This is a genomic window from Proteus sp. PR00224 (assembly GCF_016238105.1).
Classification (GTDB): domain Bacteria; phylum Pseudomonadota; class Gammaproteobacteria; order Enterobacterales; family Enterobacteriaceae; genus Proteus.
In genome coordinates this window covers 1-115343 of record NZ_JAEHQU010000008.1, presented here as the reverse complement: position 1 = coordinate 115343, position 115343 = coordinate 1, and the positions used below count along the sequence as shown (strand labels likewise).

Below are 115343 nucleotides of genomic sequence, written 5' to 3'. Positions count from 1 at the left end.
CGGGTAACACCCATTTTTTTCGCAAGATCAAGGCGATATTCATTAACATCCGTGATCACCACATGACGTGCACCCACATGTTTACAAATTGCAGCAGCCATAATACCAATTGGGCCAGCACCAGAAACCAGCACATCTTCTCCCACTAAATCAAAAGATAACGCGGTATGAACGGCATTACCAAATGGGTCAAAAATAGCTGCTAATTCATCAGGAATATTGTCTGGAATTTTAAATGCATTAAAGGCAGGGATAACCAGATATTCAGCAAAACAGCCCGGGCGATTTACACCCACCCCAATGGTATTACGGCATAAATGCGTACGACCACCACGGCAATTACGGCAATGACCACAAGTGATATGCCCTTCACCAGAGACGCGATCACCAATATTAAAACCTTTCACTTCCTGTCCTATCGCAACAATTTCGCCGATATATTCATGACCTACAACCATAGGAACAGGAATTGTTTTTTGTGACCACTCGTCCCAGTTATAAATATGAACATCAGTGCCACAAATTGCTGTTTTACGAATTTTGATCATCACATCGTTATGACCAAGTTCAGGTACTGGAACATCGGTCATCCAGATACCTTCTTGCGCTTTTAATTTTGACAATGCTTTCATATGGGAACCTTATGCAATCACATTAAGTTGTTTGCCGATTTTGATAAATGCCGCCACTGCACGCTCAATTTGTTCAGTAGTATGTGCTGCCGACATTTGTGTACGAATACGAGCTTGGCCTTGTGGTACAACAGGATAGAAGAATCCTGTGACATAAATCCCTTCATCAAGTAAGCGGGTTGCAAACTCTTGTGCTAATTTAGCGTCGCCTAGCATCACTGGAATAATCGCGTGATCAGCACCCGCCAATGTAAAGCCTGCCGCACTCATTTTTTCACGGAAAAGCGAAGCGTTACGCCATAAACGAGCACGTATTTCATCGCCTGTTTTCAGCATATCTAAAACAGCAATAGAGGCAGAAACAATTGCAGGTGCTAACGAGTTGGAAAATAAATAAGGGCGAGAACGCTGACGTAACCACTCAACCACTTCTTTGCGTGCTGCGGTGTAACCACCCGATGCACCGCCTAAGGCTTTACCTAAAGTGCCCGTGATAATGTCGACTCTGTCCATCACATCACAATACTCATGAGTTCCGCGGCCTTGTTCACCCACAAAACCCACGGCATGCGAATCATCGACCATCACTAAGGCACCAAATTCATCCGCTAAATCACAGATACTTTTAAGATCTGCAATCACACCATCCATAGAAAATACGCCGTCTGTCGCGATCATAATGTGGCGAGCATTCTCTGCTTTAGCTTTTTCAAGTTGTGCGCGCAGTTCTGCCATATTGTTATTGGCGTAGCGATAACGCTTCGCTTTACATAAACGCACACCATCAATAATAGAAGCATGGTTTAAGGCATCAGAGATAATCGCATCTTCGGGCCCCATTAATGTTTCAAATAATCCACCATTGGCATCAAAACAAGAGGAATACAAAATGGCATCTTCCATACCTAAAAATTCAGCAATTTTATTTTCTAATGTTTTATGTGAATCTTGAGTACCACAAATAAAACGTACAGATGCCATACCAAAACCGTGGCTATCCATACCTGCTTTTGCCGCTTCAATCAATTTGGGATGATTGGCTAAACCTAAATAGTTATTAGCACAAAAGTTAATAACATGGCTTCCGTCAGCAACGGCGATATCTGCGTTTTGTGAAGAAGTGATGATACGCTCATTTTTAAAGAGGCCATCTTGACGAGTTTGTTCGAGTTGTTGATTAATTTGTTGATAGAAAGAGTGGGTAGACATACTTTCTCCTAAGACTACAGGGCGAAAAGAGGTAACATACATTTTTGATTATAATGTAGTCGTTATTGTTTCTTATTCTATGCCTTTGTTCTATTAAAAACGACAAATGTAAATAAATAATGTTATTTATGTAATTAAGATCACTAATACACACTGTGTTTTTCGAGAATTTCAGCCTGTTGTTCCGTGATGAATACTACCGTTAATGCTGTTCAGTGTTATTATAGACCTAGAGCTAATTTTTAGATTTTTATATGAAGGGGTAGCCACATGATTATCGTCACGGGCGGTGCAGGTTTTATCGGCAGCAATATTGTTAAAGCATTAAATGATGAAGGTTATACCGATATATTGGTTGTTGATAACCTTAAAGATGGCACCAAGTTCGTGAATTTGGTCGATCTGAATATTACCGATTACATGGATAAAGAAGATTTTATTGCGAGCGTTGTTGCTGGTGATGATTTCGGCGATATCGATGCAGTTTTCCATGAAGGTGCTTGCTCATCGACCACTGAGTGGGATGGCAAATATATGATGGATAACAACTATCAATATTCTAAAGAGCTACTTCATTTTTGTCTTGAACGCCAAATTCCTTTCTTATATGCCTCTTCGGCTGCCACTTATGGCGGTCGTACAGATAACTTTATCGAAGATAGAAAATACGAAGCACCTTTAAATGTCTACGGTTATTCAAAATTCCTATTCGATGAATATGTACGCCAAATTTTACCTGAAGCAGAATCGATGATTTGTGGCTTCCGTTATTTTAATGTTTATGGCCCTCGTGAAGGACATAAAGGCGGTATGGCAAGTGTTGCATTCCACTTAAATAACCAAGTAAATGCTGGACAAAATCCTAAGTTATTTGAAGGTAGCGAAACCTTCCAACGCGACTTTATTTATGTAGGTGATGTGGCTGCGGTTAATTTATGGTTCTGGCGCAATAATGTATCGGGAATTTTTAACTGTGGTACAGGCCGCGCTGAATCATTCCAAGCGGTTGCAAACGCAGTTATTGCGCACCATAAAGATAAAGATCTCTCTATCGAACATATTGAATTTCCAGAAAAATTGAAAGGTCGTTATCAAGCCTTTACACAAGCAGATCTCACAAACTTACGTAAAGCAGGTTATACCGCACCATTTAAAACGGTTGCCGAAGGCGTTGAGCTTTATATGCAATGGTTAAATCAAGGTAAGTAATCGCTGTTTATGAAAATCTTTGTGGTAGGGCCTTCATGGGTCGGGGACATGATGATGTCTCAAAGTCTTTATCGTACATTGAAAGCATTACATCCTGCGGCAACGATTGATGTGATGGCACCAGCGTGGTGCCGTCCATTACTTGAAAAAATGCCAGAAGTTGATAATGCCATCCCAATGCCGTTAGGTCATGGTGCATTAGCGATTGGTGAGCGTCGTCGTTTAGGAAAGCAATTAAGAGAAAATGGTTACACGCACGCTTATGTATTACCTAACTCGTTTAAATCTGCATTAGTCCCTTTCTTTGCAGATATTCCTAAGCGCACAGGCTGGCGTGGAGAAATGCGTTATGGCCTATTAAATGATTTACGCCCTTTAGATAAAGATGCCTTCCCGCTGATGGTTGAACGCTATGTGGCTCTAGCTTATGACAAGCAAAAAGTCCAAAAAGCGACAGATTTACCTCAACCTCTGCTTTGGCCTAAGTTATCGGTTACAGAGCGTGATATATCTACCACATTGACTCAATTTTCATTATCTACACAGCGCCCTGCAATTGGTTTTTGCCCCGGTGCTGAATTTGGTCCTGCAAAACGTTGGCCTCATTATCATTATGCAGCTTTAGCACAAAAATTAATTGCTGAGCAGGGTTATCAGATTTTCCTTTTTGGCTCTCAAAAAGATAAAGAAGCGGGTGAAGAGATAAAACAAGCCCTAACACCAGAAGCACGTGAAGCCTGTTTTAATCTGGCTGGCGAAACCAGTCTTGAACAAGCGGTTAATTTGATTGCGTCTTGCAAAGCCGTCGTCAGTAATGATTCTGGTTTAATGCATGTAGCAGCTGCATTAGAACGCCCATTAGTCGCACTTTACGGCCCAAGTAGCCCTGATTTTACACCTCCGTTATCCCATAAAGCGCGTGTGATCCGTTTAATTACGGGTTATCACAAAATCCGTAAAGGGGATGCTGAACAAGGCTATCACCAAAGCTTAATTGATATTCAGCCAGAGCAAGTCTTTGCGGAACTTGAACACTTATTGTCAACGGAGCCATCAGCGTGAAGCGGGTATTAATCGTTAAAACCTCCTCTATGGGAGATGTTTTACATACATTGCCCGCATTGACTGATGCAATAAATGCGTATCCTGATATCCGTTTTGACTGGGCTGTTGAAGAAGGCTTTGCACAAATTCCAAGCTGGCACCAAGCTGTTGATACTGTTATTCCAGTAGCAATACGCCGTTGGCGTAAAAATTGGTTTAGCGCGCCTATTCGTACTGAGCGCTCACAATTTCGTCAAGCGATTCAAGCTCATCATTATGATGCTGTGATTGATGCTCAAGGTTTACTAAAAAGTGCATTTTTAGTGACACGCTACGCCAAAGGCACTAAACACGGCTATTCTCGTCAATGCGCCCGCGAGCCTTTAGCTAGTTTTTTCTACAATGTTCGCCATGATGTCAGCAAAAAAATGCATGCGGTTGAACGTATTCGCCAACTCTTTGCGCTGAGCTTAAATTATCCCATTCCACAATCTCAAGGTGATTATGGGATTGCACAGCATTTTCTCTCTCTTCCATCCTTTGATGAACGCCCTTATTTGGTATTCTTGCACGCAACAACCCGTGATGAAAAACACTGGCCAGAATCTCATTGGCGAGAATTAATCGCCCTACTCGCTGATTCAGGATTGCGCATTAAGTTACCTTGGGGCGCAGAGCATGAACATCAACGCGCTATCCGCCTAGCTAAAGATTTTGACTATGTTGATGTATTGCCAAAAATGTCGCTCGCGGATGTTGCTCAAGTGATTGCTGGTGCAAAAAGTGTAGTTTCTGTGGATACGGGGTTAAGCCACTTAACCGCGGCATTAGATAAACCGAATATCACTCTATTTGGCCCTACCGATCCTGGTTTAATCGGTGGTTACGGTAAGGCACAAATGTCTGTGAAAGCAGAAGGTGGAGATATTGGTGAGATAAAGCCACAGCAAATATTCGACCTTCTTGATATTTAGTCTTATAAACCCCAAAGATCACTAGCCTTTTAGGGTTTTATTGACTGCATTAAAGACTTCATCAACCGTTATAAGATCCATTGATGCCTGTATTCCTTCATTTAAGCTAAACTTCTTATTGATAATAGTATGTAAATGAAGATCTTGATAAGGCCCAGTCCATTTAGGATCAGCGGTTGCAAATAAACTCACTGTTGGACGCTGTAATGTAATAGCCAAATGCAAAGGTCCAGTATCTCCTGTGACTAATACATCCATTATTTTTATCTGACTTAGCAACTCAGGTAATGAAGTTTTACCTACTAGATTTTCAATATTGTTATGATATTGCTCTGGCAACAATATAAAAAACGCTTCTGGTAATTCTAACTCTCTTGGTGAACCAATTAGCTTAATCCGTAAAGATGGGTCACTATCAATAAGTTTTTGAGCTAGCTCTACAAAGCATTTAATAGGCCACCTACGCTCTTGCGTTGATGCTCCCATCTGAAACCCAACAATGTGATAGTTTCCTTTATCTAATTGTTCTATTTCACAAGGAATTTCCATTCTTGTATCCGTGCTATCTATTCCTAAATAACGAATAATATTAAGTTTACTTTGGATAACATGACAATTAGGAGGCTGATACTCAGCAATAATCCATTTCTGAAACCACTCTGGAATAACATGAAAAGTATTACGTAAAATATACTGACAACCAGCCATTACTGCGAATAGCACATCATAAGGGAGGTGAGAATGTAAAATTACAGCTAATTCAGGCTTATATTTTTTTGCCTGTAAGGCAATAGGAAGTAAGTTTTTTATTTTATTATCCCAATAAATCACACTGTCTATTTGGTCATAGCTTTCAACTAATAACCTATTTTTCTCACTCGAAACTAATGTGATATGAGCATCTGGATAATGCGCACGAATGGCTCTTATCGCTGGGGTATTAAACATAAAATCCCCAAGTGCAGTCGTTGAAAAAATAAGAATACTGTTAAATTGAATATCTGATGAAAACGTATCCGTTTTTTTCATCTTGCCAAAAAGTGGGTTATAGATATTTAAGAAGTTATGTACCCATTTTAGTTTTTTCAACTTCATCTTACTTTGCCTGTACCTTACTTTGATAATACTCAGCCAGCGTCATGCCCTGCACTTTATCTTTTAAGAAACTAAATAGCGTTTCTAAATCGTTATATAGCCCTTCGATATCTTTTTCTGTGCGGAATGTGGGGCTACCACCTGGCATAAATTCAGACGAGTGCAACATAAACTCAATATGATCATGACCTTGTGCTAAAGATTTTTCTGCTACTTCAATCATCTGTTGTGCATTTCCGCCTTTAGGACGTAGCCAATTTACAGAAGGTGCCCGCTGTTTACCTCTTAATTTATCGTAACCTTGCTTAAATTTATTCATTAAAGGTGAGTGCTTATATTGAATACTCATCGGCACTTCTAGCAACGTTGAATTTCCTGCTTTAGTGATATCCTCTAGATCCATAAAGTAAGCATGACTTGGAAAATCAGTGTAATTTGTTCCACCCGATTGCGCGGGATCACCTTTGGTAAAACGCCAATCCACTTTAGGTGTTACAGAGCAATCAACTTGATAACCAAATTCAACTAAAAGCTGTGCATAAATTTCATTAAATGCCCAACGACCCGCTCGATGACTTAACATTTTGGTTTGTAGTTTATTTTCAAGTAAGTCAGTCATTAACGCGATTTTTTCTCGCATTTGATCTTTAGGATATTCAATTAAGTAAGGCTGATGATGTAAATCATCATTGGTTAAAGGTACAAGTGGTGGGCTATTCCATGCATGTAAGTGCATACCAATTTCACCCGTATTACGTGCAATAACATCACGAGCAAACTCAATATAGGCATCATCCATTACCATTTCGTAATTTGTTAGCCAAACGGGTTTAAAATGAAAATGCTCGCAAAGTTGCTGAAAGCGGGGTAAAAAATGCGTATTTTGTGTAGTGATATCACGTTCGTTTTCCCAAAGATTATCGCCTTCGGTATCTAATGTGATAATAAATGCTGGTTTAGTCATGCATTCCCCGCCAACTTATGGATTATAGGTTCATAATTGAATGAATTGTTCTATGTTACGCAGTAGAAAACGGCAATTCAATCAATATAAATACAGTATGGTAGATGCATTCTGTGGATTTGTTTACAATTAGAGTATCTCACTAAAGCTAAAGTAATTATGACTAATATAAATCAATCATTTAATAGAATACTGGTTATTAAACTCCAACATCATGGAGATATGTTATTAACGACGCCCGTTATATGCTCATTAAAATCAGCTTATCCTAATGCAACGATTGATGTTTTATTATACAAAGAAACATTACCTATGCTTGAGCACAACCCATTCATCAATAATATTTTTTATCTTGATCGTAATTGGAAACATCAAGGTAAATTCACTCGATTAAAAAAAGAGTGGGAGCTTGGTCGAATATTACAAAAACAACAATATGATTTAGTTGTTAATTTAGCTGATCAGTGGAAAGCTGCCATTTTTGCTTTAGTTACTAAAGCACAAGTGCGCTTAGGTTTTGAATTTGAAAAGCGCAAAAACAGTCAGTTTTGGCAAAAATGCCACAATATTATTGTCTCTACGGCAGATCATGGACAGCTACACACTGTTGAACAAAATCTGAGTATCCTTGCTCCACTTAATATTCCTATTATTTCAGATGTTATGATGGCTTATAGCGAAGCAGATAAACAGTGGTTAACTGAGACTATTGAAAAATATCATCTCCCTAAAAACTATATCGTTATACAACCAACCTCTCGCTGGTTTTTCAAATGCTGGGATGAAGATAAAATGGCGACTTTAATTACAAAGCTTCAGCAAAATCATTATTCCGTAGTGTTAACTTCGGGCCCAGAAGCAAAAGAATTAGAGATGATACAAACTATTTTGGCACGCTGCCCAAACAAAGATGTGATAACGGTTTTAGCTGGGCAAACATCTTTATCTCAACTTGCTGTATTAATTGATAATGCAGGACTTTTTATTGGTGTTGATTCTGTCGCAATGCATATGGCTGCTGCATTAAAAACGCCTTTAGTTGCTCTTTTTGGTCCTTCTAAACTTGAACATTGGCACCCTTGGCAAGCAGTAGGTGAAACAATATGGGCAGGCAATTATGACGATATTCCACACCCAGACCATATAAAGACAGACACCCAACAACGTTATCTTTCCGCTATTCCGGTTGATGTGGTTTACAACACAGCTATAAGGCATTTATCTTAATGAATCACCCGTTACGACTCGCCATTGTCAGACAAAAATATCGCCCAGATGGGGGAGCAGAACGCTTTATTGCGCGCGCATTAGATGCATTATCCAACGATGACCTTGAACTCAATGTGATCACGCGAGAATGGCAAGGTGATACTAATTCAGATTGGCATATTCACTTATGCAATCCACGAAAATTGGGCAGGATTAGCCGAGAATCGGGTTTCGCTAAGGCAGCTAGAGCATGTTGGCAGGAAAATCATTTTGATATTGTTCAAAGCCATGAACGTATCGCAGGTTGTGATATTTTTCGTGCTGGTGATGGTGTACATCGCCGATGGCTATTACAACGCCAAAGAATATTGCCTAATTGGAAAGGGCGTTGGCTATTTTATGATAGATACCACCGCTATGTAATGAATGCAGAAAAACAGATGTATGCCGATCCCGCATTAAAACAAGTTATCTGTAATTCACAGATGGTTAAAAATGAAATTATTGAGGATTTTGGTGTTTCTGCCGATAAAATAACTGTCATTTATAATGCAATTGACCATAATGCTTTCGTACCTGCAACAAGTTCTCAAAAAGAGACCTTAAAAACACAATATAATATTCCACACGATGTACCTTGCTTTATTTATGTGGGATCAGGCTTCGAACGTAAAGGCTTAGCAGCTGCTATCTCAGCAATAGCAAAGACATCAGCTATATTGTTAGTAGTTGGAAGTGATAAAAATCAGCGTAAATATGAACAACTCGCAACACAATTAGGTTGTGAGCAACGCATTTTCTTTTTAGGTATGCAGAAAAAAACACTCGATTTTTATCAAATCGCGGATGCATTACTACTTCCTACTCTTTATGACCCTTTTCCTAATGTTATTCTTGAGGCATTATCGTGTGGTTTACCGGTGATCACCTCAACGACTTGTGGTGGTGCAGAGTTTATTCAACATGGTAAAAATGGATTTGTTTGTGATGCATTGGATATTTCAGCATTAACTGATGCAATTACACAGATCCCAAAAGAAACAGCGTGGACTGAGATGTCACAAGTGGCGAGAGAGACCATTCTCCCTTATACACCACAACGATTATCAGGCGAGCTTATTTCACTTTATAAACGGATATTAGCCTTGTGAGTCAACAACATATACTTTTTATTATTGATGGATTACCGGGTGGTGGCGCTGAAAATGTCACGCTCAGGCTAGCTAATGGTTTTCATCAAGCAGGATACCAAGTCACATTATTATCCTTACATAATAAATTAGCGTATGAACTACCTGATTTTATTGATTATATTGTTGATCATGATAACTATCGTGGAATTTTTAGAAAATTAACTGAAATATCGCGTAGAGCAAAATCGCTTGATAATGTACTCACTCAACTTTTTGCTAAAAAAGGGCGCCCAGCGCTTGTTCTTTCTAATTTACATAAAACAGACCGTATTGTTTGTCGCTCTAAACAACTAAAAAGCTGCAATGTTTGGTACTGTATTCACGGCATTTACTCTCAATCTTATCTTGGTAATAAATCAGGATTTTCATATTGGTTGAAAAAAATAAAAATCCAACGAGTTTATCGAGATAAAAATCTCGTTTGTGTTTCTAATGCGGTAAAAGATGATCTAATCAATGCCATTGGTATTCATGCTGAACAACTAAAAACTATTTATAACCCATTTAATATTGAAGAAATACAGCAAAAAGCTACCCTTTCTAATCCATTTGCCGAACAAGATTATATCTTGCATGTGGGTCGATTACATGAAGTAAAAAGACAAGACAGATTAATTGAGGCTTTTGCTAAAGCCGATTTACCTTGCCAACTCATTATATTAGGTGAAGGTACTCCCACCGTTAAACAGCAATTAGAAGCTCAAATTAAACAACTTAACTTAGTGGAGAAAGTCACACTTGCGGGTTTTATCCCAAACCCTCTCCCTGCAATCAAAGGCGCTAAAGTGGTTGCATTAAGCTCTGATAGTGAAGGGCTTCCTACTGTATTAATTGAAGCATTAATATGTTGTGTGCCTATCGTCAGTACTCGATGCCCTGGTGGGGTCAGCGAAATTATGACAGACGAGCTTTCTGATTACCTCTCTACAATGGATAGTGACTCTCTCGCAGAAAAACTTCGCCTTGCGTATTATTCACAGCCTCAAATATTGCCATCATCCTATGCAAAATTTGAACTAAACCATATTTTAAAGCAGTATATCGCTTTAATTCCTTAATCCGCGCTTACTTGTTTTACACACTTTCTCTCACACAGTGTGATACTATAAGCGTTCGTCCAGATAAGTGAATTTGATAGCATGTTGTTGCGTTTATATCAGGTACTTCTTTACCTTATTCAACCTCTGATTTGGTTGCGTCTTTTATTACGCAGCCGTAAAGCACCCGCCTACCGTAAACGGTGGGGAGAGCGCTATGGCTTTTGCAAAGGCAAAGTCGTCCCTCAGGGTATATTATTGCATTCCGTTTCTGTCGGTGAAACACTCGCCGCAGTGCCGCTTGTTCGTGCCCTTCGTCATCACTATCCTGATTTACCCATTACCGTCACTACTATGACGCCAACTGGCTCAGAACGTGTGCGTTCTGCATTTGGTGATGATGTTTACCATGTCTATCTTCCTTATGATTTACCCGGTTCAGTTAATCGTTTTCTTAAAACGGTTGACCCCAAATTGGTGATCATTATGGAAACGGAGTTATGGCCTAACCTAATTTCAAAACTTCATCAACGAAAAATCCCGTTGATTATTGCTAATGCACGTTTATCAGAGCGCTCTGCTGCGGGTTACCAAAAATTGGGCAGCTTTGTCAAAACGATGCTCCAAAAAATCACTTTGATTGCCGCTCAAAATCAGGAAGATGGTGAACGATTTATCGAGCTTGGTTTAAAACGTTCACATTTACATGTTACAGGTAGCCTAAAATTTGATATTTCTGTCACCCCAGAGTTAGCTGCAAGAGCGGTTGCTTTGCGCCGTCAATGGGCTGCTCACCGCCCGGTTTGGATAGCAACAAGTACCCATGAGGGTGAAGAAACCATTATTTTAGAGACACATAAAAAGCTACTGACACAATTTCCTCAGCTTTTGTTAATTTTAGTACCTCGCCACCCAGAGCGTTTTCCTAAAGCCGAACAATTAACGCGCGAAGCAGGGTTAAAATACACCTTACGAAGTACCGATGCTGTGCCAGATGCACAAACGCAAGTGGTTATTGGCAATACAATGGGCGAGCTTATGTTGCTCTATGGTATTGCAGATTTAGCCTTTGTTGGAGGAAGTTTGGTTGAGCGTGGTGGTCATAATCCTTTAGAAGCCGCCGCTCACGCTATCCCTGTTATCATGGGACCTTATACTTTTAATTTTAAAAATATCTGTGCCAAGCTTGACCAAGCTGAAGGATTAATTACGGTTACAGACAGTGAATCGATGGCGACTGCTATTGCTTCATTGCTTAATGATGAAGATTATCGCCGTTATTATGGTCGTCATGCAGTTGAAGTGCTTCATGAAAATCAAGGGGCATTACTGCGTTTACTTACCTTACTTTCACCTTATCTTCCTCCACGGAGTCACTAATGAGCCAAGGTAAGCGCCTTTCTGTGGTGATGATCAGCAAAAATGCAGCTGATATCATTGGTGAATGCTTAGACTCAGTACAATGGGCTGATGAAATCATTGTATTAGATTCTGGTAGCCAAGATGACACCTGCCGTATTGCGACAGAGAAAGGGGCTAAAGTCTTTATCAACAGTGAATGGCCTGGGTTTGGTAAACAACGCCAATTAGCGCAGCAATATGCCTCTGGTGATTATATTTTTATGATTGATAGTGATGAACGCGTCACTCCTGAACTCAAAAGCAGTATCCTCGCAGTATTGCAACAACCTGAAGAAAATGTCGTTTATAACTGTGCTCGCCGTAACTTATTTATGGGGCGATTTATGAAACACAGCGGTTGGTATCCCGATAAAGTGACACGTTTATATGCCCGTGAGCATTATCAATATAACGATAATTTAGTGCATGAATCATTAGAAACAAAAGATGCAACAGTAAAAACCTTGCAGGGTGATCTACTGCATCTTACCTGCCGTGATTTAATGGAATTTCAGCAAAAACAGCTAAAATATGCCTCCGAATGGGCAAAAGAACGCCATCAACAAGGTAGAACAACAAGTTATAGTTCTATCTTAAGCCATACCGCTGGTGCTTTTTTTAAGACATGGCTGTTAAGAATGGGTTTTTTAGATGGGAAACAGGGATTAATACTGGCATTTGTTAACGCACAGTATACCTTTAATAAATACGCCTCTTTATGGGAACTCAGCCAGAAGACTGTAAATCATGAAAAATAAAGCTATCTATCCCGGAACCTTTGATCCTATCACTTATGGTCATATTGATATTTTAACGCGTGCGGCAGGTATGTTTGATACGGTTTTATTAGCGATTGCTGATAGCGCCCGTAAAAATCCTATGTTCACCTTAGAAGAGCGGGTTAATTTAGCCAGAGAAGTGACAAGCCATTTACCTAATGTTGAAGTGGTGGGATTTAGTGAACTGATGGCTAACTTTGCTAAGCAACAACAAGCCACCATTTTAATTCGCGGTGTCCGCTCTGTTTCTGATTTTGAATATGAATGGCAACTTGCGAATATGAACCGTCACTTTGCACCTGATCTTGATAGTGTATTTTTACTGCCCTCTCAAAATCTTTCATTTGTCTCTTCATCGTTAATTAAAGATGTGGCGCGGCATGACGGTGATGTCTCTACGTTTTTACCTGAAGTTGTCACCACCGCCATGCTAAAAAAACTCGGTAAAATTTAGCTCTCATTTTCACCATGTTGGCAATGTCGGCAGAAAAATGTGCTACGTTGCCCTTGTTTAATACTTTCTATCGGTTGACCACAAATTAAACAAGGCTTGTCTTTACGCCCATAAACAAATAACTCTTGCGCAAAATAACCCGGCTTACCGTCTGACTGCAGAAAATCTTTTAGCGTTGTGCCACCTTGTTCAATAGAACGGGTTAATACGCGCTTAATCGCCGTGACAAGAACCGCACATTCTTCTTGCGTTAAACTATTGGCTTTTCTATCTGGCATAATTCCTGATGAAAATAGTGCCTCATTAGCATAAATATTGCCTACACCAACCACTAATTTATTATCCATTAACCACGGCTTTATCGCCGTTTTTTTATTTTTGGATTGTTGATAGAGATATTCTGCATTAAATTCATCAGAAAGTGGTTCAGGCCCTAAATGCGCTAATACAGAGCTTGTGGCTAAATCTTCACACCATAGCCAAGCACCAAAGCGTCGTGGATCAGTATAGCGGAGTACTTTACCATCACGAAAAATCAAATCGATATGATCATGTTTTTCTTCAGGTTGTTCCTCTAATAATATGCGTACACTTCCTGACATCCCTAAATGAATAATGATCCATCCTGTATTAAGTTCGATTAGCAAATATTTAGCACGTCGCTTTACACTTAAAATAGGTTCATCCAGTAACGTTTTTATTTTTTCTGAAACAGGCCAACGTAATTTGCTATTACGTACAATGGCATAGTGCAACACATTGCCCACAAGATGGGGCTCAATACCTCGGCGACTAGTTTCGACTTCCGGTAATTCAGGCACAGGTTGCTCCATGATTATCAGATAAGAGATACAGCGATAAACACATTTTTATTGTATGATCGCCACTCTATCAAAAGTATAAAGGATGATGGCAGATTATTATGATGGTGTTTAAAGACTATAGTAAAAAATCCCTGTGGAATTTATCCATTATTGGGCTTTACATTATATTGATCTACTTACCAGATATCACTCGCTATAAAAATATTGTGATGGGATTGATTGGTGCAACAGCTTTGTGGTATCTGGTACGTGATTTTAAGACTATCTGCAAAATATTTAAAAATAACCTGTCATTCTCACTGCTGTTTTTATTGTTGGTGATCGGTTATTCCATCCTAATTTCTGTCGAGCCCAGTATTAGTATTAAAGAAGTAAATAAGCCTATTTTAAATGGCTTACTGCTATTTTCTATTACCTTTCCGATTGTATTATATAAAGAAAAACCGACCGATATTGCAAAGATGGTGATGGTGGCGTTTGCGATTGGGCTATTGGTGATTATGGCTAAGGAGTTAGTGCAGTATTATTTGGAGTACCAGCAGAATATTTGGCCCTTTACAATAACAAGTCAATTAATTCATAGAGAAGTATCTTATGCTTTGCTATTTTTTTTCCCAATCATTATCTCAATTTGGTCATTAAGAAAAAATCATAATATAATTGAATGGATTATATTTAGCTTTATTACATTAGTTTTTATCGTATTGATCTTTGCCACATTAGCGCGTGGTGCATGGGTATCATTAATAATAATTACTCTATTTATACTACTGTTAAATCGTCAATGGCTAGTACTTTTATTAAGCCTAATATTTAGCTTACTTTTACTTATCTCTGCGACTCAATATTCTTATTTTAAAATCATCCCTGGATACTTACAAAATAAATTAACTCAAACTAATAGTGGAAATCGATTTGATAATGGCACCCAAGGCTCTGCTTTAGATCTTATTTTAGAGCAACCAATAAAAGGCTATGGTTATGGCAATCAGCTTTACCATAATGTCTATAATGAGCGCATTAAAGAACATAAGAATTGGATATTTAAAAAATCCATTGGACCCCACAATGTCTTTTTAGCTTTCTGGTTTGCAGGTGGTATTTTAGGGTTGATTGGTATTCTCTATTTTTGCTCTTCCATTATTGCCCAAGGTATTCAGCTAATAAGAAAAAACCAAGGTATTATTCGCCAAGCTGCTTTAATGTTATTGATGTCATTTTTAGGTGTTTATGTACTGCGTGGATTATTTGAAAATGCCTATATCAATCAGGTGGGTATTTTGGTGGGATTAATGTTGGCGTTGCGACACGCTTTACTCAATAATCAATCAGCAACACTGTTAGATAAACAGCAATAGATCACTGAATTAACGTCTCTATTGTCTTTAGAATAACCTCAGCCCGTTTATCCCAGTTGTAATAGTTTTCAACTAATGAGCGGGCATGGGCGGTTTTTTCACTTGCTCGTTGTGGATTATCTCTTAACTGTATTATCTGTTTTGCAAAACTTTGTGCATCGCCACTATCTGCAAAACTTACCGATTTTTCATCTACAACATCACGGATTGAAGGAAAATCTGAAATCACCACAGGTTTTTCCATCGCCATATACTCAAATAACTTAAGTGGTGAAGTATAACGGCTTCCAATACTGGTTAACGTCAGTGGGAGTACACAGATATCGTGCTGAGCAATCGCTTCAAAGCGTTTTTTCGGATCAATAAACCCCAAAAAATTGACCTTATCTTTTACATCCATTTCTTGCGCTAATAAGGTTAATCCTCCGATCTGCTCTGGCGTTCCCCCTGCGATATTCAACCGTGCGTTATCAAGATATTTCATTGCTCGCATCATGGTAGGAATACCCTTCCATTTATGCAGGCTACCTAAATACAGCACTTCAGTTATAGTTTTATCTAATAAAGAAGGAGTAATCTGATAATCCGTCGCGGCATGTAAATCAACACCATCAGGGACAACCGTTATTGGTGTAGTAACTTGATATTGCGAAACAATATCATCTCTGAGTAATGAAGTAAGAACAAAAATACCTGTCGCTTGGCTGTAAACCAATTTTTCCATTTTTAATAACTTATGATATTTAGCACGATTCTTTTTTTTCTCAAATGAATGAGACTCGGCAAAAGATTGCGCAAATATTTCATGGCTTTCAAAAAAAAGAGGAATTTCTGGATAGCTTTCACAAAGATAACAAGCCAGTTTTAAATTACGGGTAAACAACGCATCAACATTATTTTGCTTAACCCAACGCGCTATCTGTAATGAGAAAAGTTTTTGTGAATTAAATGGAAAATACCATTTACGACGAATATCTCTTAAGGAAACTAAACTTGCATTAGCATGGATTGAACGACCTAATATATCGCTATCTCGATATTGTCCTTTTGGTGTAACTAAAGTGACATGTGCCCCCGCTCTGGCAAAAGCATCAACATTTTGCAAAATTTGCAATGAAGCAACTCGTAAGTCAGGAACTGGGTAAGGATCAAGATAGGCAATCTTCATTATTATGACGCCAATGTCTGTAATAAACGTTGTGCAGAATGTTGCCAAGTATAACGTGTTTCTATACGTGAACGTGCATTCTCGCCCATTGTTTTACCTCTGTCGGGTAATTGGCGAAGATGATTAACTGCCATCACAATTTCATCTGCATTGCCTGGTGCGACCAATAACCCTGCAGTGCCCTCATTACCCACCACTTCAGGAATACCCCCGATATGGCTCGCAATAACCGGTTTGGCGCACGCCATTGCCTCTGCAATCGTAATACCAAATGCTTCATCCCCAGTACTTGGGAAAATACCAGCATCACTGGCTGCATAAAATTCAGGTAATTGGTTATGCTCAACGGGCTGATGAAAAATAACTTGTTCAGCAACGCCTTTCGCTACCGATTTACTCTTCAATCGTTCTAGATCATCACCCGTACCGATAATCAAGAGCTTAACATCTTCACCTTTTAGCTTTTCAATGGCATCTATTGCGACACTCAAGCCTTTCCAACCAACTAATCGTCCAGCAAATGAGAGTAAAAAAGTAGACTCACCTATTCCTAATTGCTCACGTAACGAGGTAGTCATAGGTTTAAATTTTTCAATATCCACACCATTATAAATCACACTAGGGAATTGCTTAAAATGATGTTGGATTTGCCAAGCATTAAAATGGCTACATGCTACCCATGCTGAAATCTTTTTACCTAATCTGCGATCACCTTTAAAAAAGCTGGTTCCTCCACTCATATAGCAAAAACGCGTTGAGGATGATTTAGGCATCATAGAAGGCCAAAAAAAATCAAAAGGTTTCGTTAAAATAACCCAATCGAATTTTTGATTGATAACATCTTTTTTAGCGTGTCGTGCAAAAGTGTAGCGCTCAACAATACGACGAAAACGACCACCAAGATCGATAACTTTATCTCGCGGTGTATAAGGATAAGTGTGTACCTGTATTTGGCGTCCAGCCAGATTGTGTCGAATATCGCCATTACCACCATAAAGATGAACTTCATGCCCCGCATCATGCAATTGCTTAGCCAGTTCCCAAACCGCTGTTTGGATCCCGCCATAAGACATGGTGATTGTGACATCAATTATACCGATCTTCATGGATTACTTTTTCACCTTCATTCCATCAATGATATTACGCACTGCACCCCACACTTCTTCGACTGATATATCAGCCATATTATCTTCACGGCGGGCATTGTCCAACGACGTTGGATGCTGGATAACCTGACAACAAGAATGCTGTAATGGCGCTAAATAACACCCTGGGTGATAACTATGATATAACGCCACCATTGGGATATCTAAAGCCCCAGCTAAATGTGTGGGACCTGTATCTACCCCAACATAAAGCGATAAATTCGCCATAATTGCCGCATTTTGCCGCATTGAAACTCGACCCGCTAAGGCTAAACAATGTTGTTCACCCATTTGTTTAGCTAAATCAATGGATAATTGTTCACTTTCCTTACTACCTAATAGCAAAAAGTACGCACTCGCGTCATGGGTAATAATCTGTTTTGCTAATTGTAGAAAATTTTCCACAGGCCAATCTCGATAGGCTTTAGCTGGAAAACTTTGCAGTTGAAAACCAATAATATTCTTATTAATTAATGAATTATCTTTTAAAAACTGTTGTGCAAAAGTCGCTTCTCCCTCATTGATAAAGTAACGCAATTGCCAACAACTCGGATAAATCCCTAATGCATTAATTAATAAGGCACGTTCTTTTTGTGCAACTATCGGCGACTTGGGACGAGCAACCCAAGTCACATTGCCTTGTTGCTGAGAAATATCAGCAAAAGCAACGGTATGATGAGATTGGCGACGAGCATAATTCACCAAATCACGATCATTACCGTATACCAAAGCCAAATCATAAGGCTTATGAGGTAACCAACCAGCCCAAACCGCCCTTTTTTTAGAAAAATGCCTAATGCTATCAATATCAGGGTTATGCTCAAGAATGCATGCGCTACGCTTATGTGCAAATACATGAATATGAGCATTGGGCCAGCGCTGTTTTAAGGCATGAATAACGGGAGTGATAAGTAATGTATCACCAAAACGCGCTACCGCTATAACCAATATATTTTTCGGATCCATATGCTTTTTATTTGGCTTAAATGATACATTTACTTCTCAGACTATACACTAAAAAGTATTACAAATATTCATCAATAAGATGAATACACCAAGTTGATAATAGAGATAATCGTTTCACGGCTTTATTATCAACATGAATCATACTGATTTATTTTTATTGTTGATTGCCTGAATAAAGATCCTTTCCATCTTATCTAACATATTATCTAAACTAAATCGTGAAACGGCATGTTCAAGCGCTGCTTTTCCCATTTGTTCACGCAATTCATCTGAGCTCATTAATTTAGCTAAATGACGGGTTAATAATTCTTGTACTTGCGGTACTAATGTAAATCCTGTTTTACCATCAATAACTGCTTCGCTAATCGCGCCAACCGTAGTTGACACGACAGGTAAACCACATGCCATCGCCTGCATAATACCTTGTGGCACACCTTCATTACCAAAAGAGGGTAACGCAAAGAGATCCATTGCATTTAAACAATCAGGCACATCATTACGATTACCAAGGAAAAAGATACTCTGTTCTAAACCAGCCTCTTTCACCATTGGCTCTAGGTTTTTACGCTGAGGTCCATCACCTACAAAAATTAATTGCCAGTCTGGAAACTGCTGATGTAACAATTTCCATGCTTCTATTAAATATTTATGTCCCTTCCATACTCGCATAGTCGCAACAATACCTAATGTCGGTTTATTTGGTATTCCAATTTTCTCTCTAGCTTTTTGTTTATCTTGTGGAAAGAAACGTTGCAAATCAATTCCTGTAGGAACTGATGTCATTTTTTCTAATGGAAATTTATTATGCTGATGGAGTGTCTGGCGTAATTTCTCACCCGTTGTCACAATATGGGCACTGGATGAAAGATAAAGCCATCGTGTTGGTAATAAACGTGAAACATCCGTAGAAACATGACGAGTTCGAACAATAACGGGTGAATGACGTAATGTGGCACAAGAAGCGGCAACTAACCATGCATCAGTTGAACTATGGGTATTGATAACATCAAATTGATGACGATGTAACTTTAACCATTGGCGAAGTGCTTTTAATGCTGAACCGCGTTTTTTTTCAATCGGTAGAGTGAAAACCTCAATACCATAATCCGGTGCAGCCTTAGCAACTTTAGATGTAGGGCAACACACTAATGCAACTCGGTGCCCTCTGCGGATCATGCCTTGAGATTCCGTCAGTATTCGAATTTCCTGACCACCCCAGCCACAAGATGACTCTGTGTGTAATATTGATAATACTGACTTGCTCATCCGCAATCCATTCACCCGATGATTTTAAAAGAGCCATAGTATAACTAAAGAGTAAGCGAAGATCACAATAGCTTTACTTTGTTATACTTAGCGGGCTCCAGATAACAAAAAACCCGACACTAAGGTCGGGTTTTTTAAGAAAACTAAAATTATTTAATTTTAGCTTCTTTATAAAGCACATGTTGACGAACAACTGGATCGAATTTTTTCATTTCCAGTTTTTCTGGCATAGTGCGTTTGTTCTTCGTAGTGGTATAGAAGTGACCTGTACCAGCAGAAGAAACGAGTTTAATTTTCTCGCGAATACCTTTAGCCATTTTTCAGCTCCTTAGAACTTCTCACCACGGGCACGTAAATCTGCTAATACAGATTCGATGCCTTTCTTATCAATCACACGCATACCTTTAGCAGATACACGCAGAGTTACGAAACGTTTCTCAGACTCAACCCAGAAACGGTGAGAGTGCAGGTTTGGCAGAAAACGGCGTTTAGTCGCGTTTAATGCGTGAGAGCGGTTGTTTCCACTCACAGGACGCTTGCCGGTAACTTGGCAGACTCGGGACATGTCTATTCTCCAAAAATCTAATCAGCTCGAGCTTTAATATCAGGTTTGACCGCCTCGTCAGGCTTTGGAGCCCATCTCAGCAACTTTTAACGATTGAAAAACTGTGTAAACACCTCAGAAAAAACTTGCTGAGATAGGCTCTTCTCGCCAAACCCAAGATCCTCAAAGGTGGCGTAGTATACGCCCAATGGCCTCAACGCTCAAGACCCGTACAAATAAAGATTGACAATAATTACAAAAATATTTGCTATAACCAACCACGTTCTGCAAAAGAAACACAGTTATCATGCCCTATCACAAGGTGATCGAGTACATTTATGCCAACCAACTGACAAGCAGTAAAAATTTTTTCAGTCAATTGTTTATCTGCAAGGCTTGGTTCTGAATGACCAGAGGGATGATTATGAGCAAGAATGATAGATGTTGCATTCTTTTTTATCGATTGACGGACAATTTCTCTCGGATGAACCTCTACTCGGTTAATTGTTCCTTTAAACATTTCTTCAAATGCAATCAATTGGTTTTGATTATCAAGAAACAACACCACAAACACCTCTCGGTCTCGCCAATGAAGTAATTTTTGCAAGTAATATTTTGTGTCTTCGGAAGAAGAAAGTACATTTTTATACATAAATTGTGTTGTAGAAAAACGCTGAGCCATTTCATTGATAGCTTGCAACTGGGTAAACTTTCCCACGCCAACACCTTTAAAACGCCCTAATGTTTCATAATCAGCATTAATAACGTGATAAAGAGAGCCACATTCTTTAAGTAAAAAAGCAGCAAGCTCTAATACAGATTTTTCATAAGTGCCGGTGCGTAAAAAGAGCGCCAATAACTCAATATCAGTGAGTGATTCCACGCCATAAAGTAATAGTTTTTCTCTAGGTAAAAGTTCACTAATCGATTGATTTTCCATCCGTGGACTCCTTAATAAGTAAAGGTAGTGGCATTAATGATCTATTTTATTTATTCACATAATCAATAGGATTTAGGGGAAACATTACTCATCATTAAATGCTAATCGCAAAACAACTGTTGTTTTATACAGTTAATTTACTATAAACTGCTAATCTTGTATAAAAAAGACACATATCAAATTTATGCGAGATGAATCGCAAAAATTTAACCTATAAAACATGAAGTTACATAGAATTCCGAATTCACGATTACCTTGTGGTAAAATTACGGGCAATTATTTATGTACTTAGGCATTTCATCATGACTACACTTCACGACAAAAAGATTATTCTTGGTATCAGTGGTGGTATCGCGGCCTATAAAGCACCAGAACTTGTACGCCGTTTACGTGATAAAGGCGCAATTGTACGAGTTGTAATGACACCCGCTGCTCATGCATTTGTGACGCCTTTGTCACTACAAGCGGTTTCTGGTTTTCCTGTTGCTGATGATTTACTTGATCCAGCAGCAGAGGCCGCTATGGGACATATTGAATTAGGTAAATGGGCTGATTTAATTCTACTTGCACCCGCGACTGCCGATCTTATTGCACGTTTACGAGTGGGTATGGCAAATGATTTACTTACCACACTCTGTTTAGCGAGTAGCGCGCCTATCGCTATTGCGCCTGCAATGAATCAGCAAATGTACAGAGCCACAATTACACAAGAAAATTTATCTGCTTTAGAACAACGTGGCTGTTTAATTTGGGGGCCTGACTCTGGTAGTCAAGCTTGTGGTGATGTAGGCCCAGGACGAATGTTAGATCCTCTAACTCTCGTCTCATTAGCTGAAAAACAACTTGCTTTACCGCCACAAGATTTTGCCGGTAAAAAAATCACGATAACCGCAGGGCCTACTCGTGAAGCCTTAGATCCAGTGCGTTTTATCAGCAATCATAGCTCAGGAAAAATGGGGTTTGCAATTGCACATGCAGCCGCATTACGTGGGGCTGATGTCACACTTATCGCAGGACCTGTCACATTACCGACACCGACTTGTGTTAAACGTATTGACGTTGAAAGCGCACAAGAAATGTACGAACAAGTGATGTTAATCGCACCTTCACAAGATATTTTTATTGGTTGTGCAGCTGTTGCCGATTACCGCGCTAAACTTATCGCGACTGAAAAAATAAAAAAACAAGGTGATGAAGTCACCATCACTATGGTAAAAAACCCCGACATTGTCGCGAGTGTTGGAAAAATGGTTGAACACCGTCCTTTTGTTGTTGGATTTGCAGCTGAAACCCAGAATGTGGAAGAATATGCCCGCAAAAAACGAGAACAAAAGCAGCTCGACTTGATCTGTGCCAATGATGTTTCAGCAGAAAATCAAGGCTTTAACAGTGACAATAATGCATTACACCTTATTTGGGCTAATGGAGAAACGCGCTTACCACACAGTAGTAAAGCACAACTTAGCCATCGCCTACTTGACGAGATAGCCAAACATTATGATGAAAAAAATTGATGTTAAAATCCTTGATGCACGTATTGGTCAAGAATATCCACTTCCTGCTTATGCCACAACAGGCTCTGCTGGTTTAGATTTACGCGCTTGCCTTGATACACCATTGGTTCTTGAACCAGGGCAAACCGAATTATTACCTACAGGTCTTGCTGTACATATTGCCGATGAAGGATTAGCAGCAATGGTGCTTCCTCGTTCAGGTTTAGGCCATAAACACGGTGTTGTATTGGGTAACTTAGTTGGACTGATTGATTCTGACTACCAAGGTCAACTTATGGTATCAGTTTGGAATCGCGGTCAAACAGCATTCACCATCGAACCAGGTGAACGTATTGCTCAAATGATCATCGTGCCCGTAGTTCAAGCTGAATTTAATATTGTTGAAGATTTTACTGCAACGGAACGTGGTAGCGGTGGCTTTGGTCACTCTGGCCGCCAATAATAAAGACGTCTTGCATTAATTATATCAATGACGATATCACTCCCTTTGCACTAAAAACCTTAGTGCAAAGGTTTACTGATTTGTTTTGCTTTTAGCAGGGGCCTTATCAGTCATGGCAGAAGAAAAAGAAACCAAAAAGAAAAGAAATAGACGGGATGAAATCTTACAGTCACTTGCCCAAATGTTGGAATCAAGTGACGGTAGTCAGCGCATTACAACGGCGAAGCTTGCCGCTACTGTTGGTGTATCTGAAGCTGCGCTCTATCGACATTTTCCAAGTAAAACCAAAATGTTTGATAGCTTAATTGAGTTTATCGAAGATAGCTTAGTCTCTCGTATTAATTTGATTTTAAAAGACGAAAAAGACGCTGTGGCAAGAATTCGCTTAATTCTTGTCTTGATCCTTGGTTTTGCTGAAAAAAATCCAGGGTTATCTCGTATTTTAACGGGTCATGCTTTGATGTTTGAACAAGACAGATTACAAGGGCGAATAAACCAGCTTTATGAACGCATTGAAGTCCAGCTTCGACAAGTTATCAAAGAACGTAAAATTCGTGAAGGGAGTGCCTTCTTACATGATGAAGCATTACTTGCTTCACAATTACTCGCTTTTTGTGAAGGCATGCTAGCGCGCTTTGTACGCACAGAATTTCGCTATCAACCCACTCAAGAATTTGAAGCCCGCTGGCCATTAATTTTGGCACAGTTACAATGAAATGATGGACTCGTGATTTAACTCAACAATTTGAAATTTACAGATATGCCGTTTTTTTCTTATTTGTGTTAACATGCGTCCTCTGGTACATAGTTACCTAAATGTATTTATCAGGAATGGCACTCGTGCAGTTCCTACATTGTGGCATTAGCGACTCGCTTTGCCCCTGCTGTAAAAGTCCTTTTTATATTTCAATATCTGTGATAATTGTCGCAGAAGATTCATTGTACTACTCACCCCGCCCATAATTGGGCGAGGGCTTTTTTTTATCTATAATCGGCCAACTCGTTTATCGCGTATTAACTTTATTAATTCACACCGTAGCGTTCACGATAAGCTTTAACCGCAGGTAAATGCTCAGACAGAGTCTCACTCTCACTTAGGTAGCTAATTAAATCATCCAAAGTAATAATCGAATACACTTGGCATTGATAGTCACGTTTTAACTCTTGTATTGCAGAAAGTTCTTCTCGCCCTTTCTCTTGTCTATCCAAACTTAATAACACCGCAGAAAGCGTTGCATCATGCTGTTTGATGATTTCCATTGACTCACGAATTGCAGTACCTGCTGTAATGACATCATCAACAATCACTACATTACCTTTCAATGGGCTTCCTACTAATGTTCCTCCTTCACCATGATCTTTAGCCTCTTTGCGATTAAAACAGTAAGGGATATCGATATCATGATGTTCAACCAATGCGACTGCCGTTGTAGTTGCAATAGGGATCCCTTTATAAGCAGGTCCAAACAACACATCACAAGACACATTATTATCTAATAATGTTTGCGCATAGAACTGCCCCAATAAAGCCAAATCACGCCCTGTATTAAATAAACCGGCATTAAAAAAGTAAGGACTCACCCTTCCTGATTTCAGCGTGAACTCACCAAATTTCAGGACATTTTTTGCTAATGCTAGTTCGATAAAGCGGCGTTGGTAGGCTTTCATTTCTTTCTCCTCTCTACGTTACTTGATGACAAATTTTAGGCATAAAAAAAGCGACTTCTCAGTCGCCTTTAAAAATAGAATTTATTGCTTAAGCGCCTCTTTTTGCGCTTCAAATATTTTCTCTAATCCCCCCTTCGCAAGGGCGAGTAAAGCAAGTAATTCTTCATGGCTAAATGGTGCGCCTTCTGCCGTACCTTGAACTTCAATCATACGACCATCATCGATCATCACCACATTCATGTCTGTTTCTGCTGCTGAATCTTCAACATATTCAAGATCGCATAATGGTTCACCATCAACAATACCCACAGAGACTGCAGCTACCATTGATTTCAGAGGGCTTTTTTTCAGTTTGCCTTCTTCAACCATTTTATTTAAAGCATCAACTAATGCGACACAAGCACCAGAGATAGATGCAGTACGTGTACCGCCATCCGCTTGGATAACATCACAATCTACAGTGATGGTAAATTCACCTAGTGCTTTTAAATCAACCGCGGCACGTAATGAGCGAGCGATTAAACGCTGGATCTCCATAGTACGACCCGTTTGTTTACCGCGAGCCGCTTCACGAGCATTACGACTATTTGTTGCGCGAGGAAGCATGCCGTATTCTGCGGTCACCCATCCTTGCCCTTGTCCTTTCAGAAAACGAGGTACACCGTCTTCTACAGTGGCATTACACAAGACTTTAGTATCACCAAATTCGACTAATACAGAACCTTCAGCATGTTTTGTATAGTGGCGAGTAATGGTAATAGGACGTACTTGGTTTGCTTGTCTGTCTGCTGGACGCATGGTGTTATCTCCGCTTTCTCTGACATATTGGGGGCGCATTATACGACCTAAAATGGCTTATGCCTATCCTTGTATTGATGCATAGGGTTATAATCATATCATCTTTTACATTATTGAGACCCTATTATGATCCGTAGCATGACCGCTTTTGCTCGCCGAGACATCAAAAAAGACTGGGGCACTGCCGCTTGGGAACTGCGTTCCGTAAACCAGCGCTACCTTGAAACTTATATTCGTTTACCTGAGCAATTACGTAGTTTAGAGCCTGTTATTCGTGAACGTCTACGTAATCGCTTAACGCGCGGTAAAATTGAATGTAACTTACGTTTTGATCTTAATGCTCGCTTTCAAGGTGAATTAAATCTTGATGAGAATCTCGCAAAACAACTGATTGTTTCTGCCAATTGGGTAAAAAGCCATAGCCATGAAGGCACTATCAGCCCTTTTGATATTTTACGTTGGCCGGGTGTGATTTCAGCACAAGAGCAAGACTTAGATGCGATTGGTACTGAACTTTTAGCCGAATTAGATCTAGCAATCGATGCTTTTATTGCTAGTCGTGAAGCCGAAGGACAATCACTCAAAGAACTTATCGAGCAACGTTTAGATGCGGTTAGCGCAGAAGTCGTTAAAGTAAGAGCTCAAATGCCAGAAATTTTACAATGGCAACGCGAGCGCTTAACCAGCAAATTAGAAGAAGCACAGGTTCAAATTGATAATAATCGTTTAGAACAAGAGTTAGTGATGTTAGCGCAACGCTTAGATGTCGCAGAAGAATTGGATAGATTAGAAGCTCACGTTAAAGAAACGCGCAAAATTCTTGTTAAAAAAGAAGCGGTAGGTCGTCGTCTTGACTTTATGATGCAAGAATTTAACCGTGAATCCAACACATTAGCCTCAAAATCAATTAATACTGAAGTCACCAATTCAGCCATTGAATTAAAAGTTTTAATTGAACAAATGCGCGAGCAGATCCAAAATATTGAGTAAGATTTCTTAGCTGTTTACAGCCCATCATTAAGCCAGCCAATACCTTGTATTAGCTGGCTTTTATCAAGAATAAAATTTAACATTCTCTTTAATAAATGAAAATCACTCACCCAACGCCTTTCTAATAAATCCTTTATTTTGGTTAAGCATCTGCGTGGCTTGCTGTGCATCTACGTTTGCTAAGATCATCAAAATTGCCGTTTTACAGTGACGCTGACATTGTGATAACGCTTCTTCAGCAATAGCTCTTTCACACTCTGTTGCTTGCATCACAATACGAACTTGGCGCTCAACAAGCTTGGCATTGGTGGCTTCAACATCCACCATCAAATTACCAAACACTTTGCCGATTTTTATCATCGCAGCCGTTGTTATCATATTTAAGATAAGCTTTTGTGCTGTGCCCGCTTTCATTCGTGATGATCCTGTGACCACCTCAGCTCCCACAATCGGTGTAATAGCGATATCTGCAATTTGTGCAATAGGGCTTTCAGGATTACAGCTGATGGCACCTATTGTCGCCCCTAATGATTTTGCATAATTTAAAGCACCAATGACATAAGGGGTTCTGCCACTCGCAGCAATACCCACTAATACATCTTTTTCATTAAAATTAAGTTGGCGTAAATCTTGTTCACCTAATTGAATATTATCTTCTGCATTCTCGACAGCTTGTAAAATAGCCTTGTGTCCACCAGCAATTAAACCAATCACCATATCATGAGGTGTACCATAAGTTGGAGGGCATTCACTGGCATCTAAAATCCCTAATCGTCCCGATGTACCTGCTCCGCAATAAATAAGGCGACCACCTTGAGAGAAAGCAATTGCAACTTTATCAACTAATTGAGCAATTTCAGGTAACGCTTTCTCGACTGCTAATGGCACTTTTTTATCTTCATTATTGATGACTTTTAGCATATCGAATGTTGAAAGTGTGTCTATATTTTCACTGTTATGATTTCTACTTTCAGTGACAAGATTGCTAAGGTCAATCGCCATTATCGCTCTCCCAATATTGTTATTTGTTTGATTAAGTCGAAGAAATAAACTGCTTTTATACCATTATTATTGGTAAGATTTTCAAAATCATTACAAACGGTACTCTACATGACATTTATTAAATCTATTTCGACCTTTATCAGTTTAATGACCCTTTTCTTCTCTTTTTCTTTGCATGCTAATTTTGAAGAACAAGAAAAAAGAGTGTTTGAACAAACCCGCACAGAAGCACTAAACCATAATGCACAAGCTCAATATCAATTGGCTGAAATGTATTTAATGGGAACGGGTGTAGAAAAAAATCTCTTCAATGCACAACTGTGGGCTAATGAAGCCATAAAAAATGATTATGCCGATGCCTACGCACTACTTGCTGATCTCTATTTATTTAATACTGACCCTTATTTTAAAAATCATTATGTTGATGCAAGAAAATTAGCAACAATCGCAACGAATAAAGGAAGCATAAGAGGAAAAATAAGTCTAGCAACAGCGCTGATAGCACCTTTATCTGGTGAAACCGATTATAAAAAAGCAATTGCGTTATTAGAAGAAGCCGCAGCAACGCATCAACCTGAACTTGTTTATGCGCCGATTTGGTTAGGTGTTCTTTATAGCGGAGTAGGTAATGTCCCTGTAGATACTAAAAAAGCGAATATGTGGTTTGCAAAAGCCAACGAAATAACTTTTGAAGGATTTGCTCAAGCAATGGCCTCTTTTATGTTCTCTGGTCAATATCATATTATCGAACAAAATAAGCAAAAAGCTGATGAATTAATGAAACAGGCTTGTGAAGAAGCCAAAAAAGTTGGCAATGAATTCTATTGCCAACAAGCATTTAATTAACCGAAATTTAATCTAATAAATAACCCTAACTCAGAAAAGAGATGGTAAATATTGCCATCTCTTTTATACCCTATCTGCCCTACCTAACGTTCTTTTACAGCGCCATACGGTATTCAATCACACCTGGTTTTTCTGCCACCCAGTTATATAAACGTTGACCGCGTAAGTTGGTTTCCTGTGTATGCCAATATAAACGAGCACAATCACGCTGTTTTGCTTGTTGATTAACAAATTCAATAAGTTGCTTACCTACGTGGCGACCGCGTATATCTGGTGAAACAAATAAATCTTCTAAATAACAAAAATCACTTTCAGCCCATGTTGAACGATGAAAAAGGTAATGAACAAAACCCAATACCTTTTCACCTTCCATCGCTACGGCACAATAAACAGGCTCTTTTTCATCAAAAAAACGTGCCCATGTTTTTAATGTAATTTCTTCTGATAACTCAACTTTATAAAATGCTTGATAACTTAACCAATGTGGCAACCATTGAGCATAATGCGCTTGTTCAACAAACTGAATTGAAACAGTTATTGGTGTTGTGCTCATCTCTTCGCTTCCTTCTACTTTCATAAACGGTATAAACAAAAGGTATCACCCTGCCTTTAATCGTTGCCATAGTACGTTTAATTTTGGTTCTCAATAAGGTACACTTTTTGTGTTTTTATAGGATCCACTTTATGAAACAGAAAAAAACAGCTTATTTTCCTAACCTTGTTTTAGAGGAAGGACCTATTGGTTCTCAGATTTATCACGCGATTAGAAAAGCTATTTTAGATGGGCGTTTATCTTCTGGTAGTCGCTTACCATCAAGCCGTACCTTAGCTGAAATGATGTCGATTTCCCGTAATTCGGTTATTGCAGGATTTGAACGTTTAATTGATGAAGGTTATTTATTTACTCGACGCGGTGCAGGTACTTTTGTCGCAAGTACAATCCCTGATGCCATTATTTCTTATAAGTGGGTTAAAACAACCAATCCAGCCTCTTCTTTGTTAATAGAAAATCCGTTAGAAATGCTAAATCCGAATATGCAAAAAGCACAGGATTTTTGGCAACAATCGCAACCCAATATAAACAGTAACCCTATTTTTCACGTCGGAGTCGGATGTGTTGATCTTTTTCCACATGAACTTTGGGGAAGATTATTAGGGCGTGTTTGGCGGCAATCAAAAAAAGCACTCGCAACATTTAATTCGCCAACAGGCTATACCCCATTAAAAGAGATGATATGCCAATATATGCAATCAACTCGTGGTCTTTATTGCCAACCTGAACAAATCATTATTGTAAATGGAACACAGCAAGCGATTAACCTCACCACCAGAGTATTATTAAAAGAAGGCGATGCCGTTTGGTTAGATGATCCTGGTTATGACAGCGCACGAGGGATCTTCACATCTTATGGTATAAAATCACACCCAATAAATTCAGATATTGATGGAATGGATATTTTTCAAGGAATAGAGCAGTGTCCTGAAGCAAAACTTGTTTTTACAACACCTTCACATCAATTCCCTTTAGGTAATACCCTCTCACTTTCACGCCGTATTGCGTTATTAGAGTGGGCATCATCCCATGATGTGTGGATCTTTGAAGATGACTACAATAGCGAATTTCGCTATCACTCCAAACCCATTCAATCTCTACAAGGTTTAGATAAATACCAGCGCGTTATTTATGCTGGTACATTTTCAAAAATGATGTATCCCGGGTTTCGTTTAGGCTTTTTAGTCGTACCTCAAACTTTAGTTGACGTTTTTAAAGTCGCTAAATACTACACCGACTCTCACTCAGGCTTTTTAGAGCAAGCAACATTAGCGCTGTTTATTTCTCAAGGTCATTATGCACGCCATGTTCGGCGAATACGAAAAGCCTGCTATGAACGTTATCAAGTATTAACTAATGCCATAAAAACACATTTATCTCATGTTTTCTGTGTTGAACCGACAGACTCTGGGATCCATATTGTCTGCTGGCTACTAGCTGGCTACACAGAAGAATATATTGTTAAAAAAGGGCAAGAAATTGGCTTAGCTATACAGCCTTTATCACGTTACTGTATACAAGCTTATCCTAAACAAGGCGTATTATTAGGATATGCGGCTCATAATCCTACCGAAATTGAAAACAGTATTATGCGGCTTGCTCAAGTTTTATCTGAATAAATAATATTGATTATTTACAATATAAAAATCGAATAAGCTTTATATTCACCCTATTTTATTTTTGGTGTGCAATAATAAACCCAAGCAGGAGGAACATTTCGTATTACACGTCTTTTTTCCAAATGAAAATAACGAGATAATGTCTTTTCATATCGCGTTGTATATTGAAAAAGAACAAAGCAACCCTGTGTTTTTAATAACTCACTATGAACCCGTTTTAAGATTTTTAATCCTAATTTTCGATTAATAGATAGAAAAGGAAGCCCTGAAATAATCATATTATAATGACTATCTAATTTCTCTGCTGATGTGGTATAAATCCTTAAGCGTTTATCATCAATTTTACGCAGTTCAGTGGCGAAACTCGGTTCTATTTCAAAGACATCTAACGATGAATGTGCAGACATTCTTTTTAGAATTTGATGCGTAATAACGCCAGTACCCGCACCTAATTCTGCAATTTGAACATCTTGATGCCAGTTGAGTTTATCCAGCATTTCATAACATAACCAACGAGATGAAGGTGCGATAGTACCCATTGTGGTTGGTGAAATCACAAACCGCTTTAAATATGAGTAATATGTAGATAATGGAATGAATGTAGATATATCCATTTGCGCCTCCTAAAACCTTTTTATCAAGGTAAAATAAAAATCAGATAAAATGAAGAATATTCATCGTTATTTTTTATTTATGAATTTATGTCATCTCTTGGATAACGTTTTTCAGTATAAAGCTTGGAGCCATATCTAAGTAAATACGTTTTTCTTATATATTACACTATTTTACATTTTTCTATTTTTACTCTATTTTCTTAAACAAGAATATATTTTTATTTATTAAAAAAACGAAATAAGAAATAACAGAATATTCTTACACTTTAATGACTCATCCATTTTGCTTTTAACAAATTATTGATATTTGTTCGTTCTGTGGTTTCCTTTTGTTAACTCTATGCAGACTATAAGAAACGCTTCTAATTCTTTGGCAAATAATCAATAAATTCACTTGCACCTATCTCTATATTTTGTCAGGTTAGTGTGAGGTCTCTCACTATTCCTACAGACAAAGACAGGGTAATTACAATGAAAAATGTTGGTTTTGTGGGCTGGCGTGGTATGGTCGGCTCCGTTTTAATGCAAAGAATGGTTGAAGAACGTGATTTTGATGGGATAAACCCTGTTTTCTTCACCACATCTCAATTAGGTGAAGCAGCACCTGCTTATGGTAATCACCGTAGTACTCTGCAAGATGCTTATGACATTGATACCTTAGCATCACTCGATATTATTATTAGTTGCCAAGGTGGTGACTACACCAATGAAATCTATCCCAAACTACGCCAAGCCGGTTGGCAAGGTTACTGGATTGATGCCGCATCAGCACTGCGTATGAATGATGATGCAGTGATTATTCTCGATCCTGTTAATGGACAACATATTCAAGACAGCTTAAATAAAGGCATTAAAGCCTTTGTCGGTGGTAACTGCACCGTCAGTTTAATGCTAATGTCATTAGGTGGTCTGTTTGCTAACAATCTAGTGGAATGGGCAAGCGTATCTACTTATCAAGCGGCGTCTGGGGCTGGTGCTCGTCATATGAGAGAGCTACTGTCACAGATGGGTTCTTTACATAATCAAGTGGTTAAAGAGCTAGAAAACCCAGCCTCTGCAATCTTAGATATTGAACGTAAAGTCACTAACTTTACGCGCAGCGGTACAATGCCTACCGAACAATTTGGTGTTCCTCTTGCAGGTAGTTTGATCCCTTGGATTGATAAACAACTAGAAAACGGCCAAAGCCGCGAAGAGTGGAAAGGGCAAGCTGAAACTAACAAGATCCTAAATACAGGTTCTAATATCATTCCTGTGGATGGTCTTTGTGTTCGTATTGGTGCATTACGTTGCCATAGCCAAGCATTCACCTTAAAACTGAAAAAAGACTTACCTGTTGCAGAGATTGAACAGTTACTCGCAAGCCATAATGATTGGGTAAAAGTCATTCCTAATGATCGTGAATTAACTATGCGTGAATTAACACCAGCAGCAGTCACAGGTACATTGAGCACACCAGTAGGCCGTATTCGTAAACTAAATATGGGCCCTGAATTTATTTCAGCCTTTACAGTGGGTGACCAGCTGTTATGGGGTGCCGCAGAGCCTTTACGTCGTATGTTGAATATTCTGCGTTAAAATTCATTCTTTAGAATATCGGCCATTTTAAGAAAATAGAAATGGTTGATATTCTTATTTTCAATAGTTATTAGCTTCATTTCTTATTTTCCTCACATCTTTTTCTCATAAAACTATTTTTTAATTTTTCTTATTTTATTTATTTTTAATTTTATAGATCTTTATAAAACAAGTTTTCTACAATAATTTCAAAAACAACTCTAAAGAATTCAGGATGATTATTCAGCATAATCTACCTATTTTTATTCAAAATAGAGAGTAAAAATAAATAAAGCATTTTTTAACAACTGAAAAATAATGACGACAAAAATCTAAATATAATAATTTCTAATATATTATTCCTTTTCTCTTTCTTTTATATGAACTTCGGTAACTACTTATTATTTAAAAATAAATTTACTTTTTATTGTCATTTATTTAAGGTGATTTTTATTACTTTTATAAAAAGACGCATTATAAATATGACAACACAAACACAACCCAATAAAAAAGGTTTTTTAAACCGAGTCGAACGCATTGGTAATATCATGCCTGATGTTACGATGTTGTTCGTTTACGCCTTAGTGATCTGCTGGATATTTTCATTCTTCCTCTCATTTGTACATTTTGATTATTTCCACCCAGTGACTAAAGAGAAAATCGCCGTTATTAATATGTTTCAATATGAAGAGATCATATTATTTGTGACAAGTGCGGTGAAAAATTTCATTAGCTTTCCTCCACTTGGAATAACGATTGTTGCAACATTAGGAATTGGTATTGCAGAAAGCAGCGGTTTTATTAAAACGGCTCTAAAAAAAATGCTTTCGTTTATTTCTCCTAAAATGCTGACACCAACGGTTGTTTTTGTTGGTATTGTTGCACACTTAGCTTCCGACTCTGCTTACGTTATTCTTATGCCAGTCTCTGCGATGATGTTCTATGCCAGTGGTCGTCATCCTTTAGCTGGTATCGCAGCCTCATTTGCAGGTTTGGCGGGTGGATTTACAGCAAGTTATACACCGTCAATTATTGACCCAATAATGCAAAGCTTTACTCAAGAAGCAGCACAAATTATGGCTCCGGGATATAGTGTTAACGTTTTATGTAACTACTTTTTTAGCGTAGGTGGAACATTTGGCGTTATTTTAACTTGTTGGTATATCACTGAAAAAATTGTAGAGCCTTGGTTAAATAAAAACTGCCCTTTCTCTTCTAGTATTGATACTAAAGATGCAGAGTTAGGTGAAATCACACCAATAGAAAAACGGGCATTCCGTTTTGCGGGTTGGGCAGTGGTGCTAATGGGAATTGGTTTATTTGCACTGTTATTACCAGAAACCTCACCATTACGTTCACCAGAAGGCAGTTTAACCAGCCCTAAAGCCCCAATTATGCAAATTGTGGTGCCTTTACTGTTTATCTTCTTTTCTGTACCCGGTTTAATTTATGGCTATATGACAAAGTCTTTTGCGTCTACAAAAGATATTGTCAAAGCAATGGAAAATATCACCAAATCACTGATCCCATTTATCGTTTTCGCCTTTTTTGCGGCTCAATTTCTTTACTCTTTTCAGCACTCAAATTTAGGTACACTATTAGCATTATCAGGTGCGGAATTACTGCGCACGCTTAATATGCCTTCAGGTATGACTGTGTTGGGTGTGATATTGCTGACTGCAATCTTAAATATCATGATCACCTCAGCAACATCGAAATGGGCAGTGATTGCACCAGTATTAGTGCCAATGTTAATGGCTGTCGGAATTTCACCTGAATTAACGCAAGCCGCGTTCCGTGTTAGTGATTCTGCAATGAATGTGAGCACACCAATGTTCCCATTCTATCCACTGATTTTGATGTATTGCCAAAAATACTATAAAGGTGCAGGTATCGGTACACTATGCTCAATGATGATCCCCTTTACTATTGGCTTGCTTATTGTATTAACCACCACACTGTTTATCTTTTGGGGATTAGATATCCCTCTTGGTTTTGACAGTGGATATACATGGCAACCTGCATAAATCATTCTTATAAAATAACAGTATTAGGAACAACATTATAATGAACACCCTAGGTCAAAAGTTAGAACAGCGTTTCTTCCGTTATCTGGCAGTTGAAAGCCAAAGTGATGCATCTGCTTCTGTGGTACCCAGCACACAAGGGCAACTTGAGCTAGCAAAGTTACTGGCTAAAGAGCTAGAAACTTATGGATTAAAAGATATTTATATCAACTCTCATGCCATTTTATATGCGATGAGACCAGGTAATAATCCCAATGCGCCTAAAGTGGGTTTTGTTGCTCATCTTGATACGGTTGATGTGGGAATATCACCCAATATTCACCCTCAAACACTGCGTTATGAAGGTATAGATCTCTGCTTGAACCAAGAGAAAGACATCTGGTTTAAAGCTCAAGAACACCCTGAAGCTGTGCCTTATATCGGTGAAGAGATTATTTTCAGTGATGGCACAAGTGTATTAGGGGCTGATAATAAAGCGGCGATCACCGTTGTGATGGAATTAATGGATAAACTGCAACAAGCTGATTTTGATTGTGGCGATATCTATGTCGCGTTTGTACCCGATGAAGAAATTGGATTACGCGGTTCTAAACTGATGGATTTATCTCGCTTTGACGTTGATTTTGCTTACACTATTGATTGTTGTGCATTAGGTGAAGTGGTGTATGAAACCTTCAATGCCGCGTCAATTAAAGTGTCTGTAAAAGGTGTTACTGCGCACCCAATGTCCGCGAAAAATGTATTGTTAAACCCAATTCGTGTTGCTCATGATTTTATTGGCTGTTTTGACCGCTTTGATACACCAGAGCATACCGAGCATCGAGAAGGTTATTTCTATGTCACCGATTTAATAGCCAATCCTGATAATGCAGTGATTAAAATGGCTATTCGTGACTTTGATAAACAAAGTTATGAAGCTCGTAAACAGTTTATTAAACAGTCTGTTGCTTTGATCCAAGCTCGCCATCCTCGTGCACAAATCAACTATGAGATTGTCGATGTGTATAGCAATATCAGTGATTCGATTGGAGAAGATCGCACTGCTATCGAACTTATTTTTGAAGCATTAAAACAATTAAATATTCAACCTAATGTGATCCCAATGCGAGGAGGTACAGATGGCTCTGCGCTTTCAGCAAGAGGATTACTCACACCAAACTATTTCACTGGTGCACTGAATTTCCACTCTCGTTTTGAATTTTTACCTGTTAGCTCATTTGAAAAGAGCTATTTAGTGACAGAAATGCTGTGCCGTTTGGCTGGACAACGCGGATAGTGTGATTGTTGTAGCCAACAAAAAAGCGGAGCCGTTTTCACAGCTCCGCTTTTTTTATCTAGTTTAGAATAAAACTAGATATCAATATTTGCCGCTTTCAGCGCATTCTCTTCGATAAAGGCACGACGAGGTTCAACTGCATCACCCATTAAGGTGGTAAATAATTCATCAGTTGCGATCGCATCTTTCACGGTGACTTGCATCATACGACGTGTATCTGGATTCATGGTGGTTTCCCATAATTGCTCTGGGTTCATTTCACCAAGACCTTTATAACGCTGTACAGCAAGACCACGACGTGATTCTTTTGTTAACCACTCAAGTGCTTCTTCAAAGCTTGAAATTGGCTGACGACGCTCACCACGCTCAATAAACGCACCCTCTTCAATTAGGTTACCGATAATGTCACCTAAATGCGTAATGCGTTGATATTCGCTACTGTGGATAAAGTCATAATCCAATTTGTAGTCTGTATCCACACCATAAGTACGAATACGTAATACAGGTTCGAACAGACGATTTTCATCATTTTGAGCGATGGTGTAGCTATAAGTGCTGCCTTGATCTTCGGCTTCGTTTAAGCGGTTAACCAAGCCACTCATCCACTCTTCAACTTTGGCTTTATCAGATAACGCATCTTCTGTCAGCGTTGAGTGATACACCAAGCTGCTTAACATGCTAAGTGGATAGATACGCTCCATACGACGAATAATCTTATGCGCTGCATGGTAATCAACAACCAATTTTTCAAGTTGCTCACCGTGCATTGCGGGTGCGTGTTCACTCACATAAAGTGCTGCGCCATCAAGAGCGATCGACATCAGATACTCGTCCATTGCGTCATCATCTTTGATGTATTGCTCTTGTTTACCTTTCTTCACTTTGTAAAGAGGTGGCTGAGCAATAAAGATATGACCACGTTCGATAATTTCTGGCATTTGACGATAGAAGAAGGTCAGTAACAGAGTACGAATGTGAGAACCATCGACGTCCGCATCCGTCATGATGATAATGCTGTGATAACGCAGTTTATCTGGGTTATATTCATCACGACCGATACCACAACCTAATGCAGTGATTAACGTTGCAACTTCTTGAGAAGCCAGCATTTTATCAAAGCGTGCTTTCTCAACGTTTAGGATTTTACCTTTTAACGGAAGAATAGCCTGTGTTTTACGGTTACGCCCTTGTTTTGCAGATCCACCCGCAGAGTCCCCTTCCACTAAATACAGTTCAGAGAAAGCAGGATCACGTTCAGAACAGTCCGCTAATTTACCTGGTAAGCCACCTAAATCTAATGCGCCTTTACGACGTGTCATTTCACGCGCTTTACGTGCAGCTTCACGCGCACGAGCAGCATCAATGATTTTACCAACAACGATTTTCGCGTCATTTGGATTTTCTAACAGATATTCCACCAGCTTCTCATTCATCAGCGTTTCTACCGCTGTTTTCACTTCTGAAGAAACCAGTTTATCTTTTGTTTGTGATGAGAATTTAGGATCTGGGACTTTAACAGAGATAACCGCAATCAAGCCTTCACGAGCGTCATCACCCGTTGCACTGATTTTCGATTTCTTATTAAAACCTTCTTTATCCATATAGTTGTTTAACGTACGTGTCATTGCAGTACGGAAACCAACTAAGTGAGTACCACCATCACGTTGTGGAATATTGTTGGTAAAGCAATAAACGTTCTCTTGGAAACCGTCATTCCACAACATTGCCACTTCAACACCAATATTGTCTTTTTCTGTTGAGAAATAGAATACGTTTTGATGAATAGGCGTTTTGTTACGGCTTAAGTATTCAACGAATGCTTTAATACCGCCTTCATAGTGGAAATGATCTTCTCGGTTATCACGTTTATCAATTAAACGGATAGAAACGCCTGAGTTTAAGAATGACAACTCACGAAGACGTTTTGCTAGGATCTCATACTGGAATTCAGTCTCACCTTTAAAGGTTTCAAGACTTGGCCAGAAGCGTACAAATGTCCCTGATTTTTCAGTATCGCCAATCACTTTTAAGCGATCATCAGGCACACCATGACGATAAATTTGTTGATGGATATTTCCATCACGATGGATTGTCAGTTCAAGTTTTTCAGACAACGCATTAACAACAGAAACCCCTACACCATGAAGTCCACCAGAGACTTTATAGGAGTTATCATCGAATTTACCCCCCGCATGCAGAACGGTCATAATAACCTCTGCTGCTGAGACACCCTCTTCTGGGTGAATGCCGGTTGGAATTCCACGACCATCATCTCGAACAGAGACGGAGTTATCTGAATGGATAGTGACAATTATCTCATCACAAAAACCCGCGAGGGCTTCGTCGATTGCGTTGTCGACCACCTCGAAGACCATGTGATGCAGACCGGTTCCATCATCTGTATCCCCGATATACATCCCCGGGCGCTTACGCACCGCATCCAGCCCTTTTAATACTTTGATACTTGAGGAGTCATATGTATTCGACATCAACGTTTCTCGCTTTATTCCTATGGTTTAACCTCTATTTTGCCACGTTCTACGCTAAATAGCCTGCTATTTACATCTAGCATATCTTTCACTTGCCCTTGTGTTATCGCACTGACAAACACTTGAGCTTGCGTAGACTTTAGACGCTCGGCTAATAACTGACGCCGACTCGCATCTAATTCGGAAGCAAAATCATCGAGCAGATACAGGCATCTTTGCCCATTCTTACGAGTGAAATATTCACCTTGTGCCAGCCTCAAAGCACACATCAACAACTTGAGCTGGCCTCGTGACAACATATCTTCTACTGGCGTGCCGTTTGCTCTAATACGTAAATCCGCCTTATGAGCACCAAGTGAGGTATACGCTAACATTTTATCACGTTCAAATTGACGTGCTAGCAACTCACCATAATCAGTTTCTTTATCCCATCCCCGTTGGAAGCTCACTTTCAACGAAAATTCAGGTAAAAACAGACGACACGTTTCTTCAATATCTTTAGCGATATCTTCGGTATATTGAGCTCGCCATTCACTTATCTGTTCTGTTAATAAGATAAGCTCTTTATCCCAAGGCATCAGTTGTCGATAAGACGTTGCTTGCCTCAGTGCTGCATTACGTTGTTTTAATACACGTTTTAAATCTGACCATGCAGCAAAAAATCGAGGTTCATTATGGAAACAACCCCAATCAATAAAAGCGCGACGATATTTAGGCCCACCATTCAGAAGTGTAAAGCCTTCAGGTGTTATTAATTGCATAGGTAACAATTTTGCTAATTCTGCAATTTTATGACCATCGCTGCCATCAATACGCACTGTACTATTGCCTTCGCGATCTTTACTTAATCCAATCGCATAGCCACGGCTCTCTTCATTTAGCCCACTTAAGCGCCCATGAAGAATAAATTCATTTTCATCATGCTGGATCACGCGATTAGCTTGAGAACTACGAAATGCGCGTCCGTGGCCTAACGTGTAAATCGCTTCAAGTATACTTGTTTTACCACTCCCGTTAGGTCCAACAAGGAAATTAAAGCCATCCGCTAATGGCAGATCCGCCTGTTCAATATTTCTAAAATGACGGATCAATAAACGGGATAAAATCATGTTAGTGACTATTATAAACGCATTGGCATAACAACATAAGCAGCCGCAGAACTTGCCACATTCTCTACTTGAACACTTGAAACAGCATCTGTTAGTAGAAGTTTAACTTCTTCACATTTCAATGTATTAAGTACATCAAGGAGATAACTGACATTAAAGCCAATTTCCATTTCTTCACCTTGATATTGAACATCAACAATCTCTTCTGCTTCTTCTTGCTCAGGGTTATTAGCTGTAATTTTCAATTGACCGTTGGTGAGGTTTATACGCACACCACGGAATTTCTCATTGGATAAAATTGCAGCACGAGAAAATGCCTGTTTAAGAATATCACAACCCGCAGTCACTGTTTTCGTTGGATTTTTCGGTAATACACGACGATAGTCAGGGAAACGACCATCAACCAACTTCGAGGTGAAAATAAAATCCCCCACATGAGCACGTATATTATTACTACCGATTTGCAATTGCAGTGAGCTTTCACCACCACCATCAAGTAAACGCATCAATTCAATAACACCTTTACGAGGAACAATAACAGAATGTCCTGGTAAAGATTGCCCAATATCCATTGAACATACCGCTAAACGGTGTCCATCTGTTGCAACTGTGCGTAACTCTGTATTTTCAGTTTCAAACAACATGCCGTTGAGGTAATAACGCACATCTTGATGCGCCATTGAAAATTGAGTGGCCTCAATCAGACGTTTTAATGTTGCTTGAGGCAAAGTAAATTCAACCTCACTTTGCCAATCATCTAAATTAGGAAAATCAGATGCAGGTAATGTTGATAAGGAGAAACGACTACGACCTGAACGCACTAATAGGCGATCACCATCGAGCTCAACACTAATTTCAGCACCTTCTGGTAGCCCACGCCAAATATCAAAAAACTTACGCGCAGGAACAGTTGTGGCGCCAATTTCATGAGATTGGCTAAGATTAACTCTTGCCACCATCTCCATTTCAAGGTCAGTCCCCGTTAGCGATAAGGTATTTTCAGTGACCTTAAGCAATAGGTTACCTAAAATAGGTAATGTTGGACGACCACCTAAAGGGCCACTTACTTGTTGTAGCGGCTTAAGAAGCTGTTCACGTTCAATGATAAATTTCATAGCGCTAGGATGATAATGTTCTGATTAAGTTAGAAAAATCTTCTTTGATGTCATGACTTTCTTCACGCAATTGCTCTATTTTTCGGCATGCATGAAGGACTGTTGTATGATCACGACCACCAAAGGCATCCCCGATTTCAGGCAAGCTGTGGTTTGTTAATTCCTTCGCCAGCGCCATTGCCATTTGCCTCGGACGGGCAACCGATCGGGATCTCCGCTTTGACAGTAAATCAGCGACTTTAATTTTATAATATTCAGCAACCGTTTTTTGAATATTATCGATAGTGACTAATTTTTCCTGCAAAGCGAGCAGATCACGTAATGCTTCACGTACAAAGTCGATAGTAATCGCACGACCTGTAAAGTTTGCGTTAGCAATTACTCGGTTTAATGCACCTTCAAGCTCACGGACGTTAGAACGAAGTCTTTTAGCAATAAAAAAGGCCACTTCGTCAGGTAACTGAATTTGGTTTTCATCCGCTTTTTTCATCAAAATCGCCACTCGGGTTTCAAGTTCAGGTGGCTCAATAGCAACCGTTAATCCCCAACCAAAGCGCGATTTTAATCTGTCTTCAACACCATTTATCTCTTTAGGATAACGGTCTGACGTTAAAATAATTTGCTGATTTCCCTCTAACAATGCGTTAAAGGTATGAAAAAATTCTTCTTGTGAACGCTCTTTATTGGCGAAAAATTGAATGTCATCAATTAATAGTGCATCCACAGAACGGTAATAGCGTTTAAAGTCTTCTATCGCATTATTTTGTAATGCTTTTACCATATCTTGTACGAATCGTTCAGAATGCATATACACGACTTTTGCATTCGCTTTGCGTTCCATAATGCTGTTACCCACGGCGTGTAACAAGTGCGTTTTACCAAGCCCTGTTCCACCATATAAAAAGAGTGGGTTATAAGCTCCACCTGGGTTATCAGCAACTTGTCTTGCCGCTGCTCTTGCTAACTGGTTTGACTTACCTTCAACGAAGTTATCAAACTTATGTTTAGGGTTAACGTTAGAACGATAATTGAGTTCAGGCAGCTGAGATGCCGGTTGATTATCCCAACTAGGACGAACAGGCTGACTATGTGTTGGAGCGGTATTCACTGTCGGATGTACAACAGCTTTAGGAATACTTTCTGTAGTACGTGCAGATGCGGGTTTATTACCCACTTCAAAACGTAAAGAAGGGACTTCAGAGCCACAAAAATCCACTAATAATGCGTTGATATTATTAATGTATTTTTCTCTCACCCAATCTAAGACAAAACGATTAGGTGCATACAGCGCCAGCGTATTATCGCTTAGTTCTGCCTGCAAGGGACGTATCCACATACTAAATTCAGTGGCAGGTAACTCATCCTGCAATCGGGCAAGACAATGCTGCCAAAGCGAAAGTGACACGGCGAACTCCCCTAAAAAAACAAGACTAAAAAATAAACAGGAAAAATGCAGTTAAACACTGTGCGCCTAAATACAAAGTGCACAACACCGTTCCTCTTCAATTCTTAATAAGGAACAACTCTTGGTGACAACGATTTTTTTACATCGTGACTCACGATCGCAGACTGGCTATTCTGATCGTGACGGGGGATCATATCGCAAAATGAAACGAAGATCCTCTTTCTTTTGCACAGTTTTTATGGTTTTTATCCACAGGCTTGCCGATTTGTGATAATTCACCAAATGAAATATGCAAAGGCGTTCTAGTGTACTTGAGTCGTCCTACAAATAGCAATTGGGGATAACTTTCTCTTTGCATAAATATCTCTTTCTTATAGTAAGTGATCAAATATCTCTCATTTGATCCGCTAAAGATCCTTGCGCTTTCACCGTGAGTCCGTATAATCTTGCACCCTGCGTGCTTGTACCAACAAAGTCACTTATTAAGACTTTTTTAGGTCGCTAATAAGCGTACTCGTTGCGCATAAGTCAGGATTGATTATCGGGTTTGCTAAAAAAGACGACAAAAATCGGTACTTAAAGCGTCATCTTCATTGACGCATTTGAGTGATTTTATTACAATCCCGCATCTTTCCATCATTGATGCTGCGATTGAAGTACTGGTTTGTTTATTTATTGCACGCCTGTCTGTCAACGCATTTGCTGAATCAGTAATTATATTAAGTAGGTAGAAATCGCCATGAAACGCACTTTTCAACCGTCTGTACTGAAGCGCAACCGTAACCACGGCTTCCGCGCTCGTATGGCCACTAAAAATGGTCGTCAGGTTCTGGCTCGCCGTCGTGCGAAAGGCCGCGCTCGTCTGACCGTTTCTTCGAAATAATAAAAGCTAACCATTCCGTGGTTAAGCTCGCTTTTCCAAGGGAGTTACGTTTGTTAACTCCCAAGCATTTCAATTTTGTTTTCCAGCAGCCACAACGTGCGAGTTCTCCAGAAGTTACTATTTTGGGTCGCCAGAATGAGCTGGGGCATCCCCGCATCGGTCTAACAATCGCAAAGAAAAACGTTAAACGTGCTCATGAGCGCAATCGTATTAAACGATTAGCCCGTGAATACTTTCGTTTACATCAGCATGAATTACCGCCGATGGATTTTGTGCTATTAGTAAGAAAAGGGGTTGCTGAACTTGATAACCATCAATTGACGGAAGTGTTGGGTAAATTATGGCGTCGTCATTGTCGCTTGGCTCAAAAGTCCTGATCTTGCTGATTAGGGGCTATCAACTGGGGATTAGTCCTCTGTTGGGGCCTCGTTGTCGTTTTAATCCTACGTGCTCTCATTACGGAATTGAGGCATTGCGCAGGTTTGGAATGATAAAAGGTAGTTGGTTAACAGTGAAACGCATATTAAAATGCCACCCTTTACACGAAGGTGGTGATGATCCTGTCCCACCTAGAAAAAACGACGATAACAGAGAAAATTAACGATGGATTCGCAACGCAATCTTCTATTCATCGCTTTGCTGTTCGTTTCTTTCCTGATCTGGCAGCAGTGGGAGGGTGATAAAGTTTCACAAAACACCACCACTACCGCACAGGTCTCGCAACAAGCGGACGTGCCAAGCAGTGATAGTCTTGCTGTAACTGGTAACAGCAATGAGCAGGCAAAATTGATTACCGTAAAAACTGACGTACTTGATCTTCGCATCAATACTCAGGGCGGTACTATCGATGAGGCTGATTTGTTAGCCTATCCCGCCGAGCTTAATTCGACAACACCTTTCCGTTTACTGGAAACTACACCACAATTCCTGTATCAGGCTCAAAGTGGCTTAATCGGCCCAGATGGTCCAGATCAGAAATCTCGCCCAGTTTATAGTGCTGATAAAAACGAATTCGTACTTGGTGAAAATCAAGATGAATTACGCGTACCTATGACTTTCGTAAATGAAGAAGGCGTAAAATTCGTCAAAACCTTCATTCTGAAGAAAGGTCAGTACGATATCGGTATTGATTACAAAATTGAGAATACAACAGATAAAACATTGACCATGAACTTCTACGGTCAGTTAAAACAATCTGTTAAATTGCCAGAAAGCCGTGATACAGGTAGCAGCAACTTTGCGCTACACACTTATCGTGGTGCGGCATACTCATCAGATGAAACCAACTATAAAAAATACAGCTTTGGTGATATCGAAGATAAAAACTTATCTATAACCACCAACAATGGTTGGGTTGCAATGTTACAACAATACTTTGCAACAGCATGGGTTCCTTCTAAAGAGAGTCAGAACAATAGCTTCTACTCAATCACTTTAGAAAACAAATCTATTGCTCTGATTGGTTATAAATCAGCACCAGTGACAATTGCACCAAATAGCAGTGCTGATATCAGCTCAACATTATGGGTCGGTCCTGAAATTCAATCAGAAATGTCAGCCATTGCGCCACATTTAGACCTATCTGTAGACTACGGTTGGTTATGGTTTATCTCTCAGCCACTGTTTAAACTGCTGAAATTCCTTCACAGCTTTATCGGTAACTGGGGCTTCTCCATCATCATGATCACCTTTATCGTTCGTGGTATCATGTACCCGCTGACTAAAGCGCAGTACACCTCCATGGCGAAAATGCGTTTACTGCAACCAAAACTGGCTGCACTGCGTGAACGTATTGGTGATGACAAACAACGTATGAGCCAAGAAATGATGGCGTTATACAAACAAGAGAAAGTGAATCCTCTGGGTGGTTGTTTACCACTAATTATCCAGATGCCAATCTTCCTTGCGTTGTATTACATGCTGATGGGCTCTGTTGAATTACGTCATGCGCCATTTATGTTATGGATCCAAGACTTATCTGCGCAAGATCCGTACTACATCCTGCCATTATTAATGGGTGTGACAATGTTCATCATTCAGAAACTGTCTCCTACAGCAGTGACTGATCCGATGCAACAAAAAATCATGACCTTTATGCCGGTTGTGTTTACTGTATTCTTCCTGTGGTTCCCATCAGGTCTGGTTCTGTACTATATCGTCAGTAACTTAGTGACCATTATCCAGCAGCAGTTAATTTACCGCGGTCTGGAAAAACGTGGCTTACACAGCAGAGACAAAAAATAAGGTCACATGAGGAAAAACCTCTTCCTTGGTTACATTCAAAGGAAAGTGACATAAAATAGCGAAGGCGGTCTACAATGACCGCCTTCTGTTTTTTATATTGATATGATTATTCTGATTAAGCGAGTACACCATGCATAGCACTGATACTATCGTCGCTCAGGCCACACCTCCGGGAAGAGGCGGTGTTGGTATCCTACGCGTTTCTGGCCCTAAAGCAGCACTTGTGGCACAAACTGTCTTAGGTAAATTACCTAAACCTCGTTATGCCGATTATCTGCCATTTCGCAATGATGATAACTCCGTGCTTGATCAGGGTATCGCTCTTTTCTTCCCAAATCCGCACTCATTTACAGGCGAAGATGTTCTAGAACTACAAGGTCATGGCGGCCCCGTTATTCTGGATTTATTACTAAAACGTATCTTACAAATTCCTGGTGTGCGGATTGCCAATCCTGGTGAATTTTCTGAACGCGCATTCTTAAACGACAAACTCGACTTAGCACAAGCCGAAGCCATTGCTGACTTAATAGATGCCAGCTCAGAACAAGCGGCACGTTCAGCGATTAATTCATTACAAGGTGCATTCTCCTCTCATATTAACGAGATGGTAGAGTCATTAACTCACTTACGCATCTATGTTGAAGCGGCCATTGATTTCCCTGATGAAGAAATTGATTTTCTTTCTGACGGTATCATTGAAGGAAAACTTAACGCTGTTATTGCAGAATTAGATGATGTTCGGGCTCAAGCACGCCAAGGCAGCTTACTGCGTGAAGGGATGAAAGTAGTTATCGCGGGTCGCCCTAATGCGGGTAAATCAAGCTTATTGAATGCATTAGCAGGCAGAGACGCGGCGATTGTTACGGATATTGCTGGTACAACGCGTGATGTATTGCGTGAACATATTCATATCGATGGTATGCCTTTGCATATTATCGATACAGCGGGTTTACGTGAAGCCAGTGATGAAGTTGAACGTATTGGTATTGAGCGTGCTTGGAAAGAGATTGAGCAAGCAGACAGAGTGTTATTTATGGTTGATAGCACCACAACTGATGCAACAACCCCTGAAGATATCTGGCCTGAATTTATGGCTCGTTTACCAAATACCTTGCCTGTTACTGTTATTCGTAATAAATCAGACTTAACGGGTGAGAATGTTGAGATCACGGCTCAAGGTAATTACCCGATGATCCGCTTATCCGCACGCGATGGAATGGGTATTGAATTGCTGCGCGATCACCTAAAAGAAGCTATGGGTTTTAATAGTAATACTGAAGGTGGTTTCTTAGCGCGTCGTCGCCACTTACAAGCCTTAAATACCGCCGCAGAGCACTTACAGCAAGGTCACGAACAATTGGTTTATGCAAAATCAGGTGAATTATTGGCAGAAGAGTTAAGACTAGCTCAACAAGCGTTAAGTGAAATCACTGGTGAATTTACCTCTGATGACTTATTAGGCCGTATTTTCTCTAGTTTCTGTATTGGGAAGTAAAGCCTCATTTCCACTACCTATGGCGTGTAAATAGAAAATTAACCACACGCTATAGGCTCTTTAAAAACAACTAAGTGATATTCTTATTTATTTTCGTAGTTCGTTTTTTAAACAAAAATAGTTGTTTCTACCCCTCTATATTGCTATATTTTCAAACAGGAAAACCGATAGGAGATACCTATGGCTACTACTTCTTTTAGTAAAAGCTTTATTGTTAAAGATAAGCAATCTATTGATTTTATCCAACATGATTTAAGCTACCCACGCCATGTAAAAATAGTTAAACGGAATTACAAAGCAGAAAATAAACAAGGGATTGCGCTATTAAAACAACGATTGTCCAACTTAGAGAACTGCTAAAAGAGTTTGGTGAAGAAGCAACAATTAAGCTTTTACGCAGTTTTTCTAATAAATTAAATAGCGATGTTGAAAAGTTTTTAATCTCTCCAACTAAAGCAATTAGATTTGAGAAAACCAATAATGCGAGAACTTATTTGATTTTAAATGATAGTGGTGAAATTCTTGCTTATTTTTCTCTATCCTTTAAAGAGCTTATACTTGATAACGTTAAAATAAGTAAAACAAAGAGACAGCAACTTGATGGTATTTCTAGAACTGCAGAAAAAGTTAAAGCTTTTCTTATTGGGCAGATAGGAAAAAATACATTAATAGTTGATAACCCTATTTCGTTAGCACTTATCTTACAAGAAATTTATGCTGTATTATCAGAAGCTCAAAAACTTATTGGTGGTAGAATTATCATATTAGAATGTGAAAATAATGAAAGGCTACTTCAACTTTATAAATATCATGGTTTCACCTTAATCGAAATAGAAAACAACTCACCCTCCACTCTTCGAACACTGTATATTCATATTATTGAAAAATAATAGTTACTTGAATATTAATAAATACTATTAAGCTAACTAAAAAATATTTATTCTCACACTTTTTTTAGTGTATCAACAACGCAAACGTTTACTTTCTCTTCTTTATTTTTTCTAATATAAATAGATTTTAAATATCGCATAAATACGCATCTTAATTATGCTTTTTAATGATCTAAATATAGTAAATCAACTAATGATAATGCTAAACTTCGTTTTTAGTTAACTGGGTAAATATCCCCCTTTTATTTAAGAGTCTATCGTGAGAACGCTTTACTTTACTGCACTGACAACAGGCATTCTTTCTGCCATTTGGGCATTTGTTGCTAATCAATTTGACTTATTAAGCTGGGCTGGCTTTTTAGGTTGTACCGCCTATTTTGCTTATCCTAAAGAGGGTATTAAAGGATTAGCCGTTACTATGGCTACCATTATGAGTGGCGTAATTTGGGCATTGGCGATTATTTATGGTAGCCAAGTCTTTAGTGATATATCTATTTTTGGGTATGCAGTAACAGGTGTTATTGCCTTTGTGATGTGTATTCAAGCTAAAAGTGCATTACTTGCTTATATCCCCGGTACATTTATTGGGGCATGTACAATATTTGCAGCACAAGGGGATTTAGCTCAAACTATCCCTTCATTAATCGTTGGTGTTTTATTTGGTTATTCGATGAAAATGAGTGGGCTTTGGGTTGCCAATAAATGGCCGAAAACAGCGTAATTTATTTATGCTAACGCAAATCTAAAAGCGGTGTTTAGTCATGCTAAAGCCGCTTTTTTATCTCCTCAAAAGACATTATCTAAAATCAATCTAAGGTATATCCATAAGCGCTAATATTGATATTTTAAATTAATTTAATTAGAAGATAATTTATATTTAAAAAATCATATATTGGCCATTTAAAATGATAAAAATAAAGACATTTGTTATTAAAATTATAATTAACTAACAATATTTAATATTGTGCTTATTTTAAATTTCCGTCAAAAAATAAAGGGAGAAAAACACATTTAAAAGGAAATTAATTATGAGTGCAACACAATCAACAAACTACAATATTATCGTGATGTCAGATCCTCAGCCTTGGAGGCTAGACTTAGATAATAATGATCCTAATGATGATCAATCTCGTTGGGAATCAACGATAAAAAAAGTAAGGGATAGTATTCAATTATTACACCATGAAAAATCTTTTGTTTTTGGCATTATTAATGGTGATTTGACAGAGTTTGGTCGCCGTTATCAACGTGAAAGTTTTCGCTCTTTTTTTGCCCCTTCCCCCTTAGGGTTTATTACTTATGTTGGTCTTGGTAATCACGATTATCAAAATAACGTGGGTGATTGCTCTGAACCCAGTAATTCTGATTTAAGTATGAATGCTTGTGCGCGAGGCATGGTATTTGATATGCATTATCGTATTGAAGAATACCGTGGTTATTCGACTTCAGGTAATTTTAGATATGACAGTAGCGAATATTCAGGCAGTAAAGCGTATTCGTGGGAATATGGTGATATTCATTTTGTCCAATTACAAAATTATCCCACTTATCATGTCGTACTCGACCACTGGGCAGCATCGACCATTAATGTGACAGACTCTATTGATTGGTTAGAAAAAGATTTAATCCAAGCACGGAATCGCAATAAAACTATTATTTTAAACTTTCATGATGGTCACCAACATTTTCCTGAAAACTCCTCACAAGAAGAACTCTCATTCTTTAAATATATGCTTGAGCATTATGGCGTGAAAGCGGTGTTCGTCGGCCATACGCATTATGTTGGGCAAGATAACCGTTATGGTGGTAGTGAAATATTTGGTGATGTTCCCGTTTATAACAGTGGCGCTTTATTTAAAGGGGATTACTTATCTGTTGGAGTTAATGGCTCACAACTCTCTATTGCTGTTTATAACGGACTATCAGGACAACCTCAATTAATCGAACAATGGAACTAATTTTAAACAAGGAGTGTTTGTTATGTATTTAAACCCATTAAAAGTCGCCATTAGTCCTTCATCACTACCCGCAACACAGCCATTAATCTGTATCGACTACCAAGAACTCCAAGAAGGTATGTTGGATATGATTAACCGCAACAGTAATGTCTTACCCACCATTGTAGATAAATTCAATGAGCAAGATCCTTTAAATGCCCCCATGATTGTAGGGCAAACCGTCATCGGGCATATTATTGGCTTAATCCCTGTTGTCGGTGGTGCATTATCAAAAATCACCTCTGCGCTCTTTGGTTTGATGAATAAAAATATGAAAGATAGTTCGTTAGCTAATCAAATTATCGAACATGTCTCTCGTATTATTGACGCTAAAATCGCTGATAATAACGTTAAGATAATCAAACTTACCACAGAGGGAATATCTGACGTTTATCAGTTATTTTCTGATTCACTTGCTCGTTATCTTGATCCCACAATGCGTTATTCGGCTCAACAAAAACAAGATTTACGGGAACAAGTACTCAACCGTTTTGATGATGTCATTACTACTATTGTTTCTCAACAACCCTTAGTATTAAATTTAGCGCAATCAGCAGGCTTACCTTTTTATTGTCACTGTTGCGCCCTTTTTGTTGCGGCACACTACGATATTCTCACCAATAAAGATAAACTCGAGTTAAGTGATAATTACTTTAAAAGCAATCTAAAAACATTAAGAGAAAGTATAGATAAATTTAATAGTGCTATTCACACTACAATTTATCAGCAAACCTCTGGTGTATTTAAAGATGATTACAATAAAAGTAATACCTTTTTATCTGGTATTTATATATCAGGATTATCTTTTTATCAGACTTGGATAAAAAAGAGTTTTGAAATCGAATTTAACACTCCTTTTTCTCGTTGGAATAGCTTAGAGCTATATGGAAACGATTATAGCCATGATCCTAAAATCAGCTATTACAAAGCTTATTTTGATATAGGCAAAGATATATTACACCGAACATCAATGTTACAGAGTATCGAAACCTATTCTCATATTGATGCCGTTATTCGTATTAAACACAACTACTTAAGTATTGAAAAAATAGCAGATAGTTCTCAATATGAAGGCTGTTATGGTGTAACCGGTGATAGCCGTGATGTATTAAAAACAGAAACCTTTTTTACGCCAGATAGCAGTAAGTCATATTTATCACCCAATCAAATTTTACCTTCTGTACGTTATATTTCTGACACCCCTTGGGGCGCATTACACTATATGGTACTTGATGACGTAAACAATAATAGTTTTACCATTGGTCAAGGCGGTCGCGAGAACAAGTCTTATCTCAATATTCCTGGTTACTGTTTTAATGGCGTAAACCTTTATTTAAGCCGACATAATGGCAAACAATGCCATGATGATTCTGGTGCTTGGCTAACAGAATCGGCACCTATATTCCGTTTTTATGACGGTTATGCATCTCTTACGCTAGAAACTAAAAACCACTTACCAATACCACAAAAAAGTTACGAACTGGATTTAAATCATGGGTTTGATACGCAACTAAGTAAAGCTCAGTATGGGTATAGTGATATGCTGGTAGGTAAAAATTGTATTTTGTTAAATCAAGAAGCCTATTTTTGCTTGCCTTCAGAAGAAACTATTGGAAAAACAGATAATTCACAAAAAATGAAGGTGTTATTACAGTGCGCAGCTGAAAGTGAACAGTCACTTTCAGTTTCAGTGAGAACAGGTAATGCCATTAACGGTACCTTAATTGCTTCAAATACATTTTCACTTGGCCTAAATCAGGACAATGTCGTTTATAAAATAACGCCTCTACTTAATCATCCAGTAACAAATAGCAAAGCCTATTTTCGTACTTATCAGCTTGAATTAGACTATTTATTCATACGTGAAAACGAATCCAATCTTTATTTTTATTTACACTTTTCTAAACCTGATACGGTATTAGCGGATATTACTGTGCTGTTTTAGCCATCAATTCTAATAAAAACACCTAAGTCAAAATCACGCTTAGGTGTTTTCGTTAGCTCATTAATTTAATTGAAAATCTAATGCAACAATTAAAGGGTTCAATAGGCCTTCGGGTTTAGGGCCAATGGGTTTTACGCGTTTAACCGCCGCAATGGCCGCATTATCAAGAGAAGAAATACCTGAAGTACTTTCTATCTCAACCCTTGAAACCGCACCTTCTGATGTTAGTGAAAAACTCACCACTACCTGACCTTCATGTTGCATGCGACGCGCTTGTGAGGGATAACGTTTATGGCGCTCTATTTCTCGACGCAGTGAACTAATATAGTGATTGTCAGATTCACCTTGCCCTATCCCTTTCTCGCTTAATGCGTGACTTCTTCCTGCTAACGAGCTTGCAGTATGTTGCGTTAAGCTTTCTGCCGATGATTCAGATGTCGTTTGTGCTATTTGGTTTTCTAAATCACGCTGTTTTATTGGCTCTACTTTTTTTTGTACCACAGGCTTTTTCACTGGTGTGATTGGTTTTATGGGTATAGGTTTTTCAGGTATTTTCTTTGGTGCTTCAACAAACTCTCCTTTTTCTGCACTGGGTAAAACAATGGGCGTTTCTTGAGGTTCCGTTTCCACTAAAGGCTCCGGCACGACTGTCGATTGTTGAGGTGGTGAAAATACCACTTGATAGACAGATAATGTATTTTCTTGTTGCTGATGAATATGGTGCGCACTTTCTGTCATAGAAAGTGAACGTAACACCCAACTTAATATGGCGATATAAACTAACGATATCCCTATTAGCCAATAATAAATATTAAACGGATGCCTGACAGAAAGTGCCAACATAAATAAAAGCTCCTTACTCTCTTTTAATTAAAATTGTGCAGTCACACCGAATCGGAACGTTCTTCCTGGTGCAGGCATACCTGATCGCGTTAATGGATCAATGTAATATTCGTTTAATAAATTACTGCCCGTTATTTCAAAAGATAAATTAGGACTATATTGATAGTTAATATAGGCATCAACGGTAAAAACTTTTGCCCAACGCATCGGGTTATTATTTTGACCGTACATGTCTCTTGGTAACTTTTCTTTTAGCCATTTTTCATCTTTATTTTCTACTTCTGATGAATAGAGCCAACGGCTTCCAACTTCTAATTTATTATCTAGCCAACGAGTCCCTAAATGTAAATTAACTGAATATTTAGGTTGAATAGAAGTACGTAAAAAACCTCCAGGATAACCACCCGTCATACACTCTTTAATCCCTAATAACCCAGAAGGATCATAGTTACTAAAGGCATTTTTATCGCACACCTTATTTTTATGACTGTACACAAGAGCAGTATCCATAAAAATAAAACCGTTATCAAAACGTGCTTGAACTTCCAACCCTTCTAATTTTTGCTTTTCAAATTGCCTAATTTGCCAATTAGCATCTCTATCAAACACATTTTCAATATTGGTATAAAAATAATTTATTTTAATATCAGCATGGCGCTCTATATTAAGCCAATCGGTCAAATCAAACACAACACCAAACTCTGTACTTTTGGCTCGTTCTGGTTTTAATTTAAAGCCGTAATAACGGGCTTTTGACCCTGAAAAACCACTGGTGTCTTCAAATAAATTAGGTAATCGCAGTTGCTCAGTATAACGCCCATAAAAACGTAATATCTCGTTGGCATACACCGTCGCAGAAACTAGAGGTGAAAATGCCCCATGCTGATAGCTAGGCTCCGGTGCAAAATTATCTTTATCATCATCAAGATAAATAGGGATTGGCTTTGTCACACCCATTTCATATTTATTAACCCATTTACCTGTAATTGGGTGAACTACTTTTTCATCCATATTAAGATAACCGTTTAACAAAATATTATTACTTTTTAATAACTCTCCATTTTCATCAAACCCCCAATATAATAACTCTGTTTTCATTGGGATCATTGTAGTAGAGTTAACCACAATATTTTCATTTTCATCTCGGAGATATTCTTTATTTTCAAAATGTACTTGTTTTGAAGTTTTTATTATACGATTAATTTCTTTTTTTATATTATCAGGTAATTCTTCATAGTCTGGATGAGTTAATTTATATTCTTGTACTCCCCTTCTTTTTTCTCTAAGTTCAGAATTTCCCATTATTCTTTTATATTTTTCTGGTAATTGTTTTTCCGTAATTCCACATAGAGCACCAATTAAATAACACTCTTCCTGTGTCAATGTTCTGTTATATCTTACGATATATCCTCTAACAGAAGGCGTTCTCTCATAACCCTTTACTTTATTTTTCCGCTTATTATTTAAAAAAGTATCTGTTAAGTGATAATAGTGATATTTGCCGCCAGCAGTAATGGCTAACCAAGAAAGCGGTTTCCAATCTGTGGAAAGGGCTAAATTAATTTCATGACGTTGCCCGCCACGCCCTGAGGTAACAAAATCAAAACCTGCAGGTAAGTCTAATTCATCACTATCTAATTTTTCAAATTGATAATGACTGGAGAATGAAATGGAAAATTGGGGTGATAATTTAAATATCGAAGATAAATCAATACCGTAACGGTTATTTTCTTGATACAGAGAAGAAGTATCAATAAATCCAGTATCATAACTGAGTTCCCATTCGGTATTTCTATTAGCAAACGAATCAACTTTTTTTGGCTCTCTTGGCTTACCACCACGAGTATTGGTATGTCCTGTGGTTAAATTTCCCCACAATCTTAATAATAAATCTGCTTGTTTATCTTCTGGTTTATATTGATAAGTTAATACTCCTGCTTGTTGTGTAATATTTCCTAACGGCCATTGATTTACCAAATTTTTATCATAGCGAACCCAACTTAAACGTGATGGCATAATATCGCCAAACAGTAAATCTGTGTATCGGTAATTAATGGAAAAACGGTGCATTGATTCAGGAAATAATGTTCCCTTAACTAAAATAGAGCGACTGCGATTGGAAGTGTTCGGTACTTCATTATTTGGGCGATAAATATGAGCAATAAAAGGCAAATAAGGCTCAAAGTTTCTTCCCCCATCTTTTACATGAACTGATTCAAGTAAATCCTTATCTGTTTCACTATAATTTCTAGCATTTCTCTTTCCTGCAAAGTAATTTCCTTTTTCTCGTAATGCATAAGCAAATAATAAATTAAATTTTTCTTCTTCAAAACCTACCCCAAGACGAAATGAATAATCTTGAAAGTTTTGTATTTTACTTTTTTGAGGGGTGATTTCTAAGGCAGGATCAATAATGTAAGCATTTTGCTGATAGAATTTCGGATAATAGCGATAATCTTCAATCATATTTGTATAAACTTCTTTATACCGTGTAGCGTTATTACTAATATCTCCTTTAAAATTAATACCAAAAGAGTCACCGATAGGCACAATATCACGAATATCTAAGGTTTTTATGGCTATACCGCCACCAATCCCTGTTTTCATATCTGGGGTTAATGAAGGGCCTTTTTCAATATAGATACTACTAATCAAATTAGAATCAATATAGTTACGATTAGAGGCACCACTATAACCACGATAAACGGTAATCGCTTGCTCTGTCCCATCAACAGTAACAGGAATTCGCCCTTGCCCTTGAATACCGCGAATATTTGGATCAAGCGCCCCACCATTACGCGCTTCACCACTATAAACTCCAATTGCGCTTTTTAGTAAGTCCGCTGGCGATACCCCTTGATAACGCTCTAATAGTTCTTTGCCTAAATAAACATTAGAGACATCTTTTTCATAAACTTGAGCATACCCTTGTTTATCTTTTTCTTTATTATCTGAAATCTGAATATGACCAAGATCGGTTTTATCTTCTTTGGCTTGCAGATAAAAACACGGGGAAAATAGCGAGAGAGAAACGAAGATTGAAACAATTTTCCGCTTTCTAAAAAGCATTATATGCATTGTTTTACCTATTCAATTGATAAAGGAAGTAACTTATTTAATTAAAATTGTTTTTCTAATTTAAATAACACTTCATGTTGCTGATACTGATATAACCAATCCACATTGCTTAATCTTCGGGTATAACGTAATTCTATTGCGGGATAAAACCCTAAAATAAAGGGTGATTTATTTTTAATATTGGTTGTAAAAACAAAGCTATTATCTTTTCTTCTCTTTTTTAATAAAGGGTTATAGTTATTAAAGTGTTTAAATTGATACTGTAAAAAAAGAGATATATGCCAATCTTCTAACAATGGATAATAAACACCTATTTTTATACCATACAGCTGATAATTTAATAAAGTGTTTTTTTTACGACCTAATTGATAATTTAATTGATTAACTAAATGAACTCTATTATTTAAATAATAGTTATGATTAGCACTATAACTAAGTCGCTGACTATTTAAATTATTTAACGCTATTTGATATTTCTTTATTTTATAATCAAAAGATAAATTAATAGTTTGCTTTTTATTAATAAAATAAAAAAATTGTGTTTCACTTCCCCATGCTTGATATTCATATTGAGCTTGTGATTTTTTTATTTCGTAATAAGGTGTCATTAACCATTGATATTGAGGCTTTTGGTAGCGATAACCCAGTTGTGTATATAATGCAAAAAAATTAGCGCTACGATGAGAGTGATAATCTATATATCGTACATAATTATAAGAAGAAAAAGTATGGTGAGAATAAATGATAAAAGGCTGATAAAAAGAAAAGTAATGAGTAAGACCTGTTGATGCAATGGGTTTGGCACCTCTTAGTGTTATTTTTCTTTGAGTGGAATGCGAGACGATTTTCTCAGGTAAATCAGGTGCATGGTTAATATTATCATCATAAAAGAAGCTAAGTTGATAGAAACGTTGGCCTTGAAAATAAGAGGCTAACTTAACCCTATAAAACTCAATAGATTGGATAATATCTTTAGGTAAATCAACCATATTGCTCAGTTGATTAAGTTGTAATTGTGCTTTTTTATATTCTCGCAAATGAAAATAAAGCTGAATTAACCCTGTTTGAGCTGGGATAAAATCGGCTTTTTGTTTAAGTTGCTGCTGATAATAAAATTCAGCGTTTAAAAAATCGCCTCTATTTTGTGCCAGTAACGCCTTTGCATAATTGACAAGTAAGACTTCATATTGAGGTAGCTGTTGATAATAAAACAGTAATTTTTCTGCTTTTTGCCACTGCTGTTGTTGCAAATAGTGATAAAGTTGCTGACCAATTTCCGCGACACTTCTTTTATTAAATTGATCACGCAATAATTTATCATTATTTTCTATCGCCATACTATTCAATGATAATAAAATAAGCAGTAAAGCCAATAACCGTCTGATTAAAGGTCGATAATCATTCATGGTATATCCTTATAATAAAAACCAACCTATTCCTTAAGATTGGTTTATTTTTGATAAAAAAAAACAGATAACCCTATACCAGATTATCTGTTGCTAACATTTAGCTTAATGACCACTAATACCACTTTTAAAAGAATTAACCGATTGTATTACCAAACAAATTTATAATATTATTTTTGAAAAAATTAAGAAGCATCCGTGCTTGCTGTTGTTTCTTCACTTTCACTGCTATTTTTCGTACCACCAAAACCGATATCTTTTGTGTGATCCGAACTAAACACCACAATACCCGCTAACACTTCTGCGCTTTCACCAAAGAAAGCACCTTCAACAACCCCTGATGTTGTGCCTTCTTTCGCATCTGCAGAAAACGTTACTTGGTTATTTGCGGTATAAAGATTTCCACCTTCTAACTCAACTGTGCGTTGGCTATTCGCTAATGAACCTTCGATTTTCTTTTGTGAAAAATCAACATCAAACGTACCTGAAAGTAGGTTACTACCAGTGTATTGACTCATACCTGTTACCGTATAAGTCGCACTATCTGTCGGTAATGTGGTTGTCACATCTTTACCGACATAATAGGTTTGATGTGTCGCATCCGTTGCTGATGTTGTTTTTGCCCAGTCACCAAAATAGACATTAGCATCCGTGATTTTAGCAAAATGAAAAACGCCCATATTACTGTGACTTGAGGGAGAATTAGCATTAGGTTGAATAGTATAAACACCATGAGTATCCGCTCCACCACTCATTCTTGGCGATGTTAGCGAAGCAAAACCAATTTTTTTTCCACCTCCGACGGTACTAATACCAACACCTGGTGCACCACCAGGCATTTGATGATCACCACGTTGGATAGGATCACTTGCCCCCACTTCCATCGTCGTTAAAGGCCCGCTTTGATTAGAATGGATTTCTGCTTGTACAGCATGAGTGCCCATTAATATAAATAATGCGCATACTAATTCATTACGTTTTTTCATAATAATTTCCATATTATTTGTTTGAGGGTGTGGCTACTTATTATAAATAACAAGTAGCCACTTACAGAGATATTCATATTTTATCTTTACAGCTTCACTTTCGAATATAAAGCTTGCTGTTTCTGGCGTAGGTAATATTAAATAAATCGCTTTTATTGTAAATAACACATTTTAATTAAAAAGATTTTAATTAACCCTACTTATATGAGGAGAATTAAATTAATTAAATGATTTAACTTAATTTTTTATTTAAACACATAAAAAAACAACAAATATTCCATGTTTATTTTTGTGAACAAACTCGCAATTATTTATCTTTATTTCTTTTAAAACTAATTAATATTTATTAGGTATCTTAGCTTTATTATAAGTTATATATTGAAAATATAATCATAATTAAAATTAAAACCTTTTTTTATTCATTATATTTTATTTATTTCCTCAGAAATTATTTTTATAAAAATATCACGATCTTTATTCTGAATATTATTATTCCAAATAACACCTATTTTCCATTGTGTATACAAACCCGATAGCGGCAATAAAGTGACTTTTTGCTTGTCACAAATAAGTTCTGCATTTTTAGGCACCAATGCCATTCCTAATCCAGCAGCAACTAACGCTAACTGCGTTTGAATATCTTGCGATTGCTGTAATACACGGGGTTTGATTTGATGATGCTGCAAAAAATCATCGATTTGTTGATGCAGTTTTTTTCCTTTTTCAGGCACCAACTGAATAAGCCCAAGCGTATTAAAGTAGTGTAATGGATCATCATCAACCTCTAACACCCGAATAGTTTGCGTGGGGATTGCTAACATCAATCGCTCTTGTACTAATGAAATACCTTTTAATGGCGCTGTAACGGGTAAGCGTGAAAATGCAAGATCAAGCTCACCTAAAAGCAACTTATCTTCCATTTTGTTAGAAGGCATATCATCAATATGGACGGTAATATCAGGGTGAGCGTGATTAAATTTTGCCAATACTGGTGTAATAAAATTTAATGAGGATAAACCCAATCCTGCATAAAGTTCTGCTTTTTGGGGTTCACTTAATTGACGAGCCTGTTTTTCTAGAACTCGAGCTTCTCTCAAAACTGATTGAGATTGATTCAGTAAATACTGACCTTCAGGCGTTAATTTTGCACCATGACGTCCACGTTGAAAAAGAGTGATACCTAATTGAGATTCCAGCGTTTTTATTTGTTTAGTGAGTGCCGGCTGGCTAATACAAAGCTTTAATGAGGCTTCACCAAAATGTTCTGTTTCCGCTAAAACAACAAATGCGTTCAATAAACGTGTATCCATGATTAATCATTAATCCTACATTATTTTCCTTTATTATTATTCTAACATAAAATAAATAAATAAAATTAATAACCAAAAAATGCATTGATAAGCACTTATTCTTTACTTTTGATAACCTTTTGGAATGAAACAAGATAACAGCTAGAAATAACAGGGTTATACATCTCTGTTTCACGGAACAAATACCTTATTTTTTGGCATCATAATGGCAATCAAGGAGTATTTATGTCTGCTAAGTCCCTATTTATAATTCTTTCATTATTAGGATTATCGTTCTCTTGTTATTCAGGAGATGGACTGGTGGATAGAACATGGGGATCTTCTAGGCTTGATACGCAAAGTTATCGACAAGCATTAAGACAACCGACCGCAACCTCTCGATATACTCTTTTTAATATCACGCCAGATATGCCTGTTCCAGGTGGTGCAAGCCATTCTGATCCTCAAGGTATCCGTTATATTGCAATGAAATATGGCCCTTATGGTCAGCCTGAACACTATAAAACCTACCAAATTATGTTTTCTCACTATTCAAATAGTAGTACAAAAAAAGTTCGCTATTTAGGTGAGTTATATACTGTTGTCGGTGATATCTATTTAATTGATCCTTTTGCAACAACCAATGAATGGCAACGTGGTCGTAGCCAAATCGTTGAAGAGTACTATGAGATATTAGATGCTCACGGAAATAGAACCGGCAAAGGATTACGCTTTAATAATTGGGATAAACCAATTCATATAACTAAATGGTCATCAAATTAATATATTCTTAATCAATATTCCTTTTTATTAACTCTCTCTTAATGTCGTCATTTTTCCTTTTATTAAAATAAGTATTTTGAATATTAACCCACGTTAATACTTTCTAATTTTATATAAATAAAAAATATAAGCATATCAATAACTGACATTATTCTCTTAATTTCTATTTAATTTAATTATTTCTTTAGATAGAAGTTTAACTCACAGAAAAATTAGTTTTTATTTCACTTATCTATTTAAAATAATCATTAGCTTATGAAAATCATAGAATACTACTTCAAACAGTTTCGAACTATCGCATTACCTGATCGAGTGTATTTAAAGAATAAGTTTATTCGTAACTTAGGCTATCAACCAAACTTTAAAAAACCAACGTCACTTAATGAAAAAATCAATGCACGTATGTTATTTGATAGAAACCCAATTTATACGCGCTTAGCAGATAAAATCAAAGTCAGAGATTATGTAATAGAAAAGATTGGCCCACACTATCTGGTTCCTATCATTAACACCTATTCTCATCCTGATGAAATCGATATCACTCAACTTCCTTCACGTTTTGTACTCAAATGTAATCATGATAGTGGTAGTACAATTATCTGCCTTGATAAAGCAACGTTTGATTTTGAAAAAGCAAAGAAAAAGCTTCAATTTCATTTAAAACGTAATCTCTATCCCGTCACGCGTGAATGGCATTATAAAAATATCAAAGCTCAAATCATCTGTGAAGAATATATTGATTTATTTGACACACAAAATCCAATGATACCAACGACTTGTCGTCTTCACTGTTTTAATGGTCAGCCTCATTATGCTGAAATTGATCTTTCTGATACCAAAGGGAATGAGTATATAAATGTATATGATACAAATTGGCAGTTACAACCCATCACATTAGAAGATCCCAACACACCAGAACTTGTTGAAAAACCAATTCAATTTAAAAATATGTTGCAATTAGCCGCTAAAATGGCAAATGACTTTAATTATTGTCGAGTTGATTTTTTAATGTCTGAGAATAGGCTTATCTTTAGTGAAATGACCTTTACCCCAAATGCAGGACGTATCCCCATCAAACCTAAAGAGTGGGATTACAAGTTAGGGGCATTGTGGCCATAAAAAAGAAAAATTAAACAGGTGCCAATCGTTACATAAAAAGATTACACCTGTTTTTAAATTTTTCATTTTATTTAGTCAGTCAGTCGTTGTGGATGAGTAAAGACCGTAGCTCTTCCGCGACGGCAAAACCCCACCAGCGTAACATTATATTTATTAGCAACGTCAACCGCCAAAGAGGTCGCAGCAGAAACAGCAAATAAAATTTCTGCACCACACATAGCCGCTTTTTGTACCATTTCATAGCTTGCTCGGCTTGAGACCAATACCGCGCCTTCATGCCACTTTTCTTGTGCTTTCATACCTAAAAGCTTATCAAGTGCGACATGACGCCCGACATCTTCACATCCTCCTTGCATTTCACCTTCTGGCGACAACCAAACAGCAGCATGTGTACAACCCGTTAGCTCACCGATTTCTTGAACGGTTGTCATCTGCTCTAAGGCTTTATCAAGATTTGAAAGTGAGAACGTTTGTGTAAAAGGTAACGGTGCGATAGGTCGGAAAATCTCTTCTAGCTGTTCAGTTCCACAAATACCACAGCCAGTACGTCCTGTCATATTGCGGCGCCGCTCTTTTAATCCCATAAAGCGTCGGCTTGATAATTCAACTTGAACTTCAATGCCTCCGTTACAACTTTCCACAATTTCAATACTGCGAATTTCATTAGAAGACTCTATAATGCCCTCGGATAAAGAAAATCCGACAGCGAACAACTCTAAATTTTTAGGGCTTGCCATCATAACAACGTGAGAGATTCCGTTGTACACTAATGCAACAGGAACTTCGAGTGCAATATAATCGTCTTCTTGTATGCTAAGCGATCCTTTGTGTTGCACAATTGTTTGATCTACGCCAATGATCACACGTTTAGTTAACAATTTTGTCGATTTTGTTTCATCCATAAGATGAATTCCTAAATTTATTAATACATAATAACAATACGGGTAAAACGATTTTACACTACCTATCAGGCAATGAACCTGATCCTATTAAGGATAATAGGAATAAAAAAACAATCAGCTCCATTTTCGTGAAGAAAATCAGAGTCAGTAAAAGCAATGTATGATGAGGAGAGACCCCATGCAGGTCAGCAGAAGACAGTTCTTTAAGATCTGTGCTGGCGGTATGGCAGGTACTACAGCGGCGGCGCTCGGTTTTGCACCAGCAGTTGCGCTAGCAGGCTCACGTCAGTATAAATTACTGAGAGCCCGCGAAACCCGCAATACCTGTACGTACTGTTCTGTCGGTTGTGGACTATTAATGTATAGTCTGGGCGATGGCGCGAAAAACGCAAAAGAAACAATATTCCATATTGAAGGTGACTCAGACCATCCAGTAAACCGCGGTGCATTATGCCCTAAAGGTGCTGGTCTTGTGGATTTTATCCACAGTGAAGGTCGTTTAAAACACCCTGAATACCGTGCACCCGGCTCGGATAAATGGGTAAAACTCTCATGGGAAGAAACGTTTGATCGTATTGCGCGCTTAATCAAAAAAGACCGCGATGCCAACTTCCAGAAATTCAATAAAGAAGGTGTTGAAGTCAACCGTTGGTTAACAACGGGTATGCTTTGCGCCTCTGCAGCAAGCAATGAAACTGGGTTTTTAACTCAGAAATTCTCAAGAGCTCTTGGGATGCTGGCTGTCGATAACCAAGCGCGTGTCTGACACGGACCAACGGTAGCAAGTCTTGCTCCAACATTTGGTCGCGGTGCGATGACCAACCACTGGGTTGATATGAAAAATGCCAACCTTATCGTCGTTATGGGCGGTAATGCGGCAGAAGCACACCCTGTGGGATTCCGCTGGGCGATGGAAGCTAAAATCCATAATAACGCCAAGCTAATTGTTATTGATCCTCGCTTCACCCGTACTGCGGCTGTTGCGGATTTCTATACGCCTATTCGTTCTGGTACTGATATTACGTTCTTATCGGGCGTTATCTTATATCTGCTCGAAAATAAGAAATATCAAAAAGAATACGTTGAGGCCTATACCAACGCCAGCTTGATTGTCCGTGAAGACTATCATTTTGACGATGGTCTATTCAGTGGCTATGACGCTGAAAAACGTAAATACGACAAAACCACTTGGAACTACGAGATGGATGAAAATGGTTTCGCAAAACGCGACACCACATTACAACATCCTCGTTGTGTCTGGAATCTGTTAAAACAACACGTTAGCCGCTACACGCCTGATGTAGTTACTCAGATTTGTGGTACACCAAAAGATGATTTCTTAAAAGTCTGTGAATATATTGCTGAAACAGCAGCGAAAGATAAAACAGCATCTTTCCTGTATGCATTAGGCTGGACTCAACATACCGTTGGTGCTCAAAACATTCGTACCATGGCAATGATCCAATTACTGTTAGGTAATATGGGTATGGCTGGTGGCGGTGTTAACGCACTACGTGGTCACTCCAATATTCAAGGCTTAACTGACCTCGGCCTATTATCTCAAAGCTTACCAGGCTATATGACGCTGCCTTCTGAAAAGCAGACTTCATTAGAAACCTACTTAGCTGCAAATACGCCAAAAGCGACAGTACCGGGACAAGTTAACTACTGGGGCAATTATCCTAAATTCTTCGTCAGCATGATGAAGACATTCTATGGCGATAATGCTCAACGTGATAATGATTGGGGCTTCTCACTATTACCTAAGTGGGATAAACCTTACGATGTTCTGCAATATTTCGAGATGATGGATAAAGGTGAAGTTAATGGCTATATCTGCCAAGGCTTTAACCCTGTTGCCTCATTCCCGAATAAGAACAAAGTTATTCGTTCATTATCAAAACTGAAATTCCTTATCACTATGGATCCGCTAAACACTGAAACAGCGTGTTTTTGGCAGAATCACGGTGAAGAGAACGACGTTAAAACAGAAGATATTCAGACCGAAGTCTTCCGTCTACCAACAACCTGTTTCGCAGAAGAAGACGGTTCTATCGTTAACTCTGGTCGCTGGTTACAGTGGCACTGGAAAGGCGGTGATGCACCAGGTGTTGCTATCCCTGATGCTGAGATTTTATCTGGTATTTTCCATCGTTTACGCCAACTCTATAAAGAGGAAGGCGGTGCGATGCCAGAACAGGTGTTGAATATGACTTGGGATTACTTTGATCCTGATAATCCAACATCCGCAGAAGTTGCACAAGAAAGTAATGGTAGAGCATTAGTCGATTTAAAAGACGCTGATGGCAATATCATTCTGAAAAAAGGTCAACTGCTTAGCTCGTTTGCTCAGTTACGTGATGATGGTACAACAGCAAGTGGCTGTTGGATCTTCGCAGGTAGCTGGACAGAGAAAGGTAACCAAATGGCTAACCGTGATAACTCAGATCCATCAGGGTTAGGTAACACATTAGGTTGGGCATGGGCATGGCCTCTTAACCGTCGCATTATTTATAACCGCGCATCGGCAGACCCACAAGGTCAACCTTGGGATCCTAAACGTAAATTAATCGAATGGGATGGCAGCAAATGGACAGGTATTGATGTACCTGACTATAGCAACGCTGCACCGGGTTCTGATGTAGGGCCATTTATTATGCAGCCGGAAGGTATGGGACGTCTGTTTGCTATCGATAAGATGGCAGAAGGTCCATTCCCTGAACACTATGAGCCAATTGAAACACCATTGGGTACTAACCCACTGCACCCGAATGTGGTTTCAAACCCAGCTGCGCGTATCTTTAAAGATGACTGGGAAGATATGGGTAAAGCCGAAGATTTCCCATATGTCGGTACAACTTATCGTCTGACAGAGCATTTCCACTTCTGGACTAAGCACGCGCGCTTAAATGCGATTATTCAGCCACAACAATTTATTGAAATTGGTGAGCGTTTAGCCGCAGAAAAAGGCATTGTTCAAGGCGATACCGTTAAAGTCAGCTCAAAACGTGGTTATATCAAAGCCAAAGCGGTAGTCACTAAACGTATTAGAACCCTTGATGTTGATGGGCGCAAAGTGGATACCATTGGTATTCCTATTCACTGGGGCTTTGAAGGTGTTGCAGTGAAAGGCTTTATTGCGAATACGTTAACGCCATTCGTGGGTGATGCGAATACACAAACGCCTGAGTTTAAAGCGTTCCTTGTTAATGTGGAAAAGGTGTAAGGAGATAAATTATGTCACTGCAATCCCAAGACATTATTCGTCGCTCTGCCACCAATTCCCTTACTCCCGCGCCACAGGTGCGGGATTACAAGGAAGAAGTGGCAAAACTTATCGACGTAACAACCTGTATTGGCTGTAAAGCCTGTCAGGTTGCTTGTTCTGAATGGAACGATATTCGCGATAAAATTGGCACTAACGTTGGTGTTTACGATAACCCAACTGACCTAACGGCGAAATCATGGACAGTGATGCGCTTCTCTGAAGTTGAAGAGAACGGCAAACTGGAATGGTTGATTCGTAAAGACGGTTGTATGCACTGTGCTGATCCGGGCTGTTTAAAAGCATGCCCAGCAGAAGGTGCTATCATTCAATACGCTAATGGTATTGTTGATTTCCAATCAGAACACTGCATTGGTTGTGGTTATTGTATCGCTGGTTGTCCTTTCAATGTGCCTCGCATTAATGAAGAAGATAACCGTGCTTACAAATGTACGTTATGTGTTGACCGTGTAGAAGTCGGTCAAGAGCCTGCATGTGTAAAAACTTGCCCAACAGGCGCGATTCATTTTGGTTCGAAAGAAGCCATGATCAATCTTGCAGGTGAGCGAGTTGCAGAACTGCAAACTCGTGGTTACGACAACGCGGGTCTTTACGATCCACAAGGCGTGGGTGGTACGCACGTCATGTATGTTCTCCATCATGCTGACAAACCAAATCTGTATCATGGTTTACCAGAAAACCCAGAAATTAGCTCAACCGTTAAATTCTGGAAAGGTATCTGGAAACCATTAGCCGCTGTTGGTTTTGCCGCAACCTTCGCGGGTGCTATTTTCCATTATTTAGGTGTCGGTCCAAACCGCACAACTGAAGAAGATGAAGAAGAAGCGCTCAAAGAGATGGAAGCATCTTCTAAAACACAGACCTCTGTGAATAAGGAGGAGCAGAAATGATGAAGAAGAAAGGTGATAAAATTCTTCGCCATACCGCATCAGAGCGTATAAACCACTGGGTCGTTGTGATTGTCTTTCTGTTCACAGCAATCAGCGGATTGGGTTTCTTCTTCCCATCTCTGAACTGGTTCATGAATATTTTAGGTACACCAGAACTGTCGCGTCTGTTACACCCATTTGTGGGTAGTGCAATGGCCATTCTCTTTCTCTTTATGTTCTTCAGATACTTGAAGTATAACTTTATTGATAAAGATGACTTAGTCTGGGCTAAAAATATTCATAAAGTACTGCAAAATGAAGAAGCTGGCGATATTGGTCACTACAACCTTGGTCAGAAAGGTATTTACTGGATGTTAAGTATCAGCCTTATCTTACTGACTGTCAGTGGCATTATCATTTGGCGCCCTTATTTTGCAGAATATTTCTCGATCCCAGTGATTCGAATCGCCTTATTAGTTCACTCATTATCAGCAATCTTACTGATAATTACCGTATTTGTTCATGCTTATGCGGCGTTCTGGGTGAAAGGTTCAATTCGTAGCATGATTGAAGGCTGGGTAACTCGTGGTTGGGCTAAAAAGCATCACCCTCGTTGGTATCGTGAAATTCTCGAAGAAGAGAAAAAAGAAGCCGAAAAGCAGTCACAGAAATAATGCCCTAAAGTGTATTTCTGAACAAACGGAGGCTTGTTAGCCTCCGTTTTTTATTCAATTTACGCCCGTTTTTAAGACGTAAAAAACAATAAAATCACGCTATTATTACCCACTGTCATGGCTTCGTGTTTGCATTTGATTTATTCTGAAGCCAAATCCTGTGGGTATTCACTATAAAATTTATGATAATAGGAAGATAGAACGTTATGAGTATTCGCATCGTTCCTAAAGAGCAATTAGGTAAAGAGCAATCAGAAAAAGGAATTAGTTTTATTCCACCCGTATTATTCCCTAATCTGAAAAACCTTTATCAACGTCGTGCTGAACGTTTTCAAACACTAGCAAAAGATAATCCTTTCGCAGATTACCTTGAATTTGCGGCAGAAATTGTCAAGGCTCAAGAAAAAGCACTTCATGACAATCCATTAGTCGTCGATCTTGCCCCACTCCTTACACAGCAAGTCGGTGTAGCGCCTTTAGATAGAAAAACATTCAAACGCAGTAAACATTGGCATGCTTTATTAGCCTCGATTATTGCTGAATTACGTCCAGTTGTGCCTGAAAGTGCTACTATCACTTTAGAAAATCTCTCTAAAGCTTCTGAAACTGAATTAGAAGAAATGGCAACTGCGTTACTCAATGATGAATATTCAAAAGTCTCAGCAGATAAGTCTGTCTTTATTTGGGCAGCCTTGTCTCTTTACTGGGCACAATTAGCGGCGAATATTCCTGGTAAGGCTAAAACAGAATACGGTGAAAATCGTCAATTCTGCCCAGTTTGTAACAGTATGCCTGTGGCAAGCATGGTACAAATCGGCACAACACAAGGTTTACGCTATTTACACTGTAATTTATGTGAAACGCAGTGGCATGTTGTACGCATTAAATGCACCAACTGCGAATTAACAGGTAAATTAAATTACTGGTCTTTAGACAGCGAAAATGCGCCTGTAAAAGCAGAAAGCTGTGGTGATTGTGGAAGCTATCTGAAAATTTTATATCAAGAAAAAGATGCCAATGTGGATGCTATCGCTGACGATTTAGCGTCTATTGTTCTTGATGCAAAAATGGAAGAAGAAGGCTTTGCTCGTAGTAGCATTAATCCATTCCTGTTCCCAAATGAATAATAATTAGGTATTAGCATGACAAATGATATGCGCTCACTTTACAGCCAACTACCGTCTATTGATAAGTTACTGCACCAAGCCGACATTCAATCCCTAGTGGCTTCTTATGGTCAGACATTTATTGCAGAGCATTTACGAAAGTTACAAGAAGAAGCGCGTATCATTATTCGTCAAAAAAATGAGTTGCCACAATGGCATAACCATTGGGTGGATGAATTAAAAAATCGCATTACATTACAACGAAAATCCTCGATTAAACCTGTTTTCAATTTAACAGGTACCGTTTTACACACTAATCTAGGGCGTGCATTAATGGCAGAATCCGCCATTGAAGCAGTTAGCCAAGTTATGCGCTCACCAGCAACCTTAGAGTATTCTCTTGATGGCGCATCAAGAGGACACCGCGATCGCGCTATCGCTGATTTGTTATGTGAGTTAACAGGGGCAGAAGATGCCTGTATCGTTAATAACAACGCAGCTGCCGTATTACTGATGCTCGCCACTGTTGCACCCAATAAAGAGGTTGTTGTTTCTCGTGGTGAATTAGTTGAGATTGGCGGTGCTTTTCGTATCCCTGATGTGATGACACAAGCAGGCTGTACACTCAAAGAAGTGGGAACAACAAACCGTACTCACCTTAAAGATTATCGTAACGCCATTAATGAGAATACTGGTTTGCTAATGAAAGTTCATACTAGCAACTATTGTATTCAAGGCTTTACCGCCGAAGTGCATGGCGATGAACTTGCCGCACTTGGTAAAGAAATGAACTTACCGACTGCTATCGATTTAGGCAGTGGCTCAATGACTAATTTAGCCGCATTAGGCTTACCTTCAGAGCCAATGCCTCAAGATTATCTACAACAAGGTATCGACCTTGTTACCTTCTCGGGTGATAAATTATTAGGTGGCCCACAAGCGGGGATAATCTTAGGTAAAAAAGTATGGATTGAGGCTATTCAACGCCATCCTTTAAAGCGTGCATTACGCGTTGATAAAATGACATTAGCTGCTTTAGGCGCCACATTACGCCTTTATCAGCAACCTGAAAAAATGGCTGTTGAAATTCCAACATTACGTTTGTTAACTCGGACACAAACAGAAATTAATGACATGGCGCAACGGTTATTGCCTCATTTTCAGGCATATTATGGGGATAATTACCATATCACGATATCCTCATGTGCTTCTCAAATAGGCAGTGGTTCGTTACCTATTGAAAGCTTACCGAGTGCAGCACTTACCTTTGAAGCCAAAAATGGAAAAGGTAGCCAGTTAGATGCGTTAGCCGCGCATTGGCGTAATTTAGAAAAGCCGATTATTGGTCGAATTACTGATGGTCGCCTGTGGCTTGATCTGCGCTGTCTTGAGGATGAAAATGCATTAATACAGGCACTTTAACTATGATTTTTGCGACGGCAGGTCACGTAGACCACGGAAAAACCACACTTATACAGGCAATTACTGGGGTAGATACTACCCATTTACCTGAAGAGAAAAAACGAGGCATGACCATTGATTTAGGTTATGCCTATTGGCGTCAAGACGATGGAACTTCAATTGGTTTTGTGGATGTTCCCGGTCATGAGAAATTTCTTTCAAATATGCTTGCTGGCGTTGGAGGGATCTCTCATGCGCTATTAATTGTGGCTTGTGACGATGGCGTTATGGCACAAACCATCGAACATATTTCTATTTTACGTCTTGCTGGCTGTCCTCAAGTTACCGTTATTCTCACCAAAGCAGATCGTGTTACCCCAGAACGAATAGAAGAAGTTCGCTCACAAACAACCGAGATGTTAGCTAATTTAGGTTGGTACGATCCTCAAATTTTTACCACCTCAGCCCCATCAGGGGAGGGAATTTCAGAGCTTCGCCACTATCTTGTTGATCTGCATCAGCAAGAACAACAACACCCTCAATGGCATAAGCGTTTTCGTTTAGCAATAGACCGTGTTTTTAGCATTAAAGGCGCGGGATTAGTTGTCACAGGAACTGCGCTTGCGGGACAAATTTCTGTTGGCGATACCTTTTGGCTAACGGGTGCAGATAAACCAGTAAGAATAAGAGCCTTACATGCACAAAACCAGCCCGTAGAACGTGCGGGTGCAGGTCATCGTATTGCAATTAACATCACAGGTGATGTCAGTAAAGAAAACGTCTCTCGTGGTGACTGGTTGCTTTCTCAAGCACCTAACTATCAATCTCATAAAATATTAGTCAGTTTAATTGCGGATGAACCTTTAAAGCATTGGCAGCCTGTACATATTCACCACGGTACACGTCATATTACGGGTCGTGTTGCTCTTTTAAATGATGCTAATGAAACACCACAGTTAGCGGAGCTTATTCTAGATGAACCCCTTTGGCTGGTGGATAACGACAGACTTATCTTGCGTGATATCAGTGCTCAACGCACCTTAGCCGCAGCGAAAGTCTTATCTTTACACTCGCCACGTAGAGGCAAACGACAAGCTGAATTCCTAACTTGGTTACACCAACTTGATAATGCAGACAGCGTCAGTGCCAATTTAGCGTTATGTTTACCAAAAGGTGAACTCTCTCTAAGTCAGTTTTCTTGGGCTCAACAATTAACTGAAAGTGCGCTGACTCAGTTATTAGAAACCTTTGACCTAGTGAGCGTTGCTGGCGTTATTCTTTCCAAAGAGAATGCTGATAACGCAAAACAGAAATTACTCGATACACTTGAGGAATATCATCAACAACATAATGATCAAATGGGTGTGGGTCGTTCTCGTTTAAAACGGATGGCACTACCTACTTACCATGATGAATTGGTCTATTACTTAATTGATCAGTTACGTAAAGAAGGTGCTATTAGCCAAAGTCGGGGTTGGCTTCATCTTCCAACTCATGGTCTTGCTTTTTCTCCAGAACAAGATGCACTATGGCAAAATGCTAAAGTCTATTTTGAGCAATCTGAACCTTGGTGGGTACGTGATCTAGCAAATGAAATGAAAAGTGATGAGAAAGTGATCCGCTCATTATTACGTAAAGCAGCACAATTAGGTTTAATTATTCCAATTATTGCTGACCGCTACTATACACACCAATCAATAGAAAAATTTGCCTCTATCATTGTGAAATATAATGAAAGTAATGGCAGTGTCACCGCCGCGGACTTCCGTGATGAGTTATCTGTTGGGCGTAAATTAGCAGTACAAATCTTAGAGTATTTTGACCGCACTGGATTTACTCGCCGCAAAAAAGATCTTCATATTTTACGAGACAAAGGATTATTCTAAATCCAAATGTTAAATAGGCTAAGTAAAATTATTTAGCCTATTTAAGGTTATCGCCTACAATATTTGTAAAATATCCCCTTGATTATTTATCGCTATACTCGGAAGAGATATGAAAAAAATATTAGGATGTGCTTATCTTGCACTTATTCTTATTGCCTCACTCTTTATTGTTTTTGAGAAAGCAACGTTTGTTTATACTGCACTTCTTTCCGTAGGTGCTTATTTTATTCTTTTTTCTCTTTGTTTTCTTTTATCAGCTCGTGTCTTATTTTCGGTTATTACCACCGGCACACTTTTCCTGATAACTAAGTTTATTAATCAACTCAAAGTTCATTATTACAAAGAAACATTAATGTTCTCTGATTTTGATTTGGCTTTTGATAGCTCTAATTTAGGGACATTAGGCCATTATTGGGAAGCCGGCATTGCATTGGTTGCGATGCTAATATGGCTGATTATCAATATGTCTATTGCGTGGCATTTTTCCAAAAAATCACGCCCAGTCTTGCGTATAAGTAGCTTACTCTTAATGGTTATTGGGTTTACTACTATCCATTTCACCGTAGAAAAATGGCAAGCTGAATGGGAAGGCACACTTCCAGGAGGACGAGGTACTGTCACTAATTTAATCATGTCTGGTTACCAAACGGCTTATCACCCTCCTTATTTCAAGGAAAATGCAGATTATTTCCTTGAACAAGCGAATAAAACCTTATTGCCAGAAACGCAAACTGACATAAAACCTGATATTGTCGTTTTATTACAAGAGTCGACGGTTAATCCTCATATTTATCAATTTGATACAGATGTTGCACTGCCTGATTTATTTATGTTTCAAAAAGATGAAAATGTCAGTGCACAAAGCCCTTTACGTGTACAAACCTTTGGTGGTGGTACTTGGCTTTCTGAATTTTCAGTATTAACAGGGTTAAATACGGATGACTTTGGTGCGCGTAAAAACTCTGTATTCTATTTTGTTGTCGATAATCTTAATGAGAGTTTATTCCGCCAACTCAAAGCAGAAGGTTATTACACGGTTTTACTCACTCCGTTTAATCGTAGTGCTTACCATGCAGGTTACGCTTATGAAAAAATGGGAATTGATGAAATCATTCAACCTCAAGAGCTTGGCTACCCTGGAATATTAGAAGAAAATCTCTGGAAAATATCGACGGTAGATATGCTAGGTTACGTTGAAGAGGTATTGAAAAAACGTACTGACAAGCCACTGTTTATATTCTCATTAACCATGTATGAACATGGTCCTTATGATGAATCACACAGAGATATGTACCAAATTACAGGTCATACAGAAAGCAGTAATGCACCGGGTAAATTTAGCCACTATATGGAAAAGATCATCACCAGTGATCCAGCAATTAAAGATTTCTCTAATTTTGTTGCACAAAGAGAAAAACCGACGATGTTCCTCTATTTTGGTGATCACCAACCCAATATTGAGCTAAAAAATTATCAATCACCTTTTAATAACCCTGCGTATATTACTCAGTTCACCTTAAGAGATAATCTATCGCAAGGTGCGCCAATAACAACGGGTGAGTTAACTGATATTAGCTTCTTAGGTGGCATGATCTTAGAGCGTGCTCGTTTGCCATTATCCCCTTTCTACAAAGCAAACATTCAAATGCGCCATTTATGTGAAGGCAAATTAAATGACTGTGAAGACGAGAAATTAGTTAACAGTTATAAAAATTATATCTACGACAAACTAAAAGTCGCTGGTGATACTGATAAATAATTTTAGTAACCTTGCATAAAAGGTGATCGGGATTATAAATCTAAAAAGATAAGTAATATCAAAAAGAAAGAGGCTAAATATTTAGCCTCTTTTTATATTTTAAGAGAATAGCGTCTCGATTATTTGCGTGTTGCTACAATCACACTGGATGCTTTCACTAACGCTAAAACATCACTGCCTTTTGCCAATTTCATCTCTTGTAAGCTTTCATTGGTGATAACCGCAGTCAGTTCTAAACCTTTCGCCGTTTCTAAATGAACAGTTGAGTTCACCGCACCCTGTACGATTTGAGTCACTTTTCCTGCAAATTGGTTACGTGCAGAGAAATTTAAACCGCAATCAGGCAGTGCTAATACAACCCACGGCGCTTTAATAATCGCAATAGCTTCGCCATCTTTTTTAATATTTAAGCTTTCACAACTTTCTTTGGTGATGATTGTAGCCAGTTTCTCACCGTGTGCTAAAGATAAAATCACTTCACTATTGACGGCACCATCAATAATATCAACAACTTTACCGACTAACTGATTGCGTGCTGAAACTTTCATTTATCCACCTCTATTGTTGATGAAAAATTATATTAATAACATTATCAAGTTATTGGGATAACTTTAGCATAAATATCATTAAATAAATTATTCTTAGATCATAGATTAAAGTTTATTTATTATTTAAATAACATAACGTTATAAACAAATAGAGATAGCGAATTACAATTAACTTATTAAAGTCGAATAAGTATAAATAATTTAGAAATTTATTTTTTTAGCACTATCGATATAAAAAATAGATAACTTAATGCCTCTCTGTATTAAAAGGAATTTAAGCTATCTATCATTCAAATTAACTAAATATACTTATTGCCCATTCTGAGCAAATGCCGCTAATAAGTGTAAAGCCGAAGAGTAATAATCTGTATCTTTACTTAAATCGACATCTTCAATAGGTGTTTTCATTGTTAAATCTCTCACTGCCATCATACCAGGAGTAAAGTTATATTCAGCGCGCTCTTGAGCATCAATACTTACCCAAGCAGGCGTCTTATAACGATCAAATTGCTGCCAATACTGCACAAAAGGTTGTAACGCTAATTCATCGTGTGCCCAAGCCAAATAGAGCGGAATACGTATTGCATCAAAGCTAAATCGTGCAGGCCATTTTTCACTAGGCTCTATCTTTCCATCTGGAAACAAACTTACCCAATCTGTTGGTAATTGATATTCACCAAACCGCATATTTCTAAGTAAAGACTGGCTATCATTAATTAACTCTTTCCAACGAACATCTTTGCTCGTGCGGTAAAAATCTTTCCATGCAGGGAAAATAAAATAGGATGGGTTAATAATAATTTCTTCTGGCGTTTTGAAGCCATTAATACCGGGTAAAAGTACAGTATAATTTTTTGTCTTAACTAAAGTATGTTCCAAAATAGCGTGTTGAATAGAATCAGAAGCTGAAAGATAACTTTCATCATTCCATTTCTCACCAGCTTTTAATAATGCCCACGCAATTAAGATATCACCATCTGTTGCATTATTAGGATCAGGAGTATGTTCACTATTTTCGGGTTCATAACGCCATTTAAATAAGCCTAAATCGCCACGATAAAGAGAAGCAGCTGTCCAGTGCCATAACTTATTAAATGTTTCATGATCATCACTCATCACAGCCATTAACATGCCATAGCCTTGACCTTCAGAGTGTGAAATATTTTTGTTAGCGCTGTCTATAACTCGCCCATCATCCTGAATATAGCGCTCTTTAAACTGTTGCCATCCTACTTGAGTATCTGCTGCCTGTATTGAGGGAGAAACCATAAGCAACAAACCTAAAAAAAAGGTAGAAAATAGATAATGACAACGAGATAAGTGCCAAAAAGACATTGCCTTTCTCTCCTGCTATTGCCGACCGCCATCTTATCTCGGTCGGCATATTGCACATTATTTCAATATAAACTCAAAAGATAGCAACTATCTTTTGTGCTTCACTTACTTCATCTTCTTCTATGACTTCTGTTCTGGGTAACAATGTTTTTTCACAAAAGTCCCGCATCCAAGAAGAAAATTCTTCTTTTAACACAGAATTATGGAGGCCATACTCAACAAAGGCTTTCATATATCCTAGCTTATTACCACAGTCATGTGATTTACCCACTAAGGTATATGCTTCAGCGACTTCTTTTTTCAATAATAAATCAATCGCATCTGTTAATTGAATTTCACCACCAACACCAGCAGGTAGACCATCTAATAATTCCCAGATAGCTTCAGAGAAAACATAACGTCCAACAACAGAAAGGTTAGAAGGTGCATCTTCAGGATTTGGTTTTTCCACAATACGACGAATAGGCGCCCAATTACCTTGAGGGCAGAAAACACCTTCACAATCTACAACACCATATTGTTGCACTTGGCTCATTGGCACAGGTTCAACCATAATTTGGCTACGTTCTGTTTTTTCAAAACGTTTTATCATTGCTGATAAATTATCATGTTGAGGATCGCAATAATGTGAATTTAATAAAACATCAGGCAGTAAAACAATAAATGGATTATTGCCAATAACTGGGCGTGCACAACAAATTGCATGACCTAAACCTAAAGCATGGCCTTGGCGAATTTGGACAATCTTGACATTGTTAGGACAAATTGAACGCACTTCTTCTAATAATTTATTTTTAATACGCTGTTCCAGCATATTTTCTAATTCAAAACTGGTATCAAAGTGATCTGCAATTGAATTTTTAGAAGAGTGAGTAACTAAAATAATTTCCTCAACACCTGCCTGAGCACACTCTTCAACAATATATTGAATTAAAGGGCGATCAACAATAGGCAGCATTTCTTTAGGAATTGATTTCGTTGCAGGTAACATACGAGTACCTAATCCAGCAACAGGGATAACCGCTTTCATCATAATAAAATCCTCTAATAGATATTTATCTAAAACTAATATTTAGTATTATTTTAAATTTACTCTTATATTTCATCAGGAATGCTAGATATATTTAAAAAACAGTTACCCCCCTCTTCGTTAAAAAGAGATAACGTTATTTTTAATATATCTTTACTAAAAAAAACTTTCTATTTAAAACCTTTTATTTAAAATCCGGAATAAAACCCATATTTATTACCACCCATTTCTTTTATAGAATAAAGTGTTTCATCTGCAGATTTTAATAATTCAGATAATGTTTTTCCATCTTTAGGATATTCAGCAATACCTAAACTAATTGAAGGAGTTAACATAAAATCCGAATTAATATTGATGGGCTTTTCCATTGATTTCCAAAGTGATTCTATTATTTCTAGCAAAATCACAGAACAAGAACGTAATCCTTTAGGGAAAAGCACAGCAAACTCGTCGCCACCAAGTCGCCCACAATAGACTTCATTATTTTCTAATTGTGACAACCGTTTAGATATTTCACACAATACCTTATCGCCTGCATGATGCCCGAATTGATCATTAATAGATTTGAATTTATCGCAATCTATAATACCAAGGCAAAATGAAGAAGGCTGTAAAACATTTAATCGTTCATTTTCAATTTTTTCGACAATACTTAGTCGATTAGATATTCCAGTTAATGAATCAATATAGCTTTTATTAAATAATTCATTTCTTAGCTCTACCTTATCAGTAATATCCAAGCTAATAAATACATAATGAGAAATTAAATTACTTTCATCAAACACAGGAATAATACTAATATCTTCCCATATATCTTGTTGAGTATCGTTATTTCTTTTGGCTTCTAATCGATATACTCCTTTATTATCATTATTACCATTTACACAACAATTGATTTGATTCTCGTCAATTAAGTTAAATAAGCTATATTTTTTACCTTTTATATTTTCAAAGTGAACATTATTGAATTCACAATATTTTTCATTTGCATAAATAATAATGCCATTAATATCTGTTACTAACATCATGAAAACATTATTAGTAAATTGCTTTATTAATAAGCATTTAGAATTATCATCATTAAATATCATTTCATTCATTTTTGACCTCCTATGCTCATCAATAAAGCATATATATTATTATTCGGCTGATGAGTTATGCGCATAGCGGAAAATAAAGACATCTTTTGCATCAGTAGGTTGGCGATGCACTTGCATTTTGGCATTACCACCTTGATTCGTTAACCAACCTTCATATAACCCTTCTAAAACACCCGCACTTGCTACACGCCACTGAGCATCATCTTGACTTTGCGTAAAATGAGGCCATGCACAATGAACCAGTAAAAGTTCGCTCATTGCAGGAGATATAGTGACAAACCCCCATTTAAATAGTGTTAATACGCGATTAATATGTGATTCAAGTAATTGAATATTTTCGCTTTCAGGTAAAGGATAACGTAAGGCAATATCTTTACCTATATTCCTTAATTTATTTCCAGCAGTAGAAATATCATTGTCATTTAAAATTTGAAAAAATAATAATTGAGTTAGATCTTGCCAGCCACTTTCAAAAGGTAATTGTAAGATATCACTGTCATGCTTATTCATTATTTGTCTCCTTAATTATTTAGACAGGAAGTCTGGGGTATATTTTAAGTGTAACCACATATTATCTTCAGCATAATCACCCGATGTATCATGCGATAAGCTGACACCTAACTCGGTTTCTTTGTTTAAATAATATTTCGCGTCTAAACCTAATCTATAAGTAATATTCGTTTCGTCTTGTTCTTCGTACTGAGATTTAATACGAGGATCGCTCGCATTCTGTTTATTTAATGCATTTTGCATATAACCATGCGTTGGGAAATAATCACTGCCTTTTTGTTTGTAACTTTGTATCCCTATAGCACCATTTAATGAGACTTCACCTTTTTCAAAACGACGGGTATAAGCAACAGGTAATGAAACAGACACATAATCTTGTGGACTAAAGTAACCACCGTGTCCTAATGAGAAGTAGTTTTGGTTATTTCTGAAGTTCATATAATCAACATGCACACCTGCTTTTACTTCTTGTTGATCATCTTTATAGAACTTAGCATAAGAGCCAATCCACGCTTTCACTTCATCATTACTCGCAACACTTTTACCTTCGTAGTTATAGAAACCACCACCAGCATAAGCCCCAATTTTTCCATCATCCCAAGCATATTGAACTTTAGCGCCGTTACGTGTTACACGACCCCAACTTTCGCCTGTCATTGGATCAGTACGCCCCATATAAGAAAGTAGACTATCTTTTATGGCTCTGCGCTCTGCTGTCAGTGTTAATTGCCCATTTTGGCTAATTTGAGGTGAATATGTGATACCACCGACAACCGTTGCCGTATCTTTACCTAATGGTGTGGAGCCAACATCAAAACTGACATCCTTGTCCGATAAACGCAGTCCTAATTCAACACCAGAAGCACGTTGACTACCGGCTTCATCGGCATTAATTTTGTTTTTCTCATCATGGTTATCGCTATTTTTAGCAAAGCGTTCAGCATGTTGAAGCTGACCAGAACCAAAGCGGTTAGCTCTTTCGCCTGAAACCGAACCACTTGTCATCGAAACAGGGTTAACACTAAATTCCCAACGAAACTCTTCTCCAGGCACACTCGAAATACTGATTGGCGCTGAAATTTCAGTGATGTTAGATAACCCTTTATCACCATTACGATGACGAACAGAAACACCACCTTGTACCCAAGGTGAAACTTTTTCTTCAAGTTCACGAATAGAACGTTGAACCGATGCCATCTCTTTACGTTCATAGATAGAACCCGCAATAACAGGATTATCACTTCCTCCTAATGCGTTTAATTGACCCGCAGAGGTTTTTAATGTGCTATCACTGTTTTGCCATTGCGCACTACGCAGTAACGTTAATGCTTTGCGATTCTCACCATTTAATTGCGCAATTTGCGCAGCTTGTAATAAATAAGCGGGTTGTGAAGATGAAGGAATTTGCTGCAATAATTGTTGTGCTTTTCTTCCATCTTTTTGTGCTAATGCCACTTCGATTTGAGCTTGGATTAATTTGCTATCTTTTCCTTGCTCTTTTTCTAAATAAGAAAGAATTTTGTTTGATTGTTCAGGCATTGATTGCGCTAAATAAACACGACTTAATGCCATTAATAAATCGGGATCATTCGGTGATGTTTTTAAAGCAACCACTAACGTGTCGTAAGCTGCTTTAATTTCGCCTTTTTCACGTAGGCTATCTGCTTGCGCAACTTTAGTGGCAACTTCTAAACGTTTCTTCTCAACAATCGGTGTTTCTTGTTGTAAAGCAGGATCATTAATCAAGCTAGATGCCTGTGTATAATGACCTAACTCATTGAGAACGTTGATATGACCAGCGTAGTTACCTACTGAACCTTTAGTGCCTTTTGCAATATCACTTTCAACCAATTTCAACGCTTCATCATTTAATCCACTATTAACTAATTTTTCAGCCAATTCACCCACATCATTTGGATAATCAGCCACTTGATTAATTAATGGACGTAAAATATTACGCATTGCAACAAGGTTTCCTGCCTGACGATAATGGTCAGCTTGCGCAAGTTGGCGATGAAAACGAGCACGCTGTAATAACTCTTTTTCAGCTTCAGTTTGTTGATTATGGCTACTTAGTAAGTTAAAAACTTTATCCCACTCTTTTTGCTCAACATAAAACAACGATGCCACATAATCAGAATCTCTTGTTCTACGGTTTTGTAGCTGTGAGATAATATTTTTTGCGCCAGCACTGTCACCATCAGCGGCCATTAAGCGCGCTAAATCGAGGTAAACCCAGTTATTTTGCGGGTTTTTACGCTGCGCTTGTAAAAGCAATTGTCTTGCTTGAACACGATTACCATTTTCTAACGCTTTTTGCGCGTCACGGCGTAATTTCTCAGAAGGATCTGTATTTGCAGTAAGTTTTTGACGCAAAGAAGCTGATTGTTGAGCCAATAATTGTTCTGCTTTTGTATTCTGCCCTTCCTGAACTAATAAATAGTAATAAGCAGAAATCACTTTCTCATTATGGCTATTTTGCTGATAAAGCCCTGACAGCAATTGGTGAGCCGCGGGTAAATTACCTTGCTTACGTAATAAGTCAGCTTGTAATAAATTGGCAGACAACCCTTTTTCACCTGAAGCACCCGCTAATGGGGCTAATTGATCGAGAGCTTGTTGAATATTCCCTTGTTTAGCGCGTTGTTGTGCACTGCGTAATTGCGCATAAAAACCCGCATCTTCCGCTTGTTGCTTCCATTTGCTGCCTTGTTCTCCACCTGATTGTGCAGCTTGGTTTAATAAACGCTGACCTGTGGTTAAATCACCTGAGCGTAATGCGATATAACCTAACCCCGCTAAGGCTTGCGCATCATTGTTATCTGCCGCTAAAGCTTGTTTGAAATAACCTTCGGCTTCTTTCAATTTACCTTTATTTAATGCGGTATAACCTGCTTGGCGAGCATTACCTTGAATAGCACCTTGGAAATGCTCTGCAACCGCTTTATCGTTCGGGTTTGCTTGCAAATAAGTCTTATATAACACTTCATCATCAGGACGAACATTCAGCCATAACAGTGCTTGACGCATACCTTTTTTGGCTGATTCATCACCCGAGATATTACCTAAAATAGTTATACCTTCACGGCGAGTCTCTTCGTTATAAGTTAGCGTTAATCCTAATGCTTTTTGCGTTTCTTTATTATCAGGCATTAATGCAGCACGTTGCTTTAACCCCGTAATAGCTTGAGGCAACATTGCGGGTACACCCGCCATGGTTTGATAATATTCTAACGCTAGTGTTTCAGGTGGCTCACTACTAACAAATAAACGTTGATACGCTTTTATTGCTTCTTCATGTTGCCCTTTTTTCGCTAACTCTCTGGCATATCCTAATTGTTGTTCACTAAATTGTGATGATCGGATATTTTTTAATCCTTCAATTCGTGGATCTTGCGGTGCAATTTGCGCAAGTTTTTCTCGCCAATATGTTGCTTGCTTTTCATTACCTTGTTGCGCAGTAAAGAATGCCATTAAATACAGCGCGTCCTGATTATTGCTTTCCATAATCAGTACTTTTTGCAGTGCTTCTACTGCACGTTCATCGTGTGCTCTACCGTGCCAATAATTAGCTTGCTCAATAAGAGAACTGACAATATTTGGATCAGTTGCTGTTGTATTTGCCTCAACTGCGGTTGCTTGTACTTGGCTTGATGCCCCTAGAATACAACCTGCATAGATGACTTTAACGATGATATTAAGTGCGTGATTTTTCATCTTATATCCCCTCTTATTTGTCTGAACGATGCTGTGATATCTGATGTAAACGACGAGTTGAACGACGTTGTAACCAGTAATAAGTCACGAAGCCCGTCAACGCACAAAAACCAACAGCTAAAAGACCCAGCAAATATACGTGTCTAGAGCTATACCAAAGGAATTGTTGTAAGAAAGGTAAGTCACCTTGCGAAAAGTGTTCACCTAAATGGAAACTTTTTACGGTGTCTTTACCACTAATAAGAGTGATGTCGCCTTTAATAGCCGCATTTATTTGGGCTAAATTTAAGTCATTGATAATGGTTTTTATCGAATCATTACCTTTAGCTGTAACCAATACGACAACTCTGTTGCTTGCCCAAGGTGAGATAAAACTCATCATGCCACGCCAATCTTTCAGTGAAGATAAGTAACTTGCAGCATCACCACTTTGAGATAAATAATCGCCAGCAATCCAACCTTTTGCCTTGTCAATCAATGATTGTGGTTTGATTTCGACGTTTTTATTTAAAAATGAGAACGTTTGTTGTGAAAAACGAGCAGGTAGAAATCCCTCACTATTTAATGAGCCAATCGCTAGCACATCATGTTGAGAGAGGTTATTTTTCTCGAGCTCTTTAGCACCTAAGAAAACCGAAGCATGAGAAACAGGTGTTCCTGTGGCATAACCTGATCTCGCCATTAAGTTCACTAAGGTATAAAGCTCTTCTATTGTTGGATTTTCAGGTAATAGCAGTGTGGTTTGTGAAAAATCCGCACGGCGACTAAATGGGAATGACGCTCCTGAAAAATAAGCCAAGTTCGGCATTCTTGAGTAGTGCCAAGTATTTTTAAATTGCAGTGTTGATTGCGGATCAATTTGGCTAATTAAGCTACTGCCATCCGTTAAAATACACGGTGAATCATCAGGCTCACGTAAATCAAAATAAAACTGTAATTGATTCTGACTATAAATTTGACGAGGATTTAAATAGAGCGTGCTATTTTGCTGTTCGCTCTCCATTCCCAGCCATTGTCTTAACATACCTAAAGGTTCTGAACGCGCCGGATACAATGCACCTAAGAATTGGTTATTCAAAGAGACAATTAATGAAGAGCGACGACTATTTAGTTTATCCGAATGAGGAAAAACATATTTCAAATCTAACGGCAGTGCATCACCATCCCACCAAAAGAGATCGGGAGAGACACGAAACGAAAACTGATTTGGTGCATGGTTAATGCCTTGGCGTGAGAAATCATCACTACCATTGGCAATTTGACTTAACGAAACAGGTTTATTGGTATTTAACCAACGAGGTGCATCGTAATCCGCACTCATTGCAAGCGTTTGAGAAGGCACCACTAAGTGATCGTTTTGTGGCAATTTACCGTTGTTTAATGCCCATACAGCTTGGCGAAGAGATTTCTCATTATCACCGCTGATCAGTAATAATTTGAAAACAGGATCGACTGGGTTATCAACAATGGTTAATTGCCCACTATTTCCTGAAGGTAATGTAATACCCGCAATAGTCTGCCCTGAATAACCAACTAAAATACCATCACTTTCAGGTAACTGATTCATTAAAACCGGTAAATCAACTTGCTTAATATCATGGCTAAAACTGCCAAACCATGATGCAGCAATGGCTGCTGTTGTTACCTCTGCATGGTCAGGTTTATCTGACAATATGATAGGTAACGAGGTCGCTGTCATTCTGTCAGGATCAAAGAACGGTAGGGGCAATCGTTCCAGACTATACCCGCCATTAATCCAGCGACCTCGATAATCTAATGATGAATCTGGTGAAATAACCAAACTTAATTCTTCAGCCAGTGGAGGAATACATTGGCTTTCATCCAATGCATCACGATTGGCTAAACGAAAGCTGAGATTATTCACATTCGTCAACATCATTTCAGGAATTTCTAAAACATATTCATGCTCTTGCCCACCTTCTTCTAAAGGTAGAAATCCCATAGGTTGACCATTTAGCATTAAGTGAAGTGTTTGATCAGATTGAATTAATCCTTGAGATGCTTTCACTTTCATTGTTAATGTGGCGTTATCAATAAATAAATCGTTCGCCATATTAAAAGTCACACCAGAAAGTAATTTTCTTCCTGATAGCACGATAGGCGATGGACTTCCCATTTGTGCCAAAGTTAATTGCTCTTCAATATTACGCGCTTCAGACAATACGCCATCTTCAAGTTGGATCGGGTTATTCGCCTTTTGTTGCACTGGCGAATGTGTATAAGCAGTCGGATCAGGTAAAAGCTCCCCTCCTAGCTCTAACATTCCGGTATCTGCTTGAGAAAGATTAATACTTGCGATCGCTATTGCCGTCAGGCTTAGCATTAATGTCAGTTTCTTTTTCATGCTTAGTCATCCCCGTTAATTGATTGCACAGAGAGTGAAGCTTTTGCTTTCGTTCTTATTGCTGGCGCTTTCACTTTTTGGCGACGACCAAAGAACAGTTCGAAAATACAACGTGTAATACCGGCCAATTCTTTAAATGGCTTGTCTTTATAATCTGCTTGATGGATCCATGCATCAGCACGACCAAAGACAATGCGCACCAATTTACGGCGAAGATTTAAATCAATAGGTAAGAATTCAAGACGTAGTTGATTGCTTTCTAAACTCACCATATCAACAGGAACGGTAACTTCATCTCGTTGTACATTCAGGGTGATTGAAGTGACATTACGTTGGCGAAGTTCAGACATTTTATTCACGGCAATGCGAACGCCACCCATTGAAATATCTTCTGTGGTAGTTGTTAATTCAGCGCCATCATCAAAATGTAACGTAATCGGTAAAGATGCATTGATTCGAGTATTTTTACGAATTTGTCGCGTCTCTTTACCTACTGCGATAGAGGCAAGAATGATAAATAAACTGTATGTCGCCCAAGCAAGGTTTAAAACAATAACCAGCGGGTCAATACCTTGGAAGTCATTTAATAGGTAACGGACAACAACCCATGAAATCCCGGTGATAAGAAGAAGTGCAGTGATAATTAATGGACGTACAGTGAGGTAATCCATATAGCTTTTATCAAGCAAGTCACCTTTATCTGTTACGTTAAATTTACCTAATTTTGGTGAAACTAAGCTCAGTAAAGTAGGGAGTACCAAACTAAATGCCATGACGGTTTCATAAATTTCACCCCAAAAAGAGTAACGGTATTTACCGATATTTTTCGAGTTTACATAAACCGACATGATTAAGTGTGGTAATGCATAGGCAAATATCATGCTGGCGGATGAAGCGATAATATTAAGGTTAAATAACATAAACAGTAACGGCGCAGTCAAGAAGATGATACGAGGCAAACCGTACTGAAAATGGAGCATGGCATTGAGATAACATAAACGCTGAGGGAATGTTAAACCACGCCCCAACATTGGATTATCAACACGGAATATCTGTGTCATTCCTCTAGCCCAACGAATACGCTGGTTAACGTGTAATGCTAAACGTTCTGTTGCAAGACCTGCGGCTAAAGGAATATCAATAAATGCAGAGTTCCAACCTAAGCGTTGTAATTTAAGCGCAGTGTGTGCATCTTCTGTTACCGTTTCAACAGCAATGCCACCAATTTCTTCAAGAGCACTACGACGCATAACAGCACATGAACCACAGAAGAATGTCGCATTCCAGTTATCATTACCACGTTGAACAGGGCCATAGAAAAGTGCGCCTTCATGCGGTGCATCTTTAGCCGCACTTAAATTTCGCTCAAATGGGTCTGGCGAGTAGAAATAGTGTGGTGTTTGGATCAACGCTAATTTTGGATCTTCAAGGAAGCTTCCTACTGTTGCTTGCAAGAAAATACGCGTGGAAATATGGTCACAGTCAAAAACGCAGATTAGCTCACCGTCTGTTAATCCCATCGCATGATTTAAGTTACCTGCTTTAGCGTGATCATGAACTTCACGTTCAATGTAAGTTACACCAACATCACCAGCGAATTGTTTAAATTCTTCACGACTACCATCATCCAATATATAAACTTTCATTTTATCTTGTGGATAATCGATAGCTTGTGCAGCAAGGACCGTATCACGTACAACATCCAAGCTTTCGTTATATGTTGGAATATAAATATCAACAGTAGGCCATTGAGAAATATCTTTAGGTAAAGGTGCTATTTTTCTATTTAATGGCCATGACGTTTGGAAATAACCTAGGACTAATATTATCCAAGAATAAATTTCAGCCATAAATAAACCACTACCTAAAACAGCCTCGATAGTTGTATTAAAATTTAAGGTATTTGTTGCACGCCAGTAGAGATAACGCGTTGACATCAACAATGAAATAAAAACCATTGTTAATAATCGTTTTTTTGATTTTTTAAAACCGATAACAAATAACAGCAATATATTGATAAGACCGAATATATATTGTTGTTCGGCGCTCATTGGCATAACAATGAGTGAAAACATCGTTATCAATAAAAAAGCCGTAATTAATGTTTTAAATATTTTATTCATAAACCCATACCTTTGTCATCGCCATAGATCTTTTCTTAAGACAAAGGCACCCTATCGACATTAATACATATCGAAAAGAAATAAACCTATCTTAAAAAATAAAATAACAATGGCTAAAGATTGACACCAGTCAATATTATTTATTTACACAAAGAGTTTTGCTTATTCAGATTAGATAGAGGCAATAAATGACAATATATCTTTTAGTGATATATTTTCATGAGCATGAACTCTATCAGTTTCTTTGCTATCAAATATTTTATTATCTGCTAACAAATTTTGCTTACTCTTAATTAAATTGTCTTTCTTTGCTTTAACAACTAAAGCATCCTGGTGATAAGAAGGGATAGACGATGAAGTAACAGGCTGTTTTGGTTCGTTTTTCACTATAAGTGAAGTTTCAGAAAACGTATTATTACTTAAATTACTAATTTTATTATTATCTTCTTTATTTATAACTACTGGTTCTATTTTATTATCAACATCTTGTATTGTAGAGGAAGAAAACTCTTGAAAAGCAAAGGCATCTTCCTGAAACTTATCTTTTAGGTTACTAATATCATCATACATAGTGTGGCCCCTTTAATAACAGTACTCTAAACCTTGTTCAATAATTTGATGCTCATCCAAAATAAGGGGGAGAGAACCTTATAGATAATTTTCACAATAAGTTAAAAATATATCTCTATAAATTCATATTTAAACTCTCATTAAATCATCAATTAATGAACATCAACTATGTAGGGTAAAATAATCTTATAAATACTAATTTATTTAATTACAAATAAACATCATCCAATTAGGAGTAATGATTATTTAAATTAAATTGTATAATTATTTTAATGAAAAAGACAACATCAAAAAAAGTGTAAAAAGTAAAACGCCACTCATTTTCACTTTATAAAAATGGGTACTTTTACTTAATTTCATATTTATTATTACTATCAAAAATAGCATCTTTTTTACCTAAAAAAACAGGTTTAAAAACCAGATAATAACTAGAGTTAATTAATAACAATTTGTATAAATTTTATAAATATAAAATTCTAAAATAATTATTTATTGATATTATTTCTTCTAAAAAGCAAAGAGCCCATCAAGATCAATTTTAATAAACCCTCTTTTTTCTATTCCAAAAAAGACTAAAAAAATAATAACTAAAAATGGAAAGGATTATTTATTCATATTGATCATCATCAAAATAGGTTCCTTTTTTACACCTAAAAAGTGTGTTTATTGCTTTTTATCATATTACGATCGTTCTATTTTATTAATAAAAAAATAAAACACATCAGTATTGGTTAAGTTTTAGAAAAAAACATTAAAATAAAAGACAAAAGTAGATAATCAATCTATGATTAGTTTTATTATTTACTTATAGTAAATACCGCTAAGAATAACCTGTATTCCAGAATAATTAACTTAAGTAATATTTTATCTATAAAATGATATTGTTAATTTAGCTTAACAAATACACAAGCGTGATTTAGTTCAAATAATAAATGTAACAATGAAAACAAGTATCTCAATTAAGCTAAGTTATTAAATTAATTACGTAATAGCTATTTTATTAGTTATAAATACCAATAATTAGTATAAATACCAATAAATGTGCTTTTTTATATTAAAAATACTTAATTAACTACACCTTTATACTAAGTAAGTAGTATCGTTTTAAGATTATCTTTTTGTGTGATTATATAAATAAAGAAACTCTTTAGTTCGATTTTTTTAAGAGTAATCCTAGTAATCTAAGCTCTATTTTTTTTATCATTCAGTAAAAACAAATCTAATTAAGATTAATTTAATAAGAATAATTTGAAAATAGCGGAATCGCTTCACCTATAAGCAGAATAGCAAAAAGGCTCTCTATCCTTCTTTACTTCTATGCTATCTTTATTAAGTGAATTAGGAGTATTCAACATAACGGAAAAAAAGATGGATTTAGAACAATTAAAAAAAGAATTTCGTGCAGGAAAGAAAATAAAGTACATCTACTTTTGGGGACACAAAAGTAAAGGTAATGACATCGCAAAAAGTTGTTTTAGCCAATGGTATCCAGCACCTTTTATATTAGATGATGTGCGTTATGCCAGCGCTGAGCACTATATGATGGCTGAAAAAGCAAAGCTATTTAATGATATAGAAGTCAGAAAGCGCATTATTACTGCATCTAACCCAGGCTCTGCAAAAGCATTAGGCAGAGAAGTCAAAGGATTTGACCAAGGTATTTGGGAACAACACCGTATGGATATTGTTATTCGTGCCAATATCGCTAAGTTTTCCCAAAATGAAGAACTCGGTAAATTTCTGATTTCAACAGGCAATCGTGTGCTTGTTGAGGCAAGCCCCGTTGATAAAATATGGGGAGTCGGTTTAAGTGAGCAAGACAATGAGATTAACAATCCTCTTCTTTGGAATGGATTAAATTTATTAGGCTTTGCTCTAATGAAAGTACGTAGTGTTTTGATTGAAAGTAGTAATCAATAGATAAAGAAAACTCAACTGTCACCAATCACTGTTCTTCTTTAACCTAGTGTATATAAGCAGTAGAGATAACTTAAGTATTGACTGAAATAGAAATGGCCACGTAACGACACCCTTGTCGTTGCTATAAATAATATTTACAGAATAATTAAGAGACTGATATGTATTATGGTTTTGATATGGGCGGCACAAAAATTGAGCTTGCCGTTTTTGATAAAGATCTGACTCAAGTATGGCAAAAACGTGTTCCTACACCTAAAAATGATTATCAGGCGTTATTGAATGTTTTTAAGGAACTGACCTTAGAAGCTGACATTGAATTAGGGTGTAAAGGAAAAGTAGGCGTTGGTGTTCCTGGTATTGTGAATGCAAAAGAAGGAACGGTATTTACCACTAATGTTCCAGCCGCTAAATACAAGCCAATGGTTCATGATCTTGCACATATACTCAATAGACCGGTTAAAGTTGAAAATGATGCTAACTGCTTTGCCTTATCGGAAGCATGGGATCCCGAATTTCGTCATCATCCTTCTGTACTTGGACTTATTTTAGGTACAGGTGTTGGTGGCGGTTTTGTTATTGATGGCAAAGTATTATCTGGCAAGAATGGGATTGCTGGTGAAATCGGTCATATGAATCTGAATGTGGATGCAGATAACGTGATTGGCGAAACAATGCCAAAAATCATCTGCGGTTGTGGTAAAAAAGCGTGTTTTGAAACTTATTTATCTGGTCGTGGTTTTGAACGTATGTATAAGGCATTCAATCATACTCCCAGAAGAGCCGTTGATATTGTTGAGCAATACTATGCTGGAGATAAGAAAACAGAAGAGCACGTTGATCGTTATATGAAAGTGTTAGCGATTTATCTAAGTAATATTCTTACTGTACTTGATCCACATTTAATTGTTATTGGTGGTGGATTATCGCAATTTAATGCACTGTATGACCAATTACCTGAATATCTCTCACACTGTGTCTATGGAAATGCTCAAATTCCAGCAATAGAAAAAGCACGTCATGGTGATGCAGGTGGCGCTCGCGGAGCTGCTTGCCTTAATTTATTAGACTAATAAATAAAAAAGAGCCTTTCTTCTTTTTATTAGAGGCTCTTCTATTTATAGCGTTTTATCAACGTCATTACATTATTAAGGCTACGTTATGGATAAGGTTTGGTTTAAAAAAAGGCTCACCTTTCTTGGTGGGTTAACTATCATATTAGTCTTACTTCAACTTATTAACTCACTATTACCCATATCTCTTTTTCAATGGGGTATTGTTCCAAGAACGGGTGAAGGTTTAATTGGTATTTTTATCGCACCTTTCATTCATGGATCTTGGTCCCATCTATTTAGTAATCTACTCCCGCTTCTTATTCTTAGCTTTTTATCCATGACACAATCTCTACGAGAATATGTACTATCCAGTATATTTATTATTATCATAAGTGGTTTATTAGTTTGGATTTTTGGACGAAATGCTATTCACGTTGGTGCAAGTGGGTGGATTTTTGGGTTATGGTCTTTACTTATTGCTCACGCTTTTACTCGACATAAAATTATCGATATTGTAATTGCACTCTTTGTTCTATTCTATTATGGATCAATGGCCTATGGCTTAATTCCGGGACAATTAGGTGTATCAACAGAATCACATATTTCAGGTGTCGTTGCAGGGTTGCTTTACGCATGGTGTGCAAGAAAACTAATACGCCGTAAAAGCCAAGTAGTAGAAGTGGCTAAATAGCCACTTCTGTATAAAGCGGTTACTTGTGACCAATTGGCAGTATTGTTCTGCCATACATCTCATTTAATACTTCAGCCATTGCAAGATAAAAAGCACTGGCACCACAAATAATACCTTCAAAACCTGCAATTTTTAAAATCAGTGCATTACCTGTGATATTTCCTATTGCCAGTAATGCAAATAAAATAGTCAGACTTAAAAAGACAAACTGGAGTGCTCTATTGGCTTTTAACGTGCCAATAAACATGAAAAAGGTAAAAATTCCCCATAACGCTAAAAACACACCCAAAAAGAGAGGTGTTGTGGGTTCACTTAAGCCCATCACGGGTAATAACCAAATACCAACTAATGTTACCCAAAAGAAGCCGTAAGAGGTAAATGCAGTGGCTCCAAAAGTATTGCCTTTTTTGAACTCAAAAATTCCAGCAATAACTTGTGCGATCCCACCATAAAAAATTCCCATACTCATAATAACTGAGACTACTGGGAAAAAACCGGCATTATGTATGTTCAACAAAATCGTTGTCATACCAAAACCCATTAAACCTAATGGACCCGGATTGGCAATGCGTTCGTTAGTCATAAAACCTAAAACCTCTAAAAATAACAGGGGAAAATTAAAAAAAATTTGAAGGCGCTGGATGATAAGAGGTAATACATCTAAAAACAATGATCCTACAAGGTATATTTTTGAATAACGGTCTACACTGATCCAAAGGGGAAATAACCAGAAGATTTAACTTAAAGAAAAGAAGTACTTAGTGATAGATGCTTATATTGAAAAAAACAACACTATAAAATATAACTCTAGTTTTAAAATAGTAATATCAATCATTTGATGTATTAATATCTAGATTTACCTTTATATGCTGTTTTATACATGAAGTTGAAATAAAATAAGTACTATACTTAGTTATATTTTAAACAGAAAGCGAGCTTGATATGAAAAAAATTCTTGTATTATTAATTGGTAGTACGTTGGCCTTTGCATCTCAAGCCAATACAACATCTCATAATGGTGGTTTTGTTTCTCCTCAAGGCACTATTCAATCAAGTGCAGATCAAGGAGGATTTAAAGGTCCTTCAATTAGCGAAACCTCCGTTGCAAAAGCAAAAGATCTTTCTGATGACACTTGGGTTATTTTAACGGGTAAAATTACCAAAAAAATTGGTGATGAGCTGTACGTTTTTGAAGACAGCACAGGCGGTATCAATGTAGATATCGACAATAAAAGATGGCGTGGACAAACAGTTACACCAGATAATACCGTCAGAATTGAAGGTAAAGTTGATAAAGAATGGACAAGCACTGAGATCGACGTAAAACAAATTACTATTATCAAATAATCGCCATCAAATAATTTGTTTTTAAATTAAAAATACACCTATTTATTTCAAAGCCAATACATTGAAAATATTGGCTTTTTTATTTTTATATTCTCTATATTTTATTTTCATCAATAAAATTGGATCCCTTATACAAATTTCTCCGCTTTAACCTCAAGTTAAGTTTAGGTTTATAGTTATTCCAAGTTAAAGCACAAACACTCTTCGCAAGAGGTGATTTAACTTATGAGATACCCTCATAGTCGTTTACATCCTAACTACTCTACGTTTACCCTGTTTTCTCCATTTTAAGCCTGCTATGCAGGCTTTTTTTCTTCTTATATCAAGTCATATTCTCGAAAAACATCAAAAAAGGATAAGCAAAGTATTATTTATATCTTTGTTTTCTATAAATATTTTTTTACAAAACTCTACGCGTTTATACCTTAATTAAATTGACCTTCCAGTAGGGGTAAAGATTATTGTTTCATCTATCAATTTAGTGAAAGGAATAAACAATGAAAAAATTATTACTGCCTTCTATTATTGCAATCTCCGCTTTTACAAGCACGGCTTATGCATCTAATCATAATGTTATTGAGGTTTATAAAACTGACAGTTGTGGATGCTGTACGTTATGGGCTGATGGCGTAAAAGAAGCAGGCTTCAATGTTAAAGTGAATATTGTTTCAGAGACAGAGTTAATGCAGAAATATCAACAAGCCGGTGTACCCAATAATTTATTAAGTTGCCACTTTGCGACTTACCAAGGTAAAGATTTAGTAGGACATATCCCCGTTGATAGTTTAAAAAATATCGACTTAGTAGATAAATCTAAATCAGGTATTGCCGTTGCAGGTATGCCAGCGGGAAGTTTAGGTATGTATGCAGGTGATTACAAAGAGCCTTACCAAGTGATTGCCTTTGATAAATCAGGTAACCAATCCCTGTTTAAGTCTTACAACTAGTTTTGTTCTTACTGTAGTGTTGTTTTAATAGCAATATATCTCTCCTATTGTGTTATTTTCCTCTGCCTGTTATCGATTTGCGGGCAGAGTTTTATTTTCTAGGCATAAAAAAACCAGCCTGCTTTTTACAGCATGACTGGTTCTTTTAGAATAAAGTTAACTTTGACTTTATTTATTCAACTGTAACCGATTTTGCTAAGTTACGAGGTTGGTCTACATCTGTGCCTTTAATTAAGGCAACATGATAAGACAACAACTGTAATGGTACAGTATAGAAAATAGGTGCGATAAGCTCTTCAACATGAGGTAAAGAAATTAACTTCATCGTTTCGTTTTCTTCAAAGCCTGCATCTTGATCCGCAAATACATACAGTAAGCCACCACGCGCACGTACTTCTTCAATATTAGATTTTAATTTCTCTAATAACTCATTGTTTGGCGCAATGATGATAACAGGCATATCCGCATCAATTAATGCTAATGGACCATGCTTTAATTCACCAGCAGCATAAGCTTCAGCATGAATATAAGAGATCTCTTTTAGCTTTAATGCGCCTTCTACCGCAATCGGGTATTGGTCGCCACGACCTAAGAATAAAGCATGGCTTTTTTCTGAAAAGTCTTCAGCTAACGCTTCAATCACTTTATCTTTCGATAGCATGCTTTCAATACGGCTTGGTAATGCATGTAATGCTGTTGAAACGTCTTGCTCTAATGTCGCGACACCTTTAATTCGTCCCATATATGCCACCAGCATTAATAGAACGGTTAACTGTGTGGTAAATGCTTTGGTTGATGCAACACCAATTTCAGCACCCGCTTTAGTCATTAAAACAAATTCAGACTCACGAACCAAAGAAGAGCCTGCAACGTTACAAATAGCTAAAGAAGATAAATAACCTAACTCTTTAGATAACCGCAATGCAGCTAATGTATCTGCTGTTTCACCTGATTGAGATAATGTAATCAGCAAACTGTTACGGCGAGTTGCTGGTTTACGGTAGCGATATTCTGATGCAATTTCGACATCACAAGGAATACCCGCTAAAGACTCAAACCAATAACGTGAAACCATACCTGCGTTATAAGAAGTACCACAAGCTACAATTTGAATATGTTCAACTTTAGATAAGATATCTTCAGCTTTAGATCCTAGTTCACTTAGATCAATCGTTTCTGATTTTAAACGACCTTCAAGCGTGTTTTTAATCGCCAGAGGCTGTTCATAGATCTCTTTTTGCATGTAGTGACGGTAAACACCTTTATCACCCGCATCGTATTGAACATTTGATTCAATCGTATCACGAACAACTTCTTCGCCATTCACATCAAAAATATGAACATGACGACGAGTGACCTCGACAATATCCCCTTCTTCAAGATAGATAAAGCGGCGGGTAACGGGTAATAGAGCCAACTGGTCAGAAGCAAGGAAGTTTTCACCCACGCCAAGACCTACCACCAGCGGGCTACCAGAGCGAGCAGCGACTAATAACTCAGGTGTACGGCTATCCATAATAACGGTACCGTAAGCACCACGTAATTGAGGAATAACACGTTGTACAACTTCACGTAATGTACCACCTTGGCGCTGTTCCCAGTTAACAAGGTGAGCAATCACTTCAGTGTCAGTTTGAGAAGCAAACTGATACCCTTTTTTAATTAATTCTGCTTTCAGTTCTTGGTAGTTTTCGATAATGCCATTATGTACAACTGCAATCGTACCTGATACATGAGGATGTGCATTATCTTCACAAGGTTCACCATGTGTTGCCCAACGAGTATGAGCAATACCTGTACCACCAATCACTTGTGTTTTTTCTGCTTCTTCCGCCAGCATTTGTACTTTGCCAGCTTCACGCAGACGTGTCATTTTACAGTCATTATCCACAACCGCTAAACCCGCAGAGTCATAACCGCGGTATTCTAAACGACGTAAGCCTTCAATTAAGATTTCAGCGATATCGCGTTGTGCAACTGCACCTACTATTCCACACATTGTGTTATTCCTAAAACTGTGCGTTTATTCGCACTTGGATGTCTTATACCTGATTGGTTTGTTCCCCAAGCCATTGTAGAAAGCGGGGATATTTTTTGTTTTTAGAATAATAGCGTACAAGAAAAGGGCGCTAATGAAATATACGCCCTTTTCTTAAAATTATTGTTTTTTCTTCACTGGACGTTTCCATCCACTAATATGAGTTTGCTTAACTCGACTGATCACTAATTCATTTTCATTCACGTTTTTAGTGAGTGTTGTTCCTGCACCAATTGTTGCACCATTAGCAACCGTAACTGGCGCTACTAATTGGGTATCTGAACCAATAAAGACGTCATCACCAATAACTGTTTTGAATTTATTCGCACCATCGTAGTTACAAGTAATAGTACCCGCGCCGATATTAACATTAGCGCCTACTTCAGTGTCGCCTAAGTAAGTCAGATGACCCGCTTTAGAGCCAACACCTAAGCTTGCTTTTTTCATCTCAACAAAGTTACCAACGTGAGCTTTATCCGCTAATTCACTACCCGGACGAAGGCGTGCAAATGGCCCAACAGTACACTCTTGAGCTAAGTTTGCATCCTCGATCACCGTATAGGGGCTGATAATAGAATTATCACCAATCACACAGTTTTTCAGGACACACCCTGTACCGATTTCAACGTTGTTACCTAAAGTGACATTACCTTCAATAATCACGTTAGTGTCAATGACGACGTCTTTACCGTGAGTTAACGTACCACGTAAATCAAAACGAGCAGGATCAAGCAACATGACGCCTTCTAATAATAAGCGTTCAGCCTGTTCTGTTTGGTAAATACGTTCTAATGTAGCCAGTTGTAAACGATTATTCACGCCTTCCATTTCACTATGACGACGAGGATGAGCCGTTTCAATTTTACGACCTTCTTTATACGCTAACGCGATAATGTCAGTAATGTAATACTCTTTTTGTGCATTATTATTATTGAGCTTACCTAACCAACGTTTTAAATCACCACCATTAGCGACCAAAATACCCGTGTTGATTTCAGTAATTTTGAGTTGTTCTTCAGACGCATCTTTTTGTTCGATAATGCCCGTCACTTCGCCATTTTCACGAACAATACGACCATAGCCAGTTGGGTTATCTAAAATAACTGTTAATAAACCAATACCGCCTTCTGGTTTGACTTCAATTAAACGTTCTAACGTTTCTTTAGTGATAAGTGGAACATCACCGTAAAGCATCAGGATATCTTCATCATCAGCAAAGAAAGGCGCAGCTTGTTGCATTGCGTGACCTGTTCCTAGTTGCTCTGCTTGTAGTACCCAATTAACAGGTTGTGAATCTAATTTTTCTTTCATTAGTTCACCACCATGCCCATAGACAAGGTGTGTTTGTTGAGCGCCTAATGACTTGGCAGTATCAATCACATGTTGAACCATGAATTTACCTGCAAGTTTATGAAGAACTTTAGGTAACTGTGAATACATGCGGGTGCCTTTTCCCGCAGCAAGAATAACAACGCTTTTAGCTGAATTAGACATAATTAACCCGATAACTCCCGTAAAGAATGGCAAGTAAACCTGTTTATGCCAAATAATACTACATATTTCGTCACACAAAATATTTCATGACGCAAAAAAGCCAGTTAGCGAAGAACCAACTGGCTTTTTTATTCATAGACTGCCTATTTACATCAACGTCGAGTCAATTCGATTACACGTAGTTTTGCAATCGCTTTGGCTAATTCTGCTGATGCTTGAGCATAATCAACATCACCATGAGAGGATTGAATGTGTTCTTCAGCTTTACGCTTAGATTCCAACGCTTTCGCTTCATCCAAATCACGACCACGGATAGCTGTATCTGCCAGTACAATGACGCCTGTCGGTTGAACTTCGAGAATACCACCAGAAAGGTAGATAACCTCTTCTTCACCCGATGTTTTTACGACACGTACCATGCCCGGTTTTATGGCAGTTAATAACGGGGTATGCTGCGGATAAATACCGAGCTCACCTTCGCTACCAGTTACCTGAATTCGTTTGACTTCGCCGTCATATAACTGCTTTTCAGCGCTGACAACTTTCAGGTAGAACGATGTATCAGCCATATCAACCTCCCGTCAGCCGTATTAAAGCTTCTTAGCTTTTTCTACTGCTTCTTCGATAGTACCAACCATGTAGAAAGCCTGCTCTGGCAGGTGGTCATAATCACCGTTCAGAATACCTTTAAAGCCACGGATAGTGTCTTTCAGGGAAACGAACTTACCTGGTGATCCGGTAAATACTTCAGCAACGAAGAATGGCTGAGACAGGAAGCGCTGGATCTTACGCGCACGCGCAACAACCAGTTTATCTTCTTCTGACAGTTCATCCATACCTAAGATAGCGATGATGTCTTTCAGTTCCTGATAACGTTGCAGGATAGACTGAACACCACGAGCCACATCATAGTGCTCTTGGCCAACTACCAGTGGGTCTAATTGACGACTGGTAGAATCCAGTGGGTCAACCGCAGGGTAGATACCTAATGAAGCAATTTGACGGCTCAATACAACTGTCGCATCTAAGTGAGCAAACGTTGTTGCTGGTGATGGGTCAGTTAAGTCATCCGCAGGTACGTATACAGCTTGTACAGAGGTGATTGAACCTGTTTTGGTTGAAGTGATACGTTCTTGCAGAACACCCATCTCTTCAGCCAATGTTGGTTGGTAACCTACCGCTGATGGCATACGACCTAACAGTGCTGATACTTCAGTACCGGCTAAGGTGTAACGATAGATGTTATCTACGAATAACAGTACGTCACGACCTTCGTCACGGAATTTCTCAGCCATAGTCAGACCAGTCAGTGCAACACGCAGGCGGTTTCCTGGTGGCTCATTCATCTGACCATAAACTAACGATACTTTGTCAAGAACGTTAGAATCTGTCATTTCATGATAGAAGTCGTTACCCTCACGAGTACGTTCACCTACACCAGCAAATACAGAGTAACCTGAGTGCTCGATCGCGATATTACGGATCAATTCCATCATGTTAACTGTTTTACCAACACCCGCACCACCGAACAGACCTACTTTACCACCTTTAGCGAACGGACAGATTAAGTCCATTACTTTGATACCGGTTTCAAGCAGTTCTTGTGAGTTTGATAACTCTTCGTAGGTTGGCGCTTCACGGTGGATAGACCAACGTTCTTCAGTTGCAATATCACCTTTCATATCGATAGGTGTACCCAGAACGTTCATGATACGTCCCAGTGTTGCTTTACCTACTGGTACTTCAATTGGGTGGCCTAAGTTTTCAACTTTTAAGCCACGGCTTAAACCGTCTGATGTACCCATTGCGATACAACGAACGATACCACCGCCTAACTGTTGCTGAACTTCTAGCACCAGTTTTTCTTTACCATTCATAACCTCAAGAGCGTCGTATACTTTAGGGACGCTATCCTGAGGGAACTCGGCGTCCACTACGGCGCCGATTACCTGGACAATCTTTCCAGTAGCCATCTTGAATCCTCTACGTAATTCGTAAACCTAGCTGTTATACCGCGGCTGCACCAGACACAATTTCTGTAAGTTCCTGAGTAATGCTTGCTTGGCGTGCTTTGTTGTACACCAATTGCAGTTCTTTAATCAGGTTACCACCGTTATCTGTAGCGGCTTTCATCGCGACCATTCGGGCGGCCTGCTCACTCGCTAAGTTCTCTACGACGCTCTGGTAAACTTGCGATTCGATATAACGACGCAGTAAAGTATCCAGTAACGCCTTAGGATCAGGTTCGTACAGATAATCCCAAGATTTTTCTTTCAGCTCTTCATCATCACCTGGTGGTAATGGTAAAACCTGAAGAATTTTAGGCTCTTGAGCCATGGTATTGATGAACTTATTTGCCACCACATACAGTTTATCTAAACGACCTTCGTCATAAGCCTGCAACATGATATTGACTGGACCGATAAGGTCTGACAGTTTTGGATCATCACCCATACCAGTTACTTGACCAACAACATTCCCACCTACTGAGCCAAAGAATGAAGCGGCTTTAGAACCGATTAGTGCTAAATCTACCTGCACACCTTTTTCAGACCACTCTTTCATGTCTGCCAGCAGTTTTTTGAACAAGTTAATGTTCAAACCACCACACAAACCACGGTCGGTCGAAACAACCAGGTACCCGACACGTTTAACTTCACGCTCTTCGAGGTATGGATGTTTGTATTCCAGATTCCCTAACGCAAGGTGACCAATCACACTGCGCATGGTTTCTGCATAAGGACGGCTGGCTGCCATGCGTTCCTGCGTTTTACGCATTTTCGACGCGGCGACCATCTCCATCGCTTTAGTGATCTTCTGTGTGTTTTGCACACTGGCGATCTTCGAACGTATCTCTTTTGCGCCGGCCATTTCTGCTTCTCCTCATGAACCAGACGGCCTAATGTTTAACTATTAGGCCGAATAGTTATTACCAGGACTGAGTCGCTTTGAAGTTTTCTAGCACGCCTTTCAGCTTCGCTTCGATTTCTTCGTTATAAGTACCAGTCTGGTTGATTTCTTTCAATAAATCAGCATGTTCACGAGAGGCATAAGCTAATAAAGCCGCTTCAAATGGCACAACTTTTGAAATTTCAACATCTTCCAGATAACCACGTTCTGCTGCAAACAGTGATAAAGACTGTTGTGCGACAGACATTGGTTCGTACTGTTTCTGTTTCAGCAATTCAGTCACTTTCTGACCGTGGTTTAATTGTTTACGGGTAGCATCGTCCAGATCGGAAGCGAACTGTGAGAATGCTGCCAGCTCACGATACTGCGCAAGAGCAGTACGGATACCACCAGAAAGTTTCTTCATGATCTTAGTCTGAGCTGCACCACCAACACGAGATACGGAGATCCCTGGGTTAACAGCTGGACGGATACCTGCGTTAAACAGGTTAGATTCTAAGAAGATCTGACCATCGGTAATAGAGATTACGTTCGTAGGAACGAATGCAGAAACGTCCCCTGCTTGCGTTTCGATAATTGGTAACGCAGTCAGAGAGCCGGTTTTACCTTTAACTTCACCATTAGTGAATGCTTCTACGTACTCAGCATTAACGCGAGCAGCACGCTCAAGTAAACGGGAGTGCAGATAGAAAACGTCACCAGGGTATGCTTCACGTCCAGGTGGACGACGAAGTAACAGTGAAATTTGACGGTATGCGACAGCCTGTTTAGACAGGTCATCATAAATAATCAGGGCATCTTCACCACGGTCACGGAAGTATTCACCCATTGCGCAACCTGAATAAGGAGCTAGGTATTGCAGCGCTGCTGATTCTGATGCAGAAGCAACAACAACAATGGTGTTTTCTAACGCGCCATGTTCTTCTAATTTACGAACAACGTTCGAAATAGTAGAGGCTTTCTGACCGATAGCGACATATATACATTTAATGCCAGAGTCGCGTTGGTTGATGATCGCATCGACAGCCAGAGCAGTTTTACCTGTTTGACGGTCACCGATGATCAATTCACGCTGACCACGACCAATTGGGATCATGGCATCGACGGATTTGTAACCTGTTTGTACAGGCTGATCAACTGATTGACGGTCGATAACACCAGGAGCAATCATCTCAACAGGTGAGAATCCATCATGCTCTACTGCACCTTTACCATCAATCGGCTCACCCAGTGTGTTTACCACACGGCCAAGCAGACCACGCCCAACAGGTACTTCCAGAATACGACCTGTACATTTAACTTTCATGCCTTCTGCTAAGTCAGCATAAGGACCCATCACAACCGCACCAACAGAGTCGCGCTCTAAGTTCAGTGCGATAGCGAAACGGTTACCCGGCAGTGCGATCATCTCACCCTGCATAACTTCGGCTAAACCGTGGATACGAATGATACCGTCACTAACGGATACAATCGTACCTTCATTGTGAGCTTCACTCACTACATTGAACTGAGCAATGCGCTGCTTGATCAGTTCGCTGATTTCAGTGGAATTCAGTTGCATATGCTCCAGTCCCCTTAAGACTGCAAGACGTCTGTTAATCGCTCTAAACGGCCACGAATACTGCCATCGATGACGAGGTCACCGGCGCGTATAATCATGCCTGCGATAACAGACTTATCAATTTTGCAATTCAGCTTCACTTTGCGTGATAGACGTTTTTCCATCGCTGCAGAAATGTTAGCTAGCTGCTGTTTAGTTAGCTCAATGGCAGAAGTTACTTCAACGTCAACCGTTGACTCTAGTACTGCGCGCAATTGAATAAATTGGCTCAATACTTCAGGCAACGTTGATAAACGGCCATTATCAGCCATAACACGAATTAAATTCTGAGCATGACCATCTAATTGTTCGCCACAAAGGTCGACAAAGATGTCAGCCAGTTTTTCTGATGCTAAAGAACCAGAAAGTAATTCGGTTACCTGCTCATTGCGTGCTACTTCAGCGGTGAACGCCAGCATAACCTGCCATTTATCGACAGCCTGGTTTTCCACAGCAAAGTCAAAAGCTGCTTTGGCGTAGGGGCGAGCTACCGTTGCTATTTCAGACATGCCCCTCCCTCCTTACAGTTCAGCGACCAGTTTATCAACGATGTCGCTATTAGCAGCTTCATCCACGGAACGTTCAATAATTTTCTCGGCACCTGCAATAGCCAGCATTGCGACTTGTTTACGAAGTTCTTCACGAGCACGTTTACGCTCTGCATCCAGTTCGGATTGAGCTTGTGCAACGATCTTACTACGTTCTTGCTCTGCTTCTGCTTTAGCATCTTCAATCATTTGAGTGCGTTGTTTATTCGCTGATTCAATGATTGCTTGAGCTTCTGCTTTTGCTTTTGCTAGCTGATCGCCTGCATCGGCTTTCGCTAAATCTAAGTCCTTTTTAGCACGTTCTGCAGATGATAAACCGTCAGCAATTTCTTTTTGACGTTTTTCAATGGCCGCCATAATTGGTGGCCATACAAATTTCATACAGAACAAAACAAACAGGACAAATGCGATGGCCTGGCCGAGGATTGTTGCATTTAAATTCACAGCACAATACCTCTTTCTTGGTTATTAACTAACTTGATGCTTTTACTGCTCATTGCCATCATTAGGCAACAGCAAACATCACGTAAAGGCCCAGACCCACAGCAATCATTGGGATGGCGTCAACCAGACCCATAACGATAAAGAACTGTGTACGCAGAAGAGGGATCAGATCAGGCTGACGAGCAGCACCTTCTAAAAATTTGCCTCCGAGGATTCCGATACCGATTGCAGCACCGATTGCAGCTAAACCCATCATAATAGCGGCAGCCATGTACAGCAGATCCATACTCAGGTTTTCCATGACAGTCTCCAGTTTGTTTCAGTTATTTCTTCAAAGAGTTAATAATTAATGTTCTTCAGATGCCATCGACAGATAGACAATCGTTAGAACCATGAAAATAAATGCTTGTAACGTAATAATCAGTATGTGGAATATCGCCCAAGGAAGGCTTAATAACCACTGTGACCACCACGGTAACAGACCAGCAATAAGAATAAAGATCAGTTCACCTGCATACATGTTACCAAACAGTCGAAGACCGAGGGAAACAGGTTTTGATAGCAGGCTTACCCCTTCTAAGATTAAGTTGACAGGAATAAAAATTGGGTGATTAAAAGGCTGTAAAGTCAGCTCTTTTGTAAACCCTTTTATGCCTTTCATCTTAATGCTATAGAAAAGGATCAGGATAAATACACCAATTGCCATCGATAGAGTAATACTCACGTCCGCAGTCGGAACGATGCGTAACGCAGGTAACCCTAAGATGTGTTCACCGATATAAGGGATGAAGTCGATTGGTAATAAATCCAGGGCATTCATTAACAGCACCCAAACGAACACAGTCAATGCCAAAGGTGCAATGACCTTGCTCTTTCCGTGATACATATCACGGACGCTGCTATCAACGAAACCAATGATCATTTCTACTGCAGTCTGGAATTTTCCCGGTACGCCACTGGTTGCTCTTACTGCTACTTTTCTAAACAGCCATAGGAATAGTGCTCCCATCAGTACTGAAAAGAAAAGTGAGTCAATATTTAACACCCAGAATGATGGCGCATTTTCAGCATGGGGATTGACCAACTCGAAAGTACGCAGGTCCAACTGAAGGTTATTCAGGTGGTGACCTATGTAGTCTCTAGTGGTTAATGCTTCTCCTGATGCAGACATGATGCCAATTACCCTTTTGTTGTTAAAAACGCTAACCGTTAATGACGGCTGGTGCAACGACCTGCATAACAAGCACCGCTAAGTAGGTCATGACCAGTGGTGCAAATGCCGCTTTAAACACTCCTAAAGCAACAATCAGCAAGGCTATTGATAATATAACCTTCAACCCTTCACTGAAAGCAAAAAGCCAGTTTATGCGAACTGGAGCTTCTTCTTCGTTGACTTTTTGTAAGCGCATTAACAAAAGAAAAGCAATATTGGGTAACCAACATGCCAACCCGCCTAAAAAAGCCGAAAAACTCCAGTCTGTACTCTTTAAGTAGAAACCCGCACTGAGAATAACAAAAGTCATAAACTGCAAAAATAACAGTTTCAGTGCAACTTTCCCGCTGTAGAGGGAGACAGACATGACGTTTGTATTCTCCAGACTAGCTATCGTAAAAGGTATTACTGAATGATGTATCAAACTGTCTTTGCTATAAAGTGTCAAGTGACAAAAACGAGCAAATTATACGGGGCGTGGCAATGAATTCAATCAATAAGTAGCGAAAAAGTGAAGATTAATTTAAATTTCTTACCAAGGTTCCATTTATGAAAAATGATTAAGAACAAAAAGAGTAAAAATAATAGAGCTGAATAAAATAAATAGCGTGATATACATCACAAATATAAAAGTATAAATAAAGCTTATTTCATAAAATATATAACAGAGTTAACAAATAACTTCCCTTTTATGAACAATTTAGTGGCAATTGAAAAATAATTAATCGATTTTTAATTAAATAAATTCAATATTTTTATAATGCACAGAATTATTAATTTATTTTGGAAATAAAAAGAGAAAAACGCAGGCAACAAAGGGAATTAAAGCAAAAGATAATATATTGTTAAATTATTGTTCTATTAAAGTGAATTTTAATACTTCGTATAATTCCCCCTAAAGCAAATGGCGATAACATTGTAAATGTTATCGCCAGAGCACAAAAAATGAAAAAAGGATCAGTGAAACACTAAATATTTGATTAAATAATCACCAAATGTCTTTGTTCATTCAATTCAGGTATGGATAAGCTAATCACTTTTTCAGGCATTTTTAATCCATTATCAGCAAGTTCATCCAACTCTTCTTGATGAATTTGTCCTTTCAGTGCATAGAAACGACCGTGTTCTTCAGTCACTAAATGAGAGCACCAAGAGAGCATATCGTTCATAGAGGCAAATGCTCGGCTGATAACACCATCAAAAGGCTTCTCTGTTTGGTACTCTTCAACACGGTATTGAACTGGCTCGATATTATTAAGTCCTAGCTCGTGCTGAACTTGTTTCATAAAGCGAACCCGCTTGCCTAAGCTATCCAATAATACAAAGTGGTGATCGGGACGCATTATCGCTAAAGGGATACCCGGTAAACCAGGCCCTGTACCCACATCAATAAATCTTTCACCTTCAAGATATTGACTAACAACAATACTATCCAAAATATGACGGATAAGCATTTGTTGTGGATCTCTCACTGATGTGAGGTTGTATGCTTTATTCCATTTATCAAGCATAGCAACATAGCCAGTGAGTTTTTCAGCTTGAATATCTGTAAGCTCAATATTGGCTTGCTTAGCCAGCTTTTTTAGCCGATTAAGTAAGTCACTCATGATGCGCTCCTGCGTAATAGGCCTTGTTTTTTCAACCAAACTAATAAAATGGAAATAGCCGCAGGTGTAACACCTGAGATCCGCGATGCTTGTCCGATCGATGTGGGTTTGTGATCGTTAAGTTTCGCAATAACTTCGTTAGATAATCCGCTAACTTGCTTATAGTCCAGATCTATCGGTAGCGCTGCATTTTCATTGCGCAGTTGTTTTTCAATCTCTTCTTGCTGGCGACTAATATAACCTTCGTACTTAACTTGGATCTCAACTTGTTCAGCAGCTTGTGGTTTTGAATCATCAATACCTGGTGCAAAACGAGGGATTTTTTTCAAAATGTCATACGTCATTTCAGGGCGACGTAATAAATCTTCACCATTAGCTTCTTTAGATAGTGGTGTATTAAGTAACTCGTTAATTTCAGAAATATTATCTGCTTTAGGATGAACCCAGATATCTCTTAAACGTTGGCGCTCTTTTTCAACTAACTCAACTTTTTCGCTAAATTGTGCCCAACGGTTATCATCAACCATGCCTAATTCACGTCCAATTTCCGTCAGACGTAAATCTGCATTATCTTCACGTAACATCAAGCGATATTCTGCACGAGAGGTAAACATACGGTACGGTTCTTTTGTGCCTAGTGTGCAAAGATCGTCAACTAATACACCAATGTATGCTTGATCACGACGTGGGAACCAACCTTCTTGATCGAAGGCGTAACGTGCCGCATTAAGCCCAGCAAGCATACCTTGAGCCGCCGCTTCTTCATAACCGGTTGTACCGTTAATTTGCCCAGCAAAGAATAACCCATTGATAAATTTGCTTTCTAGAGTTTGTTTTAGATCTCTAGGATCGAAGAAGTCATATTCAATTGCATAACCAGGTCTAATGATCTTCGCGTTTTCCATACCTTTCATGGAATTTACGATTTGCATTTGAACATCAAAAGGTAAGCTTGTTGAAATACCATTTGGGTAAATTTCGTTACTTGTTAAACCTTCAGGCTCTAAAAAGATCTGATGTGAATTACGATCAGCAAATCTCATCACCTTATCTTCAATAGATGGGCAATAACGAGGACCTATTCCTTCGATGACACCAGCGTACATTGGGCTACGATCGAGGTTATTACGAATAACATCGTGCGTTTTTTCGTTTGTGTATGTGATATGGCAAGGCATTTGTTCAGGATGCTGATCCACATTACCTAAAAACGAGAAAACAGGCATTGGAGTATCACCCAACTGAACGGCTAATTGGCTAAAATCAATAGTTCTAGCATCAATACGAGGTGGTGTGCCTGTTTTTAAACGACCTACACGTAAAGGTAGTTCGCGTAGCCTGTGTGATAACGAAACTGATGGTGGGTCACCTGCACGACCCCCACTGTAATTTTCTAAACCAATATGGATTTTTCCATCAAGGAAAGTACCTACAGTTAGAACAACAGACTTAGCACGGAATTTTAAGCCCATGCGAGTAACAGCACCTGTTACTTGGTCGTTTTCAACAATGAGATCTTCAACTGGTTGTTGGAAGATCATTAAATTAGGTTGATTTTCAAGAGTAGTACGAACAGCTTGGCGATAAAGAACACGGTCAGCTTGTGCTCTTGTTGCTCTTACAGCTGGTCCCTTACTTGCGTTAAGGGTTCTGAATTGGATCCCTGCATGGTCAATAGCGGTTGCCATTAATCCACCCATGGCATCGATCTCTTTTACCAGATGCCCTTTACCAATCCCACCAATAGCTGGGTTACAAGACATTTGGCCCAAAGTATCAATATTGTGGGTCAGTAATAGGGTTTGACGCCCCATACGAGCTGCAGCCATAGCGGCTTCTGTACCGGCGTGACCACCACCGATGACAATGACGTCAAAGTGTTCTGGATAAAACATGTGTGAACCTTAAATGTTACGAATGCTGAATGTGTTGCATTGGGAAAACGAATTCTACTCAACTTTTTGACAGATACAAGCGAGCAGATCCGCAGGTAATTATTTAAAGATCTTTTTATTTAAAGATCTCTTTATTAGATCTTTTATTAAGGAAGCGATCCTCTGTGGATAAGTGGATTTTCTATTTAAAGATCATAAAAGTGTAAAGGATCATATACTGTGAATGATCCGTGATCTATCTGCTGATAAGCTGGGATCAAAATGACGACTTATGCACAGGTCATTTCTTGATATAGCCTTATACAATGGATAACTACGGGTTAACCCCTGCTTTTAAGCAGAGTTATCCACATTCGTTTGCTGTTTTTTTGTGCAATTTAAAGTAAATTTTTCCAAGAAGCTATCCATTCTTCAGCTGGATCTTCCGGAATGTCGTACTTTTGAATATCAATTTCGAGACGATCGCCAAGGCGAGTAGCCCCTTTTTCCACCAATTTTTGATCCAATGTTCTGATCGCACCGCAGAAAGTGTCATATTCACTACTTCCTATGCCGATCGCACCAAAGGTGACATTACTAAGATCAACGGAGTCAGCCGATATTTCATTAGCAAAAGGCTGTAGGTTGTCAGGAAGATCACCTGCACCATGTGTTGATGTGACCACCAGCCAGATCCCTTCATTTGGAAGATCATTAAGAGAAGGCCCATGGTGCAGATCCGTCTCAAACCCTTCATCAGATAAGATCTCTGCAAGGTGTTCTGCGACATATTCAGCACTACCCATGGTACTGCCACTAATAAGAGTGACTTTTTTCATTAATGATCTCCTTATGTTTAAGACGCGCTATTGTACGCTGTGAATCACTTGGGATCTACCTGTGGATAATGTGGTTATAAAAAAAATAAGAATTTACCCTTATGGCTTGATCGTCCTTATTATCGGGTTTTGCAGTGAGATCAGAGTTTCTGTTGATTGAATTTCATCGATTGTCTGAATTTTGTTGATAAGTACGTCTTGTAAGGCTTCTATACTTTTACACATAACCTTCGTAAAAATACTGTATTGCCCTGTTGTATAGTACACTTCTACAACTTCATCTAACTTATCTAATTTATCTAATGCAGTGTGATAGTCTTTTGCACTCTTAAGAATAATGCCAATAAAGCAGCAGACATCAAAACCGAGTTGCTTTTCACTAATATCAACTCGCGTTCCCGTAATAATTCCTGCCTGCTTCATTTTCTCTACTCGAACATGAATTGTGCCAGGGCTTACTTCGAATTTTTTGGCTAATTCAGCGTAAGGTGTTCTCGCATTCGCCATTAATGCGTGAAGTATGTCACGATCGAGATTATCGATCTGATAAATATTGTCCATAAATCCCCTCTGTTTTTAACGATAATACATTTTTATAGCGTTATTTTTAACGATTTAAAACAAGCAAGGCTATTTTTAATGAAGTATATTGAATTTAGTACCTGTTTTGTTGCTTAATCTATATCAGCGAAACACGACATCACCACTAGGAATATAAAAATGGAAAAATCATTCATCCAGACTCAACAGCAAATTAGCTTTGTTAAATCTTATTTTTCACGACTGCTGGAAAAAGAATTAGGACTGATTGAAGTTCAAGGACCGATCTTAAGTCGCCTTGGTGATGGAACTCAAGATAACTTATCTGGTCATGAGAAGGCAGTACAAGTTAAAGTCAAATCTTTACCAGATTCTACTTTTGAGGTTGTCCATTCATTAGCTAAATGGAAACGTAAAACATTAGCTCGTTTTGGATTTAGTTCTGGTCAAGGTCTTTATACTCATATGAAAGCTTTGCGACCAGACGAAGATCGCTTAACTCAGATCCACTCTGTTTATGTTGATCAGTGGGATTGGGAAAAAGTGATGGAAGATAAAGAGCGTACAGTTCCTTATCTTAAGCAGACAGTGGGTAAAATTTATCAGGCAATAAAAGAAACTGAAAAAGCCGTCAGCGAAGAGTTTGGTCTGGTACCGTTCCTGCCAGATCAAATTCAATTTATCCACACTGAAGAGTTACTGCGTCGTTATCCTGACCTTGATGCTAAAGGTCGTGAAAAAGCGATTACAAAAGAATATGGTGCTGTTTTCTTAATTGGTATTGGTGGCAAATTATCAAGTGGCGAAGCTCATGATGTAAGAGCGCCAGACTACGATGACTGGACAACACCAAACGAAGATGGATTTGAAGGTTTAAACGGTGACATTCTTGTTTGGAACCCTGTTCTACAAGATGCGTTTGAATTGTCATCAATGGGTATCCGTGTCGACCCTGAAACATTAATGCGTCAGTTAACATTAACAGACGATACTAAGCGTCTTGAGCTGGATTGGCACAAAGCATTAATGCATGGTGATATGCCACAAACTATCGGTGGCGGTATTGGCCAATCTCGTTTAGTGATGCTACTGCTACAAAAAGAGCACATTGGACAAGTACAATGCGGTGTATGGGAAAAAGATACCCGTTTAGCTTTCGCCGATATGCTGTAATTATTGGCGCCAGCGTCGAAGTAAACGACTTTTTAATCCAGTATCAAAACGCCATATATGGTCAAAGATTTTCATGATACTGGGTTTACCGTAATTGGATAGGGTAACCGCATGGAAGCGATTGTGCTGTTGCTGTTGGATTTTTTTGATTTTGTTGATTAGGTTTTCGGGTAACCTTTGGGCGACAAAGTCAGAAATAACAACAGCATCAGCATCTTTCCATGCTGGGTTATTTAGTTTTTCTGCGACATTATCTAAACAAGCACTTAAGTCCGTACCCCCTCTAAATGACTGATTCAAAAACTTGATAAGATCTTGCAGACCATTAGACGATGACAATTGGTAATGTACTGTTTCTGTTGAAAATAACATCACATGACATGAACGATTATCAGCTAGTGCTATTTTCATCAATGCAAGCCCAAAAGCTTTAGCACACTGTTCGTTAAATCCCCCCATCGAACCGGATGTATCAATACATACAATAAAAGGTCCTCTTGGTCTTTCTTCATCATGATGATGAGTTACTGGACGCAATACAGTACGCTCTTGCCAATTATCTCCTTGTAATCGATAGGTATTGAGCTGTTTTTCCACCAGCTTTCGATAAAACTCATATTCGATTTCATTAATACCTAACAAGGCGAGCTCTGTAGGGAGTAAGCGTAAGATATCATCACTGAGCCCTATACCATTGACTTGCTCTGGTGTTGTATCTGGTGCTTTCTCAACAATAGTGACTGACTCAAAAATCACACTCTCTTCAGGAAGTGATTTCGCTGTTTTGCTACGACCTAGCAAACTTGCGAGTTTATGTAATTCAGGTTGTTGATCGAGAAAGTCGCTATAACGTTGAATAATTTTCTCATCGAAAGGCGTTTTTGTTAAAACACCTTTACTCATATCCCATAAACGCCCTGCTGCACGCTCATTTTCTGAAAATGTATTACTTAAGCTTCCACTTAGTGCCAAACGTTCCTGAAGCTCAGCAAGGAGTTGCTCTTGTTCTTGGTCAAATAGGGCTTTGTGTAATGCAGTGACTTGGAAAATTAAACTTATCCGCCAGTGTTGAATAAACAAAGCTTGTTGAGCGGGTGAAAAAGGCTTATTGGTTTTAATCAGTTGTGATGCTTCGTCAGTAAAAGAGGAGTCTAGCTTGTTTAATTCAGCCAGTATTTTCTCTACTTGCTGATTAAACATCGCATTACCAAATGACTGCGTTTGTTGATAAAGTGCAAACTCATCAGCAATCATTGTCGGGACTAATGTCTCTTTTACTCTTTGCTGTAAGCTTTTTTTCCATTGATGGATATCTTTCAATAAGGCTTTTTTGAGTCTTGGATGCTTTTCAAAAAATACCGCTAATTGAGGAGATGCAAGTACAGCAATAATAACTTCCTCAATAAGCTGTCCTTCATTTATGGCTAAAAGCATATCTAATGTTGAAAGTGTCAGCATAATATCATTACTTTATTTGGCTTTTTAATTGCGACAATTTGTCATTAATCTGAACAAAACTTTGTTCTATGGAAATAAGCCAATCATTATCAATAAATAAATTTGGTTGATGATGATTAAATTTTTCCTGCTCACCATAAATTTCTTGAGTCAGATCTTTTAACTTATCTTTCCACTCTTTGTTATCTTCAATAGGAACAGCGGGTGCTGTCTCTTTTTGTTGATAAAGAGATGTTGTTCGACGACTCACATCCAAAATTTCTAATACGCCATCTTGGCGTATTTGTGCATTAATTGATTGTGGGAAACCAATACCATTTAAACGTGCTAATAACTCATCCCCTTTTGCCAAAAAGTTTTCTAATGCTTTTTGTTCGATAGTAATAAAGTTAACCTGAATACTATGGATATGAAGAGGGATGTGTAAAAACAGGGTGAATTTATCAGCCTGCATTTTATCTGATAGGCTAAAATGTGCGTTTCGTCCAAACATTCCACTTTGTTTTTCAAAACGAAAAGCCTGTTGATCTTGCTTACTTCTTGTCGATTGCATCCACTCAGCCCATAAACTTTCTATTTTTCTAATCAACTCTAGCTGGTGGTAGGCTTGTTCTGTTAAAAGGTTTTGTAATAACTTATCTAATAATGCAAATGATGCTTGGTCATGCCATAGGCAATCTTTTAATAAAATAAGATCTAATGGTGAAATAGCACTACGACCATTAAAAAAGGCACTGGCTTGTAAAAGGCGTACCGCTTTTTTCCAACGTCTATCTGAAACATAAGGTGCAGCATCACTTTTATCTAAAGACTCACGAAGTTGATAAATTAAATCAAATAAATGGTCATCTAAAGTGACCTTTTCTAATTCTGATTGCCAACGTGAAAACTCTTCTGCGGTAATTTGGATATGTTCTGGAATATGAAAAGAGCCTACTTCTTTATTAATAAGTAATGCGCGAAAGTTTTTCTTATCCTGAACTTTTGTTAACCAAATACGAATAAGCATTCGGTCATATAGCGCTTCAAGACTACTGTCTGAATCAGGTAACTCATTAGAGGCGGATACTAACAAACGCATTGGAATAGCAACTTCAGCTTCTCCATTTCTAAATTTACGCTCATTAATCGCGGTTAATAACGTATTAAGAATAGCGGGTCCTGCTTTCCATATTTCATCAAGAAAGACAACTTCAGCATCAGGTAAATATCCTTCAACCAAACGCTGATATTTACCTTCATCTTTTAAGGCTTGAATAGATAAAGGACCAAAAATTTCTTCGGGTGTTGAAAAACGCGTCATTAGGTATTCAAATGCTTTAGCCTCTTTAAAAGCTTCTTTCATTCTTCTGGCTATTAAGCTCTTGGCAATACCTGGAGGGCCAAGTAAGAAAACACTCTCACCACTCAGTGCTGCAAGTAGACAAAGACGGATAGCTGACTGTCGCTCATAAAGCCCAGTTTCAAGATATTGGCTAAGTTGTGAAATCCGCTCTGCAAGTTGCATAAACACTCCTAATAATGGGTACTTATTTTCGTCATCATCCTGAAAATATCAGAAAAGGATTGCTGACATATAGTCAAACATTCTATTAGCACACAAATTGTTTATAACAAAAATCGATTCAGCTTCCTACTGCTTATTTTTGGTTCTTTTTTGTTTTACTAGCGAAACGTTTCGATGGTGATCACGTTTTTTCATTAATGTTGCTGAGATGATCGGTTTAAAATATTGAATGTCATTTATGCAATACATCTAGAATTTATTACTGAGAGTAAGGAAAAATCATGGAAGCGAAGAAACTTGTGATTTTAGGTAGTGTTAATGCAGATCATATTCTTAATGTTGCCCATTTTCCGCTTCCTGGTGAAACAATTTCAGGTAACCAATTTCAAATGGTATTTGGCGGTAAAGGTGCTAATCAGGCGGTTGCTGCTGGGCGTTGTGGTGCTGATATTTCGTTTCTTGCTTGTTTAGGGAATGACGATATTGGTAAAAAGGCTAAAGCTCAATTAATAACAGATAATATTGATACCAATAGTATTGAGTTAATTGATGATGTCGCAACGGGTGTTGCGCTGATTTTCGTTAATCAACAAGGTGAAAATGTTATTGGTATTCATGCTGGTGCTAATGGGCGATTAGATACAAATTATGTTCAGCGCCATGGAAATATTATAAAAGAAGCTGATGCTCTGTTAATGCAATTAGAATCACCACTTGATTCTGTATTGAAAGCGGCTGAAATCGCTAAACAAGAAAATGTGCAAGTAATACTAAACCCCGCACCTGCTCAAGCATTACCTGATGAGCTGTTATCACTTGTCGATATTATTACTCCAAACGAAACAGAGACTGAATATCTGACTGGAATTAAAGTGATAGATGATGAAAGTGCTCAGCAAGCAGCGGATGTTCTGCATCATAAAGGTATTAAAACGGTTCTTATTACATTAGGAAGCCGCGGAGTTTGGGTAAGTGAGAAAAATAGTAAAGGTTGTATTGTCCCTGCATTTAAAGTGAAAGCTGTTGATACTATCGCAGCAGGCGATACATTTAATGGCGCGCTAATTACTGCTTTATTAGAAGGGCAATCTATGATGCCTGCGATTAAATTTGCTCATGCGGCAGCTGCCATTGCTGTTACTCGAGCAGGCGCTCAACCATCAGTACCATGGCGTCATGAGGTAGATACTTTTTTAGCTTCATCTTTATAATGTATTTTTCTATCTTATATAAAGAAAAAGAGAGCCTAGGCTCTCTTTTTTAGTTTGAATAACGTTATCAGGTTTTTTTCTTTTTATTAGTTAGATTATCGCCATCATGTTTATCAAGGAGTAAAAATACAAAGGAAGAAAGTAATGTAATGATACCAACAGTAATAAAAGTATAATGAAAGTTATCAACCGTAGTGCCCACATTCTCTGTATCAAAATATCCTAAAATAGATGCACTCACTGCAATACCAAAACTAATTGCCAATTGTTGGGTGACAGCCAAAACACTATTTCCTGAGCTAGCATTGTTGTCTGTTAAATCGGCCAATGAAATTGTATTCATTGATGTAAATTGTATGGACATGACCACACCTAATAAAAAGAGTGGAATGACAAGATAGTAAATAGACATATCAGGGGATTGAAGTGAAAACTGAGCGATCATCAAACCAATGATAATAGTGATAGTAAAGAGTGTTCGGCGATAGCTAAATTTCACTAAGATCTTTGTGACAAATGATTTTGCTAAAATAGAACCTAATGCCATAGGCGCCATCATCATCCCAGAAATAATAGCAGGATAACCAAACCCAACCTGTAACATAAGTGGCATTAAGAAAGGAATACAGCCAGTTCCCAATCTTGTTGCAATATTTCCCGCAATACCGACAGAGAAAGTTCGTGTTTTAAATATATTGAGAGGGATAAGTGGTTGCTGGTGGCGTCTTGCATGATTGACGTATAACCCCAGTAAAGAAAATCCACCTAAAATAATGGCAATAGGAATATATCGAGAGATATTTTTATCACCAAAAAGATCAAGGCTGACAGAAAGCATAACTAAGCCAAAACCAAAGAAAATAAAGCCAAGTAAATCAAATTTACGTTTTGGCATAGTGAAGTTAGGCATATGTTTTATGGCATAGAAAATACCTAATAGGCCAATAGGAATATTTATAATAAATATCCAATGCCAAGAGGCATAAGTAACCAATACCCCACCTAAAAGAGGCCCTGCTATGGGGCCGACTAATCCCGGCATTGTGACAAAATTGAGAATGGGGAGTAATTCGCTGCGCGGATAAGCTCTTAGTAAAGCAAGACGTGCAACCGGCATCATCATTGCGCCACCTATACCTTGTATAATCCGTGAAATAACAAGAAAAGTAAGGTTAGGAGAAAGTGCACATAATAAAGAGCCACCTGAAAATAAAGAAACCGCAATAATAAAAATTTTACGCGTTCCAAATCTATCAGCTAGCCATCCACTGACGGGGATTAATAATGCAACAGTTAAGGTATAGCTGATAACAGCCGATTGCATGGCGAGAGGAGAATGATTAAGGCTTTTTGCTATGTCTGGTAATGCCGTATTAAGAATGGTTGCATCGAGAGCCTGCATAAAAAAAGCCATTGCAGCAATCCAAGGCAACCCAGACATATTTTTGGCGGATTTCAACATGAAGCATATACCGTCTTTGTTCTATATTTTGATTATCGCTTCATTATAAACAGAAAACCTACAAAATTTGTATTAAAACTATTCAATCACTCGTTAATAAGATTAAACAGAGATCTCGCGCTTTATTTCCATCCTTATCAATAATTGCCTGAACAATTTGATTATGTGTTTCCGGCTGAACGGTTTCATTACCCACAATAAGATCGAAATACTTTTTATAAGCAGAAAGAAATAATGAGCCGAATGAGGCAAAGAATGGATTGCCACTTGCTTGATAAATGAGATAGTGAAATTGAGTGTCGATATCTAGCCAATGTTGTCTATCGAAATTCTCATCAAGCAACTGCATTTCTCTACCAAATAAAGCAAGAGACTGTTTTTGGCTTTCGGTTGCATTAAATGCAGCTAAATAACATGCCTGAGGTTCTATTGCTAAACGAACGTGATGGAAATAATGGCTGACCTTATTAAATTCACCGCTGTCTATCCACCAATTAAGAAGATCATTATCTAATAGATTCCAATTTTGCATTGGAGTAACACGAGTACCTATTCTTGGCCGAGGTAAAAGCATACCTTTTGCAGCGAGCATTTTGATTGCTTCACGGATAACTGTTCTGCTGACGGAGAGTATTTCTGCTAGTTCTATTTCTCCAGGTAGTAAAGATTCAGGTTCATAATGTCCCGAAAGGATTTGTTTACCTAGTTTTTCAGCAACTATATAAGAAAGATTTTTTTGAGAAGCTGAACGTTGCTCGTTAAATTGCATAATAAAGATTACCTATACCATAATTTATCTTCTATCTTACGTGAGTCAGCTGGATAAAGCTGTTCGGATTTTACTCTATCAGCATAAAAATAGAGCGTTTTTCTTTGTTTTGTTGAAAAAAAAAG

The 115343-nt window shown here is 38.3% G+C and carries 101 protein-coding genes (1 of these 101 running past the window's edge); 45 read left to right on the top strand and 56 right to left on the bottom strand.

Features of this window, described 5'->3' with window-relative positions; all coding sequences use genetic code 11:
- Together tdh and JEP71_RS14030 are read right to left on the bottom strand one after the other, a co-directional pair.
- A protein-coding gene (gene tdh / locus JEP71_RS14035) for an L-threonine 3-dehydrogenase (protein ID WP_023583402.1) crosses the window boundary here: on the bottom strand, window positions 1-632 show its 5' portion. The gene continues 394 nt to the left of window position 1, outside the view; 632 of the gene's 1026 nt are visible here — the first part of the coding sequence; it begins with the start codon at window positions 630-632; its stop codon lies beyond the left edge, outside the window.
- A gap of 9 nt (window positions 633-641) precedes the next feature.
- The gene (locus JEP71_RS14030; protein WP_198620322.1) at window positions 642-1841 is read right to left on the bottom strand and encodes a glycine C-acetyltransferase; all 1200 of its coding nucleotides are present in this window, start codon (window positions 1839-1841) and stop codon (window positions 642-644) included.
- Window positions 1842-2111: 270 nt separating this feature from the next.
- Here JEP71_RS14030 and rfaD point away from each other — a divergent pair, with 270 nt between their 5' ends.
- The 3 genes from rfaD to rfaC are packed head-to-tail and all read left to right on the top strand — an operon-like array spanning window position 2112 to window position 5068.
- Window positions 2112-3050, top strand: coding sequence for an ADP-glyceromanno-heptose 6-epimerase (gene rfaD, locus JEP71_RS14025; RefSeq protein WP_198620321.1), 939 nt, complete (start codon window positions 2112-2114; stop codon window positions 3048-3050).
- A 9-nt stretch (window positions 3051-3059) separates the two neighbouring features.
- Window positions 3060-4112 carry an ADP-heptose--LPS heptosyltransferase RfaF gene (gene rfaF, locus JEP71_RS14020; RefSeq protein WP_198626412.1) on the top strand — a complete coding sequence of 351 codons (1053 nt, stop codon included), beginning with the start codon at window positions 3060-3062 and terminating at the stop codon, window positions 4110-4112.
- Window positions 4109-5068, top strand: coding sequence for a lipopolysaccharide heptosyltransferase RfaC (gene rfaC / locus JEP71_RS14015; protein WP_198626411.1), 960 nt, complete (start codon window positions 4109-4111; stop codon window positions 5066-5068). The genes rfaF and rfaC overlap by 4 nt, the downstream gene beginning before the upstream one ends.
- Before the next feature lie 21 nt (window positions 5069-5089).
- Here the strand turns inward: rfaC and JEP71_RS14010 are convergent, their stop codons facing one another.
- Together JEP71_RS14010 and JEP71_RS14005 are read right to left on the bottom strand one after the other, a co-directional pair.
- Window positions 5090-6163: a glycosyltransferase family 9 protein gene (locus tag JEP71_RS14010; protein WP_198626410.1), complete on the bottom strand. Its 1074-nt coding sequence runs from the start codon at window positions 6161-6163 to the stop codon at window positions 5090-5092.
- A 1-nt stretch (window position 6164) separates the two neighbouring features.
- Window positions 6165-7127 carry a polysaccharide deacetylase family protein gene (locus JEP71_RS14005; RefSeq protein ID WP_198620317.1) on the bottom strand — a complete coding sequence of 321 codons (963 nt, stop codon included), beginning with the start codon at window positions 7125-7127 and terminating at the stop codon, window positions 6165-6167.
- 159 nt (window positions 7128-7286) lie between these two features.
- Between JEP71_RS14005 and rfaQ the strand changes: the two genes are divergently transcribed.
- The 6 genes from rfaQ (at window position 7287) to coaD (ending at window position 13200) form a co-directional block, all read left to right on the top strand.
- Window positions 7287-8354 (top strand): putative lipopolysaccharide heptosyltransferase III, encoded by a 1068-nt coding sequence (rfaQ, locus tag JEP71_RS14000; RefSeq protein WP_198626409.1) that lies wholly within the window; start codon window positions 7287-7289, stop codon window positions 8352-8354.
- Window positions 8354-9487 (top strand): glycosyltransferase family 4 protein, encoded by a 1134-nt coding sequence (locus tag JEP71_RS13995; protein ID WP_198626408.1) that lies wholly within the window; start codon window positions 8354-8356, stop codon window positions 9485-9487. The genes rfaQ and JEP71_RS13995 overlap by 1 nt, the downstream gene beginning before the upstream one ends.
- Window positions 9484-10587 (top strand): glycosyltransferase, encoded by a 1104-nt coding sequence (locus JEP71_RS13990; protein WP_198626407.1) that lies wholly within the window; start codon window positions 9484-9486, stop codon window positions 10585-10587. Before JEP71_RS13995 ends, JEP71_RS13990 begins: the two co-directional genes overlap by 4 nt.
- A gap of 81 nt (window positions 10588-10668) precedes the next feature.
- Complete coding sequence (gene waaA / locus JEP71_RS13985; RefSeq protein ID WP_198626406.1) at window positions 10669-11946, top strand: lipid IV(A) 3-deoxy-D-manno-octulosonic acid transferase; 1278 nt, start codon at window positions 10669-10671, stop codon at window positions 11944-11946.
- The gene (locus tag JEP71_RS13980) at window positions 11946-12725 is read left to right on the top strand and encodes a glycosyltransferase family 2 protein (RefSeq protein WP_198626405.1); all 780 of its coding nucleotides are present in this window, start codon (window positions 11946-11948) and stop codon (window positions 12723-12725) included. The genes waaA and JEP71_RS13980 overlap by 1 nt, the downstream gene beginning before the upstream one ends.
- Window positions 12715-13200 (top strand): pantetheine-phosphate adenylyltransferase, encoded by a 486-nt coding sequence (coaD, locus tag JEP71_RS13975; protein ID WP_109419621.1) that lies wholly within the window; start codon window positions 12715-12717, stop codon window positions 13198-13200. The genes JEP71_RS13980 and coaD overlap by 11 nt, the downstream gene beginning before the upstream one ends.
- On the opposite strand, the gene mutM is transcribed toward coaD, so the two are convergent.
- Window positions 13197-14021, bottom strand: coding sequence for a bifunctional DNA-formamidopyrimidine glycosylase/DNA-(apurinic or apyrimidinic site) lyase (gene mutM, locus JEP71_RS13970; protein ID WP_198626404.1), 825 nt, complete (start codon window positions 14019-14021; stop codon window positions 13197-13199). The genes coaD and mutM overlap by 4 nt on opposite strands.
- Window positions 14022-14122: 101 nt before the next feature.
- On the opposite strand from mutM, the gene rfaL reads away from it, so the two are divergent.
- Complete coding sequence (gene rfaL / locus JEP71_RS13965; protein ID WP_198626403.1) at window positions 14123-15382, top strand: O-antigen ligase RfaL; 1260 nt, start codon at window positions 14123-14125, stop codon at window positions 15380-15382.
- Window position 15383: 1 nt separating this feature from the next.
- Here rfaL and JEP71_RS13960 read toward each other — a convergent pair whose 3' ends face one another.
- The 7 genes from JEP71_RS13960 to radC all read right to left on the bottom strand — a co-directional run bounded on the left by JEP71_RS13960 (window position 15384) and on the right by radC (window position 21411).
- Window positions 15384-16553 carry a glycosyltransferase family 4 protein gene (locus tag JEP71_RS13960; protein ID WP_198626439.1) on the bottom strand — a complete coding sequence of 390 codons (1170 nt, stop codon included), beginning with the start codon at window positions 16551-16553 and terminating at the stop codon, window positions 15384-15386.
- Window positions 16553-17656: a glycosyltransferase family 4 protein gene (locus JEP71_RS13955; RefSeq protein WP_198620309.1), complete on the bottom strand. Its 1104-nt coding sequence runs from the start codon at window positions 17654-17656 to the stop codon at window positions 16553-16555. Before JEP71_RS13955 ends, JEP71_RS13960 begins: the two co-directional genes overlap by 1 nt.
- Before the next feature lie 3 nt (window positions 17657-17659).
- On the bottom strand, window positions 17660-18661 hold the full coding sequence (locus tag JEP71_RS13950; RefSeq protein WP_198626402.1) for a glycosyltransferase family 9 protein: 1002 nt from the start codon (window positions 18659-18661) through the stop codon (window positions 17660-17662).
- 138 nt (window positions 18662-18799) lie between these two features.
- Window positions 18800-19927 (bottom strand): glycosyltransferase family 4 protein, encoded by a 1128-nt coding sequence (locus JEP71_RS13945; protein WP_198620307.1) that lies wholly within the window; start codon window positions 19925-19927, stop codon window positions 18800-18802.
- Between the two features lie 149 nt (window positions 19928-20076).
- The gene (gene rpmG, locus JEP71_RS13940) at window positions 20077-20244 is read right to left on the bottom strand and encodes a 50S ribosomal protein L33 (protein WP_006534250.1); all 168 of its coding nucleotides are present in this window, start codon (window positions 20242-20244) and stop codon (window positions 20077-20079) included.
- Window positions 20245-20255: 11 nt separating this feature from the next.
- Window positions 20256-20492 carry a 50S ribosomal protein L28 gene (rpmB, locus tag JEP71_RS13935; protein WP_036914542.1) on the bottom strand — a complete coding sequence of 79 codons (237 nt, stop codon included), beginning with the start codon at window positions 20490-20492 and terminating at the stop codon, window positions 20256-20258.
- A 247-nt stretch (window positions 20493-20739) separates the two neighbouring features.
- The gene (radC, locus tag JEP71_RS13930; protein ID WP_198620306.1) at window positions 20740-21411 is read right to left on the bottom strand and encodes a RadC family protein; all 672 of its coding nucleotides are present in this window, start codon (window positions 21409-21411) and stop codon (window positions 20740-20742) included.
- A gap of 302 nt (window positions 21412-21713) precedes the next feature.
- Between radC and coaBC the strand changes: the two genes are divergently transcribed.
- From coaBC to slmA, 3 genes are all read left to right on the top strand, one after another.
- Window positions 21714-22925 (top strand): bifunctional phosphopantothenoylcysteine decarboxylase/phosphopantothenate--cysteine ligase CoaBC, encoded by a 1212-nt coding sequence (coaBC, locus tag JEP71_RS13925; RefSeq protein ID WP_198626401.1) that lies wholly within the window; start codon window positions 21714-21716, stop codon window positions 22923-22925.
- Window positions 22909-23367 (top strand): dUTP diphosphatase, encoded by a 459-nt coding sequence (gene dut, locus JEP71_RS13920; protein ID WP_088494130.1) that lies wholly within the window; start codon window positions 22909-22911, stop codon window positions 23365-23367. The genes coaBC and dut overlap by 17 nt, the downstream gene beginning before the upstream one ends.
- A gap of 112 nt (window positions 23368-23479) precedes the next feature.
- Window positions 23480-24082: a nucleoid occlusion factor SlmA gene (slmA, locus tag JEP71_RS13915; protein WP_109373373.1), complete on the top strand. Its 603-nt coding sequence runs from the start codon at window positions 23480-23482 to the stop codon at window positions 24080-24082.
- 308 nt (window positions 24083-24390) lie between these two features.
- Here the strand turns inward: slmA and pyrE are convergent, their stop codons facing one another.
- Both pyrE and rph read right to left on the bottom strand, forming a co-directional pair.
- The gene (pyrE, locus tag JEP71_RS13910; protein ID WP_099073912.1) at window positions 24391-25035 is read right to left on the bottom strand and encodes an orotate phosphoribosyltransferase; all 645 of its coding nucleotides are present in this window, start codon (window positions 25033-25035) and stop codon (window positions 24391-24393) included.
- Window positions 25036-25116: 81 nt separating this feature from the next.
- Window positions 25117-25833 (bottom strand): ribonuclease PH, encoded by a 717-nt coding sequence (gene rph / locus JEP71_RS13905; RefSeq protein ID WP_072064701.1) that lies wholly within the window; start codon window positions 25831-25833, stop codon window positions 25117-25119.
- A 126-nt stretch (window positions 25834-25959) separates the two neighbouring features.
- Here rph and JEP71_RS13900 point away from each other — a divergent pair, with 126 nt between their 5' ends.
- Window positions 25960-26823: a YicC/YloC family endoribonuclease gene (locus tag JEP71_RS13900; RefSeq protein ID WP_196533674.1), complete on the top strand. Its 864-nt coding sequence runs from the start codon at window positions 25960-25962 to the stop codon at window positions 26821-26823.
- Between the two features lie 102 nt (window positions 26824-26925).
- On the opposite strand, the gene murQ is transcribed toward JEP71_RS13900, so the two are convergent.
- Window positions 26926-27825 (bottom strand): N-acetylmuramic acid 6-phosphate etherase, encoded by a 900-nt coding sequence (gene murQ, locus JEP71_RS13895; RefSeq protein ID WP_198626400.1) that lies wholly within the window; start codon window positions 27823-27825, stop codon window positions 26926-26928.
- A gap of 108 nt (window positions 27826-27933) precedes the next feature.
- Here murQ and JEP71_RS13890 point away from each other — a divergent pair, with 108 nt between their 5' ends.
- Entirely contained in the window at window positions 27934-28671 is a 738-nt protein-coding gene (locus tag JEP71_RS13890; protein ID WP_198626399.1) for a tetratricopeptide repeat protein, read from the top strand.
- A gap of 94 nt (window positions 28672-28765) precedes the next feature.
- Here JEP71_RS13890 and JEP71_RS13885 read toward each other — a convergent pair whose 3' ends face one another.
- Window positions 28766-29224, bottom strand: coding sequence for a GNAT family N-acetyltransferase (locus JEP71_RS13885; protein ID WP_109373364.1), 459 nt, complete (start codon window positions 29222-29224; stop codon window positions 28766-28768).
- Between the two features lie 131 nt (window positions 29225-29355).
- Between JEP71_RS13885 and pdxR the strand changes: the two genes are divergently transcribed.
- A complete protein-coding gene (pdxR, locus tag JEP71_RS13880) occupies window positions 29356-30843 on the top strand; it encodes a MocR-like pyridoxine biosynthesis transcription factor PdxR (RefSeq protein WP_198626398.1) in 1488 nt (495 codons plus the stop codon).
- A 50-nt stretch (window positions 30844-30893) separates the two neighbouring features.
- Here pdxR and JEP71_RS13875 read toward each other — a convergent pair whose 3' ends face one another.
- Window positions 30894-31457 carry a class I SAM-dependent methyltransferase gene (locus JEP71_RS13875; RefSeq protein WP_109373362.1) on the bottom strand — a complete coding sequence of 188 codons (564 nt, stop codon included), beginning with the start codon at window positions 31455-31457 and terminating at the stop codon, window positions 30894-30896.
- A 471-nt stretch (window positions 31458-31928) separates the two neighbouring features.
- On the opposite strand from JEP71_RS13875, the gene asd reads away from it, so the two are divergent.
- The 3 genes from asd to pepT all read left to right on the top strand — a co-directional run bounded on the left by asd (window position 31929) and on the right by pepT (window position 36317).
- Window positions 31929-33035 carry an aspartate-semialdehyde dehydrogenase gene (asd, locus tag JEP71_RS13870; RefSeq protein WP_100157779.1) on the top strand — a complete coding sequence of 369 codons (1107 nt, stop codon included), beginning with the start codon at window positions 31929-31931 and terminating at the stop codon, window positions 33033-33035.
- A 461-nt stretch (window positions 33036-33496) separates the two neighbouring features.
- The gene (locus tag JEP71_RS13865; protein ID WP_198620297.1) at window positions 33497-35041 is read left to right on the top strand and encodes an AbgT family transporter; all 1545 of its coding nucleotides are present in this window, start codon (window positions 33497-33499) and stop codon (window positions 35039-35041) included.
- Between the two features lie 40 nt (window positions 35042-35081).
- Window positions 35082-36317: a peptidase T gene (pepT, locus tag JEP71_RS13860; RefSeq protein WP_232797631.1), complete on the top strand. Its 1236-nt coding sequence runs from the start codon at window positions 35082-35084 to the stop codon at window positions 36315-36317.
- A gap of 74 nt (window positions 36318-36391) precedes the next feature.
- On the opposite strand, the gene gyrB is transcribed toward pepT, so the two are convergent.
- Genes gyrB through dnaA form a run of 4 tightly spaced genes read right to left on the bottom strand, consistent with a single transcriptional unit; the run spans window position 36392 to window position 42435 of the window.
- The gene (gyrB, locus tag JEP71_RS13855; protein ID WP_198620296.1) at window positions 36392-38806 is read right to left on the bottom strand and encodes a DNA topoisomerase (ATP-hydrolyzing) subunit B; all 2415 of its coding nucleotides are present in this window, start codon (window positions 38804-38806) and stop codon (window positions 36392-36394) included.
- A gap of 20 nt (window positions 38807-38826) precedes the next feature.
- Entirely contained in the window at window positions 38827-39915 is a 1089-nt protein-coding gene (recF, locus tag JEP71_RS13850) for a DNA replication/repair protein RecF (protein ID WP_109373358.1), read from the bottom strand.
- A gap of 11 nt (window positions 39916-39926) precedes the next feature.
- The gene (gene dnaN / locus JEP71_RS13845; protein ID WP_198620294.1) at window positions 39927-41030 is read right to left on the bottom strand and encodes a DNA polymerase III subunit beta; all 1104 of its coding nucleotides are present in this window, start codon (window positions 41028-41030) and stop codon (window positions 39927-39929) included.
- Between the two features lie 4 nt (window positions 41031-41034).
- A complete protein-coding gene (gene dnaA / locus JEP71_RS13840; RefSeq protein ID WP_100157783.1) occupies window positions 41035-42435 on the bottom strand; it encodes a chromosomal replication initiator protein DnaA in 1401 nt (466 codons plus the stop codon).
- Between the two features lie 739 nt (window positions 42436-43174).
- Here dnaA and rpmH point away from each other — a divergent pair.
- The 10 genes from rpmH (at window position 43175) to JEP71_RS13790 (ending at window position 51889) form a co-directional block, all read left to right on the top strand.
- Window positions 43175-43318, top strand: coding sequence for a 50S ribosomal protein L34 (rpmH, locus tag JEP71_RS13835; RefSeq protein ID WP_004246509.1), 144 nt, complete (start codon window positions 43175-43177; stop codon window positions 43316-43318).
- Window positions 43319-43335: 17 nt separating this feature from the next.
- Window positions 43336-43695 (top strand): ribonuclease P protein component, encoded by a 360-nt coding sequence (rnpA, locus tag JEP71_RS13830; protein ID WP_071788569.1) that lies wholly within the window; start codon window positions 43336-43338, stop codon window positions 43693-43695.
- The gene (gene yidD / locus JEP71_RS13825) at window positions 43659-43919 is read left to right on the top strand and encodes a membrane protein insertion efficiency factor YidD (RefSeq protein WP_072070482.1); all 261 of its coding nucleotides are present in this window, start codon (window positions 43659-43661) and stop codon (window positions 43917-43919) included. The genes rnpA and yidD overlap by 37 nt, the downstream gene beginning before the upstream one ends.
- Window positions 43920-43921: 2 nt before the next feature.
- Window positions 43922-45562 carry a membrane protein insertase YidC gene (yidC, locus tag JEP71_RS13820; protein ID WP_023583364.1) on the top strand — a complete coding sequence of 547 codons (1641 nt, stop codon included), beginning with the start codon at window positions 43922-43924 and terminating at the stop codon, window positions 45560-45562.
- A 130-nt stretch (window positions 45563-45692) separates the two neighbouring features.
- A complete protein-coding gene (gene mnmE, locus JEP71_RS13815; protein WP_196533655.1) occupies window positions 45693-47057 on the top strand; it encodes a tRNA uridine-5-carboxymethylaminomethyl(34) synthesis GTPase MnmE in 1365 nt (454 codons plus the stop codon).
- A 180-nt stretch (window positions 47058-47237) separates the two neighbouring features.
- Window positions 47238-47417: a hypothetical protein gene (locus JEP71_RS13810; protein WP_198626397.1), complete on the top strand. Its 180-nt coding sequence runs from the start codon at window positions 47238-47240 to the stop codon at window positions 47415-47417.
- 134 nt (window positions 47418-47551) lie between these two features.
- On the top strand, window positions 47552-47947 hold the full coding sequence (locus tag JEP71_RS13805; RefSeq protein ID WP_198626396.1) for an acetyltransferase: 396 nt from the start codon (window positions 47552-47554) through the stop codon (window positions 47945-47947).
- A 259-nt stretch (window positions 47948-48206) separates the two neighbouring features.
- Entirely contained in the window at window positions 48207-48668 is a 462-nt protein-coding gene (locus JEP71_RS13800) for a DUF1097 domain-containing protein (protein ID WP_109373355.1), read from the top strand.
- A gap of 307 nt (window positions 48669-48975) precedes the next feature.
- On the top strand, window positions 48976-49905 hold the full coding sequence (locus JEP71_RS13795; protein WP_109373354.1) for a metallophosphoesterase: 930 nt from the start codon (window positions 48976-48978) through the stop codon (window positions 49903-49905).
- A 22-nt stretch (window positions 49906-49927) separates the two neighbouring features.
- A complete protein-coding gene (locus JEP71_RS13790) occupies window positions 49928-51889 on the top strand; it encodes a hypothetical protein (protein ID WP_198626395.1) in 1962 nt (653 codons plus the stop codon).
- Window positions 51890-51949: 60 nt separating this feature from the next.
- On the opposite strand, the gene JEP71_RS13785 is transcribed toward JEP71_RS13790, so the two are convergent.
- The 5 genes from JEP71_RS13785 to JEP71_RS13765 all read right to left on the bottom strand — a co-directional run bounded on the left by JEP71_RS13785 (window position 51950) and on the right by JEP71_RS13765 (window position 59512).
- Window positions 51950-52732 (bottom strand): energy transducer TonB, encoded by a 783-nt coding sequence (locus tag JEP71_RS13785; RefSeq protein ID WP_198626394.1) that lies wholly within the window; start codon window positions 52730-52732, stop codon window positions 51950-51952.
- Window positions 52733-52759: 27 nt separating this feature from the next.
- A complete protein-coding gene (locus tag JEP71_RS13780) occupies window positions 52760-55810 on the bottom strand; it encodes a TonB-dependent receptor domain-containing protein (protein WP_198620288.1) in 3051 nt (1016 codons plus the stop codon).
- 41 nt (window positions 55811-55851) lie between these two features.
- Entirely contained in the window at window positions 55852-57216 is a 1365-nt protein-coding gene (locus JEP71_RS13775; protein WP_232797630.1) for a surface lipoprotein assembly modifier, read from the bottom strand.
- Between the two features lie 185 nt (window positions 57217-57401).
- The gene (locus JEP71_RS13770; RefSeq protein WP_198626393.1) at window positions 57402-58202 is read right to left on the bottom strand and encodes a Slam-dependent surface lipoprotein; all 801 of its coding nucleotides are present in this window, start codon (window positions 58200-58202) and stop codon (window positions 57402-57404) included.
- A 422-nt stretch (window positions 58203-58624) separates the two neighbouring features.
- Window positions 58625-59512 (bottom strand): LysR family transcriptional regulator, encoded by an 888-nt coding sequence (locus JEP71_RS13765; RefSeq protein ID WP_198620286.1) that lies wholly within the window; start codon window positions 59510-59512, stop codon window positions 58625-58627.
- 225 nt (window positions 59513-59737) lie between these two features.
- Between JEP71_RS13765 and umoA the strand changes: the two genes are divergently transcribed.
- Both umoA and JEP71_RS13755 read left to right on the top strand, forming a co-directional pair.
- Window positions 59738-60274, top strand: a complete 537-nt coding sequence (gene umoA / locus JEP71_RS13760) for a UmoA family flagellar biogenesis regulator (protein ID WP_109373348.1) — start codon at window positions 59738-59740, stop codon at window positions 60272-60274.
- Between the two features lie 255 nt (window positions 60275-60529).
- Window positions 60530-61393 (top strand): ATP-grasp fold amidoligase family protein, encoded by an 864-nt coding sequence (locus tag JEP71_RS13755; RefSeq protein WP_198620285.1) that lies wholly within the window; start codon window positions 60530-60532, stop codon window positions 61391-61393.
- 71 nt (window positions 61394-61464) lie between these two features.
- On the opposite strand, the gene fdhD is transcribed toward JEP71_RS13755, so the two are convergent.
- Window positions 61465-62295, bottom strand: a complete 831-nt coding sequence (fdhD, locus tag JEP71_RS13750) for a formate dehydrogenase accessory sulfurtransferase FdhD (RefSeq protein WP_198620284.1) — start codon at window positions 62293-62295, stop codon at window positions 61465-61467.
- 178 nt (window positions 62296-62473) lie between these two features.
- Here fdhD and fdnG point away from each other — a divergent pair, with 178 nt between their 5' ends.
- From fdnG to JEP71_RS13715, 7 genes are all read left to right on the top strand, one after another.
- Window positions 62474-65521: a formate dehydrogenase-N subunit alpha gene (fdnG, locus tag JEP71_RS13745; protein WP_198620283.1), complete on the top strand. Its 3048-nt coding sequence runs from the start codon at window positions 62474-62476 to the stop codon at window positions 65519-65521.
- 11 nt (window positions 65522-65532) lie between these two features.
- Window positions 65533-66471, top strand: a complete 939-nt coding sequence (fdxH, locus tag JEP71_RS13740; RefSeq protein WP_023583348.1) for a formate dehydrogenase subunit beta — start codon at window positions 65533-65535, stop codon at window positions 66469-66471.
- A complete protein-coding gene (fdoI, locus tag JEP71_RS13735; RefSeq protein WP_109373343.1) occupies window positions 66468-67124 on the top strand; it encodes a formate dehydrogenase cytochrome b556 subunit in 657 nt (218 codons plus the stop codon). The genes fdxH and fdoI overlap by 4 nt, the downstream gene beginning before the upstream one ends.
- Before the next feature lie 206 nt (window positions 67125-67330).
- Entirely contained in the window at window positions 67331-68251 is a 921-nt protein-coding gene (fdhE, locus tag JEP71_RS13730; protein WP_109373342.1) for a formate dehydrogenase accessory protein FdhE, read from the top strand.
- A gap of 15 nt (window positions 68252-68266) precedes the next feature.
- Window positions 68267-69652, top strand: a complete 1386-nt coding sequence (gene selA / locus JEP71_RS13725) for an L-seryl-tRNA(Sec) selenium transferase (protein WP_198626392.1) — start codon at window positions 68267-68269, stop codon at window positions 69650-69652.
- A gap of 2 nt (window positions 69653-69654) precedes the next feature.
- Window positions 69655-71517, top strand: a complete 1863-nt coding sequence (gene selB, locus JEP71_RS13720) for a selenocysteine-specific translation elongation factor (protein WP_198626391.1) — start codon at window positions 69655-69657, stop codon at window positions 71515-71517.
- A gap of 109 nt (window positions 71518-71626) precedes the next feature.
- The gene (locus tag JEP71_RS13715) at window positions 71627-73276 is read left to right on the top strand and encodes an LTA synthase family protein (protein WP_198626390.1); all 1650 of its coding nucleotides are present in this window, start codon (window positions 71627-71629) and stop codon (window positions 73274-73276) included.
- A gap of 119 nt (window positions 73277-73395) precedes the next feature.
- On the opposite strand, the gene JEP71_RS13710 is transcribed toward JEP71_RS13715, so the two are convergent.
- The 9 genes from JEP71_RS13710 to JEP71_RS13670 all read right to left on the bottom strand — a co-directional run bounded on the left by JEP71_RS13710 (window position 73396) and on the right by JEP71_RS13670 (window position 86574).
- The gene (locus JEP71_RS13710) at window positions 73396-73824 is read right to left on the bottom strand and encodes a TOBE domain-containing protein (RefSeq protein ID WP_196533626.1); all 429 of its coding nucleotides are present in this window, start codon (window positions 73822-73824) and stop codon (window positions 73396-73398) included.
- A 309-nt stretch (window positions 73825-74133) separates the two neighbouring features.
- Entirely contained in the window at window positions 74134-75159 is a 1026-nt protein-coding gene (locus JEP71_RS13705) for a glycosyl hydrolase family 8 (RefSeq protein ID WP_198626389.1), read from the bottom strand.
- Window positions 75160-75232: 73 nt separating this feature from the next.
- The gene (gene galU / locus JEP71_RS13700; protein ID WP_232797629.1) at window positions 75233-76192 is read right to left on the bottom strand and encodes a UTP--glucose-1-phosphate uridylyltransferase GalU; all 960 of its coding nucleotides are present in this window, start codon (window positions 76190-76192) and stop codon (window positions 75233-75235) included.
- A gap of 185 nt (window positions 76193-76377) precedes the next feature.
- Window positions 76378-77289: a sensor domain-containing diguanylate cyclase gene (locus tag JEP71_RS13695; protein ID WP_196533622.1), complete on the bottom strand. Its 912-nt coding sequence runs from the start codon at window positions 77287-77289 to the stop codon at window positions 76378-76380.
- Window positions 77290-77328: 39 nt separating this feature from the next.
- Entirely contained in the window at window positions 77329-77799 is a 471-nt protein-coding gene (bcsD, locus tag JEP71_RS13690; RefSeq protein ID WP_109373335.1) for a cellulose biosynthesis protein BcsD, read from the bottom strand.
- 15 nt (window positions 77800-77814) lie between these two features.
- Window positions 77815-81516, bottom strand: coding sequence for a cellulose biosynthesis protein BcsC (locus tag JEP71_RS13685; protein WP_198626388.1), 3702 nt, complete (start codon window positions 81514-81516; stop codon window positions 77815-77817).
- Between the two features lie 13 nt (window positions 81517-81529).
- Complete coding sequence (gene bcsB / locus JEP71_RS13680; RefSeq protein ID WP_198626387.1) at window positions 81530-83881, bottom strand: cellulose biosynthesis cyclic di-GMP-binding regulatory protein BcsB; 2352 nt, start codon at window positions 83879-83881, stop codon at window positions 81530-81532.
- 2 nt (window positions 83882-83883) lie between these two features.
- Complete coding sequence (gene bcsA / locus JEP71_RS13675; RefSeq protein ID WP_196533616.1) at window positions 83884-86004, bottom strand: UDP-forming cellulose synthase catalytic subunit; 2121 nt, start codon at window positions 86002-86004, stop codon at window positions 83884-83886.
- 171 nt (window positions 86005-86175) lie between these two features.
- Window positions 86176-86574 carry a hypothetical protein gene (locus JEP71_RS13670; RefSeq protein ID WP_196533614.1) on the bottom strand — a complete coding sequence of 133 codons (399 nt, stop codon included), beginning with the start codon at window positions 86572-86574 and terminating at the stop codon, window positions 86176-86178.
- Between the two features lie 1368 nt (window positions 86575-87942).
- Here JEP71_RS13670 and JEP71_RS13665 point away from each other — a divergent pair.
- The 3 genes from JEP71_RS13665 (at window position 87943) to JEP71_RS13655 (ending at window position 90237) form a co-directional block, all read left to right on the top strand.
- Window positions 87943-88494: an NADAR family protein gene (locus JEP71_RS13665; protein WP_100157808.1), complete on the top strand. Its 552-nt coding sequence runs from the start codon at window positions 87943-87945 to the stop codon at window positions 88492-88494.
- Window positions 88495-88652: 158 nt separating this feature from the next.
- On the top strand, window positions 88653-89564 hold the full coding sequence (nagK, locus tag JEP71_RS13660; protein ID WP_198620272.1) for an N-acetylglucosamine kinase: 912 nt from the start codon (window positions 88653-88655) through the stop codon (window positions 89562-89564).
- 88 nt (window positions 89565-89652) lie between these two features.
- Window positions 89653-90237 (top strand): rhomboid family intramembrane serine protease, encoded by a 585-nt coding sequence (locus JEP71_RS13655; protein ID WP_198626386.1) that lies wholly within the window; start codon window positions 89653-89655, stop codon window positions 90235-90237.
- A 19-nt stretch (window positions 90238-90256) separates the two neighbouring features.
- On the opposite strand, the gene satP is transcribed toward JEP71_RS13655, so the two are convergent.
- Window positions 90257-90820 carry an acetate uptake transporter gene (satP, locus tag JEP71_RS13650; protein ID WP_072065220.1) on the bottom strand — a complete coding sequence of 188 codons (564 nt, stop codon included), beginning with the start codon at window positions 90818-90820 and terminating at the stop codon, window positions 90257-90259.
- 359 nt (window positions 90821-91179) lie between these two features.
- On the opposite strand from satP, the gene JEP71_RS13645 reads away from it, so the two are divergent.
- Both JEP71_RS13645 and JEP71_RS13640 read left to right on the top strand, forming a co-directional pair.
- A complete protein-coding gene (locus JEP71_RS13645) occupies window positions 91180-91584 on the top strand; it encodes a YgiW/YdeI family stress tolerance OB fold protein (protein WP_109373328.1) in 405 nt (134 codons plus the stop codon).
- Window positions 91585-92081: 497 nt separating this feature from the next.
- Window positions 92082-92531 carry a DUF411 domain-containing protein gene (locus JEP71_RS13640; protein ID WP_198626385.1) on the top strand — a complete coding sequence of 150 codons (450 nt, stop codon included), beginning with the start codon at window positions 92082-92084 and terminating at the stop codon, window positions 92529-92531.
- Window positions 92532-92703: 172 nt separating this feature from the next.
- Here JEP71_RS13640 and glmS read toward each other — a convergent pair whose 3' ends face one another.
- From glmS to asnC, 15 genes are all read right to left on the bottom strand, one after another.
- Window positions 92704-94530, bottom strand: coding sequence for a glutamine--fructose-6-phosphate transaminase (isomerizing) (gene glmS, locus JEP71_RS13635; RefSeq protein WP_198620269.1), 1827 nt, complete (start codon window positions 94528-94530; stop codon window positions 92704-92706).
- Window positions 94531-94689: 159 nt separating this feature from the next.
- Window positions 94690-96063 carry a bifunctional UDP-N-acetylglucosamine diphosphorylase/glucosamine-1-phosphate N-acetyltransferase GlmU gene (glmU, locus tag JEP71_RS13630; protein WP_198626384.1) on the bottom strand — a complete coding sequence of 458 codons (1374 nt, stop codon included), beginning with the start codon at window positions 96061-96063 and terminating at the stop codon, window positions 94690-94692.
- A 152-nt stretch (window positions 96064-96215) separates the two neighbouring features.
- Entirely contained in the window at window positions 96216-96632 is a 417-nt protein-coding gene (locus JEP71_RS13625) for a F0F1 ATP synthase subunit epsilon (RefSeq protein WP_109373324.1), read from the bottom strand.
- A 21-nt stretch (window positions 96633-96653) separates the two neighbouring features.
- Entirely contained in the window at window positions 96654-98036 is a 1383-nt protein-coding gene (gene atpD, locus JEP71_RS13620) for a F0F1 ATP synthase subunit beta (protein ID WP_023583323.1), read from the bottom strand.
- 34 nt (window positions 98037-98070) lie between these two features.
- Complete coding sequence (atpG, locus tag JEP71_RS13615) at window positions 98071-98934, bottom strand: F0F1 ATP synthase subunit gamma (protein WP_006534342.1); 864 nt, start codon at window positions 98932-98934, stop codon at window positions 98071-98073.
- Window positions 98935-98992: 58 nt separating this feature from the next.
- Window positions 98993-100534, bottom strand: coding sequence for a F0F1 ATP synthase subunit alpha (gene atpA / locus JEP71_RS13610; RefSeq protein WP_006534343.1), 1542 nt, complete (start codon window positions 100532-100534; stop codon window positions 98993-98995).
- A gap of 14 nt (window positions 100535-100548) precedes the next feature.
- The gene (atpH, locus tag JEP71_RS13605) at window positions 100549-101082 is read right to left on the bottom strand and encodes a F0F1 ATP synthase subunit delta (RefSeq protein WP_006534344.1); all 534 of its coding nucleotides are present in this window, start codon (window positions 101080-101082) and stop codon (window positions 100549-100551) included.
- 12 nt (window positions 101083-101094) lie between these two features.
- Window positions 101095-101565 (bottom strand): F0F1 ATP synthase subunit B, encoded by a 471-nt coding sequence (gene atpF / locus JEP71_RS13600; protein ID WP_109373323.1) that lies wholly within the window; start codon window positions 101563-101565, stop codon window positions 101095-101097.
- A 61-nt stretch (window positions 101566-101626) separates the two neighbouring features.
- A complete protein-coding gene (gene atpE, locus JEP71_RS13595; protein ID WP_004246596.1) occupies window positions 101627-101866 on the bottom strand; it encodes a F0F1 ATP synthase subunit C in 240 nt (79 codons plus the stop codon).
- Between the two features lie 45 nt (window positions 101867-101911).
- Complete coding sequence (gene atpB, locus JEP71_RS13590; protein ID WP_072071088.1) at window positions 101912-102736, bottom strand: F0F1 ATP synthase subunit A; 825 nt, start codon at window positions 102734-102736, stop codon at window positions 101912-101914.
- Window positions 102737-102767: 31 nt separating this feature from the next.
- Window positions 102768-103145 (bottom strand): F0F1 ATP synthase subunit I, encoded by a 378-nt coding sequence (gene atpI / locus JEP71_RS13585; RefSeq protein ID WP_109373322.1) that lies wholly within the window; start codon window positions 103143-103145, stop codon window positions 102768-102770.
- A gap of 613 nt (window positions 103146-103758) precedes the next feature.
- On the bottom strand, window positions 103759-104385 hold the full coding sequence (gene rsmG / locus JEP71_RS13580) for a 16S rRNA (guanine(527)-N(7))-methyltransferase RsmG (protein ID WP_109850225.1): 627 nt from the start codon (window positions 104383-104385) through the stop codon (window positions 103759-103761).
- Window positions 104382-106280, bottom strand: a complete 1899-nt coding sequence (gene mnmG / locus JEP71_RS13575; protein WP_196533604.1) for a tRNA uridine-5-carboxymethylaminomethyl(34) synthesis enzyme MnmG — start codon at window positions 106278-106280, stop codon at window positions 104382-104384. Before mnmG ends, rsmG begins: the two co-directional genes overlap by 4 nt.
- Window positions 106281-106657: 377 nt before the next feature.
- Window positions 106658-107098, bottom strand: coding sequence for an FMN-binding protein MioC (gene mioC / locus JEP71_RS13570; protein ID WP_109398565.1), 441 nt, complete (start codon window positions 107096-107098; stop codon window positions 106658-106660).
- Window positions 107099-107197: 99 nt separating this feature from the next.
- Entirely contained in the window at window positions 107198-107659 is a 462-nt protein-coding gene (gene asnC / locus JEP71_RS13565; RefSeq protein WP_023583317.1) for a transcriptional regulator AsnC, read from the bottom strand.
- A gap of 159 nt (window positions 107660-107818) precedes the next feature.
- Between asnC and asnA the strand changes: the two genes are divergently transcribed.
- Entirely contained in the window at window positions 107819-108811 is a 993-nt protein-coding gene (gene asnA, locus JEP71_RS13560; RefSeq protein WP_198620266.1) for an aspartate--ammonia ligase, read from the top strand.
- Here asnA and viaA read toward each other — a convergent pair whose 3' ends face one another.
- Window positions 108812-110269: an ATPase RavA stimulator ViaA gene (gene viaA, locus JEP71_RS13555; RefSeq protein WP_198626383.1), complete on the bottom strand. Its 1458-nt coding sequence runs from the start codon at window positions 110267-110269 to the stop codon at window positions 108812-108814.
- Window positions 110270-110276: 7 nt separating this feature from the next.
- Entirely contained in the window at window positions 110277-111776 is a 1500-nt protein-coding gene (gene ravA, locus JEP71_RS13550; RefSeq protein ID WP_198626382.1) for an ATPase RavA, read from the bottom strand.
- A gap of 281 nt (window positions 111777-112057) precedes the next feature.
- On the opposite strand from ravA, the gene rbsK reads away from it, so the two are divergent.
- Window positions 112058-112987 (top strand): ribokinase, encoded by a 930-nt coding sequence (rbsK, locus tag JEP71_RS13545; protein WP_196533598.1) that lies wholly within the window; start codon window positions 112058-112060, stop codon window positions 112985-112987.
- A gap of 67 nt (window positions 112988-113054) precedes the next feature.
- On the opposite strand, the gene mdtD is transcribed toward rbsK, so the two are convergent.
- Both mdtD and JEP71_RS13535 read right to left on the bottom strand, forming a co-directional pair.
- On the bottom strand, window positions 113055-114449 hold the full coding sequence (gene mdtD, locus JEP71_RS13540; RefSeq protein WP_198620263.1) for a multidrug transporter subunit MdtD: 1395 nt from the start codon (window positions 114447-114449) through the stop codon (window positions 113055-113057).
- An 82-nt stretch (window positions 114450-114531) separates the two neighbouring features.
- Entirely contained in the window at window positions 114532-115218 is a 687-nt protein-coding gene (locus JEP71_RS13535) for a FadR/GntR family transcriptional regulator (protein ID WP_160230827.1), read from the bottom strand.
- Between the last annotated feature and the right edge of the window lie 125 nt (window positions 115219-115343).

What these genes read in the sequence shown, in the direction of transcription:
- viaA (WP_198626383.1), bottom strand. Translation starts at nt 110,269, where the DNA reads ATGCTGACACTTTCAACATTAGATATGCTTTTAGCCATAAATGAAGGA.
- JEP71_RS13980 (WP_198626405.1), top strand. Translation starts at nt 11,946, where the DNA reads ATGAGCCAAGGTAAGCGCCTTTCTGTGGTGATGATCAGCAAAAATGCA.
- rbsK (WP_196533598.1), top strand. Translation starts at nt 112,058, where the DNA reads ATGGAAGCGAAGAAACTTGTGATTTTAGGTAGTGTTAATGCAGATCAT.
- JEP71_RS13535 (WP_160230827.1), bottom strand. Translation starts at nt 115,218, where the DNA reads ATGCAATTTAACGAGCAACGTTCAGCTTCTCAAAAAAATCTTTCTTAT.
- rpmG (WP_006534250.1), bottom strand. Translation starts at nt 20,244, where the DNA reads ATGGCTAAAGGTATTCGCGAGAAAATTAAACTCGTTTCTTCTGCTGGT.
- rfaL (WP_198626403.1), top strand. Translation starts at nt 14,123, where the DNA reads ATGATGGTGTTTAAAGACTATAGTAAAAAATCCCTGTGGAATTTATCC.
- JEP71_RS13810 (WP_198626397.1), top strand. Translation starts at nt 47,238, where the DNA reads ATGGCTACTACTTCTTTTAGTAAAAGCTTTATTGTTAAAGATAAGCAA.
- gyrB (WP_198620296.1), bottom strand. Translation starts at nt 38,806, where the DNA reads ATGTCGAATACATATGACTCCTCAAGTATCAAAGTATTAAAAGGGCTG.
- JEP71_RS13640 (WP_198626385.1), top strand. Translation starts at nt 92,082, where the DNA reads ATGAAAAAATTATTACTGCCTTCTATTATTGCAATCTCCGCTTTTACA.
- asnC (WP_023583317.1), bottom strand. Translation starts at nt 107,659, where the DNA reads ATGGACAATATTTATCAGATCGATAATCTCGATCGTGACATACTTCAC.
- JEP71_RS13765 (WP_198620286.1), bottom strand. Translation starts at nt 59,512, where the DNA reads ATGGATACACGTTTATTGAACGCATTTGTTGTTTTAGCGGAAACAGAA.
- selB (WP_198626391.1), top strand. Translation starts at nt 69,655, where the DNA reads ATGATTTTTGCGACGGCAGGTCACGTAGACCACGGAAAAACCACACTT.
- JEP71_RS13770 (WP_198626393.1), bottom strand. Translation starts at nt 58,202, where the DNA reads ATGAAAAAACGTAATGAATTAGTATGCGCATTATTTATATTAATGGGC.
- JEP71_RS13955 (WP_198620309.1), bottom strand. Translation starts at nt 17,656, where the DNA reads ATGAAGATCGGTATAATTGATGTCACAATCACCATGTCTTATGGCGGG.
- JEP71_RS13890 (WP_198626399.1), top strand. Translation starts at nt 27,934, where the DNA reads ATGACATTTATTAAATCTATTTCGACCTTTATCAGTTTAATGACCCTT.
- JEP71_RS13780 (WP_198620288.1), bottom strand. Translation starts at nt 55,810, where the DNA reads ATGCATATAATGCTTTTTAGAAAGCGGAAAATTGTTTCAATCTTCGTT.
- satP (WP_072065220.1), bottom strand. Translation starts at nt 90,820, where the DNA reads ATGACTAACGAACGCATTGCCAATCCGGGTCCATTAGGTTTAATGGGT.
- JEP71_RS13755 (WP_198620285.1), top strand. Translation starts at nt 60,530, where the DNA reads ATGAAAATCATAGAATACTACTTCAAACAGTTTCGAACTATCGCATTA.
- slmA (WP_109373373.1), top strand. Translation starts at nt 23,480, where the DNA reads ATGGCAGAAGAAAAAGAAACCAAAAAGAAAAGAAATAGACGGGATGAA.
- pdxR (WP_198626398.1), top strand. Translation starts at nt 29,356, where the DNA reads ATGAAACAGAAAAAAACAGCTTATTTTCCTAACCTTGTTTTAGAGGAA.
- JEP71_RS14010 (WP_198626410.1), bottom strand. Translation starts at nt 6,163, where the DNA reads ATGAAGTTGAAAAAACTAAAATGGGTACATAACTTCTTAAATATCTAT.
- glmS (WP_198620269.1), bottom strand. Translation starts at nt 94,530, where the DNA reads ATGTGTGGAATAGTAGGTGCAGTTGCACAACGCGATATCGCTGAAATC.
- mioC (WP_109398565.1), bottom strand. Translation starts at nt 107,098, where the DNA reads ATGAAAAAAGTCACTCTTATTAGTGGCAGTACCATGGGTAGTGCTGAA.
- yidD (WP_072070482.1), top strand. Translation starts at nt 43,659, where the DNA reads ATGGCGTCGTCATTGTCGCTTGGCTCAAAAGTCCTGATCTTGCTGATT.
- glmU (WP_198626384.1), bottom strand. Translation starts at nt 96,063, where the DNA reads ATGTCTAATTCAGCTAAAAGCGTTGTTATTCTTGCTGCGGGAAAAGGC.
- fdhE (WP_109373342.1), top strand. Translation starts at nt 67,331, where the DNA reads ATGAGTATTCGCATCGTTCCTAAAGAGCAATTAGGTAAAGAGCAATCA.
- JEP71_RS13645 (WP_109373328.1), top strand. Translation starts at nt 91,180, where the DNA reads ATGAAAAAAATTCTTGTATTATTAATTGGTAGTACGTTGGCCTTTGCA.
- JEP71_RS14030 (WP_198620322.1), bottom strand. Translation starts at nt 1,841, where the DNA reads ATGTCTACCCACTCTTTCTATCAACAAATTAATCAACAACTCGAACAA.
- ravA (WP_198626382.1), bottom strand. Translation starts at nt 111,776, where the DNA reads ATGCAACTTGCAGAGCGGATTTCACAACTTAGCCAATATCTTGAAACT.
- atpE (WP_004246596.1), bottom strand. Translation starts at nt 101,866, where the DNA reads ATGGAAAACCTGAGTATGGATCTGCTGTACATGGCTGCCGCTATTATG.
- JEP71_RS13950 (WP_198626402.1), bottom strand. Translation starts at nt 18,661, where the DNA reads ATGGATCCGAAAAATATATTGGTTATAGCGGTAGCGCGTTTTGGTGAT.
- JEP71_RS13705 (WP_198626389.1), bottom strand. Translation starts at nt 75,159, where the DNA reads ATGTCTTTTTGGCACTTATCTCGTTGTCATTATCTATTTTCTACCTTT.
- mnmG (WP_196533604.1), bottom strand. Translation starts at nt 106,280, where the DNA reads ATGTTTTATCCAGAACACTTTGACGTCATTGTCATCGGTGGTGGTCAC.
- JEP71_RS14005 (WP_198620317.1), bottom strand. Translation starts at nt 7,127, where the DNA reads ATGACTAAACCAGCATTTATTATCACATTAGATACCGAAGGCGATAAT.
- JEP71_RS13790 (WP_198626395.1), top strand. Translation starts at nt 49,928, where the DNA reads ATGTATTTAAACCCATTAAAAGTCGCCATTAGTCCTTCATCACTACCC.
- rpmB (WP_036914542.1), bottom strand. Translation starts at nt 20,492, where the DNA reads ATGTCCCGAGTCTGCCAAGTTACCGGCAAGCGTCCTGTGAGTGGAAAC.
- fdhD (WP_198620284.1), bottom strand. Translation starts at nt 62,295, where the DNA reads ATGGATGAAACAAAATCGACAAAATTGTTAACTAAACGTGTGATCATT.
- JEP71_RS13625 (WP_109373324.1), bottom strand. Translation starts at nt 96,632, where the DNA reads ATGGCTGATACATCGTTCTACCTGAAAGTTGTCAGCGCTGAAAAGCAG.
- rfaD (WP_198620321.1), top strand. Translation starts at nt 2,112, where the DNA reads ATGATTATCGTCACGGGCGGTGCAGGTTTTATCGGCAGCAATATTGTT.
- yidC (WP_023583364.1), top strand. Translation starts at nt 43,922, where the DNA reads ATGGATTCGCAACGCAATCTTCTATTCATCGCTTTGCTGTTCGTTTCT.
- JEP71_RS13900 (WP_196533674.1), top strand. Translation starts at nt 25,960, where the DNA reads ATGATCCGTAGCATGACCGCTTTTGCTCGCCGAGACATCAAAAAAGAC.
- mnmE (WP_196533655.1), top strand. Translation starts at nt 45,693, where the DNA reads ATGCATAGCACTGATACTATCGTCGCTCAGGCCACACCTCCGGGAAGA.
- coaBC (WP_198626401.1), top strand. Translation starts at nt 21,714, where the DNA reads ATGACTACACTTCACGACAAAAAGATTATTCTTGGTATCAGTGGTGGT.
- rsmG (WP_109850225.1), bottom strand. Translation starts at nt 104,385, where the DNA reads ATGAGTGACTTACTTAATCGGCTAAAAAAGCTGGCTAAGCAAGCCAAT.
- bcsB (WP_198626387.1), bottom strand. Translation starts at nt 83,881, where the DNA reads ATGAAAAAGAAACTGACATTAATGCTAAGCCTGACGGCAATAGCGATC.
- JEP71_RS13665 (WP_100157808.1), top strand. Translation starts at nt 87,943, where the DNA reads ATGGATTTAGAACAATTAAAAAAAGAATTTCGTGCAGGAAAGAAAATA.
- JEP71_RS13655 (WP_198626386.1), top strand. Translation starts at nt 89,653, where the DNA reads ATGGATAAGGTTTGGTTTAAAAAAAGGCTCACCTTTCTTGGTGGGTTA.
- JEP71_RS13785 (WP_198626394.1), bottom strand. Translation starts at nt 52,732, where the DNA reads ATGTTGGCACTTTCTGTCAGGCATCCGTTTAATATTTATTATTGGCTA.
- mdtD (WP_198620263.1), bottom strand. Translation starts at nt 114,449, where the DNA reads ATGTTGAAATCCGCCAAAAATATGTCTGGGTTGCCTTGGATTGCTGCA.
- recF (WP_109373358.1), bottom strand. Translation starts at nt 39,915, where the DNA reads ATGATTTTATCCCGTTTATTGATCCGTCATTTTAGAAATATTGAACAG.
- umoA (WP_109373348.1), top strand. Translation starts at nt 59,738, where the DNA reads ATGTCTGCTAAGTCCCTATTTATAATTCTTTCATTATTAGGATTATCG.
- bcsA (WP_196533616.1), bottom strand. Translation starts at nt 86,004, where the DNA reads ATGAATAAAATATTTAAAACATTAATTACGGCTTTTTTATTGATAACG.
- atpA (WP_006534343.1), bottom strand. Translation starts at nt 100,534, where the DNA reads ATGCAACTGAATTCCACTGAAATCAGCGAACTGATCAAGCAGCGCATT.
- JEP71_RS13865 (WP_198620297.1), top strand. Translation starts at nt 33,497, where the DNA reads ATGACAACACAAACACAACCCAATAAAAAAGGTTTTTTAAACCGAGTC.
- JEP71_RS13775 (WP_232797630.1), bottom strand. Translation starts at nt 57,216, where the DNA reads ATGAATGATTATCGACCTTTAATCAGACGGTTATTGGCTTTACTGCTT.
- fdxH (WP_023583348.1), top strand. Translation starts at nt 65,533, where the DNA reads ATGTCACTGCAATCCCAAGACATTATTCGTCGCTCTGCCACCAATTCC.
- JEP71_RS13795 (WP_109373354.1), top strand. Translation starts at nt 48,976, where the DNA reads ATGAGTGCAACACAATCAACAAACTACAATATTATCGTGATGTCAGAT.
- murQ (WP_198626400.1), bottom strand. Translation starts at nt 27,825, where the DNA reads ATGGCGATTGACCTTAGCAATCTTGTCACTGAAAGTAGAAATCATAAC.
- JEP71_RS13685 (WP_198626388.1), bottom strand. Translation starts at nt 81,516, where the DNA reads ATGAAAAATCACGCACTTAATATCATCGTTAAAGTCATCTATGCAGGT.
- dut (WP_088494130.1), top strand. Translation starts at nt 22,909, where the DNA reads ATGATGAAAAAAATTGATGTTAAAATCCTTGATGCACGTATTGGTCAA.
- pyrE (WP_099073912.1), bottom strand. Translation starts at nt 25,035, where the DNA reads ATGAAAGCCTACCAACGCCGCTTTATCGAACTAGCATTAGCAAAAAAT.
- asnA (WP_198620266.1), top strand. Translation starts at nt 107,819, where the DNA reads ATGGAAAAATCATTCATCCAGACTCAACAGCAAATTAGCTTTGTTAAA.
- waaA (WP_198626406.1), top strand. Translation starts at nt 10,669, where the DNA reads ATGTTGTTGCGTTTATATCAGGTACTTCTTTACCTTATTCAACCTCTG.
- rfaF (WP_198626412.1), top strand. Translation starts at nt 3,060, where the DNA reads ATGAAAATCTTTGTGGTAGGGCCTTCATGGGTCGGGGACATGATGATG.
- JEP71_RS13945 (WP_198620307.1), bottom strand. Translation starts at nt 19,927, where the DNA reads ATGAGCAAGTCAGTATTATCAATATTACACACAGAGTCATCTTGTGGC.
- asd (WP_100157779.1), top strand. Translation starts at nt 31,929, where the DNA reads ATGAAAAATGTTGGTTTTGTGGGCTGGCGTGGTATGGTCGGCTCCGTT.
- rph (WP_072064701.1), bottom strand. Translation starts at nt 25,833, where the DNA reads ATGCGTCCAGCAGACAGACAAGCAAACCAAGTACGTCCTATTACCATT.
- JEP71_RS13670 (WP_196533614.1), bottom strand. Translation starts at nt 86,574, where the DNA reads ATGTATGATGATATTAGTAACCTAAAAGATAAGTTTCAGGAAGATGCC.
- radC (WP_198620306.1), bottom strand. Translation starts at nt 21,411, where the DNA reads ATGGAAAATCAATCGATTAGTGAACTTTTACCTAGAGAAAAACTATTA.
- atpB (WP_072071088.1), bottom strand. Translation starts at nt 102,736, where the DNA reads ATGTCTGCATCAGGAGAAGCATTAACCACTAGAGACTACATAGGTCAC.
- rpmH (WP_004246509.1), top strand. Translation starts at nt 43,175, where the DNA reads ATGAAACGCACTTTTCAACCGTCTGTACTGAAGCGCAACCGTAACCAC.
- dnaN (WP_198620294.1), bottom strand. Translation starts at nt 41,030, where the DNA reads ATGAAATTTATCATTGAACGTGAACAGCTTCTTAAGCCGCTACAACAA.
- JEP71_RS13885 (WP_109373364.1), bottom strand. Translation starts at nt 29,224, where the DNA reads ATGAGCACAACACCAATAACTGTTTCAATTCAGTTTGTTGAACAAGCG.
- JEP71_RS13710 (WP_196533626.1), bottom strand. Translation starts at nt 73,824, where the DNA reads ATGAAAGTTTCAGCACGCAATCAGTTAGTCGGTAAAGTTGTTGATATT.
- JEP71_RS13715 (WP_198626390.1), top strand. Translation starts at nt 71,627, where the DNA reads ATGAAAAAAATATTAGGATGTGCTTATCTTGCACTTATTCTTATTGCC.
- JEP71_RS13995 (WP_198626408.1), top strand. Translation starts at nt 8,354, where the DNA reads ATGAATCACCCGTTACGACTCGCCATTGTCAGACAAAAATATCGCCCA.
- selA (WP_198626392.1), top strand. Translation starts at nt 68,267, where the DNA reads ATGACAAATGATATGCGCTCACTTTACAGCCAACTACCGTCTATTGAT.
- atpG (WP_006534342.1), bottom strand. Translation starts at nt 98,934, where the DNA reads ATGGCCGGCGCAAAAGAGATACGTTCGAAGATCGCCAGTGTGCAAAAC.
- coaD (WP_109419621.1), top strand. Translation starts at nt 12,715, where the DNA reads ATGAAAAATAAAGCTATCTATCCCGGAACCTTTGATCCTATCACTTAT.
- fdoI (WP_109373343.1), top strand. Translation starts at nt 66,468, where the DNA reads ATGATGAAGAAGAAAGGTGATAAAATTCTTCGCCATACCGCATCAGAG.
- atpD (WP_023583323.1), bottom strand. Translation starts at nt 98,036, where the DNA reads ATGGCTACTGGAAAGATTGTCCAGGTAATCGGCGCCGTAGTGGACGCC.
- rfaQ (WP_198626409.1), top strand. Translation starts at nt 7,287, where the DNA reads ATGACTAATATAAATCAATCATTTAATAGAATACTGGTTATTAAACTC.
- galU (WP_232797629.1), bottom strand. Translation starts at nt 76,192, where the DNA reads ATGATGAAAGCGGTTATCCCTGTTGCTGGATTAGGTACTCGTATGTTA.
- nagK (WP_198620272.1), top strand. Translation starts at nt 88,653, where the DNA reads ATGTATTATGGTTTTGATATGGGCGGCACAAAAATTGAGCTTGCCGTT.
- JEP71_RS13875 (WP_109373362.1), bottom strand. Translation starts at nt 31,457, where the DNA reads ATGGATATATCTACATTCATTCCATTATCTACATATTACTCATATTTA.
- pepT (WP_232797631.1), top strand. Translation starts at nt 35,082, where the DNA reads ATGAACACCCTAGGTCAAAAGTTAGAACAGCGTTTCTTCCGTTATCTG.
- atpI (WP_109373322.1), bottom strand. Translation starts at nt 103,145, where the DNA reads ATGTCTGTCTCCCTCTACAGCGGGAAAGTTGCACTGAAACTGTTATTT.
- JEP71_RS13695 (WP_196533622.1), bottom strand. Translation starts at nt 77,289, where the DNA reads ATGAATGAAATGATATTTAATGATGATAATTCTAAATGCTTATTAATA.
- atpH (WP_006534344.1), bottom strand. Translation starts at nt 101,082, where the DNA reads ATGTCTGAAATAGCAACGGTAGCTCGCCCCTACGCCAAAGCAGCTTTT.
- bcsD (WP_109373335.1), bottom strand. Translation starts at nt 77,799, where the DNA reads ATGAATAAGCATGACAGTGATATCTTACAATTACCTTTTGAAAGTGGC.